This window comes from Streptomyces sp. NPDC048436 (assembly GCF_043200355.1).
Lineage (GTDB): Bacteria > Actinomycetota > Actinomycetes > Streptomycetales > Streptomycetaceae > Streptomyces.
Genome location: NZ_JBICXP010000014.1, coordinates 15,518 through 127,658 on the forward strand (window position 1 = coordinate 15,518; position 112,141 = coordinate 127,658).

A 112,141-nucleotide genomic window follows, 5' to 3' on the forward strand; every position below is an offset into this window, starting at 1 on the left:
GGGGGGGGGGGGGGGCGCCGGGGGGGGGTGGGGGCTTGGTGTTGTGGGGGCGGGGGCCCCAGCAACACTGGGGGGGGGGGTTTTTTTTACCCCCACACCCCCCCCCCCCCCACCACGTCACATCAAGCTTCAGAGCTCAGAGCTATCAAGCTTCTTCAGATCTCAGATCTCAGAGCTCCAGCTTGAAGCCCACATGCGACGCCTTGAACCCAAGCCGCTCATAGAAGCGTCGCGCGTCGGTGCGGGTGGCATCGGAGGTCAGCTGCACCAACTGGCAGTTCTGGCGCTGGGATTCGTCGACGGCCCACTCGATGAAGCGGGTACCGAGTCCGCTGCCGCGCTCTTCGGCATGGATGCGTACGCCCTCGATGATCGACCGGGTCGAGCCCTTCCGGGAGAGACCCGGGACGATCGTGAGCTGGAGCGTGCCGACGACGCGTCCCTCGCGTACGGCGACGACCAGGTGCTGGTTCGGGTCGCCGGCCAGTCGCTCGTACGCGGTGAGGTACGGAGTGAGGTCGTCCGGCGACTCGCGCGTGCTGCCCAGGGGGTCGTCGGCGAGCATCTCCACGATGGCGGGGATGTCGTCGGCGACCGCCGGGCGTATTTCAAGATCTCCCATGAGGCGCAGCATAGGCAGCCATCCGCCTCCCAGGCAGGCTGCTGCGTCCACGCCCCCGCCCTAAGCCGGTACGCGCACCGCTTCCACAGCCCTGACCAGCGGCGCGAGCTCCGGGGAGAGCGCCGCCTCGTCGAGCGCCTCACGCAGCGCGGCGTCATTGGTGGGACGCGCTTCGGCAAGCAGCGCGGTGCCCGACTCGCTGACGTCCGTGTAGATGCCGCGGCGGTCGGTGGGGCACAGGTAGCGGGAGAGCAGCCCACGGTCTTCGAGCCGGGTGACCAGGCGCGTGGTGGCGCTCTGGCTGAGCACGACGGCGTCGGCGACCTGCTTCATCTGCAGGTGGCCGCCCTCCCCGTCGTGCTGGCGGCTGAGGACATCGAGCAGGGAGTACTCGCGCACGCTCAGGTCGTGCTTGGCCTGCAGGGCGCGCTCGATGTGGGTCTCGATCCTCCCGTGAAGCAGGGAGAGCGCGCACCAGCCCTGCGCAAGGGCAGTCAGTGCGGGGTCCGTCGCTGTCATGGCTCTTGTTCCTCCGTCCCGGAGCTACTGAGAACCAGGGTAGTCCACCACTACAATATCCGGCGGTTGCAAGTAACCCGCGTGTGCAACTATTGTGGACGCAAGCTAAGCGCACCTGCAACCGCCTTGGAAGGTAGAACCATGCCTCTCGCGCTATTGGCCCTCGCGATCGGGGCCTTCGGAATCGGGACCACAGAGTTCGTGATCATGGGTCTGCTACCTGACGTCGCGGGTGACTTCGGCGTCTCCATCCCCACGGCCGGTCTCCTCGTCACCGGCTACGCACTCGGCGTCGTACTCGGCGCTCCCCTGATGACCGTCCTGGGCACCCGCATCTCGCGCAAGCGGATGCTGATGCTGCTCATGGGCCTGTTCATCGCGGGCAACCTGCTGTCCGCCGTGGCCCCGTCCTTCGGCGTCATGCTGGCGGGCCGCGTCGTCGCCTCGCTCGCCCACGGTGCCTTCTTCGGCATCGGCTCGGTCGTCGCGGCGGAACTGGTCGCACCGCAGAAGAAGGCCGGAGCGATCGCCATGATGTTCACGGGTCTCACCGTGGCCAACGTGGTCGGTGTGCCGCTCGGCACGCTCGTCGGGCAGACCCTCGGCTGGCGCACCACCTTCGCCATCGTCGCGGGGCTCGGCGTCATCGGCCTCGCCGGTATCGCCAAGCTCGTGCCGGACCTGCCCAAGCCCGAGGGCGTACGACTGCGCCACGAGCTGGCCGCGTTCCGCAACGTGCAGGTCCTGCTCGCCATGGCGATGACGATCCTCGGCTTCGGCGGAGTCTTCGCGGCCGTCACTTACCTCGCGCCGATGATGACGGACGTCGCCGGCTACGCGGACTCCTCGGTGACCTGGCTCCTCGTTCTCTTCGGCCTCGGCATGGTCGCGGGCAACCTCATCGGCGGGAAGTTCGCGGACCGCGCCCTGATGCCGCTGCTCTACATCTCGCTGGGCGCCCTGGCCGTCGTACTCGCCCTCTTCACCCTCACCGCGCACAACAAGATCGCGGCCGCCGTGACCATCGCGCTGATCGGCGCCCTGGGCTTCGCCACCGTGCCGCCCCTGCAGAAGCGGGTGCTCGACCAGGCCTCCGGCGCCCCGACGCTCGCCTCGGCCATGAACATCGGCGCCTTCAACCTCGGCAACGCGCTCTCGGCCTGGCTCGGCGGACTCGTGATCTCCGCGGGCCTGGGCTACACCGCCCCGAACTGGGTGGGCGCGGCGCTCGCCGGCTCCGCGCTGGTCCTCGCCGTCATCTCGGCCTGGCTGGAGCGCCGCTCGGCCGCTCCCAGCCGGGTCGTCGCGGGCGTGACCCCCGTCGAGCAGCCGACGCCCGTCCACCACTGACCCCACCCCCACCTCAGCACGAGCACCACCGCGCAAGGAGAAACCTCATGAGCACCACCACCCTCGCCGTCGCCCCGCTCACCACGCAGGACGCCGAGGCCCTCGTCGCCGCGGCACGCAGCGCGGCAAGGGCCGCCGATGTCACGGTCAGCGTCACCGTCCTGGACGCGGGCGGCCATCTGCTCGCCTTCCTCCGTGACGACCGTGCCGTGCTGATCTCCGGCGAGACCAGCACTCGGAAGGCGTACACGGCGCTCCAGCTCAACGCCCCGACCGCCGACCTCGTCGACCTGGTCAAGCCCGACGGACCGTTCCACACCCTGCCGACCGCCCTCGACCGCCCGCTCCTCTTCATCGCCGGAGGCGTCCCGGTCCATCGTGACGGGCGCCTGGTCGGTGCCATCGGGGTCGGCGGCGGAGCGCCCGAGCAGGACCACGGGTTCGCGACGGCGGCTGTGGAGGCCCTCGCGTAGTACGACAGAGGCCACGCGCGGCCAAGACGGAGACCCACCCCAAGTGCCGGATGAACCACGGCATTTGGGGCGGGCCTCTGTGTGCGCTCAGACGCGGCCGGCTGCGTCGGCTGTGCTCAGCCCGCCGCCACCGTCAGGGGCGCGAAGCGCCGGGTCCAGTCGCCGGGCAGCTCGGGAGCGCCGTACATCATCACGGCATTGAAGGCGACCGGCTCAAGCCCGCGCTCCTTCACCCAGGCGAGCAGCTCTTCATGGCGTACGTCGATGTCGGTACGCAGCGGTCGGTCCGAGCCGGCGGCGAGCGAACCGATGAGCGCCTTCGCGGTCTCCGTGTCGGGAGCGACCAGCGGGCCGATGACATGGGTCTCCATGCTCGGCCAGGCTGCCGCGTAGCCGGTGATGCGGCCATCCGTCTCCGCCACCCGCAGCTGGTCGACGAAGGCGGGAAGGCGGGTGATCACGTGCATCCGGTCGAGACCGAAGACCTCGGTGTCGAGACGGACGATCGAGGACAGGTCTTCCGCGGTCGCCGATCGGGTGGCGACATCGGGCAGCGGGCCGTCGGACGTGAACCGGCCGCAGACCATCTCGGCGCGCCCGGTGGTCTTGAAACCGAGCTGCTCGTAGAGAGGGATCCCGTTCGGTGTCGCGTGCAGGGTGAGCGGCGTGGTGCCCGCGCCATCGACGACGTACTGCATGAGGCGGCGGCCGAGGCCCTTGCGGGCGTGCCGCTCGGCGACGAGGACCATGCCGATCGCTCCGAGGCCGGGGCGTTCGTACGGTCCGTACTCGGTCACCACGCAGGCAGCGATGAGGCCGTCACCGTCAGGGTCGTCGATGCCGTAACCCGTGCCGGCCGAGAGCAGCAGCCCCCATTTATGGTCCTCGCGTGGCCAGCCGCGATCCTGCGACAGGTCGGCGCAGGCGGTGAGATCACGGAGGGTCAGCCGGCGGATGGGCAGTGCGGAGAGTGAAGGTGTCGACACTCGGCTCAGGCTGTCTGACGTACGTCCTTGGCGTCCACCGGTTTGTGGGTAGAAGCACGTTGGATTTGGTCACGTCGTTTCCGGTCACGTTGCCTCTGGCCACGGCGGGTCAGACCCCAGGGCTTCAGTACCGACAGGATCGTCATGAAGAGATAGGCGCTCAGCGACACGATGGGTCCGGCGATCAGGCCGGTCGGGTTCGCCGGCGGGGAGCCCGCGGACACGGTGGCCACCGTGTCGTTGATGCCGGGGCGCAGCGCGAACGCGGAAGCGGCTGTGGTGGCCAGGGTCAGCCAGAACTTCGTATAGACCCAGCGGTGCTTGGAGAGTCCCCAGGGAGTGCCGAGCGACAGCAGGAGACCGCTCAGGAGCGTGAGCAGCGCGAGGGGGAGCACCAGCCAGTCGGCGAAGAGCTTCATGGAACGGGCGGCGGCTTCGGTAGTCGCGGCGGAGCCGGTGGTGATGGCCGCGAAGGCGAGTGCGAGCAGCCCGAGCGTGAGCCCGAGCCAGCCCGCGGCAGCGGTGACATGGACGACGAGGGTGGCCCGGCGAGCGGGGCGGCTTAGTTTCACGTGAAACACGGTGCCGCGATCGGCGGCCGAGGGCGTCTGACGGCGGGAGTATCCGCGGGTACTAGCCTCGGCGTACATGGGACGCCTTCACCTCTTCGACCTGGACGGAACACTGCTGCACGGCTCGGCGGCGCCCGTGGAGATCTCCCGCCAGCTCGGCCTCGATGCGGAGATCGCGGAGCTGGAGCGGGATTTCGTGACGCAGCGGATCGACTCCCCTCAGTACGCGGTCCGTGTGCACGCCCTGTGGGCGGAGCTCACGGACGCGCAGGTGACGGCGGCTTTCGAGGGGGCGCCGTGGCTGACGGGGATCAGGGAGACCTGGGCGGAGATCCGTGAGGGAGGCGACTACTGCGCCGTGATCTCGCTGTCGCCGTCGTTCTTCGTGGAGCGGCTCGTCGGGTGGGGCGCGCATGCCGCGTACGGGTCGCTTTTCCCCTCCGTTCCGTTCACCGAGCCGGTGAATCCGACGGGCATTCTCAACGCCGCGGCCAAGGTGAAGATCGCGGACCGGCTGTGTGAAGAGTTCGGGGTGGGGCGGTCCGATTGTGTCGCTTACGGCGACTCGCTCTCGGACCTGGAGCTGTTCGGCGTGGTGCCTGTCTCGGTCGCTGTCAATGCGGATCAGCGACTGGTTGGGCTCGCTACCCACGCTTATGTCGGGCGTGATCTGCGTAAGGCGTATGAATTGGTGCGCGGCGCCCGTTAATTGAGGCGATTGACGGGCACAGCGGCGCCGAATTCATGGTGAAGCAAGGTGGGACTTGTGTGCTGGACGGCTGCCGGTATGGTCGAGTCCGGTTCGAGCCGGGTGCATCTCAGCGCACTCCTGGGGGCATGGGCGGCGGTCGACGCAGCCTAACGGGGCGAAGAGATCGAAGACCTGAACTTTCCGTTATGTGGCCATGGCGATGATGGGGGATGGGACGCTGCTGTGTGATGACTGCGGACAATGTCACATTTCCTGCCTACTTGTCCGTAGGGTCCGGTAACCGGGGTTCAATGTGGCCACATTGGCTTCCAGGGCAGAGCGGGGAAAGCAAGCAACTTCCTTCAGGGGAAGTGGCGCAGACCGACTGAGAGATGTTCGAGGCGAGGCACAGCATGGACGCTCCGACCACCACGTCGGCGGGCAACGGAACTTCCGGCGACAACGGCGGTGGAGGCGGCTGGTTCACACCACGCAAGGCGCCGAAGCAGCCGGAGGGCGGCGAGTCGGCACGGCCCGAGGGCGGTGAGCCTGAGTCGGCCGAAGGGCGCCGGGTGGCCGCCATACGTCCACTGGGCAGGTCTGGCGCGGTTGAGTCTCCGTCCGCTTCGGAGGGACACCCCGAGGGGCAGCCCGCGCCGCAGCGAGCGCCTGAGGGTCGAATACCTGCCGCGCCGGAGGGGGCAGAGCCGGGCGGCACTCCGCAGCAGCAGCCGCAGGGCCAGTCGGGCGCCCCGCAGCCCCCCCAGCAGAGTCAACCCGCCCCCCAGCCGCAGCCCCAGCAGCCCCAGGCGCGGTCAGAGCCCCGCCCCTCCTCCCCCAAGGGCTCCCCCGACGCGATCCTGGTCCAGCGCACCATGGCCGAAATCGGCCCCGTCTCCGACAAGGTGACGTCGTACTTCTACGCGCTGCTCTTCACCCGGCACCCCGACCTGCGCCCCCTGTTCCCCGCCGCGATGGACACCCAGCGCGACCGGCTGCTCAAGGCGCTGCTGACCGCGGCCGAGCACATCGACCACACGGACGTCCTCCTCGCGTACCTGAAGAACCTCGGCCGCGGCCACCGAAAGTACGGCACCCAGCCTGAGCACTACCCGGCCGTCGGCGAGTGCCTGATCGGCTCGCTCAGCCGGTACGCGAGCGCGGTCTGGGACGACGACACCGAGGCCGCCTGGGTCCGGACGTACACGAAGATCTCCCAGATCATGATCGACGCGGCCGCAGCGGACGAACTGCGCGCCCCCGCCTGGTGGTTGGCCGAGGTCGTCTCACACGACCTCAGGACGCCTGACATCGCTGTCGTGACCGTCCGCCCCGACCAGCCCTACCCCTTCCTCGCCGGGCAGTACACGAGCCTGGAGACGCCTTGGTGGCCGCGGATCTGGCGCCACTACTCGTTCGCGTCGGCCCCGCGCTCCGACGGGCTGCTCTCCTTCCACGTGAAGGCCGTGCCCGCGGGCTGGGTGTCCAACGCCCTTGTGCATCACGCTCGGCCGGGTGACGTCCTGCGGCTCGGCCCGCCGGCCGGATCGATGACCGTCGACCACACCACCGACAGCGGGCTGCTCTGTCTGGGCGGCGGCACCGGCATCGCCCCCATCAAGGCGCTCGTCGAGGACGTCGCCGAGCATGGTGAGCGGCGCCCGGTCGAGGTCTTCTACGGCGCCCGCACCGACCACGATCTGTACGACATCGACACGATGATGCGTCTCCAGCAGACCCACCCCTGGCTCGCGGTCCGCCCGGTTGTCGACGATCACGCCCAGTTCCCGGACGCCGTGCGCGAGTTCGGCCCCTGGAACGAGTTCGACGCCTACCTCTCGGGCCCGCCCGGCATGATCCGCAGTGGCGTGGACGCTCTGCGGGACGTCGGCATCCCGGCAGGCCGGATCCGCCACGACTCCGTGGAGGAGCTGGTGGCGACGGGCGACTAGCCGAGATCGGGGGCGTGCATGGCGCGTACGCCCTCGATGTTGCCGTCCAGATAGTGCCGCAGCGACAGCGGTACGAGGTGGACCGAGGCGATGCCGACTCGGGTGAAGGGCACGTGGACGATTTCGTACTCGCCGCAGGGCTCGTCCATCTCGGGGCCGTGCCGCAGCGAGATGTCCATGGACTCCAGTCGGCAGACGAAGAAATGCTGCACCTTGACGCCGGTCGCGCCGCCGTCCTCGCCGATGTGCTCCACGGTGTCCACGAAGCAGGGCACGACGTCGGAGATCTTGGCGCCGAGTTCCTCGTGCACCTCGCGATGGAGCGCGTCCACGACGGTCGCGTCCTCCGCCTCCACGCCGCCGCCCGGAGTGACCCAGTAGGGATCGACGCCGGGCTTGGTCCGCTTGATAAGGATCAGGTCGTCGCCGTCGAGCAGGACGGCGCGTGCGGTGCGCTTGACCACGGGTCGGACGGTCATGGGAGGAATGTGGCCCGGACTGTTCCACGTGAAACATCGTGAACCAATCGGAGCCTCGTTCAAGCCCAGTCAACGGCAGCACGCAACAGCCACTCATGCGCCCGCGCGATGTGCGGCATGGCGAGCGTGCCGGTGCGTACGACGAGGAAATACGTGCGCAGAGGAGGCACCGCCGGGTCCAGCAGGGCCACGACCTTGCCACTCTCCAGAGCGGGCGCGCACAAGTAGCGGGGCAGTACCGCGAGTCCCGCCCCTGTGGCCACGCAGGCGAGCACCGCACGCAGGTCCGGCACGATCACGGCGCCCGATGCGGCCGGACGGGTGTCGAAGACGGTGGCCCAGTAACGGGCGACCAGCGGCAGCGACTCGTGCACCTCCACCACCGGCAGATTCTCCAGAGCGGACACGCCTTTGCGGCGCAGCTTGCCGGGGCCGATGCGCGCGGCCCAGCCCGGCCCTGCGACCAGGACGTGTTCCTCGTCGCAGAGCGGAGTGGCGGTGAGCAGCGCGCCGCGCGGTCGGGCCGTGGTGATGGCCAGGTCGTGGTGCCCGGCGGAGAGCCCTTCGATGACTTCCTCCGCGTTGCCGAACGAGGCGCGCAGCGCGTAGCCCTGGCCGTCCTGTCCGGTGAGCGCGGTGAGGGCGGGCAGCGCACGGGCCGCGGTGAACTCCGGCGGCCCCGCGAGGTGAAGGGTGCGTACGGAAGAGTCCTCGTCGACCCCGGTCTCGGCGATCTCCACGAGGGCGTCGAGATGAGGCGCGGCCTTGTGCGCGAGCTCGTCGCCGATGGTCGTGGGGGTCACGCCGCGCGCCTGGCGCAGGAAGAGGGGGCGGCCCAACTGCCGCTCGAGGGTGCGTATCTGCGAGGTCACCGCGGGCTGTGAGAGGCCCAGCAGGGCAGCCGCGCGGGTGAAGGAGCCGGCCCGGTGCACGGTCACAAACGTGCGTAAGAGGGCCAGGTCCACGGCGGCATCCCTCCCCTCCCGGCGCTCGGGCCGCGCCCAACTATAAATATGTCGATAGGCCTCTGTCGCTACTGTGATTGGACACTGACACAGAGTCAACTAGCCTTGTTCGCGCGGTTCTTCGCTCGCGGAACCGGAACGGTCCGAGCCACGAGGGGGGAGGCTCGGACCGTTCATTGTGCGTAGCCCGGGCCGTCAGCCCGCCGTTTCGTCCAGTGCGCGCAGCACGTCCGCCACCAGGTCATCAGGGTCCTCGGACCCGGCGGAGAGACGGATGAACCCCTCCGGTACGGCGTCCCCGCCCCAGCGGCCACGCCGCTCGGCGGTGGAACGCACGCCGCCGAAGCTTGTGGCGTCGTCCACCAGGCGCAGGGCGCCGAGGAAACGTTCGGCGCGCGTGCGTGAGGGCAGCGTGAACGAGACCACGCACCCGTAGCGCCGCATCTGCCGCGAGGCGACCTCGTACGAGGGGTCGTCGGGAAGCCCGGGATAGCGGAGCCCGGTCACCTCACCACAGGCGCGCAGCGCTTCGGCGAGCGCCAAGGCGTTGGCGTTCTGGCGCTCGGCGCGTAGTTGGAGCGTGGCGAGCGAGCGATGCGCCAGCCAGGCTTCCATCGGCCCCGGAATCGCCCCGACGATCTTGCGCCAGCGCCGCACGGAAGCGGTCAGCTCCGCGTCACGGCAGGCGACGTACCCGAGGAGGATGTCGCCGTGGCCGGTGAGCATCTTGGTGCCGCTGGCCACGGAGAAGTCAGCGCCGAGTTCGAGCGGGCGCTGACCGAGCGGCGTGGCCAGGGTGTTGTCGACCGCCACCAGGGTGCCCTGCGCGTGCGCCGCGTCGGCGAGACGCCGGACGTCGCACACGTCGAGGCCCGGGTTCGACGGCGTCTCGATCCAGAGCAGTTTGGCGCCGTCCAGGACGCCGAGCTGCGCGTCGCCCGCGGTCGGAGCCGTGCGCACCTCAATGCCGTACGCGGTGAGCTGCTCTCTGACCAGGGGCAGCGCCTGGTAGCCGTCGTCCGGCAGGACCACCGTGTCACCGGCGCGCAGCTGCGAGAAGAGCACCGCCGAGATGGCGGCCATCCCGGAGGCGAAGACGAGGGTTTCCACATCGGCGCGGGAGCCGCCGGCATCGGAGGCCCCGTCCCCGCCGGCCCCCGCACCCGGCGCCTCGAGCTCGCCGATGGCCCGCTCCAGGTGCGTCCAGGTCGGGTTGTCGTCGCGCCCGTAGGTGTACGGCCCGGTGATGTCTCCCGGCAGGTGGAAGTGCGCCGCGAACACCGGGCCCGGCAGGGTCGGCTCGTGCTTCACCGGCTCGGGGAGCCCGGCGCGCACGGCTCTGGTCCCGTCGCCCATGCCGACGCCTGTTCCCGCGGCCATCGTTCCTTCGAAGTCCGTCATGCCGCCCGCCCTTCCACTGCGCTCAGTCCTTGTCGTCGGGCAGGACGACGTTCAGCGCCCAGGACACGATCGAGATGATCAGGCCGCCCAGGATGGCGGTCCAGAGCCCTTCCACGTGGAAACTCACGTCGAACTTGTCGGCGAGCCACGAGGTGAGCAGCAGCATCAGGGCGTTGACCACGAGGGTGATCAGGCCGAGGGTCAGGATGAAAAGCGGGAAGGTGAGGACCTTCACGATCGGCTTGACCAGGAAGTTCACCAGGCCGAAGATCAGCGCCACGACGATCAGCGTGAGCGCCTTCTTGCCCGTGCTGTCGCCGGTCAGGGTGATCTTGTCGAGGAGCCATACGGCCACGGCCAGGGCCGCCGCGTTGGCGATCGTCTTGACTACGAAATTCTTCATGTGTCTGATCGTTGCAGACGGACGGTCAGAGCGGTCGGCCGGCGAACTGGGGCAAGGGGCGTACGAGGACGATGAAGGCATTCCGGCTGGATGAACTGGAGACGGAGCGTGCCGCGAACGACGGCGCGTATCTGCAGTTTCTGCGCGAGCGGAACATGTCGGTCGGGCTGTACGCGCTCGACGCCGGGGAGTCCGATCCCCAGCAGCCGCACCAGCAGGACGAGGTGTACATGATCGTCAGTGGCCGGGCGTCGATCACCGTCGGCATGGAGACGACTCAAGTCGCACGCGGCAGCGTGGTGTACGTGCCGGCTGGAGTGGCCCACAAGTTCCACCACATCAGCGAGGACCTGCGGGTCCTCGTCGTCTTCTCTCCGCCGGAGGGCTGACTTCTCAGGGCTGCGACCTCGGGGTTCCCTAGGGGGCGGATCAGGGGAGGACAAGGGATCCGAGGCCCCCGTTGGGCTCTCTGCCGCCTTAGCATCGAATGCAGGAAGTCAGAGATGCACGAAGTCATAGACGCGGAGATGCAGAGACGCAGAGATGCGGAGATGCAGACACCAAGAGATCAGAAAGAGGTAAGACGATGGCTGCGCAGGAGATCTTCTCGGGATTGCCGTGGTGGGTGAAGTGGGTCGCGGTGCCGGTCGTCGCCCTGGTCGTGTTCGGCGGTTTGATAGCGACCGTCGTGGGATTCGTGGTCGGCCTGTTGTTCAAGGCACTGATTTTCGTCGCCCTCGTGGGTGGACTCATCTACGTCGTACGGAAGTTCATATCCGGGTCGTCCTCTTCGCGCAGCGACTGGTGACTTCTCGCGACAGTTAGCTCGGGCGGGGGAAGTTTCCTGGTGGGGCGCCTTGGAGCGGTGGCTAAGGGTTAGAGTCCGAAACCGACGCGGAGTGAGCTCCGTGCACGGGCGCACTGCGCTTCCACCCGTGTATCCCCGGGCACGGGCGGAACACCCCACGCGTTTCGGGAGTGAACCTTGGCCACGGTTGACGCCAAACACGCCGCCACCTCGTCCAACGAGCCCTCGTACGGGGCTTCGTCGACTGAAGTGGACTCAACTGCCACCTCACCGACCCTGATTGGCTCCGTCCAGCGGGCCATGCGGCTGCTGGAGGCCGCCTCCGAGCATCAGGAGGGGGCACCGGCCAAGCAGTTGGCCCGGGAGGCCGGGCTCGCGTTGCCGACCGCGTACCACCTGCTGCGCACGCTGACCCACGAAGGCTATCTACGCCGTGAGAAGGGCATGCTCGTGCTCGGCGAGGCTGCCGAACAGCTCAGTTCTAGCGGGGCGCAGCAGAATCGTCGCGGCATGATCGACGAAGCCCTGGCGCACTGGCGCGACACCATCGGTGTACCGGTGTACTTCGCCGTCTACCGCGAGGGCGAGATCGAGGTCGTCGCCGTCGCGGACACGCCCGGCAATCCGGCCGTGACGGAGTGGGCCGACTTCCGTGAGACCGGACACGCCCATGCCATCGGGCAGTGTCTGCTCTCCCAACTCGACGACGGGCAGCGCCGGGACCACCTGGATCGCCATCCGGTGCAGTCGATCACCCGCTACTCGGTCCGGGACAACCAGAGCTTCATGCGCCGCCTGAACGGGATGGGCCGGATGAAGCCGGTGGTGGAGCGGCAGGAGTACGCACTGGGCTCGGTCTGTGCCGCGATTCCGATCACCGCGGGCAACACGGCGGCCACAATGGCGATTTCCGTTCCCTCCTGTCAAGCAGACCGGCTGTTGCCTGCGGCTCTGCGCCTGCAAGATGAGATCGGAAGGCTACTGGGGACACTCGCCTTCTCTATCAGCATCTGAAAACTCACTCCTTGTGATCTGATGTGTACGTTGAGCAAGATGCCATGAGTGTCAGGGAGTTGGTTCCTGGCCAGTCGAGGTTTAGCGACGGGGTAGGCGGGCGATGCGCGAGTCGGTCCAGGCAGAGGTCATGATGAACTTCCTCGTTTCCGAGGAGCTGTCCTTCCGCATCCCGGTGGAGCTGCGTTATGAAACCGGCGATCCCTACGCCGTCCGGTTGACCTTCCATCTCCCCGGCGACGCTCCCGTGACCTGGGCCTTCGGGCGCGAGCTGCTGGTCGACGGGGTCCTCAGGGCATGCGGCGACGGGGATGTGCACATCGCGCCCACCGATCCCGAGCTGCTCGAAGAAGCCCTCATCAGGCTTCAGGTAGGCGCGGACCAGGCGCTGTTCCGGGTAGGGATCTTGCCGCTGCTCGCCTTCCTGGACCGTACGGACAAGTTGGTTCCGCTGGGGCAGGAGCGGGCGCTCGCCGACTTCGAGACGCATCTGGACGAGGCGCTGGACCGGATCCTCGCCGAGGAGCAGAGCGCGGGCTGAGCTCCGCATTTCTGACCGAAGCCGCACGGCAGATTGGTGCATTTTGTGGCATCGGCGGTTCAGGCCTTGCGCCGCCGGCCCTTTCCGCCACGGCTCTGCTTGGGGGCTGGGGCTGGGGCTGGGGCCGGGGTGGCACCGTCTCCCGGTCGGTCCGCGAGCCCTGAGCGGGCGGCAGGGGCGGCCCGGCCGGCAGGGGCCGTGCGGGCTGCGGGCGTCGAGCGGTCGGCCGAGACCACCAGGGCGGCCAGCGCCGTCGTCACCGGGACGGAGGCGACCAGGCCGATCGAGCCGACCAGGGTGCGCACGATCTCCTCGGCGACCAACTCGCTGTTGGCCACCGTGCCCACGCTGCTCTGGGCGATCGAGAAGAGCAGCAGCAGCGGCAGCGCGGCGCCCGCGTAGGCCAGGACCAGGGTGTTGACGACCGAGGCGATGTGATCGCGGCCGATGCGGATGGCCGCGCCGTACAGACCGCGCCAGCCCATCGTGGGGTTGGCCTGGTGCAGTTCCCAGACCGCGGACGTCTGGGTCACCGTCACGTCGTCGAGCACGCCGAGCGAGCCGATGATGACGCCGGCGAGCAGCAGGCCGCTCATGTCGATGGACGGGTACAGGCCGTGGATCAGGCCGGTGTTGTCGTCCGTGTTGCCGGTCAGCGAGGCCCAGCCGATGAAGAGCGAGCCGAGGAGCCCGATGAGGAGCAGTGAGATGAGCGTGCCCAGGACCGCGACCGATGTACGCGCCGTGATCCCGTGGCACAGATAGAGCGCGATCAGCATGATGGCGCTGGCTCCGACCACCGCCACGACCAGCGGATTCGAGCCCTGGAGGATCGCCGGCAGGATGAAGAAGGTCAGGACCAGGAAGCTCAACGCCAGTGCGACCAGGGCCATGACGCCGCGCATCCGCCCCACCACGACGACGGCGAGGGCGAAGATCCCGGCGAGCAGCGCCATGGGGAGCTTGCGGTTCACGTCGGTGACCGAGTACTGCAGGGCCTCGGGGGCCGTGGGCTCGTAGGCGACCACCACCTCCTGGCCCTGGCGCAACTGCCGCGGGGAGTCCGGCTGGACGATCTCGATGAAGGTGCGGCCGGTGTCCTTGCCGCTCGTCACCTTGATCGTCGCCTTCTTGCAGATGCCCTTCGCGCGGGATTCCGCGGACTGGCCCTCGGCGGTGGAGGTGTCTCCGTTGGGCGGCGTCTGCGAGGCGTTCACGTCCTTGCAGGGCAGCTCCTCCAGCTTCGCCACCTCGGCCGACTGCGTCTGCCGGTCGAAGCCGACTCCGGTGCGCTCGTGGGACGGTGCGCCCCCTGGCCACAGCACCGCGAGTCCCACGACGACCGCCGCGGCGAAAGGAATCAGCACGGCGGCGATGACCTTGCGCAGATGCTTGGAGACGGGCGCTGCCGGACCATGGCTGTGGGAGTGCCCATGCGGGTCCGGAGGCACGTTCGGGACGGGCGGCTGGGACGGCGGCTGTGTGGTGGTCACTGCCCGATCATCGCAAGAACGGAGGGGGCCCTCTGTTCAGCGCGCCCGACAGGACGCTAGCGTGGAGGCACCTTTGCAATCGCGGGAGCTCGGAGCACCGGGCTGAGAGGGCGCTGACCTCCGTACGAATCGGTATGAATCGTACGGAATTCGCTGCGTCGACCGCCGAACCTGTTACCGGGTAATGCCGGCGTAGGGAGTAGGTCTCATGACCACATCGGACACAGGCACGCCTGCCTCCAGCAGCGACGAGAACGACGGCGACGTCGAGAACACCATCGCGGCGGAGGCCGGGAAGTCCATCGGCTGGCACAAGGCGTATGTCGAGGGTTCGCGCCCCGATCTGCGGGTGCCGGTCCGCCAGGTGCACCTCACCAACGGCAAGGCCGTGACCCTGTACGACACTTCGGGGCCGTACACCGACGAGTCCATCGACACCGACGTCCGCAGGGGCCTGGCGCCCCTGCGCGAGAACTGGATCATCGCCCGCGGCGACACCGAGGAGTACACGGGCCGCCCGCCCCGTCCCGAGGACGACGGCATCAAGCACACCTCGCCGCGCGGGGGCCTGAAGAACCTCGACGCGGTCTTCCCCGGCCGCCCGCGCCAGCCGCGCAGGGGGCGCGCGGGCCAGGCGGTGACGCAACTGGCGTACGCCCGCCGCGGTGAGATCACGCCCGAGATGGAGTTCATCGGGATCCGCGAGAACCTCGACCCCGAGGTCGTGCGCGCGGAGGTCGCCGCGGGCCGCGCGGTGATCCCCGCCAACGTCAACCACCCGGAGATCGAGCCGATGATCATCGGCAAGAAGTTCCTGGTGAAGGTCAACGCCAACATCGGCAACTCCGCGGTCACCTCCTCCATCGAGGAGGAGGTGGACAAGATGACCTGGGCGACCAAGTGGGGCGCCGACACGGTCATGGACCTGTCCACCGGGCGCAATATCCACACCACCCGCGAATGGGTCCTGCGCAACTCCCCCGTCCCCATCGGCACCGTGCCGCTCTACCAGGCACTGGAGAAGGTCGACGGCCAGGCCGAGGCGCTGACCTGGGAGATCTACAAGGACACGGTCATCGAGCAGGCCGAACAGGGCGTGGACTACATGACGGTGCACGCGGGCGTGCGCCTTCCGTACGTCCCGCTGACCGCCAACCGCAAGACCGGCATCGTCTCGCGCGGCGGTTCGATCATGGCGGCCTGGTGTCTCGCGCACCACAAGGAAAGCTTCCTCTACGAGAACTTCGAGGAGCTGTGCGAGATCCTCGCGTCGTACGACGTGACGTACTCGCTCGGCGACGGTCTGCGCCCCGGCTCGATCGCGGACGCCAACGACGAGGCGCAGTTCGCCGAGTTGCGCACCCTCGGGGAACTCAACACGATCGCCAAGCGTCATCACGTACAGACCATGATCGAGGGCCCGGGACATGTCCCGATGCACAAGATCAAGGAGAACATCGACCTTCAGCAGGAGATCTGCGAGGAGGCGCCGTTCTACACGCTCGGCCCGCTGACCACGGACATCGCCCCCGCCTACGACCACATCACCTCCGGCATCGGCGCCGCGATGATCGGTTGGTGGGGCACGGCGATGCTCTGCTATGTCACGCCCAAGGAGCACCTGGGCCTGCCCAACCGGGACGACGTGAAGACCGGCGTCATCACGTACAAGATCGCGGCCCATGCGGCGGACCTCGCCAAGGGGCACCCCGGCGCGCAGGACTGGGACGACGCGCTCTCGGACGCACGCTTCGAGTTCCGCTGGGAGGACCAGTTCAATCTGGCCCTCGACCCGGTCACGGCAAGGGAGTTCCACGACGAGACCCTGCCGGCGGAGCCCGCGAAGACGGCGCATTTCTGCTCGATGTGCGGGCCGAAGTTCTGCAGCATGAAGATCTCGCACGACATCCGGCGTGAGCACGGTGGCTCGCAGGAGGAGATCGTGGCGGGCATGGAGCAGAAGTCCAAGGAGTTCGCGGCGGCCGGAAATCGCGTGTATCTGCCGATCGCCGACTGAGTAGCCGTGCTCGACTGAGTAGCCGTACCCGACCGCGCAGCCGTACGCGCCGTGCTTCGGGCGGGCATTTCGCCCGCCCGAGGCAGCGTCGCGTACTACTCCGGCTTGTGGTCGGGGCCGCCGAAGTCCGGGCTTGAGAAGTCCGGGCTCGAGTAGCTCGGGCGCGATCCCGCCGTGGAACCGCCGTCCGGGCTGCTGAAGCCGGGCCTGTTGTAGCCCAGTTGCGGCATGCGTTTGCCCGGGTCCACCGACGGCGTACGGGCCACGTGCGGCGTCCCCGGATCCGCGAGCGCCTCCCGCAGGAACGGCAGGACGCCGCGCTCCATGAGTGCCTCGCCCCAGGCTTCCCTGGCGCGAACCACCTCCTCGTTCCATTCGCCGTACGAACCGGCTTGCAGTGAGGTGGAGCCGTTGCGCAGGGCCGTCAGGAGCAGACCGACCGCCGCGACCAGGATGCCTCCCGCGGTGAGCGCGCCGAACAGCCATCCCGCGGTGAGCAGGGTGTCCGCGAAGGCGGGCTCGGGGTTGAGCATCTTCAGTATGTAGCCGACGAGCAGGAAGATCGCGGCGGCCGTCCCGGCGAGGACCGGTGCGAGCACCGCGACGACGGCGATGGCCCCCGCCCCCGAAGTCTGGGCGGTGACCTCCCCCATCGTGGTGGCGAGACCGAGGCCACCGGAGCCGGCTTCCGCCGTGCCCTCGGGGCTCCGCTCCCGGATGGATGGTGCGGCAGATCCGCTTTCGCGCAGTTCTTCGCGGACCTTCACATAGTGCGTGTACTCGGTCGTGGCGGCGGCCGTGATCAGCGCAGTGGCGTTCAGAGCCATGGTGCGCAGCTGCTCGGGATTGAGCCGCTCACCCACTGCGGCGAGATCAGGACGATTCGGTGCGGTGCGCAGCGCCTCATCGAGGATCCGCTCGTACTCGGGGCGGTCCTCATTGAGCAGGTGTGGAGCGCTGTTCATGTGCATCCCCCGATGCTCCGTAGGGCTTGGGGGCTCGCATGGGTACGAGCCGTCGGGCAGAAACGGAGGGGAGCCTGCTACGGATAAGCCGATGGTAGAGCCGTGAAGGCACGCGGTGACAGGGGGTTTCCGGAAATAGGCCCCCTGGCCAGCGTGATCCTGTAGTGGTGCGCCTGCCCGGTGAACGCTCAGTTATCCAAGGGCAGTTGGCAGACCAGCAGCTTTCCGGCCATGGTCACCCCGCCGTCCATGGCGATGGCAAGGCCGCCCGCGTAGATGTGCGGTCCCTCGATGACCGGACCGCCGCCGTCCGAGTCGTCCTCGGAGCCGACGTCGCCGAGCAGATACGGGATGGGGCTGTGGCCATGGACGACGCGGTGGCCGCCGTACATGTCGAGGAGTTCCCGTACGGCATGGGGGCCCGACTCGTCGCGGAAGGCGAAGCGCTTGGTGAACTTCCTGAAGAGGTCCCAGCACTCGTCCGCGTCGTTGCGCGTGAGGGTCTCGCGGACCGTGTCGTTCACGGCCTCGATCGAGTCGCCGTAATCCAGATAGGCGGTTGTGTCGGAGTGCATCAGCAGATGCCCGTCCTCCGACTCGATCGCGTCCAGGCGGGCCATCCACTGCAGATGGTGGTCCTCCAGGCGCTCCATGTCGGTCTTCTGGCCGCCGTTCAGGAGCCAGGCCGCCTGGAAAGTGGCCGTTCCCGCGCCCGAGTTGACCGGGGTGTCGCCGAACCGCTTCGCGCCGAGCAGGAGCAGCTCGTGGTTGCCCATCAGGGCTTTGCAGTAGCCGCCGGCGGCGGCGGCCTGCGCGGACAGGCGCATCACGAGGTCGATGACGCCGATGCCGTCGGGGCCGCGGTCGGTGAAGTCGCCGAGGAACCACAGGCGCGCGTTGCCCGCGGCCCAGTCGCCCTCGGCGTCGATGAGGCCCTGCTCCTGGAGGGCCGCGAGCAGCTCGTCCAGATAGCCGTGCACATCGCCCACGACGAACAGCGGGCCGTGCTCCTCCGCTGCCGGCGCCTGGGGAGGCTCGGGCATGGCCTGCACCTCCACTTGCACGGTGTCGCCGCGGTTGATGACGGGCAGGTCGCGCTGGGTGGGGGTGTAGCCGTCGTCCGGCGCTCCAGGGGGCACTCCGGGGCCGCCAGGACTCGCCTCGCCCCCCGGGCCCCCCTGGGCCGGACCGGTCTCATGGACGTACGCCGGTACGCGGAAGTCGCGCAACGTCGCCGTCCGCACATCGGGTCCCTGACCGGCCCCCTGAGTCATCGACCCCTCCACCACCATTGCGCCGCATCTGCACCGAGATCGGACTGCCTGGTCGCAGCGGCCCTCGGTGTCGTCCGCCCATCATAGGAATGCGGCTCGCGCTGTGTGGTGCACCAGGGGTGGTGAATCAGTGCCGGACCCCAGTTCACCGAGGTTTTCTCCCGAATTGGGTAGGGGTTTCCCCGTAGGTCACGACCGAACAGTGCCGAACCGGTACCGACCGGTGCCGAACTGGTACCGATCAGGACCGGTCGGCGCCGGTTGACGGGGGTTCTCCCCGCCGACCGGCATGCTCAACCCGGTTCGGGTGAGCGAGGTGGGCTGACCGTCGTACGCGGTGGACGTCGCTCGGACGAGGTGCGCACGATCAGCTCCGTCGGTATCACCTGCTCGATGGGACGGCCGGAATCGAGCCCTTCGATGGCGTCGATGAGCAGTTGGACGACGGCTGTGCCGATGCGCCGGGGTTTGAGCGAGAGCGTGGTGATCGGCGGTTCGGTGGTGGCGTAGACCGTCGACTCGCTGCAGCACACGAGCAGCAGGTCGTCGGGGACGCGCAGGCCGTACCGGCGGGCGGCCGCGAGGAGATCGGTGCCGTTCGGGTCGAAGAGGCCGTATACGGCGTCGGGCCGGTCGGGTCTGGCGAGCAGCCGGTCGGCCGCGACGGCTCCCGCGCAGGGGTCGTGGGCCGGGTAGGACTCGTACACCGGGTCCTGTCCGACGCGCTCGCACCAGCGCAGATAGGCGGTCGTGGACAGATGGGTGTACGTGTCCGTGGTGGTGCCGGTGAGCAGTCCGATCCGGCGGGCTCCGGCCGCCGCGAGGTGGTCGAGGATCTCCAGGACCGCCGCCTCGTGGTCGTTGTCGACCCAGGCGGTGACCGGCAGAGACCCGGCCGGGCGGCCGTCGGAGACCACCGGGAGGCCCTGGCGGACCAGTTCGCTGACTACGGGATCGTGGTCGGATGGATCGACGACGACGGTGCCGTCGAGTGCGACGTTGGACCACACGTCGACCGGGCTGCGACGGGAGGTGGCGGGCAGGATGACGAGGGCGTAGCCGCGGGCCAGCGCGGCCGAGGTCGCGGCTCTGGCCATCTCCGCGAAGTACGCGAATTCGGTGAAGGTGAAAGGTTCATCCCCGTAGGTCGTCACAGTCAGGCCGATCAAGCCCGACTTGCCGGTACGGAGGGTTCGGGCCGCCGCGGAGGGGCGATAGCCCAGCCGTTCGGCGACCTCGCGGACATGGCGTCGGGTGGCGTCCGGAAGCCGGCCCTTGCCGTTGAGTGCGTCGGAGACAGTTGTGATGGAGACACCCGCTGCGGCGGCGACGTCTCTGATGCCCGCTCGGCTCTGCCGGTTGCCCCGGCGGGCGGTCTCCGCTCGGCTCACCTGGTGGTTCCCTGCTGCTGTCATGGCGAGCCGATAGTAGGGCTCATGAGGGTGGGTAGGGCGGACGCATATTCACTCGTTGACAGGCACGTTTCTGCATGGCGGAAGCAGGTCAATTGCCTTGGATTGCAAGGGACTTGGGGGGTTCTGAGGTGGACGGTCCTTTGTCGTCGTGCACAGGCCTGCCGAATGGGCGATGTCTCGAAGAGGTCTCAACTCACCTTCACGGGTGATGCGCGCCACGGAGTGAGCCACCGGCGCGCGCCAGGAAGGGGAGCGCCCCCCTCTCCGCGCGCCTTCACAGGCGAATACCCCTGACCCATTCGCAGCGGAGGTGAATCCTCATAAGGTGAGGAGCATTGAAGTCAGCCGTTCAGGCGTTCAGCCGTTCAAGTGTTCAGATTTTCAGGTGTTCAGGTTTTCAAGAGGAGGACTGCGGTGAGCGAGACGAGCCCGAGGCTGCGTGCCGAGCTGGAGGGCATCCCCACCTATAAGCCGGGCAAGCCCGCCGCGGCCGACGGCCCGGCGGCCTACAAGCTGTCCTCGAACGAGAACCCCTACCCGCCCCTGCCGGGCGTCATGGAGAGCGTGCTCGCCGCGGCCGGAGCGTTCAACCGCTACCCGGACATGGCGTGCACCGGCCTGATGAGTGAACTCGCCGAACGCTTCGGCGTGCCGGTCTCGCACGTGGCGACGGGCACCGGCTCCGTCGGCGTCGCGCAGCAGCTGATCCAGGCCACGGCGGGCCCGGGGGACGAGGTCATCTACGCCTGGCGGTCCTTCGAGGCGTACCCGATCATCGCGCAGGTGAGCGGTGCCACGTCGGTGAAGGTGCCGCTGACGCCGGGGGATGTCCACGACCTGGACGCGATGGCCGACGCCATCACTGACCGGACGCGGCTGATCTTCGTCTGCAACCCGAACAACCCGACCGGCACGGTGGTGCGCAGGGCCGAGCTCGAACGGTTCCTCGACCGGGTGCCGAGCGATGTCCTTGTCGTACTCGATGAGGCCTATCGCGAGTTCATCCGTGATCCCGAGGTGCCCGACGGCGTCGAGCTCTACCGCGAGCGTCCGAACGTCGCCGTGCTGCGTACGTTCTCCAAGGCGTACGGTCTCGCGGGCCTCCGGGTCGGCTTCGCCATCGCCCATGAGCCGGTGGCGGCCGCGCTGCGCAAGACGGCGGTGCCCTTCGGGGTGAGCCAGCTCGCGCAGGACGCGGCGGTGGCCTCGCTGCGGGCCGAGGACGAGCTGATGGGCCGCGTCGGCTCGCTGGTCTGCGAGCGCACGCGGGTGGTCGAGGCGCTGCGGGGGCAGGGCTGGACGGTGCCCGAGACGCAGGCGAACTTCGTGTGGCTGCGGCTCGGGGAGCGTACGGGCGACCTCGCGGCGGCGTGCGAGAAGGCCGGCGTGGTCGTACGGCCGTTCGCGGGTGAGGGGATGCGGGTCACGATCGGGGAGACCGAGGCCAACGACATCTTCCTGCACACGGCGGAGGCGTTCCGCAAGGAGCTTTAGCCTTCGGCGGCTGTGGATCGGGGAGGGTCCCGGGGGTGTTCCCCCGGGACCCTCCTGGCGTTCCGCGCGTGTTCCGGCGCGCATTCCGCGCGTGTACCGCGCGGTAAGGGGACCCCCCTGGTGGTGCCGACAGCCGGTACGACATAATGCTTGTGAATGTGAACGCGTTCACAAGCGTGTCCCGGTTCCTCCGAAGATCAGAGGGATTTAAGGGGCAAACTGCCGATGCGACCGCGGCCGTAAGGAGAAGTCGACGTGGACCTGGCTCTGGCGCCTGAGACATTGGCGCGATGGCAGTTCGGCATCACCACCGTCTACCACTTCCTGTTCGTCCCTCTGACGATCTCACTGGCCGCCCTCACGGCGATCCTCGAGACGGCCTGGGTGCGCACGGGCAAGGAGCACTACCTCAGGGCGACCAAGTTCTGGGGAAAGCTGTTCCTGATCAACATCGCGATGGGTGTCGTCACCGGCATCGTCCAGGAGTTCCAGTTCGGCATGAACTGGTCCGACTACTCGCGCTTCGTCGGTGACGTCTTCGGGGCGCCGCTCGCGTTCGAGGCCCTCATCGCGTTCTTCTTCGAGTCGACCTTCATCGGCCTGTGGATCTTCGGCTGGGACAAGCTGCCGAAGAAGCTCCACTGCGCCACGATCTGGATCGTCTCCGTAGGCACCGTCCTGTCGGCGTACTTCATCATCGCCGCGAACGCCTTCATGCAGCACCCGGTCGGCTACAAGATCGTCGAGCGGGACGGCACCAAGCGCGCGGAGCTCACCGACTTCTCGAAGGTGCTCTTCCAGGAGACGACGCTGGTCAACTTCTTCCACGTCATCTCGGCGGCCATCCTGGTCGGCGGCGCCTTCATGACCGGCATCGCGATCTTCCACCTGCGCAAGAAGCGGCACATCCGCACCATGCGGATGTCGATGCGGCTCGGCTTGGTGACCGCGTTCGTCGGCACCCTGCTCACCGTGGTCAGCGCCGACACCCTCGGCAAGGTCATGTACGAGCAGCAGCCGATGAAGATGTCGGCCGCCGAAGCCCTGTGGGAGTCGGAGAAGCCGGCGCCGTTCTCGCTCTTCGCGTACGGCGATGTGTCCAAGGGACACAACGACGTCGCCATCGAGGTGCCCGGGATACTGTCCTTCCTCGCCAAGAACAACTTCAGCGCCGAGATTCCCGGGATCAACGACCTCAACAAGGAAGCGCAGGACAAGTTCGGGCCCGGCGACTACCGGCCGAACATCCCCACCGCCTACTGGTCCTACCGCTGGATGATCGGCTTCGGCGGGGTCTCGATGGCCCTGTGCACCGCCGGGCTCTGGCTCACCCGCAAGAAGTTCTGGCTCGCTCCGGAGCACCGCACGGGCGCGGACGACGTGCCGAAGCTGATGCTCACCAAGAACAAGGAGCTGACGCCCAGGCTCGGCGACTGGTGGTGGCGGCTCTCCCAGTGGACGCTGATCTTCCCGCTCATCGGCACCGCCTGGGGCTGGATCTTCACCGAGACGGGCCGACAGCCCTGGGTCGTCTACGGCGTTCTGAAGACCAGGGACGCGGTCTCGCCGGGGGTTTCGCAGGGTGAGGTGATCACCTCGCTGGTCGTGTTCACCGCGATCTACGCGATCCTCGCCGTGATCGAGGTGAAGCTGCTGCTCAAGTACATCAAGCAGGGCCCGCCCGAGCTCACCGAGGCCGACCTCAACCCGCCCACCAAGATCGGCGGCCCCGGCTCAGGATCGGATTCCGACACCGACGCCGACGCCGACCGGCCCATGGCCTTCTCGTACTGAGGGAGTTGATCGACATGGAACTTCACGACGTCTGGTTCGTGCTGATCGCCGTCCTGTGGATCGGCTACTTCTTCCTGGAGGGGTTCGACTTCGGGATCGGTGTCCTCACCAAGCTGCTCGCCCGTGACCGGACCGAGAAGCGGGTGCTGATCAACACCATCGGTCCCGTCTGGGACGGCAACGAGGTGTGGCTGCTCACGGCCGGCGGCGCGACCTTCGCGGCCTTCCCGGAGTGGTACGCGACGCTCTTCTCCGGGTTCTATCTGCCGCTCCTGGTCATCCTGCTCTGCCTGATCGTGCGGGGTGTCGCCTTCGAGTACCGGGCGAAGCGGCCCGAGGAGAAGTGGCAGCGCAACTGGGAGCAGGCGATCTTCTGGACGTCGCTGATCCCGGCGGTGATGTGGGGTGTCGCCTTCGCCAACATCACGCGGGGCGTGAAGATCGACGCCCACAAGGAGTTCGTGGGCAGCTTCGGGGATCTGCTGAACCCGTACGCGATCCTGGGCGGCCTGGTCACCCTGACGCTCTTCACCTTCCACGGCGCGGTGTTCGCCTCGCTCAAGACGGTGGGGGACATCCGGGTGCGGGCGCGGAAGCTGGCGCTCGTGCTCGGCCTGGTGACCGCTGTCCTGTCGCTCGGGTTCCTGCTCTGGACGCAGGCGGACAACGGCGACGGCAAGAGCCTGGTCGCGATGGTCGTGGCCGTCGTCGCGCTGATCGGCGCGATTGGGGCGATCAAGAGGGGCCGCGAGGGCTGGTCGTTCGCGCTGTCGGGCATCACGATCGCCGCGGCGTTCGCCATGCTCTTCCTGACGCTCTTCCCGAACGTCATGCCGTCGTCGCTGAACGAGGAGTGGAGCCTTACGGTCACCAACGCCTCGTCGAGTCCGTACACCCTGAAGATCATGACCTGGTGTGCGGGGATCGCGACTCCGGTCGTGCTGCTCTACCAGTCGTGGACCTACTGGGTGTTCCGCAAGCGGATCGGGACGCAGCACATCGCGGATGCGGCGCACTGAGTGCTTGAGTCCTTTGGCCCTGAGTTTTTCCGCAGTCTTCTTCCGGTCCCTCGGAGGGTGTGTTTCACGTGAAACCAATCGACCCGCGTCTGCTCCGGTACGCCCGTGCCACCCGGTTCTTCCTGGTCGCGGTGGTGGTCCTTGGTGTCGCCGGGGCGGGTCTTGTCGTCGGCCAGGCGATGCTCATCGCCGAGATCGTGGTGGGCGCCTTCCAGAAGGACCTCTCCCTCGGTGACCTGGGGACCCCGCTCGTCCTGCTCGCGGTGATCGCGGCGGGGCGGGCCCTGGTCTCCTGGCTGACCGAGCTCGCCGCGCACCGGGCGAGCGCGGCGGTGAAGTCGGAGCTGCGGGGGCGGCTGCTCGAGCGGGCGGGTGCGCTGGGGCCCGGGTGGTTGAGCGGGCAGCGGACCGGTTCGCTGGTCTCGCTGGCCACGCGGGGCGTGGACGCGCTCGACGACTACTTCTCGCGCTATCTGCCGCAGCTCGGGCTCGCGGTGGTGGTGCCCGTGGCGGTGCTCGCGAGGATCGTCACGGAGGACTGGGTGTCGGCGGCGATCATCGTCGTGACGCTGCCGTTGATCCCGGTCTTCATGATCCTGATCGGCATGGCGACGCAGAACCGGATGGACCGTCAGTGGCGGCTTCTCTCCCGGCTGTCGGGTCACTTCCTCGACGTGGTGGCGGGCCTGCCGACGCTGAAGGTGTTCGGGCGCGCGAAGGCGCAGGCCGAGTCGATCCGGCAGATCACCGGCGAGTACCGGCAGGCGACGATGCGGACGCTGCGCATCGCCTTCCTGTCGTCGTTCGCGCTTGAGCTGCTCGCGACGCTGTCGGTGGCGCTGGTCGCGGTGACGATCGGGATGCGGCTCGTCCATGGGGACATGGATCTGTACGTGGGGCTCGTGATTCTGATCCTCGCCCCGGAGGCGTATCTGCCGCTGCGGCAGGTCGGTGCGCAGTACCACGCGGCGGCCGAGGGGCTCTCCGCAGCCGAGGAGATCTTCGAGGTCCTGGAGACTCCGGCGCGCGCCGCCGGGACGGGGCCGGTGCCGGAGGGCGCGCTGAGCGTGGAGGGCGTGACGGTGCGGTATCCGGGGCGGGCCTCCGACGCGGTCTCCGGGGTGTCGTTCACGGTGGGGCGGGGCGAGACGGTGGCGATCGTCGGGCCGAGCGGCGTGGGCAAGTCGACGCTGCTGGACGCGGTGCTCGGGTTCGTCGAGCCTGCCGAGGGACGGGTGTGTGTCGAGGGCGTCGACCTGGCCGAGGTCTCGCCTGAGCGGTGGCGGGAGCGGATCGCCTGGGTGCCGCAGAGGCCGCATCTGTACGCCGGGTCCATCGCGGAGAACGTGCGGCTCGCGCGGCCGGACGCGGACGATATTGCCCTGCGGGACGCGTTGCGGGCGGCAGGGGCATGGGAGTTCGTCTCCGCGCTGCCGGGCGGTGTGGAGACGCTGCTCGGGGAGGACGGAGCGGGGCTGTCGGCCGGGCAGCGGCAACGGCTCGCGCTGGCCCGGGCGTTCCTGGCCGATCGGCCTGTGGTGCTGCTTGACGAGCCGACCGCGGCTCTGGACGGGGAGACCGAGGCGGGGGTCGTCGAGGCGGTACGGCGGTTGGCGGTGGGGCGGACGGTACTGCTGGTCGTCCACCGGCCGGCTCTGCTGGGCGTCGCGGATCGGGTGGTGCGGCTGGAGACGTCTGGTGCGTCTGGTGCCTCAGCTGACGCGGCCCTCCCGCGGGCGGTGCCGGACAGCAGGGCGGCGGGCGACGCGTTTTCGGGCAACCCGGAGGCGCCGGGTGCCCCGGTGGACGTGTGGGAGAGCCTCCGCCCGAAGAGGAGGGTCCTTGCCCGGGTGCGGCATGCCGCTCAAGCCCGCAAGGGCAAGCTCGCGCTCGCGCTGCTTCTGGGCAGCCTCGCCATCGGCAGCTCCGTAGGGCTGATGGCCACCTCCGGGTGGCTGATCAGCCGGGCGTCGGAGCAGCCGCCGGTGATGTACCTGATGATCGCCGTGACGGCGACCCGCGCCTTCGGCCTGGGCCGCGCCGTCTTCCGCTACGCCGAGCGCCTCGTCTCGCACGACGCCGTCCTGCGGATGCTGGCCGACACCCGCGTGGCCGTCTACCGGCGCCTGGAGCGCCTCGCCCCCGCCGGGCTCAGGAAGACCCGCCGCGGCGACCTGCTCTCCCGCCTGGTCGCCGACGTGGACGCCCTCCAGGACTACTGGCTGCGCTGGCTCCTGCCCGCGTCGGCCGCCGCAGTCGTGGGCGCCGGAGCCGTCGGCTTCACCGCCTGGCTGCTGCCCGAAGCGGGCGCGGTCCTCGCCGTCGGCCTGCTCCTCGCCGGAGTCGGCGTACCGCTGCTCTCCGGAGCCGTCGCCCGCCGAGCCGAGCGAAAGCTGGCCCCCGCGCGCGGGGTGCTCGCCACCCGCGTGGCCGATCTGCTCAGCGGCACCGCCGAGTTGACGGTCGCCGGCGCGCTGAACCGGCGCATGGCCAAGGCGAAGGAAGCCGACGCCGAGCTGACCCGGATCGCGTCCAGGACCGCCACGGCCACCGCGCTCGGCGACGGACTCGGCGCGCTCGCCTCCGGTCTCACGGTCGCCGCCGCCGCACTCGTCGGCGTACAGGCACTGCACGACGGCCGCCTCAGCGGCGTCGCCCTCGCCGTCGTGGTCCTCACCCCGCTCGCCGCCTTCGAGGCGGTCCTCGGGCTGCCGCTCGCCGTGCAGTACCGCCAGCGCGTCAGGAAGAGCGCTGAGCGCGTCTACGAGGTCCTCGACGCCCCCGAACCCGTCCCCGAGCCCGCCGCCCCCGCACAGCGCCCGCAGACGCCCTTCCCGCTCCGTGTCGAGGGCCTGCACGCCCGGTACGAAGGACAGGACCGGGACGCGCTCGCGGGCGTCGGCCTGACCCTGGAGCGCGGACGGCGCATCGCGGTGGTCGGACCATCGGGCTCCGGCAAGACGACGCTCGCCCAGGTGCTGCTGCGGTTCCTGGGGACGAGCGAAGGAACGTACACCTTGGGCGGTACGGACGCGGCCACGCTGGACGGCGACACGGTGCGCGAACTCGTCGGGCTCTGCGCCCAGGACGCGCACATCTTCGACAGCTCCGTCCGCGAGAACCTCCTCCTCGCGCGGAAGGGCGCCAGTGACGACGAACTGCGCGGCGCCCTCGCGCGGGCCCGGCTCCAGGAGTGGACCGACTCGCTGCCCGCCGGGCTCGACACCCTCGTCGGCGAGCACGGGGCACGGCTCTCCGGAGGGCAGCGGCAGCGCATCGCCCTGGCCCGCGCGCTGCTCGCCGACTTCCCCGTCCTCGTCCTCGACGAGCCTGCCGAACACCTGGACCTGCCGACCGCCGACGCCCTCACCGACGACCTCCTTGCCGCAACCGAGGGGCGTACGACGCTGCTCATCACGCACCGGCTCGCCGGGCTCGACGCGGTGGACGAGGTGATCGTCCTGGACGCGGGGCAGGTGGTACAGCGCGGTGCGTACGCGGACCTGGTGGCGGTGGAAGGACCGCTGCGGCGCATGCTGGAACGGGAGCGGGCGGCGGACCTGCTGGTGGCGGCGGGTTGAGTCTGTGGGGGGGGCCTGGCCCCAGGCTCGTCCAGAGCTCCGACTTTCCTCGCTAAATAGGACTAACTACTCTCAAGGCATGTCAGCCCCATCGGCCTCCGCCGCCTCACCGCAACCCGACGGCACACCGGGCCCGATCGAGGCGGCGAAGAAGGCCACTCGCGGCCTCCAAGGACTCTCCCCCGAGCTGACCGCGCGCGTGCCGCAGCTGCTCGAAGCGATGCGCTCCGTCGGCGCCGGGCTCGAACTGCACGCCACGCTGGACCGCATCTGTGAGACGGCGGCCGAGCTCGCGGACGCCCACTACGCGGCGATCGGCGTTGTCTCCGAAGACGGAAAGGGGCTCTCCGACTTCGTCTACGTCGGCATCGGCGAGGAGGCGGCCGAGCGGATCGGGCGGCTGCCGGACGGGCACAAGGGTCTGCTCGGCGCCCTCATCCACCAGCCGGAGACCCTGCGCCTCGCGGACCTCGCCACCGACCCGCGCTCGTGCGGCTTCCCGGCCCACCATCCGCCGATGCGGACCTTCCTGGGCGTCCCTATCCGCGTACAGGGTGAGATCTTCGGCAACCTCTATCTCACCGAGAAGCGCAACGGCGCCGACTTCAACGACTACGACGTGCACATGGTCCGTGTCCTCGCGACGGAGGCGGGCATCGCCATCGGCAACGCCCGTCTCTACGAAGCCGCCATGCAGCGCGAGCGCTGGATCGACGGCTCCGTGGCGGTCACCACGGCACTGCTCTCGGGAAGCGACACGGAGGAGGCGCTCGCCGTCGTCGCCGAGCAGGCCCGCCATCTCGCCGACTCGGCCGCAGGGATCGTGCTTCTGCCCGACGAGGAGGGCGGCATGGAGATCGTGGCCGTCTCCTCGGAGCAACCCACCGGGGCGCTGGGCGTCATCGTCCCCCCGGAGAGCCGGATCGTCGCCGATCTGCTCGCCGGAGACGCCGTGTTCCTGGAGGACGCGGCCACGGATCCGCGCATCATGACCGACCTCGCCCGGGACTACGGCCCCGTCATGATGCTGCCGCTGCAGAGCGACGGCCGCGTCATGGGGACCCTCGTCACGCCACGCGCGCGTGGCGCCCGGCCGTTCAGCGAGACCGAGCGGACCCTCGCCACCCAGTTCGCCTCGCAGGCCGCGCTCGCGCTGATGATGGCCGAGGCGCAGCGCGACCGCGAACGGCTCGCGGTGTACGAGGACCGCGACCGGATCGCCCGGGACCTGCACGACCTCGTCATCCAGCGCCTGTTCGCCACCGGGATGATGCTGGAGAGCGCCCAGCGCAGGTCCGTCGTGCCCGAGGTGCAGACCGGTGTGGGCAAGGCCGTCGACGAGTTGGACGTGACGATCCAGGAGATCCGTACGGCGATCTTCGCCTTGCAGCAGGGCCCGGCCGAGGCGCCTTCAGGGTTGCGTACGCGTGTCCTGCGCGAGATCAACATGGCTGCCGTACCGCTCGGCTTCAAGCCCTCGCACCACTTCGTGGGCCCCGTCGACACGGTGGTCGGCGAGCTCTCCGGCAAGAACCTCATCGCGGCACTGCGCGAGGCACTGTCCAACGCGTTCCGGCACGCGGGGGCCGACCGCATCGATGTCGTCGTCGACGCCACGGTGACCCTTCCCGACGGGCATCGAGGCGTGCGCCTGACGGTCTCGGACGACGGGGTCGGCATCGCGGAGGGCGGCCGGCGCAGCGGCCTGAAGAACCTCAAGAGGCGTGCGGAGTCGCTCGGCGGGGACAGTTGGTACGGCCCGGGGATCGGGGATGACGGCGGCGGCACGACGGTGGTGTGGCAGGCGCCTTACTGAAAATGGCCTCTCCGGGAGGGGCGTTATCGAACCCTCCTCCCCGGGGGCCCTGTTCGGACGTACAGGAGTGCGCCGTTCGGGGCACCGCCTGCCCCAGGTGTACCAGTCGCGCAGGACCCGGTGACGGGGGCAGCGAAACGATCCTTGACATGCGCCTGAGCCACCGCGGTACCCACCCGCTCGTAGCTGTGACGGCACTCTTGTGCGCGCTCCTTAGCCCCACGCACGCCGGGGCCTCCGAAGGGCCGGACGCCAGTGGTGAGGTGGTGCGCCTCTACGAGGAGGCGTCCGCGGCGACCGTGCGCTACGAAGCGGGGCGGCGCGCCGCCAAGGCGCAACGGGCGAAGGTCCGGAAACTGGACCGACTCCTTACGAAGCAACGCCACGTGGTCGACGTTCTGCACGACGACCTCGGTCGCATGGCCCGCGCCCAGTACCGCACCGGCGGCGGCCTCCCCCAGACCGCCCAGCTGCTGCTCGCCGACAGCCCGGAAGAGTTGATGCGCGGTCAGCGGCTGATGGGGCAGGCGGATCTCGCCGTCACCAACGCCGTCGACAAGAGCCAGCGCGCCGCCGCCAGGCTCTCGACCGCAAAGCGCACCGCGGACCGCGCCAAGCGCACCCTCGACCGGCGCAGCGCGCGCCTCGCGAAGCTGAAGCGCGGAATCGAGAGCAAGCTGGCGTCGGCGCAGTGGACCCTGCAGAGCGAGGCCGACCGTTCGGTGGCGGCGGGTCGGTGCAGGGGAGCCGTACGCCTGGATCAGCCGGAAACGGCCTCCACGCGCGCGTGGACGACGCCCGTGGAGACGTACGAACTGTCGGCGGGCTTCGACAGCGCCGGTGCGCGCTGGACGCATCGGCACACAGGGCAGGACTTCGCGGTCGGCATCGGGGCTCCGGTGCGGGCGGTCGGCGACGGCCGGGTGGAGAGCGTGTCGTGCGGAGGCGGCTTCGGCATCGAGGTCGTGGTGGCGCACAAGAACGGCTACTACACGCAGTACGCACATTTGGCCGCCGCGGCGGTCGACCAGGGGGAGCGGGTACGCGCCGGGCAGTGGGTCGGGCAGGCGGGCACGACCGGCAACTCGACGGGGCCGCACCTTCACTTAGAGGTGCGGCTCACGCCGTATCTGGGGTCCGCGGTGGATCCGGAGAAGTGGCTGGCCGAGCGGGGGGTAGGGCTGTAGCGGCAGCGCGGGGGTCCGGCAGCGGCTTCAGCCGCCCCGCTGCTCGCTCAGGATCCGCTCGATGACGACCGCGACGCCGTCCTCGTTGTTGGCGACCGTGCGCCCCGACGCGGCGGCGATCACGTCCGGGTGCGCGTTGCCCATCGCGTACGACGTGCCCGCCCAGGTCAGCATCTCGATGTCGTTGGGCATGTCCCCGAAGGCGACGACCTCCTCGGGCGTGATGCCGCGCTCGGCGCAGCACAGCTCCAGGGTGCTGGCCTTGGATACACCCGGGCCGCTGATCTCCAGCAGGGCGCTCGGGCTTGAGCGGGTGATCTCGACCCGGCCGCGCACGGCCGCGCGGGCCACGACGAGGAAGTCGTCGGGCGTGAGTTCGGGGTGGTAGGCGAGGACCTTCAGGATGGGCTGGCTCGCGTCGTACGCGTCGTACGCGAGGAGCTTCTCCGCCGGGGCGACGCTCTCCCCGGGCTCCAAGTGCAGCGGCGGATACGTCGGTTCGTGGTGCAGCCCCCCGGTCCGCTCGACCGCGAAGGACGTGCCGGGCGCCGCCGCGCGCAGGACCTGGACGACGTCGAGCGCGTCCTCACGCCGCAGCTCCCGCACCTTGACGAAGCGATGGCCGCCGGAGCCGTCGTGCAGGTCGACGACTGCGGCGCCGTTGCCGCAGATGGCGAGGCCGTGCCCGTGGACGTGGTCGCTGACGACGTCCATCCAGCGGGCCGGGCGGCCGGTCACGAAGAACACTTCGATCCCGGCCTCCTCGGCGGCGGCGAGCGCGGCGACGGTGCGTTCGGACACGGACTTGTCGTCACGCAGCAGGGTGCCGTCCAGGTCCGTGGCGATCAGCCGGGCCATGGGCCGGTGGGGGGCGGGGGCGGCCGGGGTCCTGGGCCGTGGGGTAGCTGAGGTCACGCCATCGATTGTCCCGCATCTGGCTGCACGGGCGTGCGCTGGGGCGCACATCTGAGTGCCTTTACGCCCCCGTTGTGCCGCCTCCCAGCTGCCCGAGACTCTCCGTGGCGATCCGCTCGAAGACCTTCTCGTCGGCTGCGAAGTCCGTCCCCGGAAGCGGCCAGTGCAGGACGATCTCGTTGAAGCCCAGCTCAGCGTGGTTGCCGGCGAAGTCCACGAAGGCGTCGAAGGAGTCGAGGGGGCGCTCCGGGGTGAACCCGGTGAGGAGGATCTTGTCGAGCTCGGCGACGTCGCGGCCGATGGCGTCGCAGGCCGCGGCGAGCTTGTCGGCCTGTCCGCGGATGGCTTGAAGTGACTGCTCCGGGGTGCCGTTCTCGAAGAGCTTCGGGTCGCCCGTCGTCACCCACGCCTGCCCGTGCCGGGCGGCGAGCTTCAGGCCGCGCGGCCCGGTGGCGGCGACCGCGAAGGGCAGCCGGGGGCGCTGCACGCAGCCGGGGATGTTGCGTACCTCGGACGCCGAGTAGTGATCGCCCTCGTACGACACGACGTCTTCGGTCAGCAGGCGGTCGAGCAGCGGCAGGAACTCGCCGAAGCGGTCGGCCCGCTCGCGCGGGGTCCAGGGCTCCTCGCCGGTGCGGAGCAGCGCGGTGGCGTCGAAGCCGTTGCCGCCCGCGCCGATACCGAGGGTGATCCGTCCGTCGGACACGTCGTCCAGCGTGATCAGGTCCTTGGCGAGCGTCACCGGGTGCCGGAAGTTCGGCGAGGTGACGAGCGTGCCGAGGCGCATCCGGTCGGTGACGGCCGCGGCGGCGGTCAGGGTCGGCACCGCACCGAACCAGGGCCCGTCACGGAAGGTCCGCCAGGAGAGGTGGTCATAGGTGTACGCGGTGTGGAAACCGAGCTCCTCGGCCCGCTGCCAGCGCTCCTTGCCGCCCTCGTGCCAGCGGCGGACGGGCAGGATCACGGTGCTCAAACGCAAACTCATGTATCAGAGCGTATGCCCGCATGGAGTGCGGTCAGTGCGGACAGTGCGGTAAGCGCGGTCAGTGCGGGTCCGGGAAGCGGAGGTAGCCCGGGGGTACGGCTGCGGTGAGCCAGACACCGTTGGCGCTGACCTGGAAGACGTGCCCGTCGCGGTGCATCGCGCCGGTGTCCACGGAGAGCACGACGGGTCGCCCGCGGCGGGCCCCGACCCGGGTGGCGGTCTCGCGGTCGGGCGAGAGGTGCACGGCGTGGCGGTTCATGGGACGTAGGCCCTCGGCACGGATCGCGGCGACGCTGCGGGCCACCGTGCCGTGGAAGAGATACGCGGGCGGGGTCGCCGGAGGCAGTTTGAGGTCGACGTCGACGGAGTGGCCCTGGCTGGCCCGGATCCGGCCGTCCTCGACGGCGAAGCGCTGTTTGTCGTTGGCGGCCACCACGTGCTCCAACTCGGCACGGGTGAAACGGAAACCGTGTGCCGTCGCCGCGGCGATGAGGGTGTCGATCTCCACCCAGCCGCTCTCGTCGAGCGTGAGCCCGATCCTTTCGGGCTGATGGCGCAGGTGCTTGGAGAGGTATTTCGACACCTTCACGGTGCGTCGCTCGTCGGAGGGGGGTTCTCTATTCATCCATTCAGCCTCGCGCCGAACCGTTCTCCCCGCACTTCATTTTCGTCCACCGAGTCTTCATCCATGACTTTTGGCGCACAGGTTTGATCCACAGCCAAGTCCAGTTATCCACAGGGGAATTGACGATCCTGTGGACAACGAGTCGCCTATTTAGGCCTTTTGCTCAACTGATGGAATATTGCCCTGGTTTGCGGCAAGTGAGTCCAATGTCCTTGCCTGGACCTCCCGTTCCGTGGCCGCCGCGATGAACGCCGCCGCATGCTCGGAGCCAACCAGCCTCTCCACGGCTTGCATTGTCGAAGCGGGCAGGGACACGGGCAGGGCCTCATTCGTACGTTCGGTGAGTCGCCCAGAGGCGAGGTGGTGCTGGAGGTGACGCGTGGCAAACAGGCGCATGGCGCGCGCCAGTTCGGCGTCGACGGATTGCTGGGCCAGCGGCCGCAGGCGCCGGACGAGCGCGGCGGCTTCCGCGGCGTCCGCCTCGCTCGGCGGGAGGTGGCCGAGATAGCGAGCGAATACGTGCTCGGTCGTGAACTCCAGGAAACGGGAGGCTATGTGCTCAACCTGTCCCCTCAACTCCCTGAGATGGCCCGAGATAGCGGACAGAGGAACGCCCGCAGCGTGCAACTCGACGGCCACAGCCAGCTCTTGAGGGCTCGGAACGAGAAACTCCCCCTCCTGCCCCGGCACGGGTTCGAGCACGCCGAGCGCGATCGCGTCGGCGACCGCCGCCTCGTCCGGCTCACCGCCGAACGCCGCGTCCAGCTCCGCCCGGGTCATCCGGTCGGCCTTCTCATCCGTCCACGGGCCGTCGACCTCGGCCGCGAGCCCCAGGACGCCACCTAGACCACGGCCCGCGTCCCAGGCCTCGAGAAGCTCCTTGATGGAGGCCAGGGTGTAGCCCCGGTCGAGCAGGTCGGCTATCTGACTCAACCGCGCCAGGTGGGCGTCGCCGTACACATTGGACCGGCCGCGCCGCTCGGGCCGGGGGAGCAGCCCGCGGTCCTGGTAGGCGCGGATCGTACGGACCGTGGCGCCGCTGTGATGCGCCAGATCCTCGATGCGGTACTCCGCCGGTCTGTGCTCGGCGCCGTGGAACTCCACCGGCCGTTGCTCGGCACCGGGGTGCTCCGCCGGCCTCTGTTCCGCGCCCGACTGCTCGTCCACGCTCCCCGCCCCTCCGTAAAACCTCGTGCTAGGCGATGGCCGCCCTGCCGATCGCGGCCGCCGCGGCCCGTGCCGCGGGTGACTCGGCCAGATACTCGACGGCCTTGCGCAGCGAGCCTTCCTGCGAGGGATGGTACGACCGCCGCAGGTAGCGGGGTATGGCCGTACCGAGCTCCCGCCACGTCGGCAGCAGGCCCTTCCTGACCGCCTTGTTGTGCTCGGCCAGGGAGTAGCGAAGGCGCCCCGCCAACTGCGGGTCCCGGCGCATCAGATAGGCGGTGCCCCAGACCCACAGGTACAGCATCACGGGGGCCGTGACCGTCATGCCCGCGATGCGGCGGGCATAGCGCGGCAGGCCCTCGCCGCCGCAGTGCTGGTACATGTCGAAGGCGACCGAGCGGTGCTCGACCTCCTCCGCGCCGTGCCAGCGCAGCAGGTCGAGCATGACCGCGTCGGCGTCCGCGTGGTCCAGGCCATCGGCGTGCAGCACCCAGTTCCCCAGGACCGCCGTGAACTGCTCGATCGCCGCGACGACCCCGAGGCGGAAGCGCAGCCACTCCTGTGTCGGTATCGGAGCCCCCAGGGGCGGTTTCTCACCGAGGAGTTTCTCGAAGAGGAAGTCGACGTACTTCGTGAACGCGGCGGTGTCGAGCCGCTGCGCCGCCAGGTGGTCGAGCACATGCGCGTGCTGCACGCTGTGCGTGGCCTCCTGGCCCATGAACCCCTTGACGTCCTTGAGCAGCACCGGATCGGTGACCAGGGGCAGGCCTTCCTTGAAGACCTTCACGAACCACCGCTCCCCCGCCGGGAGCAGCAGATGCAGCACGTTGATGACGTGGGTGGCGGTCGGCTCGTCCGGTATCCAGTGCAGCGGGGTCTCTTCCCAGTCGAACGAGACCCGGCGCGGAACGATCGTGTAGTGCTCCTCGGTGTTCGTCTCAGCGTTCGTGTCGGCGTTCGTGCCGGTGCTCTTCTCCGTGCTCACAGCGGCGGCTCCAATCGGGCTATCGCACGCAGGGCCTTGGGCGTGAAGCGGGACATGAGGTGCGCGCCGCGTGCCTCCGGAGTGACGGGGACCACCGCCTGGTTCTTGACGACCGCGCGCAGGATCGCGTCGGCGACCTTCTCCGGCGGATAGTTCCGCAGGCCGTAGAGGCGCGCCGTCTTCTTCTGGCGGCGCTTCTCCTCTTCGGCGTCGACTCCGGCGAAGCGCGCGGTCGACGTGATGTTCGTGTTCACGAAGCCCGGGCATATCGCCGAGACACCGATGCCCTTGCCCGCGAGCTCGGCGCGCAGACATTCGCTGAGCATCAGGACCGCCGCCTTGGAGGTGCTGTAGGCGGGCAGGGCCTTGGAGGGCTGATACGCCGCCGCCGACGCGGTGTTGACGATGTGGCCGCCCTGGCCGCGCTCGGCCATCTGCTTGCCGAAGAGCCGGCAGCCGTGGATCACGCCCCACAGATTGACGTCGAGGACCTTCTTCCAGTCCTCGGCGCTCGTGTCGAGGAAGGACCCGGAGAAGCCTATCCCCGCGTTGTTCACCAGGACGTCGACGACTCCGTACTCCCTGGCGACCTTCTCGGCGAGCTTCTCCATGGCCTGCTCGTCGCTGACGTCGACCGTCTCACCCCAGGCCTCGGGGGAGCCGATCAGACGGGACATCTCCGCCGTGCGCGCAGCGCTCTCCGCGTCCCGGTCCACGGCCACGACGCGCGCGCCCGCCTCGGCGAACGCGAAGGCGGTGGCCCGGCCGATGCCACTGCCCGCGCCCGTGACCAGGACCAGCTGGCCCCCGAAGCGATCGGCGTGCTTTCCCGTGGCCACACGGGCGTTGGCGGACATACCGTCCTCATGGGTGCTGACGAACTCGGTGATCCAGGCGGCCAGTTGGTCGGGCCGAGTCCTCGGCACCCAGTGCTTGGCCGGGAGGCTGCGGCGCACCAGCTGCGGCGCCCACATCTCCAGCTCGTCATAGAGCCGCTCCGACAGGAAGATGTCGCCGGACGGCGTGATGAGCTGCACCGGCGCGTGCGCGTAGGCGTCCGCGCGGGGCCTGCGCAACCGCGCGCGGACGTTGTCCCGGTAGAGCCACGCTCCGTGCGCGGCGTCCGAGGGGAGCGAGGCCGTCGGATAGTCGCCCGACGGCACCTTCTCCACGCGTTCCAGGATCTTCGGCCAGCGCTTGCCGAGCGGTCCGCGCCAGGCGAGTTCGGGGAGGACCGGCGTGTGCAGCATGTACACGTACCAGGACTTGGCTCCCTGGCCGAGCAGCTGACCGACCTTGCGCGGAGTGGGCCGGGTCATCCGCTTCTTGATCCAGTGCCCGAAGTGATCGAGCGATGGCCCCGACATCGAAGTGAAGGACGCGATGCGCCCCTCGGTGCGCTTGACCGTGACGAACTCCCAGGCCTGCACCGAACCCCAGTCGTGCCCGACCAGATGCACCGGCTTGTCCGGGCTCACCGCGTCGGCGACGGCCATGAAGTCATCGGTCAGCTTCTCCAGCGTGAAGCCGCCGCGCAGCGGCTGCGGAGCCGTCGACCTGCCGTGGCCACGCACGTCGTAGAGCACGACGTGGAAGCGGTCGGCGAGGCGCACGGCCACCTCCGACCACACCTCTTTGGAGTCCGGATAGCCGTGCACGAGCAGCACGGTGGGCTGCGTGGGGTCACCGAGCTCGGCGACACACAGCTCCACTCCGCCCGTACGCACCCAGCGCTCACGGGCGTCCTTGATTCCCCCGGTGATGTCTCCCGTGCTCATGCGGCGGCCCTCTCCTCAGCCCAGCGCCGCACATGCGGCAGATCGTCATCCAGCCAGAACGCGCTCTGCTCGGGATCCTTGGAGTCGGTGACGACCAGGATCTCCTCGAACTTCGCGCCCGTACCCCGGAATCCGAGGTGCGGTTCGACCGCCCACAGCCCCTTCCGGGGCGGGTGGTCCGAGAATTTGTACGGCGACCACAGCGGCGACCAGCCGTCCCGGTGGCCATGGATCGCGTCGCTGGCCAATCCCTTCAGGGACTGGGTGCCGAACCCGAAGACATGTGGCGACCGCCGGCGCTCCTTGACCCGGTCGATCTTGTGCGCGATGACGCCGAAGGGATACGCCCGGTGGCGGTTGGCATAGCCCTGGCGGACCATGAGCCGGTCCACGTCCTCATAGATCTCGCGCAGCGTGCGGCCCTCACGCACCTCGCGCAGGAGCAGCTCGCGGTGCGCCTCCAGATCGGAGAGCAGCTTGTCGTGCACGGGATTGAGACCCAGGCAGCCCGAATAACCGATGTCCGCGGTGTAGCCCTTGTAGACCGGGGCCATGTCGAGGATGAACGGCATCCCCGGCTCCAGCCTGCGGTTGGTGGGGAAGAACTGCAGTGGTATCCGGAAGTTCACGAACGCCGTGCGGTCCCCGAACCAGGCGAAGGGCAGGTGGAACCAGTCCCGCACGCCCCTCTCCCGCAGCCACTCCCGCTGCATCCGCGCCGCCTCGCGCTCGGTCACTCCCGGCTTGAGCTGCGCCGCGACCGCCTCCGCGCATTCATACGCGAGGGTCTGTACTTCCCTGAACCCCCGCAGTTCCGCGGAGAGTTCGCTTGCCACTGCTGAGCTCATGCCACCGTCCGTCCGTGTCCGGTCCATCGCAGTACGCGCCCGTAACTTGACACTGATGAATGTGACAATGCTCAGCGGCTACGTCAATAGCTGCGCACGAGCCGGCCCCGACACCGGGGGAAGCCGCGGGGTATCCCCCAGGGGTCGACCTCAGGACGACCCTTACGGGCCCGTAATACCCGAGGTTGATACGAGGACAGCACTGTGGTCTGACGCCAGATGTGGCCTGCGCCACTACCTTCGAAATGTGACTGTGATCGCGACCGAAAGCCTGAGCAAGCGGTTCCCGAGGGTGACCGCACTTGACCGGCTCTCCATGGACATCGGGCCCGGTGTAACCGGACTCGTCGGGGCCAACGGAGCCGGCAAGTCCACACTGATCAAGATCCTGCTGGGTCTGTCCCCCGCCACGGAGGGCACCGCCGCCGTGCTCGGCCTCGACGTCGCCACCAGCGGTGGCCAGATCCGCGAGCGCGTGGGGTACATGCCCGAGCACGACTGTCTCCCACCCGATGTGTCGGCCACCGAGTTCGTCGTCCACATGGCACGCATGTCCGGACTGCCACCGACGGCGGCCCGTGAGCGCACCGCGGACACCCTGCGGCACGTCGGCCTGTATGAGGAGCGCTATCGCCCGATAGGCGGCTACTCGACGGGTATGAAGCAGCGCGTGAAACTCGCGCAGGCCCTCGTCCACGACCCCGACCTGGTCTTCCTGGACGAGCCGACCAACGGCCTCGATCCCGCGGGCCGCGACGAGATGCTGGGCCTGATCCGCCGTATCCACACGGACTTCGGCATCTCGGTCCTGGTCACCTCGCATCTGCTCGGCGAGCTGGAGCGCACCTGTGACCACGTCGTCGTCATCGACGGCGGCAAGCTCCTGCGGTCCAGCTCCACCACCGACTTCACCCAGACCACCACGACGCTGGCCGTCGAGGTGACGGACACCGACGAACACCCGGACGGCACAGAGGCGTTCGTCGAGGCGCTGAAGGGCAAGGGAATCGTCACCCACGAGGGAAGCGGCCTGCCCGGCGCGGGGCACACCGTGCTCCTCGAAGCGGGCGGCGACGAGACGTACGACCTGGTCCGCGACCTCGTGGCGGATCTTGGCCTCGGCCTGGTCCGGATGGAACAGCGCAGGCACCACATCGCGGAGGTCTTCCAGTCCGAACAAGCCGAGCAGTCCGGGCAGCCTCAGCAGTCCGGACGGCAGCCCGACCAGAATGAGCGGAAGGAGGCGGTCCGCCATGGCGGTTGAGCAGCCCCCGGTACACGCCGGCGAACAGACCCAGATCCACAACATCGGATATCGCAACTACGACGGCCCGCGCCTCGGCCGCGCCTACGCCCGCCGCTCGCTCTTCTCCCAGAGCCTGCGCGGGGCGTACGGACTTGGCCGCTCGGCCAAGTCCAAGGTCCTCCCGATGATCCTCTTCGCGGTGATGTGTGTCCCCGCCGCGATCATGGTGGCGGTCGCCGTGTCCACCAAGGCGAACGACCTCCCCCTCGACTACACCCGCTACGCGATCGTGCTGCAGGCCGTGATCAGCCTCTACCTCGCCGCCCAGGCCCCCCAGACGGTCTCCCGCGACCTCCGCTTCAAGACCGTCCCGCTCTACTTCTCCCGCCCCATCGAGCACAGCGACTACGTACGCGCCAAGTTCGCGGCGATGGCCTCGGCCCTCTTCGTGCTCACGGCCGCGCCGCTGCTCGTGCTCTACGTGGGAGCGCTGCTCGCCAAGCTCGACTTCGCGGACCAGACGAAGGGCTTCGCCCAGGGGCTCGTCTCCGTGGCGCTGCTCTCGCTCCTCTTCTCCGGCATAGCGCTCATCGTCTCGGCGATCACACCCCGCCGCGGCTTCGGTATCGCCGCCGTCATCGCCGTACTGACCATCAGCTACGGAGCGGTGTCCACGGTCCAGGCGATCGCCTACGAACAGGGCAGCACGGACGTCATCGCCTGGCTCGGCCTCTTCTCGCCGATCACGCTCATCGACGGCGTACAGACCGCCTTCCTCGGCGCGACCTCCGCCTTCCCCGGAGGGGAAGGCCCCTCGTCGGGCACAGGCGTGGTCTACGTGATCGTCGTCCTCGCCCTCATCGCGGGCTGCTACGGCGCACTGCTGCGCCGCTACCGAAAGGTCGGGCTGTGACCACCATCAACATCGACCACACCTCACGCTGGTTCGGCAACGTGGTGGCGGTCAACGACATCACGATGAACGTCGGCCCCGGCGTCACCGGTCTCCTCGGCCCGAACGGCGCGGGAAAGTCCACCCTCCTCAACATGATGGGCGGCTTCCTCGCCCCCTCCACCGGCAGCGTCACCCTCGACGCCAAGCCGATCTGGCGCAACGAACAGATCTACAAGGACATCGGCATCGTCCCCGAGCGCGAGGGGATGTACGACTTCCTCACCGGACGCGAATTCGTCGTCGCCAACGCCGAGTTGCACGGCCTGGACGAGCGGGCGGCGCACAAGGCCCTCGCCACGGTCGAGATGGAGTACGCGCAGGACCGCAAGATCTCGACGTACAGCAAGGGCATGCGCCAGCGCGTGAAGATGGCGTCCGCCCTCGTCCACGAACCGTCCGTCCTCCTGCTCGACGAGCCGTTCAACGGCATGGATCCACGCCAGCGCATGCAGCTGATGGATCTGCTGCGGCGCATGGGGGACGAGGGCCGCACGGTCCTGTTCTCCTCGCACATCCTCGAAGAGGTCGAGCAACTCGCCTCGCACATCGAGGTGATCGTCGCCGGCCGGCACGCGGCGAGCGGTGACTTCCGCAAGATCCGACGCCTGATGACGGACCGCCCGCACCGCTACCTGGTCCGTTCCAGCGACGACCGCGCCCTGGCCGCCGCACTGATCGCAGACTCGTCGACGGCCGGAATCGAAGTCGACCTCAAGGAAGGCGCCCTGCGCATCCAAGCCATCGACTTTCCCCGCTTCACCGCCCTGTTGCCACGCATAGCCCGCGATCAGGGCATCCGACTCCTCACGGTCTCGCCTTCGGACGAGTCCCTCGAGTCGGTCTTCTCCTATCTCGTCGCGGCCTGAAGGGAGCCATCGTGTACGACCCCACTGTCGCCCGGCTCACCTACCGGGCCCTGCTCGGCCGCCGCCGGGCTCTGATCCTCTTGGCCCTGCCCGTCCTGCTGATCGTCATCTCCGCCGCGGTCCGCGGCTTCAGCGGCGCTGACGACCAAGTCGCCGTCGACCTGCTCGGCGGCTTCGCGCTCGCCACGATGGTGCCGATCATCGGCGTCATCGCGGGCACCGGAGCCATCGGCCCGGAGATCGACGACGGCTCCGTGGTCTATCTCCTCTCCAAGCCGGTCAAGCGGCCCACGATCATCGTCACCAAGCTCACCGTCGCCATCGCCGTCACCATGGCCTTCTCGGCGGTTCCGACGTTCATCGCGGGCATGATCCTCAACGGCAACGGCCAGCAGATAGCCGTCGCCTACACGATCGCCGCCCTGGTCGCCTCCATCGCGTACGCGGCGCTCTTCCTGCTCCTGGGCACCATCACCCGGCACGCGGTGGTCTTCGGGCTCGTCTACGCCCTCGTATGGGAGGCGCTCTTCGGGACGCTGGTCTCCGGGGCGCGCACCCTCAGCGTCCAGCAGTGGGCGCTCGCCGTCGCCCAGAAGACCGCGGGCGGCGACCTGGTCACCTCGGATGTCGGCCTTCCGGTCGCCACGGTTCTCCTGGTCGCCGTCACGGTCCTCGCCACCTGGTTCGCGGGTCAGAAGCTGCGGTCGCTGACGCTGGCCGGGGAGGAGTAATTAATTCGGTGGCGGTCAATTCGGGGCGCGGGCACAGTAGTTGTGTCACCGCGCCACGAAACCGGCGCCCGCTTACTGGGAGAGGAGCCGACGTGTCCATCAGCAGACCGTCGAGTTCCCAGCAGGGCAGCCCGCGGCAGGCTTCGGAGTAGTTACTCACTCCGGGAAGCCCCGCCCACGGGGGAGTCGCCCGGGGCGGCCGCTTCGAGCGCGCGTTTCGCCGCGCGGGCCGCCCACCCAACGTCGCACTGAGCCGGGGCCGAATGTCGGTGCCCGGCTCAATGCGTGGCCAAGCGTCGGTCAGCCGAGAAGCTTTTCCAGCACAGCCGCGATGCCGTCGTCCTCGTTCGACGTCGTCACCTCGTCCGCCACCGCCTTGAGCTCCTCATGGGCGTTGCCCATCGCCACGCCGTGCGCCGCCCAGCCGAACATCGGGATGTCGTTGGGCATGTCGCCGAAGGCGATCGTGTCCGCCGCCTTCGCGCCCAGGCGGCGGGCCGCGAGGGAAAGGCCCGTCGCCTTGGAGAGGCCGAGGGGGAGCAGTTCGACGATCCCCTCGCCGGCCATCGTCACGCCGACGAGACCACCGGCCACCTGACGCGCCACCGCGGCCAGCGCGTCGTCGCTCAGGCCCGGGTGCTGGACGTACACCTTGTTCAGCGGGGCCGCCCACAGCTCGGCGACATCGGTGAACGGGACGGCGGGCAGCGGGCCCTCCTGGACCATGTATCCCGGGCCCACGATCACCTCGCCGTCGAGGCCGTCACGGCTCGCGGCAAGCGCCAGCGGGCCGATCTCCGCCTCTATCTTGGCGAGGGCGATGCCCGCCAGCTGCCGGTCCAGCGTGACCGAGGTCAGCAGTCGGTGCTCGCCCGCGTGGTAGACCTGCGCGCCCTGCCCGCACACCGCCAGGCCGTCATAGCCCAGGTCGTCGAGGATGTGCCGGGTCCAGGGCACGGCACGGCCGGTGACGATGATGTGCGCGGCGCCCGCCGCGGTGGCCGCGGTGAGCGCGTCGCGCGTACGCGCCGAGACCGTGTCGTCGGAGCGCAGCAGCGTTCCGTCGAGGTCGGTCGCGACGAGCTTGTACGGGAAGGACGGCGTGGCAGGAGCAGGGTGGCTCACTTGTTGATGGGCTCCAGGCTCTCTCGTCCCCCGAGATACGGACGCAGGACCTCGGGCACCCACACGGAGCCGTCGGCCTGCTGGTGGTTCTCCAGGAGGGCGACGATCGTGCGCGGGACGGCACAGAGCGTGCCGTTCAGCGTCGCGAGCGGCTGCATGACCTTCTTGCCGTCGCGGTTGTCGCGCATCCGGATCGACAGACGGCGGGACTGGAAGCTGTCGCAGTTCGAGGCGGAGGTCAGCTCGCGGTACTTGCCCTGCGTCGGGATCCACGCCTCGCAGTCGAACTTCCGGGAAGCCGACGCGCCCAGGTCACCCGTGGCCACGTCGATCACCTGGAAGGGCAGGCCGAGGCCGGTCAGCCACTGCTTCTCCCAGTCCAGGAGCCGCTGGTGCTCGTTCTCCGCGTCCGCCGGGTCGACGTACGAGAACATCTCGACCTTGTCGAACTGGTGCACGCGGAAGATGCCGCGGGTGTCCTTGCCGTACGTGCCGGCCTCGCGGCGGAAGCAGGGCGAGAAGCCCGCGTACCGCAGGGGCAGCTTGTCGGCGTCGATGATCTCGTCCATGTGGTAGCCGGCGAGCGCGACCTCGGAGGTTCCGACCAGGTAATAGTCGTCCTTCTCCAGGTGGTAGACGTTCTCGGCGGCCTGGCCGAGGAAGCCCGTGCCCTCCATGGCGCGCGGGCGGACAAGGGCGGGCGTCAGCATCGGGATGAACCCGGCCTCCGTCGCCTGCGCGATCGCCGCGTTCACCAGGGCCAGTTCGAGCAGCGCGCCGACGCCGGTCAGGTAGTAGAAGCGCGATCCGGAGACCTTCGCGCCGCGCTCGACGTCGATGGCGCCGAGAGCCTCGCCGAGCTCCAGGTGGTCCTTGGGCGTAAAGCCCTCGGCCGCGAAGTCGCGCGGGGTGCCGATCGTGTCCAGGACGACGAAGTCCTCCTCGCCGCCGACCGGGACGTCCGGGTGGACGAGGTTGCCCAGCTGACCCAGGAGACGCTTGGTCTCCTCGTCGGCCTCGTCCTGTGTGGCGTTGGCCGCCTTGACGGCGGCGGAGAGCTCGCCGGCCTTCTTCAGGAGCTCGGCCTTCTCGTCACCGGAGGCCTTGGGGATGAGCTTGCCGAGCGCCTTCTGCTCGGAACGGAGCTCGTCGAAGCGGAGCCCGGACGACCTGCGCCGCTCGTCGGCGGAGAGCAGGGCGTCGACGAGCGCGACGTCCTCTCCACGGGCGCGCTGGGAGGCGCGAACACGGTCGGGGTCCTCACGGAGCAGGCGAAGGTCAATCACCTCACCAGGCTACCGTCGAGCGGTTGCGGCCCACGACTCGATATTCCACTCTGTAGCGTTATGCCCTATTTGCCGGAATGGAATTTCGTAGGTCCCCGGGTCAATGGAAAGGGTGCCATTCCCCGAAATGGGGCAGAGGGGACTCGCTTCCTTGACCCGATCTCCTTGCGGGGAAGGGGACTTGAGAGGGCTTGGAGCCCTGGTTGTCCACAGGAATGTCCACTCCCGAAAAGTTATCCACAGGCTGTGCGAAAGATCTGTGGATGCCGGAAGTGATCGTTCCGAAAGCCGCATGCGGGACGAAGGATTCCCGGCCCAAACCACCCGCACACCCACTTTCGAGTGGAAATGGTTCGCTCCAAAGAGTTGATCAATGGAAAAGGGTGGACGAGGGGTGACGTGCGCGACTGTGGACGGACTTGCGGGGTGTAGGGCGATTTGTCGACCATGTCGTGGTTCGTTGTCGACTTGTCCCCAGGTCGAGAAGCGAGCCTGTGGATAACTTTGTGGACAACGTGAATCAGCAGGTAAGAGCGCTCGTAAGACTCGTACGACCACGCGTCAGGCCGCGTACGACCACCCCTCAAGCCTGCGTACGACTAACCGCCAGGCCTCGTACGTCCGCTCAGAACCGGCCGTCCTGGCACTGCGTCAGCCAGTCCGACGCCGCGAGGAACTCGCCATCGGTCGTCCCGGGCCGCAGCGGCCCTACGTCAGCGGGCGACACCCCCGCCCGCGGGTAGGACCCGAGGAAGCGCACCTGCGGGCAGATCCGCTTGAGGCCCATCAGCGCCTCGCCCACGCGGCGGTCCGTGATGTGGCCTTCGGCGTCCACGGAGAAGCAGTAGTTACCGATGCGCTGGCCGGTGGGCCGCGATTCGATCCGCATCAGGTTGACCCCGCGTACGGCGAACTCCTGGAGCAGTTCGAGCAGGGCGCCCGGGTGGTCGTCGCCGAGCCAGATGACCACCGAGGTCTTGTCCGCCCCGGTCGGCGCCGCGGGCCGGGCCGGGCGGCCGACCAGGACGAAGCGGGTCTCGGCGGTCGCCGCGTCGTGGATCTCCCTGACCAGCGGTTCGAGGCCGTACGTCGCCGCCGCGAATTCGCCCGCGAAAGCGGCGTCGAAGCGGCCCTCCTGGACCAGGCGCGCGCCGTCCGCGTTCGAGGCCGCCGACTCCCACAGGGCGTCCGGGAGGTTCGCGGCGAGCCAGTTGCGGACCTGGGGCTGGGCCACGGGGTGGCCGGTCACCGTCTTGATGTCCTTGAGATGGGTGCCCGGCCGCACGAGCAGCGCGAAGGCGATCGGCAGGACGACCTCGCGGTAGATCATCAGGGGCTCGCCCTTGGCGAGTTCGTCGACGGTGGTGGTGACGCCGCCCTCGACGGAGTTCTCGATCGGCACCAGCGCCGCCGCCGCGTCCCCGCTGCGGACCGCGTCGAGCGCGGCCGGCACGGACACCATCGGGACGAGCTCCCGGGTGGCCGCTTCCGGGAGCGTGCGGAGAGCGGCCTCGGTGAAGGTGCCCTCGGGGCCGAGATAGGTGTAGCGCATCGCCGACATACCGTCACCCTAATGGCCTGTACGTGGCATGGCTCACGCGTCTCATCACGCGGCGCCCGCCTCACGTACGAGCTCCCCCAAATGACATACGGCGCCCGTCCCACGTAGGAGCTCCCCGCGCGACATGCGGCGCCGACACCCACGTACGAAAGCGGCAGCCCTCACGCCTCCAGCAACCGCTGCCCCACGTACTCCCCCTTCGCGGCCCCGCCCGGCACCGCGAAGAGCCCGCTCGTCTCGTGCCGGATGAACTCCGACAGCGCGTCCCCCCGGTCGAGCTTGCGCTGCACCGGGACGAAGCCCCGGAGCGGGTCCGCCTGCCAGCACACGAAGAGCAGGCCCGCGTCCGGCTCGCCGCCCTTGTCGAAGCCGTCGTGGTACGAGAACGGGCGGCGCAGCATCGCGGAGCCGCCGTTCTGGTCCGGCCGTGTGATGCGGGCGTGGGCGTTGAGGGCGATGACGTACTTGCCGTCCGCGCCCGCCTTCTCCAGCTTCGGCTCGGTCGTCTCCGTGCCGCCGGTCAGCGGCGACCCGTCCGACTTGTGCCGCCCGATGACCGCCTCCTGGTCCCCCAGGCCGAGCTTCTCCCAGTCGTCGAGGAGCATCCGGATGCGGCGTACGACGACGTACGAGCCGCCCGCCATCCACGACGGGTCACCCGTGGCGGGCACATAGATCCGCCGGTCGAAGTCGTCCTGCGACGGCTTCGGATTGTTCGTGCCGTCGATCTGGCCCATCAGGTTGCGGGTCGTCATCGGCTGCGCGGTCGCGCCGGGAGAGCGGTTGAAGCCGTTCATCTGCCAGCGCACGCGCGCCGCGTCACCCGACTCCTTCTGGATCGCGCGCAGCGCGTGGAACGCCACGAGCGGGTCGTTCGCACCGATCTGCACCCACAGGTCGCCGTCGCTGCGCGCCTTGTCGAGGTGGTCGGAGGAGAAGTCCGGCAGCGGATCGAGCGCCGCCGGGCGCTGCTTCTCCAGGCCGGTGCGCCCGAAGAAGCTGTGGCCGAACCCGAAGGTGACGGTCAGCGAAGAGGGGCCCGCGTCGCGGGCGACGTCCGTGTCCTCGCCCGCGACGGCCTCGCCCGCCATGAGCCGCTCCGCCGTCGCCGACCAGCGGCGCAGCAGGGCCGCCGCCTCCTTGCGGCCCGCGCCTGCCGCCAGGTCGAAGGCGACGAGGTGGCCGCGGGACTGGACGGGCGTGGTGATGCCGGGCTGATGTTTCCCGTGAAACATGACCGTGTCCGCGCCAAGGGACGCCAGTGACGCCGCTTTCGCGGGAGTGTCCGAGGGCGCCGCGGCGTACCCGGCCGCGCCGCCCGCCGCGCCGAGCGCGAGACCGGTGGCGCCTGCGGTGCCGAGCAGCCGCCGTCTCGAAATCCCGTGGTCCGTCATGGTGGTTCCGTTCAGCCGATCTGCGCGTTCTTGTTCACGGTCACTTGGTCGATGTCGGACGTGCGTACGGTCACGGCGATCTTCCAGTTGCCCGCCATCGGAATCTGCACCCCGCTCGCGCTCCAGTGTCCGGTGGCGATGTGGTCGGGAGCGACGGGCAGCGGTCCGACGTCCTTCGACTTGAGGGTGAACGAGACCTTCACCTCGGGGATGTCGAAGGCGCTGCCGTTCGGCCGCTTCACGTAGAGGTGCATGTCGTTGCTGCCGGTGCGGCCCGGGTCCAGGTCGAGCTGCACGGTGCCCTTGCCGTCGTCGGATCCGGTGTCGAAGGGGATCTTGAGGGTGAGCGGGCCGGACCGCTGAGCGGCCGAGGCGGCCGTCTTCGAAGCGGCCGCTTCCTCCTCGGTGCGCCCGGGCTCGGTGGAGGTGAGGATCGTGGTGACGGCGAGCAGGACGACGGCGACGCCCGCCTCGGCGAGCACGGAGCGGCGCAGGCCCGACCGGTTCGGGTCCGCGTCGCGGATGCGCTTCTCGCGGGCGGTGCTCATGGCGGCCTGCTGGCGGGCGAGCTGGGCGGAGCGCTCGGAGTCCGGTTCCGCGCCCCCGGCGGGCACCGTGACCGGCTTCTTCTCCACGCGCTTGGCCGCGGCCTGCTTCTCGGCACGCTTCTCCAGCACGTCGGCCGCCGCGGCCTCCGGCGCAAGATCGCCCGCCTGGCCCGCGATCTTGGCCGTCCAGCGCCGCGATATCCAGGCGATGCCGACGAGTACGACGACCAGGCCGATCTTGACGAGGAGGAGCTGTCCGTACGACGTACCGGTGAGCGCCGACCACGAGCCGACCTGCCGCCACGACTGGTAGAGCCCCGTCGCGGCCAGGGCGACGACGCTGCAGAACGCCACGCGTGAGAAGCGCCGCGCCGCCCCTGCCTCCACCGAAGGCGCGAAGTAGAGGGCGACGACCAGGGCGGCGAGCCCGCCGAGCCAGGCGGCGACGGCGAGCAGATGTACGACGTCCACCGGCATGGCGAGCGCCGCCTGGATGCCGGTCGACGCGTGCTCGGCCATGGCCCAGGTAGCGGCGAGCCCGACGGCCACGACACTGCCGCCGATCGCGAGCCCGAAGGTGAGGTCCTTGCGCTCCTTGGGGTCAGTTCGCTTTTCGTACGCACCGAAAAGCACCGCGATGAAGAGGGCGGCCGCGGCGAGGAGCAGCAGTCGTGAGACCAGTGCGGCGCCCGTCTTCGTCTGGAGCACGTCGCCGAGCTCGGCCATGTCGAAGGCGTCGGCGAGCTTCCCCGAGCCGGTGTAGGGGGCGCGCAGCAGCAGCATCACGAGGGTGGACGCGGTGAGCGTGACCCAGCCGGAGACCACCAGGCGCTGCACGGGCCGTACCCCGGCGCCGCGCGGCCAGCAGCCGAGGACGAAGGCCGCCCCGCCGACGACGAGGATGAACCCGGCGTACGAGAGGTAGCGCGCGAAGCCGTAGAGCCCGCCGACGAATCCGCCGCCCACTTCCTGGTCCGGCAGCGCGACCTTCGTGTCGGACGGCGCGCCCACGGAGAAGGTGTAGGCCCCGGAGATGGGATGGCTGTCGGCGGACACGACCTGGTAGGCGACGGTGAAGGTGCCGTCAGGCAGCCCCTTGTGCAGCGGCACGCCGTACGTGTTCGACCCGAGGTCACTGGTCTTGCCGGTGTCGACGCGCTTGCCGGCCGGGTCGAGCACCCGTACGGAGCCGTCGGACATGGCGACCTTCTCGGAGAAGGTAAGCGCCACGCGGGTGGGCGCCTTGTCGACCACCGCCCCCTGCTTGGGGTCGCTGCCCGTCAGCGCGGCGTGCGCGGAGGCGGGGGCCGCCGCGGCCAGCAGGGCGCCGAGGAAGACGGCGACGACGAGCAGGAGCCGCCCGATGGACGGGGCCGCCCGGAAGCGGGCAGAGGTCCCGGAGCGAGCTCCACAGCGGGGAGCGATGGTCTGCATCAACAGTCAGTCCCTCAGTGCGACGTGTGCTTGCCGGGCTTGGGGTTGTACGTGGCTGCCTTCACCGGAACCTCAATCTCGATGGGGTCCGACTTCTCGAAGTGCAGCGTCACAGCGACCTTGTCGCCCTGCTTCGGCTTGTGCTTGAGCTCCTCGAACATGAGGTGGTTGCCGCCCCGCGCGAAGTCGAGTTCGCCGTTCGCCGGCACGGCGAACGACTTCTGTTCCTTCATCGCGTTGCCCTTGGTGCTGTGCAGCGTGACCTTCTCGGCGAGCGCACTGGTGACGGAGGTGAGCTTGTCGGCGCCGCCCTTGTTCGTGACGGTGAAGAACCCGGAGGCCATGGTGTCCATGGCGGGCTCCGGGATGAAGGCGCCTGCGACCTTGAGCTCAGGCAGCTCGGGCTTGTCCGATGCCTTGTCGGCGGACGCGTCCGAGCAGCCGGCGAGGGCGAGCCCCGCCGTCAGTGCCAGGGCGCCGCCGGTGAGGATGCGGCGGTTCACGGAGTCGCTCCCTTGATGATCTTGGGGAGGTCCTTGGTGTAGTCGTCCACGGTGGTGTCCTCGCCGTACAGGAGGTAACCCTTGTCGCTCTTCGGCGAGAACGCGACGACCTGCGTGCCGTGCATCGAGACGACCTTGCCCTTCTCCTTCTTGGAGGGCTCGATGCTGATGCCGAGGGTGCGGGCGCTGCCCTGGATGGTGTCGAAGTCACCGGTCAGGCCGACGAAGTCGGTGTCCTGGGCCTTGAGCCACTTGCCGAGGGTCGCGGGGGTGTCGCGCTTGGGGTCGGTGGTGACGAAGACGACCTGGAGCTTGTCCTGTTCGGCCTTGGGCAGCTGCTTCTTGGCGACGGCGATGTTGCTCATCGTCAGGGGGCAGACGTCCGGGCAGTTGGTGTAGCCGAAGTAGATGAGCGTCGGCTTGCCCTTGGTCCGCGCGCGCAGGTCGTACTTCTTGCCGTGGGTGTCCGTGAGGACGAGGTCCGGCTTCTCGAAGGGCTTGTCGAGGATGGTCGCGGCCTTGTCGCCGTTGGACTCGACGGAGACGTCGGCGACGGGCTTCTTGCTGTCGTCACCGCTGCCGCAGGCGGACAGGGTGAGGGTGGCCGCGGCCAGCATGGCGGCGGCGAGCAGCTTCTTCTTGCGCATACGAAAATGTCCCAGATGTGAGGGGGCCCGGGCGCACCGGGGGCGGTCGTACGCCCCCGGTGCGGCCCGAAGGGGTGGCTCAGCTGTTGGTGCGACGGCGTCCGGCGAGGACACCGAAGGCCACGCCGGCGGCGCCGACGACGATGCCGACGACGCCGAGGACGCGAGCGGTGGAGTCACTGCTGTCGGAGGAGGCGGCGGACTCGCTCTTGTCGTCCTTCTCGTCCGACTTCGCGTCGTCCTTGGCGTCGTCGTGCGACGCGGCGGCGCCGTGGCCGTCCTCGGAGGCGGCGCTCAGCGCGAGGGCAGGTGCCGGGTGCTCCGGCTCCTCCTGGCCCTTCTTCTGCGGCTCGATCCAGCGGACGACGTCCTTGTTGTCGTACGTCTGGACGGCCTTGAAGACGAGTTCGTCGGCGTCCTCGGGGAGAGCGCCGAGGGAGAGCGGGAACTTCTGGAAGGTGCCCGGCTGGACGCCCTTGCCGTCGGCGGTCCAGGTCACCTTGGAGACGGCCTCGTCGATCTTCTCGCCGTGCATCTCCAGCGGCTTGTCGAGCTTCGTTTTGGTGACCTTCGCGGTCCAGCCGGGTACGGGCTGCGTCATCACGGAGGCGAGTGGGTGGTCCTCGGGGAAGGAGACCTCGACCTTGTTGGTCGAGGCGTCGTCCATCTCGTTCGGCACCTTGAAGTTGACCGTGGCGTAGCCGCCCTTGGCGGCCTCGCCCTCCGCCGTGACGCTGACGTGCGCGAAGGCGGGGACGGAGAGGAGCAGGACGGCGGAGGCGGCGACGCCACCGACGACGGAGACGCGGGAGGCCTTGACGGCGGACAGCGAAGACCGAACGGACGCAGAAAGGACAGACGCGGACAGAACAGACATGGGAACGCTCCACTTTTCAGCAACGGTGACCGAGTGACCGGCGATCGAGCAGCCGGTGATCAAGCGATCAGGGGAGAGTGCGCGCGGCGCGAACTGGGAGGGCACGCGCGCGTGGATGCCGCCGGCCGTGAGGCACCTCTCCGTAGTGCTGTGGTGAAGTGCGTCGCGTCAGGCAGCGAGTTCTGGTGCGGCTGCGGTCGGCGGACCGCGCCTGATCACCGTGTGCTGGAGCGCGGTGGTGTGCGGCTTCGGCGGTACGCGGAAGGCCGTGCGCGGGGTCCGGAGAGCCGTGAAGGCAGCCCCAGGCAGCCCGGCACGCAGGGAGCGCACGAGAGCGAGCGCCCCGCGCAGGGAACGCATGAGCGCCCCTTCGGCGACTCCGTACGCCCCGTGCGCCGAGAGCCGGACGAGCCGGAGCAGCGCGATGTCACCGCGGCGCAGCAGCCATCCGGCGGCGACGGCGGCGAGTACGTGCCCCAGGAGCATCGGAAGCGACGGAAGCAGCGACATCGAGTCCATCGCGGTGTCCGCCGCGGTGGCCGGGGCGCTGTGATGCATGGCATGCCCTGCGCCCGCGCTCCCGCCGCCGGGCTGTACGCCCGCCGTCGTCAGGATCCGCTGGGCCTGGGCGGGGCTGAGGTTGGCGACGCCCGCGCCGCACACCAGGTGCGCGGCCCGCTCCACCAGGGACACGTCGGTGGAACCCGCCACCGTGCCGCCGTGCTGGCCAAGGCCGAAGAGCGCGTGCAGTCCCACCTGCCCGGCAGCGAGCGCGGCGACGATGCCCGGCAGTGAGCGCTCACGTCCGGCGAGTGGTGCCGCGACGGCGAGGACGGCGAGGAATCCGGCGCCGAGCGTCCACAGCGGGACGGCGGCGCAGGAAGCGAGCACATGGCCCCCGGCGGACAGCACGACGCAGAGCACGGCGAACACCGCTGCTCTCAGCAGCCGGAGATCGGCTCCGTCGCGCGCTTCACGCTGGTGGGGGGCAGTCATGGCCGGGCCATCATCGCACTGGGCTCAACCGCCGCGTACGGCAGGTCCGCAAGCTCCCGTGGATACCGATGGGCCCCGATGGGTACCCGAGAGCGACGAATGGGCGCCTTTGGGGGGCGCACGAGCGGCTCGTGGGTGACGTTTCTACACCCTCCACCGCCGTCCGCGCGTCGGCCGTATGGGCGGCATCACGTCAACTGTGCGCTTATACACGGGCGCTTACGGCAATACGTATCGGTATGTCGAGCCGCGGCCAGGAGGCTGGAGCATGAGCATGTGGTGGTCTCTCCATTTGCGGCGCGAAGCTGCGAGCGTCCCGCTTGCCCGCCGGTTGCTGATCGGCACGATGGAGACCGCCGGGGTGGACCCGGACGTCTCCTACGACCTGTCGGTGGCCCTCAGCGAGGCCTGTGCCAACGCGGTCGAGCATGGCGGGGCGCAGGTCCCCGAAGGCGCGCCGGGGGCATATCGGGTGACGGCCTACCTCGACGGCGAGAAGTGCCGTATCGAAGTGGCCGATTCCGGTCCGGGATTCGTTCCCGTGGGGGCGCCCGCCCCCGACACCGCCGAGCACGGACGGGGTCTGTTCCTCATCCAGGAGCTCGCTGATCATGTGCACTTCGGCAACAAACCCGGCCGGGGCGGCGCGGTGATCAGCTTCGACAAGATTCTCAAATGGCGCGAGGACACGCCTCTCGTGACTGCCTGAGAGCGCCCGCGGGCCCGCCTGGGCCTCACACGGGTCAGTCGGGCGGCAGAGCCCTGCACAGGGCTTCGAGCGCCGCCGCGTAGGCGTGCTCGGGCGGCGTGGAGTAGCCCACGACCAGACCGTCGTGCGCGGGCATCGTGGCCTCCGGGTGGCGGAAGTCGGCGAGACCCTCCAGCGCAAGACCCTGCCAGGCGGCGGCCTTCGCCGTGGACTGCTCGGTGCCGGGCGGCAGCCGCAGGACGGCGTGCAGGCCCGCGGCCACTCCGGTCGGGCTGATGTGCGGGGCGTGCGCGGCGAGGGCGGCGACGAGCTGATCGCGGCGGTGACGGTAGCGCTGACGCATACGGCGGATGTGGCGGTCGTAGTGGCCCGACTCGATGAGGTCGGCGAGCGTGAGCTGGTCGATGACGCTGACCCATGCCTCCCGTTCGCCCTTCGCCGCGAGCACTCCGTCGATGAGGTGTTCGGGCAGAACGAGCCAGCCAAGGCGCACACCCGGGGAGAGGCTTTTGCTGACCGAGCCCATGTAGACGACGAGTTCGGAATCCAAACCCTGTACGGCGCCCACCGGCTCACGGTCGTAGCGGAACTCGCCGTCGTAGTCGTCCTCCAGGAGGAGCCCGCCCCGGGTGCGCGCCCAGTCGATCACCGCCGCGCGCCGGGCCGGGTGCAAGGGTCCGCCGGTCGGGAACTGGTGTGCGGGCGTGAGCAGTACACCCCGGGTCCGCTGACTGTCGGTCAACTCCTCGATCCGGGCGCCCTTTTCGTCGAGGCCGAGCGGGACCGTCCGTACGCCGGCGGTCTCCAGGATCGAGCGGTGGAAGCCGAGGCCGTACGACTCCACGGCAAGGGGACCTCGCAGCATCCCGCCTCCCCCGCTCCCGAACAGCAGCCGCAGGCCGTGCGCGAACCCGGAGCACACCACGATCCGCTCCGGGTCGGTGCGCACCCCCCGGGCACGCCCCAGATATCCGGCGAGCGCCCGGCGCAGCTCGATGCGGCCTTGCGGATCACCCGGCCCGAAGGCCTCGTTCGGCGCGGAGTTGAGGGCACGCCGGGCCGCGGCGAGCCAGGCGGTGCGCGGGAAGGACGCGGCGTCCGGCTGACCTTGACGCAGGTCGTACGTGGGCGGGGCGGGGGTGGCGGGCCGGGAGGCGGCGCGTGACGGGACGCGTCTGGGGCCCCGGGTGCGCGGCGGAGGCGACGCCCGCTCGGCCACCCGTGTGCCGGAGCCCTGCCGTGCGGTCAGCCAGCCCTCGGCGACGAGTTCGGCGTAGGCCTCGGCGACGGTGTTGCGGGCGATGCCGAGATCGGCGGCGAGGGAGCGGTAGGGCGGCAGCCGCGTCCCCGGAGCGAGCCGTCCCTCGCGCACGGCGTCCCGAAGCGCGCGGATGAGGACGGCGCGGCGGCCGCCTGCTCCGGAGAGCTCCAGGTGCAGGTCACTCCCGATGCGCTCGGCCAAATTGACCCATGATTCTGGCATGGAAATGCACCCTACCCAAGGTCTATCGCGCCCGTAGATTCATGGCCATGACGAACAACGCCACCGCCACGCAGACCACCGCCCCGCACGCCCCCCGCCTCAACTTCGCCAAGGCCGCGCCCAAGGCCTTCAAGGCGGTGATCGGCCTCGACGCCGCCGCCCGCGACGGCCTCGACCCGGCCCTGGTCGAGCTGATCCAGATCCGCGCCTCGCTGCTCAACGGCTGCGCGTACTGCCTCCACATGCACACCTCCGACGCCCGCAAGGCCGGCGAGGACGAGGCACGCCTGCACATGGTCGGCGTATGGCGCGAGGCGAGGAACTTCTTCACGGAGAAGGAGCAGGCGGCCCTCGACCTGACCGAGGCCGTCACGCTCGTCGACCGGGGCGGCGTCCCGGACGACGTATACGCCCGCACGGCCGAGCAGTTCGACGAGACGGAGCTGGGCCACGTACTGGCCCTGATCTTCACCATCAACACCTGGAACCGCATCGCCCTGAGCACCGCGAAGGTGGCGGGCGAGGACGAGCGCTAGGCCCCCCGGAAACGCAGAACCGGGCCTCTTCAAAAGAAGAGGCCCGGTTCAAAAAGCGGCTCAATCCTTCAGGTCAGCCCTTCAGGTCAGTCCTTCAGCTCGGCCATCCACGCCTCGACGTCATCCGCACGCCGCGGCAGCGAAGCCGACAGGTTCTTGTTGCCGTCGGCCGTCACGAGGATGTCGTCCTCGATCCGCACGCCGATCCCGCGGTACTCCTCCGGCACGGTCAGGTCGTCCGCCTGGAAGTACAGGCCGGGCTCGACGGTGAGGCACATGCCGGGCTCCAGGACACCGTCGACGTACGACTCGCGGCGCGCGGCGGCGCAGTCGTGGACGTCCATGCCGAGCATGTGGCCGGTGCCGTGCAGGGTCCAGCGACGCTGAAGGCCCAGCTCCAGGACGCGCTCGACCGGGCCCTCGACGAGGCCCCACTCCACCAGCTTCTCGGCCAGCACACGCTGCGCGGCGTCGTGGAAGTCGCGGTACTTGGCGCCCGGCCGCACGGCCGCGATGCCGGCTTCCTGGGCCTCGTACACGGCGTCGTAGATCTTCCGCTGCAGTTCGTCGAAGCGGCCGTTGATCGGCAGCGTCCGCGTCACGTCGGCGGTGTAGTACGTGTGGGTCTCCACACCGGCGTCGAGAAGCAGCAGCTCCCCGGAGCGCACGGCGCCGTCGTTGCGCACCCAGTGCAGCGTCGTGGCGTGCGGGCCCGCGGCGCAGATCGAGCCGTAGCCGATGTCGTTGCCGTCGACGCGGGCGCGCAGGAAGAACGTGCCCTCGATGTAGCGCTCGCTGGTCGCCTCGGCCTTGTCCAGGACGCGTACGACGTCCTCGAAGCCACGGGCGGTCGCGTCGCACGCCTTCTGCAGCTCGCCCACCTCGAACTCGTCCTTGACAAGACGGGCCTCGGAGAGGAAGACGCGCAGCTCTTCGTCGCGCTCGGCGGTGACCTTGTCGGTCAGCGCGGCTTCGATGCCCGCGTCGTAGCCGCGCACCACACGGACGGGCCCGGTCGCCTCGCGCAGCGCCTCGGCCAGCTCGCGCACGTCGGAGGCCGGGATGCCGTGCAGCGTCTCGGCCTCGGTGAGGGAGTGCCGGCGGCCGACCCACAGCTCGCCCTGGCCGTCCAGCCAGAACTCGCCGTTCTCGCGGTCGGAGCGCGGCAGTAGGTAAATGGTCGCGTCGTGGCCGCTCGTGCCGTCGGCGAAGTCGGACGGCTCCATGACGAGGACGCCGTCCTCCGTCTGGTTGCCGGTCAGGTACGCGTACTCGACGGAGGCACGGAAGGCGTACTCGGTGTCGTTCGAGCGGGTCTTGAGGTTGCCCGCGGGGATCACGAGACGCTCGCCCGGGAAGCGCGCGGAGAGCGCGGCGCGACGGGCCGCGGTGTGCTCGGCCTGGGCGATCGGCCGCAGGTCGTGCAGCTCCGTGTCGGCCCATCCGGACTTCATGTTCTCGGCGAGCTCATCGGAGACGCCCGGGTACAGGCCGTTCTTGCGCTGCTTGATCGGCTCTTCTTCGGACTCGATCTCCAGGGTTTCCGGGGTCTCCGGGTATTCCGGATTGAGCTCCTCCGACACGATCTGCCTCCTATGTACGACACTGGGCCCCCTCCATCGTACGGGCGTACGGAAGGGGGCCCAGAGCCGGAAGGCCCATTACATGCCGTATCCCCAAAGTCACTCGAAACGGACGGCGGGGGTCACTCGAAACGGGCCGCGAGGAGCACCACGTCCTCGTCGCTCTCGATCGCGTCGAGCCCGTCGGGAAGCACCGTCCGCAGTACGTGATCGGCGATCGCGGCAGGGTCGCCGCGCACCGCCTTCGGCACACTCGCCGCCGCCGCGTGCAGCCGCGCGAAGGCCCGGTCCATCGGGTCGCCGGTGCGGTGCAGCAGGCCGTCCGTATAGAGAAGCACCGTTTCTCCCGGCTCCGCCTTGAACTCCACGCTCGGCGCCTCCCAGCACGCGAGCATCCCCAGCGGCGCCGACAGCGAGGTCTCCACGAACTCCGTGCGCCGCTCACCGATCACCAGCGGCGGACTGTGTCCGGCCCCGGCCAGGACGATCTTGCGCTGGGCCGGCTCGCAGTACGCGAAGAGGGCTGTCGCCGACCGGGCTGGCTCGGTGAGTCGAAGCAGCAGCTCCAGATCGGACAGTACGGCGACGGGGTCCTCGCCCTCCATGACGGCGTACGCCCGCAAGGAGGCCCGCAGGCGCCCCATCGCGGCGACGGCGCTCGGCCCGGACCCGGTGACGGAGCCGACCGCGAGGCCGAGCGCGGCGTCGGGCAGCGGCAGCGCGTCGAACCAGTCGCCGCCGCCGCGCGCGCAGGTGCGGTGCCGGGCGGCGAGCTGCACTCCTGCGACCCGCGGCAGCCGCGGGGGCAGCAGCTCTTCGCGCAAGGTGGCCTCCGTCGTACGGGCGCGGTCGAGTTCGAGCAGCAGCGCCAGGTGCTCGGCGGCATGGCGTGTGTAGAGGCCGACGAGGTGGCGCCGGCGCTCGCCGGGCTCCGCGGGCTCGTCGTACAGCCAGACCGCGGCACCGATGCGGCCCGCCGCCTCGGTGGACAGGGGCAGGGCGTAGCTGGCGGCGTAGCCGAGGCGGGTGGCGACTTCGCGGTGGCGGGGGTCGAGGCCGCTGTCGGCGAGCAGATCGGCGTCGACGATCTCCGTCTCGGCGCCGGCCGGTGCGGGCGGCGCGTCCAGGAGCCGCCCGAAGGCGGTGGCGGCGCGGGGCACCGTCTCGATGTGGCCGAGGTCGGCGCGGGTGAGGCCGAGGCCGATGGTGGTGTCGGGGCCGAGTCCGTCGGAGGGCTCCAGGACGAGCAGGCCGCGGCGGGCGCCGACCAGAGCGGCTCCGGCGTGCAGCAGTTCGTGCAGTGCGTCGTCGAGTGTGGCCGTGCGGGCCAGGCGTTCGGTGAGCTCTTGCAGCGTCGTCAGATCGGAGATCCAGCCCGCGAGCCGGTCCTGGATCATGGCCGTTGGTGCGCCTTGGGCCTGCGGGGCAGGCGCGACAGTGTGGGCTGGTGACGGAACAGTTGAATCGATTCCGGCCACTTTCGGGAGGTGCGGAGGGTTCATGGCTGACGGCTTTCCGGCCGGTGCGTATTGCTCAATAGCATCGCAAACCCCCATGTCATTCTGCGCCGCTAGCAATGTTCTCCACATCTACACGCACTGGTGAGGGGATGTCCAGCATTGTCCCGCTGGGATTCCTGGTGTCCGTGGGAATTCTGTGGCGTTCCAGCGATCTTGGTAACTTGGCTCAAAAATGCCTGAGGCGACAACATATTGCGATCGACTGGGATTGTTGAAGAAGGGGTACCTCCCAAGCCCTCAGGCACGGGAGGCGCGTCACAGCGGCCGTGATGGGTACGTACTCGGTGATGACCAGGGGCAGTTGAGATCAGCCCGGAACCTGGCGACGGACCCGGGCGTCTTAACTCACGACGACCGTGCCCCATCCTCCCGTGGGGGAGGCGGCAAGAAATACGCGGGACAGCAATCGCCAGGCACCGCCACCCCACGCCACGCTAACGCTCGGCCCCTAGGGGTTCCCCATGCCGCAGGCTGGGGTGTGATGCGCCAGTTCTACGCACAGCGAAGTGATCCACACATGGTGTGATGTGGCCCGCCGTGTTCCTCGGCGTGTAAACGGAAAGGAACGAGCGCTCATGCGCGAGATCCTCGGAAGGCGACGCAGGCTCTTGTCCAGGCTCATCGGCAGGAAGTCCGACCGGAGTCCGGGTCTGAACGGCACAGCCCTGACCTTCGCCACGGCATGGAAGTGGCCGGTGGTGCCGGGCGTCGGGCTCGACCGGCGCGACAGCACCCGCTGCGCCTGCCCCGACCCCGACTGCACGGTGCCAGGAGCTCATCCCCTCGACCCCGGTCTGCTGGCCGCGACGACCGAAGAGCGCATGGTGCGCTGGTGGTGGACGAACCGCCCGGACGCGCCCATCGTGCTCGCCACCGGCGCCAGCGCCCCGTGCGCCGTCAGCCTGCCCGCGATCGCGGGCGCGCGCGCCCTGTCGGCGCTCGACCAGATGGGCATCAGGCTCGGCCCGGTCGTGGCGACGCCCGCCCGTCTCTTCCTGCTCGTCGCGCCTTACTCCATGGAGCAGTTGGGCGAACTGCTGTACGCCAAGGACTGGGTGCCCGGCTCACTGCGCTTCCACGGAGAGGGCGGTTATCTCGCACTGCCGCCGTCCGAGACGGGCCAGGGTCCGGTGCGCTGGGAGCGGGCGCCGCTGCCCGGCTCGGCGGCGCCCTGGGTGCCCGATGTCGAGGCCGTGGTGGACGCGGTGGTGGACGCGCTCACTCGTACGGGTGTGAGCGCGCCCGAGTTGTAAGGGAAATGGGCGCGCGGCGAGCCGGGCGCCCATCAAACGTCGTTACTGTCAGGGACCATGAACCCCCGCCTGATCGCGCTCCTGGGCGTCGTGGCCATCACGGTTCTCCTGCCGTTCGCCGGCGCGTCCGCGGGGCCTGTGGGCGCCGGTGGAGATCCCGACGCGAAACAGCCCTCTACGGAGAAGTCGACTTCGGAACAGTCTCCCGTAGCCGCGTCGTCCGAAGAGGCGCCTCTTGGAGGGGCCTCTCCTGAAGGGGCGTCTCCCGGAGGGGCGTCTCCTGGACAGGAGGCCGCCGCCCAGTGCGGACCCGAACTCACCTCTCCCAAGGGCATCGAGGCCCAGACGTGCGTCCTGACCCAGGGCGACGACACCTGGGCGCGGACGTACTACCGGAACATGACCGGTGATGAGCTGAGCGCCGTACTGACCGTTATGGGCCCAGGCGCACGCACCGTACAGATGCATTGCGCGGTAGGCGCGGAAGACGAGCCGGGGGCATGCGAGACGCCACGGGAGCGCACGGCGGGGAATGCAGCGGCGTATTCGGCGGTGGCCGAGTTCGCTGACGGGAGTGACGGTCCGCTGCTCCTGCGCTCCGGGAGCAACTCCGGGCACCCGAAGGCCAGTTGAGACCGCAGGTCAGGCCGATTACCGGGCCGGACATGAAAGCGCCCGGTTGCTGGCGACGGGGGATGCACCAGCAACCGGGCTACCTGAACGGTAACAAGAGATCTGCTCTTGGCAAATTCGATCTCGGATATCCGGACAGGGATTTGCCTGCGACGACGGGGAGTTGTGACAGGAGTCACCCGTTCCCGCCGACTGACTGGTGGGTCAGCTCAACGTCACCTGGCGGTTGGTGAGACCGCCGCGCGCCCTGCGCTCCTCCGGCGTGAGCGGTGCCTCGTCGGCGAGCGCCGTCGCGAGCCGCTCGGCGAACTCCGCGGCGGGCTTCTCGATGTCCTCGGCGCCCATTCCGGTCGGCAGGTCCCACACCGGCACGGTCAGACCGTGCGCCCGGAAGGAGCCGACGAGGCGCGTGCCCTCGCCGAGGCTCGACGTGCCGGCGGCGTGCAGCCGGGCGAGCGCGTCCAGGAGCTGCTCCTCGGCGTGCGGCATGACCCAGCGCAGGTGGTTCTTGTCCGGGGTCTCGCACCAGTACGCGGAGTCCACGCCGGAGAGCTTCACGGTCGGGATGGCGGCGGCGTTCGCCCGCTCCAGGGAGGCGGAGACCTCCGGGGAGGTGTTCGCCGAATCCCCGGCGGACGGCACCCAGAACTCGAAGCCCGCGTGCACGATCGGCTCGAAGACGCCCTCGGGGTCGAGGATGTCCTGCAGGCGCGGACCGTCGGCGGGGGCGCGGCGGGCCTTGACCGGCGAGCCGGGCTCGGCGGTGAGGGCGCGCTGGAGGGTGTCGGCGAGGTCGCGGCTGATGTCGCCGGAGGCGGTGTCGTTCTGCAGGCCGAGCAGGACGGAGCCGTCGTCGCGGCGCAGGGCGGGCCAGGCCATCGGCAGGACGGTCGCCAGGGAGACGGAGGGCACGCCGTCCGGAAGGCCGCCCTTGAGGGGCAGTTCGACGGTCGCCGCCGGGACGAGCTCGCGCAGCGCCACCCAGTCGCCCTCACCGGGCAGGCCCTCGAAGGGGCGGTGTACCAGCTCGGTCACCGCGTGCGCGGCGGCCCGGCCGTGACAGGCCTTGTAACGGCGACCCGAACCGCAGGGGCAGGGTTCGCGGGCTCCGACGACCGGGACCTCCCCGTCCGTCAGCTGCGGCTGCTGCTTGCCCTTGGTCTGAGGGCGCTTCTTGGCCATCTTGGGTGTCTCCCGGATGCGGCTTTCCAGCGTGGCTCTTCGTACGTCTGGGGCGTACGGGCGCGAGCCTAGCCGCTCACCCATGGGGCACCGGGATTCAGCCTGAGTCAGCCGAGGCCTCGAAGGGGTCCGCGTACGCGAGGTCGGGTATCGCGGCGGCCGAGGGGGCCACGACGCGCGTAGCGAAGTCCTCGTGACGGTGCCCGGCATGTACGACGACCCACACCGTGACCTCGCCATGGGTGTCGTCCCGCACGCCCCACGTGTCGGCGAGGGCCGTGATGATGTTGAGCCCGCGACCGCCGTGCGCGGTGACCGAGGGCGTGGCCGGAACGGGACGGGTCGGGCCACCGCCGTCCGTCACCTCGACCGTCAGCCGGCCTGATGTGTCCACGTGCCAGGCGGCCCTGACGTCACCGTCGCCCACCATGCCTTCGCCCAGCGGCCTGCCGTGCCGACAGGCATTGCTGAGCAATTCCGAAAGGATCAGTACGGCATCGTCGATGACCGATTCCGGCACCCTGTTCCCGCGCAACTGATCACGCATCCGGTGCCTTGCTTCTCCCACGCCCGCAGGGCCATGGGGTACGGCCATGCTCGACGACGCGGGCACCTCCCGTGCCACCACCAACGCCACCCCCGAGACCTCCTTCGCCCCACGCCACGGTGTGAATGCCCCAATGGACTGGACCGGAAACCGGCCAATCCTTGTGCGGTGACGCACTCGTAACGATCGAATACGGACCGAACGCGCCGGTGCACTCCCTGTAATCGACGGGACTCCGGTTAGCGGCGGCCCAATTGGGTCAGTACTTGCTTGGGGCGATTGGTGATGATCGCTTCGACCCCGAGTTCGGCGCAGAGCTCCACGTCACCGGGCTCGTTCACGGTCCACACGTGCACCTGGTGTCCCGCGCGCTGGAGTTTGGCCACGTAGGCGGGGTGGTTGCGGACGATCCTCATGCCAAGACCCGCGATCCGCACGCCTGCGGGAAGCCGCCCGTCGCGATGGCGCGGCGAGACGAACTGCATCAGATAGACCGTCGGCAGAGTAGGGGACGCGGCCCGCACCCGGTGCAGGGAGCGCGCCGAGAAGCTCATGACGCGTACGGGAGAGGGGCCATCGGCGGGTGGGGAATCCAAACCGAAGCGCTTCAGTAGAAGAAGCAGCCTTTCCTCGACCTGGCCCGCCCAGCGGGTGGGGTGTTTGGTCTCGATGGCCAGCTGGACGTTGCGCCCCGAAGCATTGCTTTCGGCCACCAGCTCAAGGAGCCGCTCCAGGGTGAGGACGGAGGTGTCCTCCCAGTCGGGGCCTTCGTCGGCCTCTCCGTGGATGGTCTTCCAGGAGCCGAAGTCGAGCGTGGCGAGATCGGCGAGCTCCAGGGCGGATACGGCTCCTCTGCCGTTCGACGTCCGGTTCACGCGGCGGTCGTGGACGCAGACGAGATGGCCGTCCGCGGTGAGGCGTACATCGCACTCGAGTGCGTCGGCGCCGTCCTCGACCGCCTTCTTGTACGCGGCCAGCGTGTGCTCGGGGGCGTCTTCGGAGGCTCCGCGGTGGGCTACGACCTGGATCTGTTGCTGTCGTGCGAGGGTCACCGCGTCATGGTGCCATCACGGGGTACCCACACGAGAGCCCATGGGTCGGCGCACACTGCGCCGGATCCACAGGATCGGCTTATGGTGCCCTGACAGCCCATGGGAAAAGCTGACCGCAGACACATGCACAGTTGGGCACAGCCAGGCCGTGACCGAGAACGACAGCGTGGACCGAGGAGAAGAGCTGTGAGCACCGAGAACGAGGGCAACGAGGTACCCCCGGCCCCGTCAGCGCCTCCTGTGCCGGTGGAAACTCCCGCTGCTTCCGCCGCCCCCGCAACGCCCGCCCCCGGGTCACCGGGCCCAGGGTCACCGGGCCCCGGGGCGTCGGCATCCGGGGCACCCGGCCAGGAACCCGCGGCGCACCAAGCCCCCGCGCCCCCCGCGCACGCCGGTGCCACCGCGGGCGCGCCTTCGCACGCTCCCGGTGCCGGCGCCTGGCCTCCTCCGCCGCCGCCCGCGGTCCCCTCGTACGCCCAAGGGGGCGGCTCCGGCTCCACATGGGGTGCCTCCTATGTCGCGCAGCACCCGCAGGAGCCGAAGCGCGCGGGCCGCGGCGGGCTTGTCGCAGCGGTGCTCGTGGCCGCTCTGGTCGCGGGCGGAGTCGGCGGCGGCGTCGGCTTCTGGGCCGCGGACCGGAACGACAACAGCACGGGCTCGACCACGGTGTCCGCGTCGAACACCCCGGCGGACCTCAAGCGCGACCCCGGCACGGTCGCCAATATCGCGGGCAAGGCGCTGCCCAGCGTCGTCACCATCGAGGCGCAGGGCGGCAACGGCGAGGGCGGCACGGGCACCGGCTTCGTCTACGACAAGCAGGGCCACATCCTCACGAACAACCACGTCGTGGCCTCGGCGGCCGAGGGCGGAAAGCTCGCCGCGACGTTCTCGGACGGCAAGAAGTACGAGGCCGAGGTGGTCGGCCGTGCCGAGGGCTATGACGTGGCGGTCATCAAGCTCAAGAACCCGCCTGGGAACCTGAAGCCGCTGCCCCTCGGCAACTCCGACAAGGTGGCCGTGGGCGACTCGACGATCGCCATCGGCGCCCCCTTCGGCCTTTCGAACACGGTCACGACCGGCATCGTCAGCGCCAAGGACCGCCCGGTGACCTCCAGCGACGGCGCCAGCAGCAAGAGTTCGTACATGAGCGCCCTGCAGACCGACGCCTCCATCAACCCGGGCAACTCCGGCGGTCCGCTGCTCGACGCGGGCGGCGCGGTCATCGGCATCAACTCCGCGATCAAGCCCGCGGAGAGCGGTGGCGGCCTCGGCGGCGGTGGCGGTCAGTCCGGCTCCATCGGCCTCGGCTTCGCGATCCCGGTCAACCAGGCCAAGTACGTGGCCCAGCAGCTGATCAAGAACGGCCAGGCCGTCTACCCCGTGATCGGCGCCTCGGTCTCCCTGGAGGAGAACTCGGGCGGCGCCACGATCTCCCGGGAAGGCGCGAGCGGTTCGCAGGCGGTCACCCCGAACGGTCCGGCGGACAAGGCGGGCCTCAAGCCCGGCGACGTCATCACGAAGCTGGACGACACGGTGATCGACAGCGGCCCGACCCTGATCGGCCAGATCTGGACCCACAAGCCGGGCGACTCCGTGGAGATCACTTACAAGCGCGACGGCAAGGAGCACAAGGCCGAGGTGGTCCTGGGCCAGCGCAAGGGCGAGAGCTGACCCGCTACTCTTGTCCCCGCACCGCCTTGATCGGCGGTGCGGGGTGGGTTGCCCGAGCGGCCTAAGGGAACGGTCTTGAAAACCGTCGTGGCGAGAGTCACCGTGGGTTCAAATCCCACACCCACCGCAGCAGGTCAGCGAACGTGCTGGTCAAAGGGCGCGAACCCGAATGGGGTCGCGCCCTTTCTGCTCAGCCTGTCTCACCCCGTATCGGGGGTGTACCACCTCTGACCAGCACGTGCGGGCCATACGCGGGCCAGGATCAGCCCCCGTCCGAGGTATCCAAGCCCGCCTGAATGAGCCGGTTGGCGTGGTCCGAAGAGCCTTTCAGGATCTTGGCGTAGAAGCGGTAGAGCACGGCGATGCTGTGGCCCGCGCGGTACGCCACCTCTGCCGGGTCGACGCCCTGTTTGATCCACAGCGATACGGCGGCGTGGCGGAGGCTGTACGGAACGTCGGCCAACTTGGACTTGGCCTCTGTCGGGTTGAGGACGGCTTCGCGCGCCTTTCCCCAGAGCTCGCAGTACTCCGTTGACCGGACTCGTCCACCGCCAGCCGCACGGAACAGCCGACCGTCCGGGGCGGCGCCGTATCGCGTGAGGTGTGAGCGCACCATCCGGACGTACACCGGCGGGATCGGCACGGAACGCACAGCGTCCTTCGCCCGGTGCTTCAGGCCACGCTTGTCGTGTGACTTGCCGCTGTCCGTCCAGCCTGCTCCGACTTCGGGGTGGCTCTCCGAGACGAGAACTTCGCCCCAGGCGTCGGGCCTGTCTTCGGGCGGCAGGTTGAAGTCCTCCTCGCGCAGGGCCGCAGCTTCGGCGGGACGTGTGGCTAGGTAGTAGATCGCGCCGTAGAACGCCTCCAAATGCTCACCACGGGCGCCCTGATCAGACACAGCGGTGAGCAGATCGCGGGCCAGCCGGGGGCCGGGTACGTACCGGAAGTCGACCTCATCCGACGTGGTGGGTGCGGTCCAGTCGACCGCGAGGAAAGGGTGACGGGACAACAGCGCGCGCTCCTCTACGGCGTACCGAAACGCGTTGCTCAGGACCATCCGTTTCCGGTTGGCCGTGTTCTCCGCAGCCTTTTTCCCGCTCAGGAGCTTGGACAGAGCAGTGAATGCCGCACGGACCTGTTCCGGTTTCGCGGCATCAACGACCTTGAGGGAATGGGAGGCGATCCAGTCGAGGGCCTTCCTGATCTCATCCGGGACGTCCTCAGCATCACAGCGCGCCACGTACTCGCCGGTCTCGGATTCCACGGCGCGAAATGCCCACTGGTACAGCGCCTCCCGCAGAACTCCGGGGTCAGGCCGCCCCTTCTGCGTGGTCACGAACACCGGGGTGACGACGGCAAGGGATTCGGCGATGCTCGCCCGGTGCTTCGCCGCAGCACTTGGCCACTTCATCAGGGCGTACGCCTTCGCGTGCTCGAACCAGGTCGGCATGGAGAGTGCGGCCCACTCCTTCTCGGGCAGGCCGGTTTCCATGTCGAACCGTTGGCCGCCCTGTAGGGCGGCCATGAGCTGGGACCGGCGTCCGTCCGCCTGTGGTTTCGTCAAATAGCTCTTGGAATGCGACTCGGGGCCGACGAACCAGCGCACTTCCCATGGCCGCGGGCGTCCGGAGCGGCGGCGGATGGACCAGAAGACGACGTCGAACGTGAGCATGTTTCTCCAGGGCAGAAGAGAGCCCGCCCCGGGATGCGGGGCGGGCTTGGGAGGGTGTCGTCAGATGGCGCGTGCTTCGCAGCGCTCCCACCAGTCGTCAAGGTCAGCACGTCGAACGCGCAGTTGACCGTTGGGGAGCTTGCGGAGGCGGGGAGCCTGGCCGCGGGCGCGCATGCGGTAGAAGGCGGCGCGGCTCATGCCGATCTCGGTGAGGACTTCTGGGAGCTTGAGCATCTGGGGGCGTACCACGGCCGACTCCTTTGAGGCTGAGGGCATCGAGGTCTCGTGTCTGTCCGAGGTGCGGATTTCTGCGTCACCGCGTCATCCGCGTCATTTGTTGGTCTGACCTGCGGTTTTGAGTGACGCAGTGGTTTCGGGGTGTGTCACTAGCGCGTCATCCCTCCGTCACTGGTGACGCAGGTGACGCGGGATGACGCAGTCGTAGCCGTCTGCGTCACCGCTTTCGCCGCTGGTCACCGGCCGTTTCCCGGTGTCCGGTGACGCGGGTGACGCAGGACTCCTCTCTTAGGAAAAAGAAGGAGAGGTTCTGTAGGTGGTGAGGCGCGGCTCAGAACGTGAAGAAGGAGCCGCTTCGCGGCGCGACCCTCGGGCGGCGCGCTGCGCCGAACAGCAAGAAGAGCACCGGGCGCGGGGTGCTCTTCTTGCTTGTTCACCACGAGGCGCCGCAGATCAGAACGCCGCTTCCTGCTGCTCCGTGGGCGGCCCGACCCGCCGGGCCATCTCGATGTAGCGGGCGGTTTTTGTGCGGCCCCAGTCGATGAGGACGCCGCGGGCGGCGAGGGTCGGCTGAAGCCGCTTCAGCCGGTCGGAGAGGACCTTGCCCGTGGTGGGCCACCCCTTGGGCAGGGGGCGGAAGTCCTCGCCGGTGTAGAGCTGGGTGAGGCAGTGCAGCCACTCGGCAGAAGCCATCCGCTGCTCTGCCCCTACGTCCAGGCCAGCGGCGTGCTTGAGGACAGTCTGCGCGAGAAGGTCGCCCTCGATGACGTCGTCGTTCAGGTCGTCCAGGCTGGCCCGGTAGGCGTTGAGCGCGCCGAGCCCGGTGGCCGCATCGAGCTGCGCGCACAGGTGCGCGAAGTCGGCCATCCGCAGGTCGGTCGGGATGTCGGCATCGGCGCCACGAACATTGACCGTGAGGTCAAGGAGGGACCCGAGCACCACGGGCAGGATCTCTTCGAACTCCGCCCACAGCTCGGCTTCCGTGCGCCGCACGCGGGGGCGTTCGAGTCGGAGCGGCAGCAGGCGTTCGGCGAGGTCGGGGCGGATGACGCCGACATCGATGCCGGTCATGAGCAGGGGACGGCGGTAGCCGACGCGGAAGACGTCCCCATCGGTGAACAGGGCGCGCTTGACGTTCTCGGCCCCAGTCACGATGCAGCACATGGCGTCGGCCAGATCCGGGGTCATGTGAGAGAGGTTGTCCAGGGCGGTAACCCACCCAGCCGCCACGGCCGCAATCAGGTTCTCCTCATCCTTCGGCGCGCGCCGCAGGTCGCCGCTCATCCCCTCGATGATCCGTACGAGCATCCGCCCACCGGTGGACTTGCCCGCGCCCTGTGGGCCGGTGAGGAACGGAGCAGGGACGGGAACAGAGGGGCCCAAGCAGCCGATGAGCCAGGCGATGGCCAGGCACTCGGTCTCTGCGGTGGCGAAGTTGCACAGCCTCATCAGGAGATCGATGCCCTTGCCCTCGGTGGCCTTGACCGGCAGTGGGAGTTCCCCAGTGAGCTGGGTGCGCCGCCAGCACACCTCACGGGGGTCGGGCGTGAGGATGTCCCAGCCGGTGGGGTGGATGCGGACGGACTGCCCGTCATCGCGGCCCAGGTCCAGCCACGTCGCCCCGTCGAATCCGGGGGCCACGCGGATGTACACGGGCTGCACACCCTCGTACAGCGCGAGTGCCTCGATGAGGTCCAACGCCTCTTTGAGCGCGGACCCGTTGAACACGCCGCACCCGTCCTTGAACAGGCCGACCATGAGTTCCTGCCGGTGGCTGCCCGTGGTGCCCTGCGAGCGGATCGGGCGGGCCACGGGGTGGCCGTTCTTCTGCGCGTACACGGTGCCGTCGCCGGTGCGGAAGTACCGGAAGTGCGCCTGCGCGTACTCGGTGATGACCTCGCGTGCTGGGGTCTTTTCGTCGTCGGACATGGTCACAGTCCCAACTTCGTGCGGGCGTTGGTCCACGCGTCGGCGCAGTGCCGGGGGGACTCACCCTTGGCCTGCGCGGCGGTGAACAGTCGCGCCGTGTGCGTCTCGGTGAGGCAGCCGCACCGGCCGTGGGTGGAGAGCACGGCAAGGAACGTGCGGTAGACGGTGGCGTGGACCGCGCTGCAGGCCTCGGTGATGCGCTGCTCGGCCATGGCGATGCCACGCTCCAGGTAGGCGGGCGTGCGGTGGCGGCACTCGCCGCCTCCTGCCGGTGCGGGCCCGGGGATCGTCTGCGGTGCGGGCCGCACGGCGCTGGTTTTGCTCACAGCGAGCGCGCGCACCACGTCCGGTAGCGCGGTCATGGTGCCGGTGCCGGGCCCGAGCCACCGCGTGTAGGCCATCGTGGACTTGATGTCGACGCCGTCGCGGACGGCGTTCGCGGACTGCATGGTGCCGCGGTAGATCCAGTGCTGTCCGCGCGTGGTGGCCACGGTCCGGGTGGCTGGCAGGGTCCGGCCTGCCCAGGTGACGGCGTCGGGGGTGTCGAGGTCGACGACGGTGAGGCCCGCGCCGCCGGGGTGGTAGGCGATGGCGGCGGCGTCGCGCCACGCACGCGCCCAGGCAGGCGAGTTGATGACGCTCGGGTCGGTGGTGGCGGCGGCCCAGCCGTGGCAGGGGGCCGGGCAGGTGCAGGGCCCGGGGGTCTTCATGTGCGGGCGCCCGCCGCACGAGGCGTACAGGCACGCGGGGCAGTTGGCGAAGGGCACCTTGCCCTTGTGCAGCGGCAGGACGGGCAGACCGTCGGCCGCGAGGCTGAGGGCGGTGCTGAGGTGGTCTCGCCGGATCAAGGCGGGTTGGGTCATGCTGGGGTTTCTCCTGTTTCTCTCGAAGGGACGGAGAGCCGAGGCGGTCGCGGTCTTTTGGTGAGAGGCGACCGCCTCGGGCGTAGCTAGTGCGCGTCGAGGAGGGGTTGCTGCCAGGTCGGCAGGCCTGCCAGGACGCGGGTGCGCCAGTTCAGGGCGTAGTCGATGCAGTTGGCGCAGTTCTTGTGGGTGTGGCCGGGCATGGCCGGGCGGCGGCGCGCGTGGGAGCTCCAGGCGAGCGAATCGGCGGAGGCCATCAGGTGGCCAACGCGGGCAAGACCCAGAGTCTTGAAACCGAAGCCGTGCAACCGCAGGCCGTGAGCGGCCATCGCGGTGACGATGGCCGCGCCCTCGCGGGTCGACTGGCGTCGGCAGACGGAGCCCAGCCCCACCACCGGCTCCCGCGTCAGGTCGACACCAGCGCGCTCATAGAGCGACACGCAACGCTCGTAGTCGGCCATCTCCCAGCCCTGAAGCACCGGGATGATCGGCAGTTCCGGGGCCATGGAGCGCAGTTCCAGATAGTTGGCGACGGTGCGGTGCTGGTGCTCTGCCACGCTCAGATGCGTTCCAACGAACGTGAGGGGACCTGCCTGTCCGCCGTGGATGATGAGCGGCTCACACATCCAGTCCTGCGGCGCGGCCCAGTCGAAGGGCCCGACACCCTCCCAGATTCGGTACAGGTCATCGATGTACTGACGCGGGCTGCGGGCCCACCGTCCGCGCTGCTGGAGCTCCGAGAAGCCACCCGAATCGACCGCGTACCGCCCAAGAGCCTGCGGCAGCTTCACCGCTTCCACGAAGTGCGCGGACTTCAAGAACAGCGGTATACCCGTGAGGCGCACCCAGTGACGTTTATGGGTGGTCAAGTAGAACCTCATCGGCTCTCCTCCGTCTGAGGCAGCTTGGGCAGGCCCGTGCGTTCCAGAGCGATGGGGTCGTATCCGGGCAGGGCGGCGCGGGTGAGTAGGGCGGTAGCAAGCTGTTCGGCGTACTGGGCTCCGACGCGGGCGGATTCGATCTGCGCTCCTGCCCGCAGCGCTTCGACGCGTTCGAGGTGGGCGTGCTGCTCGCGCCGCTCACCGGTGTGGCGCTCAAAGGCAAGGCGGTCTCGGCGGTCGGTTCGCCAGTAGCGGGCGGCGAGCCCGTATGCGATGGCGGTGGTCAGCACCCACAGCAGGAGCGGCAGGGGCAGACCATCGGCGTATCCGGCGACCCCGGCGAAGGCGAGGGCTCCGGAGGTGGCGAACGCGGTCCCGGCGATGACGGAGTCCCCGGCCGCGCCGATGGAGGCGAACGTGCCTGCCGCTCCGGCGGCGAGCGCGAGCGCGGTCATCAAGACGGCGTTGCCGATGCTGTGTTCGGCACCGTTGGCGTTCCAGATGCGGGCCAGGATGAGCACGGTGGAGGTGGCCAGTGCGGGGGCGGCTTTGGGGGCGATGAGGGCCAGCCAGTGGCGGGCGATGATCTGTTCGTTCATGGCCGTGCCTCCGATCACAGGTCGGGGATGGCGCCGATGACGGCGGTGGCGAGTTCGTTGATGGGTCCGGCCGCGCCGGTGGAGGCGAGGAAGAACCCGAACATGACGGCGATGAACGCAGAGCCGTAGCCCAGGGACTTGCCGCGCAGGAGGAAGAAGAGGACCAGGCCGAAGAGCAGGACCAGCGAGACGGTGACGGCCATCGGGCTATCCCTTCGAAGCAGGGTTGAAGACGGGCTTGTTGGCGGGGGTGTCGGTGCCCGCGCGGTGGATGCGGGCGCACCGGTTGTAGAGCCAGCGGCCGACGCGTATGCGCTTGCCGGTGGCGTGGCAGCGGCGGCAGTCCTTGCCGCGCTTCATGCGGCCCTTGCGGTCGCTCTTCATCGCGAAGCCCCAGCCGCGGCACTTGCGGCAGTTGCCGAACGGCGAGGCAGCACACACAGAGACGTAACAGAGCGTCACGCCGAGAATCAGGGTGATGGCGAGCAGGGCAGGGGTCATCACGGGCCCTTCCAGGCGGGTTTCAGGGGTTTCCGCAGGTGGGCCGCTATCCGCTAGCGGCCTGATCAGAGCAGGTTTGGGGTGCTAGCGGGGCCGCTAACGTTAGCGGGGTGTGCCGCTAGCGCTAGCGGCCCCGGATTCTCAGCCCGCGTCCCGCTTTCCGTCACGCTCCGCGATCGCGGTGGTGATGTGGGAGCGGTCGACGCCACGTCGGTTGACGACCTTGCCCTCCACCCGGCGGCCCACCTGGACGGTGGCGATGCCGAGCGGCTTCAGCGCCGCGGCGAGCGCTTCGGGGTCCCAGCCCTCATAGACCTCGGGCCGCAGTTCCGCGAGGCGGGTCACGATCGTCTCGGACCACAGCTTGGGTTCCTTGACCGTGACCACGGCGAGGATGTCGGCGAGCAGGTCATACGCGCTCGCCGTGATCTCGGGCTCCTCGCCGAGCGCGTGACCGGACAGGGTGCCTGCCAGTTCACGGGCCTTGCGGGCGCGGGCCGCGATGCTGTCCGCGCCTGGGCCATCCACGTAGACCGAGCCGACGATGCGGGCATCGGACCCTTCGCCCACGAAGTAGTGGATGCCCTTGTCTCCCCAGGCGAACATGGTGGCGCGCACCCCACGTTTGTAGGCGGAGGTGCCCAGCACCATGTCGTTCTCCAGCTGGCCCATGACCTTCAGGCACCAGCGGGCCGAAGCGTTCGCGGAAATGCCCGTGGGCAGCGCCTTGGCGTCCGGGCGCTGGGTGGCGAGCAGGAGCACGATGCCGGTGGCCGGACCGCGCTTGACCAGGTCGGTGGCGATCTCCTCGAACTCGTCCTTGTGCTTGGGGTGCTCGAACAGGACCTGGCACTCATCCACGCCGATCACGATCGGGTGCAGGCCGAGTGAGGGCTTGTCGGCCAGCTCGCTGGTCACCTTGGATTCCGGGCAGATGTCCCGCGGCAAGGAGCGGATCACCTTGGTGCGGCGGCGCAGCTCCTCGCGCAGCGCGCGGAAGTCGTTCAGCGCGTAGGCGATGGCCTCGTCATCGTCCCCGGCGGCATGGCGGTGGGAGACGGCGTTGCCGACCGGGTCAAGGTCGCCGGTGCCCTTCATGTCGTAGGTGTGCAGCTCAGCGCGGGGATCCAGCGCCGCAATCAGCAGCAACAGGCGGAGCAGGAAGGTCTTGCCCATGCGCGGGATGGCGCCGATGATTCCCGCGATGTACATCAGCGTGACCTCAACCCAGCGTCCTCGCTGGTCAGTGCCGAAGGCGACCGGCTTGAACAGGTTGACGCTGCCGCTGGTCAGCAGCGGCCACTTGGGTTTCTTCGCGGTCGACATGTCCTGATCACCGACCCACAGCACCAGGCGCCCGGTGTGCTCATCCGGCACCGCCTCAGGCCACACACAGCCCAGCGGGCGACGCAGACCGGAAGCGAGGCGGTCGCGGCGCTCGATGACGTCGGTGACCGTCACGCCGTAGGGCAGGTTGCCTTCCGCGCGCCAGCCCGGCCCATCCCGGGTGATCGGGGCGGTGAACTCGAACCCGTCCCGGCCCTTGCCCTGCGCCTGGTTGATGGCGGGAATGCCCAGCGCTCCCAGCGCGCGCAGCACGATGTCACTGGTGAGCTTGACGGCCTTGGGCAGTTCCACGGCCTTGTGGATGACCGGGTCATCGGCCCGGCGGCCCGCGAAGCCGAGCGCCATCGTGACCGCACTGACGGAGATGGCCTGTAGCCAGGTCGGGGCGAGGACGTAGATGGCCAGCGCGGCCCCCAGACCGACGAACATCGCCAGCACCGCGACCAGGGTGCGCAGGCGCACGCGTCCATCACGCTGCCGGGAGAGCTTGAGGTACTCGGCCGCATCCTCACGGCGCACCGCCGCGAGGCGCACGGGCTCACCCTCGCGGTCGGCGACCCACCGCGCCGTGCCGCCCACGAACTTCGCTGCTCCCGCCGGGGCTTGGAAGGCGAGGCGGGCGGCGTAGATCGGGGAGCGCAGCGCGTGATAGCCGGTGGCGTGCGCGTAGTGGCTGGCCACCCAGGTGGCGGCGGTCTTCAGTTCGGCCATGGACCGCAGCCACTCCGGGACGACGGCGCGACGTCGGGCGCCCCGCAGACGGCCCAGGTAACCCGGCCCGGAAGCCTTCGCGGTCGGCTGGTCGACCATCACCGGACGTTCCGGATCGGCCGACTCAACGCCCGGACCGTCCGGCACAGAGTCGGGTGCGGCCGACTCGGCACGGGCGGTACGGGCCGCGGTGAGGTCGAGGACCTCGCCGCCGGACTCGGTGGCCATCTCGGCTTCGAGCCGGTTGAACAGGTTGTCTTCGTCGTCGTGATTCACTGAACGTTCCTCCCGTGCAATGGGGTTGGAAGGGGTCCGGGCGGCGCTTTGGTAGGCGAGCCGTCCGGACCCCGCTGAGCGAAGCCGTGCAGGTCAAGCGGTGTGCTGTGCGTCGTGGCAGAGCAGGCACATACCGAGCGAGGTCGGCAGGCAATAGCTGTAGATGACCCCGCAGACGGGGCAGGTGCGGCGGGCGAGCATCGCCAGCGCGAGCGCACCCCACTTACGCGAGGTCATTGGCCGCACCGGCAGCGCCCGATCGAGGCGGTAGAGGTAGGCGACCTTCGCGCCGGACTTCCGGCCGCGCTGCCGGATCATCACCTGAGCCGCTATCGGCTGCCCGCCCGGACGCAGCCCCTGCGCCCGCAACTGCCTGCGGGTGGCCAGGTCATCCGGGGCGAGGCGCCACGGGAAGGTGGGCAGGCCGTAGCGGGCTCCGGTGGGGTCATAGCACTTGGCGTAGGCGGTGCCCATCACGCCACCTCAAGACCGCGTTCGGCACGCAGGGTGTCGCGCAGCATCCGGGCGTTGGCGGGCGAGGTGCGGACCTCGCGGCGGATGCCCTCACCGGTGAGCTTCGCATCAGCCCAGTCGGCCGTCGCCGTACGGGCCTCGGTGAGGAGTTGCTCCGCAGTGCGCTTGGGCCGACTCGGCCGGGCAGCGTCCGGCACCCGGCCGGTCGCCCTGCGGGGGCGGCCCGATTCCGCCGCCGCCGTACGCGGCTCGATCGGCCGCACGGCGGGCGCCTCGATCGCGGGGAGCGGCTTGAGAGGAAGGGCCGACTTCAGGAAGCCGACCGCCACCGGAATCGGGAGCGTTCGCGGGTTCGCGGTGATCGGATCGGGGGTCGATACCGGCAGGTCAGCCGTAGACCGATTCCTGATGGTCTCGGTAGATTCATCCGCATTCACGGTCGCCTGCTCGATCGGGGCAGGGCGGTGGTGCAACACCTTGGCGACCAGATCGGAACCGAAGTAGATCGACCCGACCGGCAGCGAGGTCGCCAGCAGCACCAGAGCCCAGTTCGCCGGATCCCAGTCCGCGAGCCGACCCCAGTCGACCGTGCGGCCGTGCAGATCGGGCACCAGGCCGTGCACGTAGTTCAGGACCAGTGAGGCGCCGGTGTAGGTGCCCAGCACGCGCAGCGCGACCGTCCGATCCCGCCCGGCGAGCACCAGCGTGGCGACCAGGGCGAGGGCCATCAGGCCGTCGACCACGAATGGGTAGAGCGTCGCGGCCGTGGCATCGGCGCCGACCGCGCCCGCGATGTCGCGCAGCGCGTTCCACGACACCCGGAACGCCATGGTGACGACCGCGACCAGCGCGGCCACCAGGAGGGTCTTCCCCTTGCGGTTCATGCCGCACCGCCCATCCGCCGCACTCGACGGCCGTGCAGGAGCCACCCGGCGAAGTGCACCGCGGCCCCGCCCGCAACGGCGAAGCGCCAGGCGGGCTCATGCAGCGCGAGCAGGCAGACGGTGGCGGCCATCATGGCCAGCGAGCCCACCATGATCAGAGCCAGGGCCCCGCCACTGGGGGAAGGCTTCGTGTTCGCGCTCATGCCGCAGCCCCCTTCGCGGAGAACCGACGTCGGGCGGTGGGCCGCACCAGCGGGATGACGTTGAACAGCTCCGGGGCGTGGGCCTCGATCGCCTCGGCGGCGAGGCGGGCCACATCGTCCGGCAGGTTCTGGTACTCGGGGTGGGCGAGGATGTCGCGCGCCGCATCCAGGCGGGCGGCGCGCTCCGTGTCGCTCTCGCCGTCCTCCCCGAGCCACAGTTCCACGGGGGTGCCAAGGGCCAGTTCGAGGAAGTCGTCAGCCGAGATGACCTGATGAGCGCCGATGAAACTACGCATGGGGTGACTCCTGGATTCGAAGGGAAGAGGATGCCGGGGCGGCCTCGGTCTTTTGGCGAGAGGCGGCCACCCCGGGCAGGGGAGGCCGGACCGGTGGAACGGTCCGGTAGTGCCCCGACCGGGAGTCGAACCCGGCCTTGCGACCATCGGGGCGGCATGAGCAAGGAGGCAGCACACGCCTCGGTGTGATGTGGCGTCAGCGGTGGTCGCGTTCGTGTCCGCGCCTCTGGTGCTTGCAGTCGGGGCACTTGCGCGCACGGCCCGTGCCCTCGATGAGGTACTGGATGGTGCGCCCGCAGATGGCCGGGGTAGAGCCGATGACGAGCTGCGGGTGACACTCCGGGCAATGGAAGTGGACGTCTTGGACGGGCATGGGCTTTCTCCTTTGGGTTGTGGGCTGTGCCAGGTGGTCAGACGGTGGCGATGATGAGCGCGGCCACCAGCAGCCACAGGTGGTGGAAGGACTGGTCAAGGGCGTAGGCGCCGGTCCCGATGTGCGGGTTGTCGTCACGGTCGGGGCGCGGAGAGCCGAGTCGGTAGAACTCGGCCTTGCCGGTCACCTTGGCCAGCCACGCAAGCGTGCTGCGGCGGTCGGCCCACCAGTGGGTGACGGCGTCGATACCCAGGCCCAGGAGCAAGCCGGGCACGGTCACCGAGAGGTTCAGCAGCCAGACGACCGGCAGTAAGAGCGCGAGCTTGGTGGCGGTCAAAGTGGCGACATGCCGGGCTCCGGCGAGGCGGCCGACCCAGCCGGGGCGGCCCTTGTGGGCGGACTGGCAGGAGGTCTGTACCCAGTGGTCGCCCACGCTGTGGGCGACGTACAGGGCGACGAACACAGCAGCGAACATGGCAGCAGCCATCGGGCAACTCCTCGAAGGGAAGGCAATGCCGGGGCGGCCTCGGTCTTTTGGCGAGAGGCGGCCAGCCCCGGCAGGGGAGGCCGGACCGGTGAAGCGGTCCGGTAGTGCCCCGACCGGGAGTCGAACCCGGCCTTGCGACCATCGGGGCGGCAGTGCGATCGGACGGTGGCGCCGGTCCGGCTAGAAGCTGAAGGTCACGTCTCCGTTCGCTTCGACGGTGCCGCTGTAGCGCTCGCCCATGACCACGGTCGTGTCCTGGGTGGGCTGGTGCCGGGTGGCGGCGATAAGCGCATCGGCTGCGTCCTCCGCAGCTCGGATGGCGGCGGCGTGCTGTTCGGGGGTTTCGTTGCGGCTCACGAGTGATCTCCTCCGTGACTTACTTAGTTAGTTAGCGGGTGATGGCTGGCGGTTCAGGCCTGTGTGTCGCGGTGCTGCACGAGCTGGATGGCCATGCGGGGGAAGTCGGCGACCGCGTCGAAGTGGGCGAACGTCACGCCGTAAATCTCGATCGCCCGGAGCATGCCGTGCAGGACCGCAGAGGCGTCCGCCTTCTGAGCGGGCGTCGGCCGGTAGTCCGGGGCGAACTGCGCTGCGGCCGAAGCGATACGGCGGGCGATGTCATCGATCTGGTTCTGATCCACGGTGAGCGTCCTCTCGAAATGGGCTCAGGGCTCTCCCCGGCTCCCCTCAACCCCGCCCGTACGAGACCGCCCCGAAGGGCGCCCGGACGGGCGAAGGAGGCAACCGGCGCGGCGCTAGCCGCCGCGAGGCGGTCGAAGGTGACCGGTTGGCCGCGGCGCTCTCGCGCTCACGGACCTGGGATGGAGCGGCGCCGCCGTGCCGATCAACCACGGCCGCGCCCATCGCTTTCGTCGATTCACTGCCACTCCTTCAACCGGCTGAACAGGGGATACGCACTGCAAGGGGGACCAAGTCCCCACCCTCCGGCCGTTGCTCGCGGTCACCGGGCCACCTCGCCAGTACGGGCCGAAACCCTGTTCCACCTGGCCTTTAGCGGGATTGCAGCGTCCCCGCCCTCTGCCATGCGCCTCACAAGTCCGTGAGGTACATGTAGTACGTGTTCCTCATCATGCAGAGAGGTGTTCGCGGCGTCAAGCCCTTCGGCTTTTTGGATTTCGCGAGCCCCTCGCGCTCGATGTGCTTACAGACTCGCCCCGGGGGCGAAGACGTTCGACCCCGCACATGTACGACCTGTGCACGACTTAGGTACGGTGAAGTCGTCCCAAGTCGTCCCAACGCAGCGGGAGTTCGACGTGGCCAACGAGAGGCTTCGCGGCGCGATAGTCGAGAGTGGCATGACACTTGACCAGGTGGGGGCCAGGCTCGGGGTGTCGGCCAAGACTGTCGAGCGCTGGATCAACCACGCGAAGCGCAAGCCGTACAGGCGCTTCCAGTACGCGACCGCCTCGCTCCTGCAATGCGAGGTGTCCTACCTGTGGCCGGAAGAGCAGACCTCAGCAGAGGTCACGGAGGCCGGGAACGCTGAGCTGGTCAAGCTGTACCCGCACCGATCCGTCGTGCCCAAGCAGCTCTGGAACAAGCTCTACGAGCAGACCCGGGAGAGCTTCGACGTCGTCGTGTACTCCGGCTTCTGGCTCACTGAGGATGCCTCGTTCCACCGCATCGTCAAAGAGAAGTCATCGGACGGCGTACCGATCCGCTTCATGCTCGGAGACCCGGACTGCCCCGCTGTGGCCGTTCGCGGTGAAGACGAGGGGATCGGCCCGGCTATGGCCAGCAAGATTCGGAATGCGCTGGTCAACTACCGGCCCCTCTTCGGGCTCCCCGGTGTCGAGTTCCGCCTTCACCGCACCACGCTTTACAACTCGCTGTACCGCGCCGATGACGAGATGCTCGCGAACGGCCACCTTTACGGCGTCGGGGCCTACATGGCTCCCGTACTTCACATCCAACGCGTTCCAGGGGGCGAGTTGTTCGACGCCTACGCTGAGAGCATCGAACGAGTCTGGGAGACCGCCCGCCCCATTTCGTCCCCTACGGATCTCGGAGGAACGACCGCATGAGCCGAATCGACTACTACCGCGACGCGAATGCCCCCAAGGCGAACTCTGTGGTTCCCTCGGTCACCGCAGTCGTGCGGGATGACGCGGGGCGAATCCTGCTCATCCATAAGACGGACAACGACTTGTGGGCGGTCCCCGGCGGTGGCCACGACATCGGCGAGAGCGTCGGCGACACCGTCGTACGGGAGGTGCTGGAAGAGACCGGGATCACCGTCGAAATCGACAACATCGTGGGGCTCTACACAGACCCGCGGCATGTGATGGCGTACGACGACGGTGAAGTCCGCCAACAGTTCTCGATCTGCTTCCGGGCCCACCCCACCGGGGGCTCTCTGCGTACGAGCAGCGAGTCGAAAGAGGTCCGCTGGATAGACCCGGCGGACCTCGATGACCTGGACATCCACCCGTCAATGCGCCTACGCATTCAGCACGGCCTGGACGACTCACGCCAGGCTCCCTACATCGGCTGAACGTCGGTACGGGCCTCAACGAGGCGGCCTTCCACGCGCCGCACGGCTGCGTGGATCTCCGGTGCCGCCCGCTGAATGAAGCGGCCCACGATGGTGTCGGGGCCGTATCGATTCACGATCTCGTCAAGGCGGGCGGCTGCCGTCGTCTCCGTGCCGTCCGGGGTGGTGGTCATGTCGCAGAAGAGCAGCGTGTCGACGAGGTCGGACCGCTCTAGGTCAAACTCGCTTTCCAGCTCCTGCCTGAGTCCCCGCTCCTCAGCTTCCAAGAGAGCGCACGAGTGGTGAGCCACGAGGCGGACGACCCGTTCGTCCACGCCTTCCTGCTGGCGAAGAAACCGCGCGCCGTCCAGAGGGTGGAAGCCAGTGACCGCAACGTCCGGCGAGTAGCCGATGTCATGCAGCACTGCGGCTGCTTCCAGGAGCTCCGCGTCGTCACCGAGGATCGGGGCCAGCGAACGAGCACGCTTGGCCACTCCAAGGGAGTGTTCCCACCTGCGCGGCAGGGGCTCGGACAGCAACGATTCGGATAGCGGGTACGCCCACTCAGTCAGTCCCATGGCTGGCAACATTACGACCGCCCCGCCGAAGTCGGGAGAGCGCGCACGGTCCGCCCCTTGCCGTGAACGGTGGCGAGCAAGCCGTTTCCTTCCATCAGGGCGAGGCCACGACGTACCGCCGTGCGAGAGGCAGCGAACCTCTCGCAGAGCTTCGCTTCGGACGGGTAGGGGGCGCCCACCTCAAGACCGTCGTCCGCGATTACTGCGGTCATCCGTTCCACCAGTGGTCGGCGGTCACCGCCTTGCGCTACACGCCAACCGATCCCGGGCGCGGACTCAAGCACGCCCTCGGCTTCGAGCGACTTGAGAGCGCGCCGGATCGTGTTCCGAGAGACCCCGTGCAGTTGCATGAGGTCAGCCTCAGACGGCAGGCCGTCGATGAACTCGCCGTCCGTGACCCCCTTCCGCAGTGCTTCCGAGATGACCAGGTAGGTACCGCGCGGGCTGGCCTCCGACACTTGGGTTCCCCTCACCATGCTCCAATGCTCGATGCCAAGCGTGCCACGGTCCATCTGTTGGTCCTGCTTTTTGTCCGCCTGCGGGCCATGTGCGGGCCAGGCAGATCTTGCGGGCGGTTGGATAATCGCTCCTGTGCAGGTCAGACCGCTCTTCCCTGCTGCGCAAATGGCGGTCTTGAAAACCGTCGTGGCGAGAGTCACCGTGGGTTCAAATCCCACACCCACCGCAGTGATGGAGAGCCTCCGACCAGCGTGATCGGTCGGGGGCTCTCGTTTTTTGAGGGGCTCGGACGGTGGCCCGCCGGTGGTCCGCGTCGACTCGTACGCCAGTTGATCTTCTTGGATGAACCTAGTACTCCACGTGGGCGCTGCCCGGCGAGCCTGGGAGAAGGCGCGGGCCGATTGCGGTGTCGTTTTGCTGCAAAGGACCACTGGATTCTTCTCAGAGGAGATAACCGTGTTGCAGCGCATCGCATCTGTTCTCGCCGTGGCCACCGTCGCCGGATTCCTGGCGGTCGGCCCCGCCGCCGCCCACGACGACGGCCCGACCGGCACCCTCGACGAGGGCCGCTACGCGGGCCAGTCGTTCACCAACATGGGCGGCCCCTACGGGATCACCACCGCCGGCCACACGGACGGCGGGCACCGCGACGCCACTGCCCTCAACGGGGTCTTCGACGGCTTCGACAGCTGACGGCTTCTCCCGTCCGCCGGCGGAAGGGTGTCTCTCACTGAGAGGCACCCTTTTGCGTGCTCGGGGGCGGGCAGGGGGTGGTGCCAGCGACACCCCCAAGAGGCCGGGTTGCCGTATGCCGCGGGACGCTCGGATTCGCGAAGGTGGAGGACGTCAGCACGGCACGTCCCCGGCACGTCCCCGGCACACGCCCCCGGAACACGTCCCCACCGCGAAGATGCGAGGCCCGTCATGAGCACCAGCGCCCTGCCGTACGAAGCCGCCCCCGCCGCCCCCGCCGCCGGCTCCGCTGAGCGCGCCGCACGCTCTCCGGGCTTCTGGCGGGCGCCGTTCGCCTCCTCCACGTACCGGGAGATCGGCTACACGGTGTTGTCGCTGCCGCTCGCCATCGTGGGTTTCACCTTCGCCGTGACGATGTTCGCCCTCGGTGTGAGCCTGTTCGTCACCGTGCTCGGACTGCCGGTGCTCGCGGCGGCCCTGGCCGGGGCGCGTGGGCTCGGGGCCGCTGAGCGGGGGCGGGCGCGGGCGCAGTTGGGGCTCGATGTGGCAGGGCCCGCCGCCGTGGAGACGGAGCCGGACGCGGGCGCGTGGGCCAAGATGCGGGCGCGGGTCTTCGACGGGGCCGGGTGGCGGGCGCTGCTCTTCCAGTTCGTGATGTTCCCGTCGCGGGTCGCGTCGTTCGTCTTCAGCGTGACGTTCCTTGTCACCGGCTGGGTGGTGGCGCTGCTGCCGGTGTACTCCTGGGTGTTCCCGCGCTACCTCGACTGGCCCGGCTACCGCCTGTTCGACTACACCTCCGGCGGCGAGCACCACGCCTTCTACCTGGAGTCGCCGTTCCAGATCGCCGGGGCGTCCCTGATCGGCCTCGCCCTTGTCTTCCTGACCCCGCAGCTGGTCCGCGGGCTGACCAACATCGACCGCGCGGCGGTGCGTTCGATGCTGGGCTAGAGAGGGCGCTACGCGTGGCCCGTCAGGCGCGCCGCCGACGCGATCGTCGACTGCGCCTCGCGTTCCGTGAGACCGACCCGGCGTGCGGCATCGGTGAGTTCCCCGACCAGGGCCTCGCCGATGCCGTTCTCGTATGCGCGACAAGCGGCCCAGAACAGGCGGGTGTTGCGCTGGCCCTCATGCGCGGCGAGCACGAACTGCACCAGCCCCTGGCCCTGCGCGGCGGACACCTGCGGGGGTGCGGAGTGGTTCCTGCGGGGTGGTGGCGTGAGCAGGCGGAGCAGGGAGGGTGGGCAGTGCGCGGGCGGGAGGTGGGCGGTGCCGGCCACGGTGCTGTAGACGCCGTGCTCGGTGCGTGAGCCGGGGCCCACGAGGTAGCCGCCCGCGCCCCGGATGTCGATGCCGGGCGCGAGGCGGCCGGCGGAGTTGGGGACGACGGTGTCGGGCGGCCCCGCCAGCCAGATGTGGCGGCCGCCGCTGGGAGTCACCACGACGACCGTGGGCGGGATCGTGAACAGATGGCGCAGCGCCAGCTCCCTCAGGGCCGCCGGTGCGTTCGTACCGGACTTGGTGTCCAGGTCGATGCCGATCAGATGGTGCGGGGGCAGTCCGCACGCGATGCCGTAACCGCTGGCCCAGGGTGCCGCCGCGAAGAGCTCGCGGATACGGCGCGGGTCGGTCGAAGCGTCGTACACGCCATGTCCGGGGCGACCGCATTCGCCGTGGCAGGTGGGCGTTTCGGGCTCGTCGTGGTGGGGGGAGCGGAGCGCGGGGAGTTTGGTGCGGGAGAGCGGGATGACGGCCAGGCCGCGCTCGGCGGCGGACAGGGCGTGGGCGAGTGCGAGAGCTGTGGCATGGCGGTCGGTGGTGGCCATGCCGCCATTTTCGTACGAGTGTTCGAAGAAGGGAAGGGGGGCGTGCGCGACGCGCGGACGAAACGCCGACGGGGCGAAGTTTCTTCTGGGGGCGTCAGAACGCTTCAGCCCGTGCGGCGCCTGGGTTTGGGCGGGTTGCTCGTGGCTGAGCTGCGCGTTTGTGGGCGCGGAGGGTGTTTATCGACTTGTACTCACGCTTGCGGGGGAATCAGGGCTTCCGGGGTGGTTCGCCGGGGATTCGGTGGGCAACTCTGGACTCGCGACGTCGTGCAGAACCCACCCGGAGCGGTCGGCCAACCGCCGGGGGACAGAACGAACTTCAGGTGCTCCCGGCACACCGCCGGTGCGCACCACCCATAACGGAGGAACTGACATGGCAAGCATCCGTACCGCTCGCGTCATCGCTGCCGCGGCAGCCCTGCCCCTGGCCGCCGCACTCTTCGCGGGTGTCGCGACGGCCGACAACGGCGCCTTCGCGAACGACGGATCGAACGCGGGCGTGGCGACCGTCAACGGCAGCGGCGTCGGCGGCAACAACCACGGCAACTCGTCCACGAGCCAGCAGCAGGCGGTGGGCAACGGTGCCTCGAACCAGAACAACACCGCCCAGGTGAACGGCTCGGCGTTCACGGCGATCGACCAGTCGAACGAGAACATCGCCGTCAACTTCGCCGACTTCTGGTGACGTGACAGGTCTCCAGGGGTGCTCTTGGCGCGCTCCTGGGGCCTGCTCGACGGGGGTGTGGGACGGTCTGCGCGGCGGTGCATCTGCACCGCCGCGCAGGCGTGTGCCGGGGTTGGTTCAAGGCGTGTGCCGAGGCTGGTGCAAGGAGGGTGCCCGGGCCAACTTCAGGAGGGCGGGGCCTTCGCATCACGGGTGATCTCTTGACACCGCGACAGTTTCTGACGGACAGTCAGAAACCCTTGTCGGTGCGACGCCCGTACGCGAAGGAGAGGCCGCCGCCGTGCACCTCGCCCCCACCGAACGACAACAGCGGCTGCGCGCCGAACTGCGCGCGTACTTCCGGGATCTGATGCCAAAAGGGCCGCCCGGGACGGGCGACCTCGAGGGACAGCGCAGGCTGCTGCGGCGTATCGGGGCAGACGGCATGCTCGGCCTCGGCTGGCCCGTCGAGTACGGCGGACAGGGACGCGGCCCCGACGAGCAGTTCGTCTTCTTCGACGAGGCCTACCGCGCGGGCGCGCCCGTGTCGATGGTCACCCTGAACACCGTCGGGCCGACCCTCATGAAGTACGGCACCGAGGAGCAGAAGGCCTCCTTCCTGCCGCGCATCCTCAGCGGCGACCTCGTCTTCGCGATCGGGTACAGCGAGCCGTCTGCGGGGACGGACCTGGCCTCGCTGCGTACGAGGGCGGTGCGCGACGCCGACACGTGGGTCATCGACGGGCAGAAGATCTTCACCTCGAACGCCCAGAACGCCGACTGGATCTGGCTGGCCTGCCGCACCGCCCCACAGGCCCCCAAACACCAGGGGATCTCGATCATCCTCGTACCGACCGGAGCGCCAGGGTTCTCGTGGACGCCGATCGAGACCGTGGGCGGCCTGACGACGACGGCGACGTACTACGACGGGATCCGCGTGCCCGCCACGCACCTCGTCGGCGAGGAGAACGGCGGCTGGGGGCTCATCACCAACCAGCTCAACCACGAACGCGTGGCGCTCGCCGCGATCGGCATGCAGGCCGAGGACTTCTACGCGGCGGCCCTCGCCTTCGCCCGCACACCCGATCCGGTGACGGGTGAGCGCCGGATCGACGCCCCGTGGGTGCGGTCGAGGCTGGCCGAGGCGCAGGCCCGCCTTGCGGCGACGCGCCTGCTCAACTGGCGTCTGGTGGGGGATGTCGGGGCCGGCCGGCTGACGCCGGGCGATGCCAGCGGCGTGAAATTCGCGGGGACCGAATCGGCGGTTGAGGTCTACCGGATATGCCAGGAAGTCACGGGCGAAGCGGGTCTGGTGCGGGCCGGCTCACCCGGGGCCCTGGCGCTCGGCACCGGCGGTGAGGGGGAGTTGGAGCGGATGAACAGGGCGGCGCAGATCAACACGTTCGGAGGCGGGGTGAGCGAGGTGCAGCGGGAGATCGTGGCGACGATGCGCCTCGGGATGCGGAGGGGGCAGCGGTGAGCGAGGTCTCGCATAAGGAGCTGAAGGCCTTCGAGGGCAGGGCGGCGTCGAAGACGGGAGTGGGCAAGGACCCGGTCAACGAGCCGATGATCAGGCACTGGTGCGAGGCCATGGGCGACGCCAACCCCGCCTATACGGGCCCGGATCCGATCGCGCCGCCGACCATGCTCCAGGCCTGGACGATGGGCGGGCTCACGGGGCACCAGGACCACTCGGCGGCGTATGAGGAGCTGTCGGCGCTTCTGGACGGCGCGGGGTACACCTCGATCGTCGCCACCGACTGCGAGCAGGAGTATCTGCGGGCGCTGCGGCCCGGGGAGACGGTCACCTTCGACGCGGTCATCGAGTCGGTGTCGGAGCGCAAGACGACGAAGCTGGGTACGGGGCACTTCATCACGACGCGGATGGACGTCAGAGCGGACGGCGAGCCGGCGGGGACGCACCGCTTCCGTGTCCTCAAGTACGCGCCCGCCCAGAAGTACGCCGCCGCCGAGAAGCAGGCCGCCGCGCGGACGCAAGCCCCCGACCAGCGGAAATCGGAGGGCAAGCGGCCCAGGCCCGTGATCAACCGGGACAACGCCGGGTTCTGGGAGGGGGTGAAGCAGCACCAGCTCCTGATCCAGCGCTGCGGTGACTGCCGGACGCCGCGCTTCCCCTGGCTGCCCGGCTGCAATGCCTGTGGGTCGCTCGTATGGGACACGGTCGAGGCGAGCGGCGAGGGCACGGTCTACTCGTACGTCGTCATGCATCACCCGCCCTTCCCGGCCTTCGATCCTCCGTACGCCGTCGGGCTCATCGACCTGGCGGAGGGCGTGCGCATGGTCAGCAACGTGGTCGGCGTACCCAGCGACAAGGTCCGGATCGGGCAGCCGGTGCGGCTCGAGTTCCAGCAGGTCGACGAGGAGCTCGAGCTGCCGGTCTTCCGGGCGGCCGAGGGTACGGCGGGGGGCGAGGTCTGACATGGACTTCACGCCCACGGAGGAGCAGGCCGCCGCGCGGGACCTGGCCTCAGAGATCTTCGGGGACCTGTCCACGCCCGAGCGGCTGGCCGAGGCGGGGACGGGCTCGGACGCCGAGCTGTGGAAGGCGCTGTGTACGGCGGGGCTGCCGGGCGCGGTGGAGGACGTCGGGTTGCTCGGCCTTGTGCTGCTGCTTGAGGAGCAGGGGCGGGTGACGGCCCAGGTGCCGTTCGCGGCGAGCTGCGTCTACGGGCTGCTCGCGGTGGCGGCGCACGGCACGGAGGCCCAGCGGGAGCGGCTGCTGCCGGGGCTGCGGGATGGCACGGCTGTCGCTACGGGGGCGTTTCCGGCGGGGGGCGGGGTGGTGGTTGCGGGGGCCGGGGCGCTTACCGGGGTTGCAACGGGGACGCTGACCGGGGTGGTCCCGTGGGTGCCGTGGTTGCGGGATGCCACGGAGGTCCTGGTGGCGGTGGCCGATCCGGCGCCGCCGGGTGGCCACAGCCTGTGGCGGGTGCGGGTGTCCGACGCGGAGACCGAGCCCGTCGAGTTGACCGCGCCCTGGTCGGCCGGGCGGCTGGTGCTCGACGGGGCTCCCGGGGAGCGCATCGGCGGGGAGGGCGCGTACGACGACGTCCTGGCCTGCGCGCGAACGGCCTTCGCGGGGCTGCAGGCGGGGGTGTGCGCGGGCTCGCTGGCCCGCGCCGTCGCCCACACGAATGAACGGGAGCAGTTCGGCCGGCCACTCGCGGCTAAGCAGGGGGTCCAGCTCCGGGCTGCGGACGCCCATATGGACACCGAGGCGATACGGCTCACGGCGTACGAGGCGGCCTGGCGGCGTGACGCGGGCCTGCCGTACGGCACCCATGCGCTGACCGCGGCCTGGTGGGCATCGGAGGCGGGCAAGCGCGTCGTGCACGCGGGCCAGCATCTGCACGGCGGCATGGGGGCCGACCTCGACCACCCCGTTCACCGGCACTTCCTGTGGGGGCGGCAGCTGGACGCGTACCTGGGGTGTGGCAGCGAAGTCCTGGAGGAGATGGGCGATTTGATCGCGCTGGGCGAGCAGGAGGACGCGGCATGACGGCGGGGGGAAGGAGCGACGCAGGAGGAGGCGGCGTGACGGCGGAGGGCGGGAGCGGCGCAGGAAGAGGCGGCGTGACGGCGGAGGGCGGGAGCAGCGGGGGACGAGGCGGGGTGCGGCCCGGCGACGAGTTGCCGGAGCTCCGCATCCCGGTCACCCGGACGCTGATCGTCTCCGGCGCGGTCGCGTCGCGGGACTACCAGGACGTGCACCACGACGCGGTGGCGGCCCAGGAGAAAGGCTCCCCCGACATCTTCATGAACATCCTCACCACGAACGGCCTGGTCGGCCGCTACATCACGGACCACTTCGGCCCCGGAGCGATCCTCCGCAAGGTGGCCATCCGCCTCGGCGCGCCCAACTACCCGGGAGACACCATGGTGTTGACGGGGTCCGTGGAGCGGGTCGACCGAGGCGTCGACGGAGACACGGCCACGGTCAGGGTCGTCGGGGCCAACGGCATCGGCAAGCACGTCACCGGCACGGTGACGGTCACCGTCACGCTTCCGGACCCGGCCCCCGCGCTGGGCGGCGAGTCCGGCAAGGCATCGGCAGGGGGCCCCGCATGAGCGTCCGTACGCGCGACAGCCTCGGCGGGAAGGCCGCCGTCGTCGGGATCGGAGCCACCGAGTTCTCCAAGGACTCGGGGCGCAGCGAGCTGAGGCTCGCCGTGGAGGCGGTCGGCCTGGCGCTCGACGACGCCGGGCTCAGCCCCGCGGACGTGGACGGCATGGTCACGTTCACCATGGACACCAACCCGGAGATCACCGTCGCGCAGGCGGCCGGGATCGGGGAGCTCTCGTTCTTCTCGCGCGTCCACTACGGCGGCGGCGCGGCCTGCGCCACCGTCCAGCAGGCGGCGCTCGCCGTGGCGAGTGGAGTGGCCGAAGTGGTCGTCTGCTACCGCGCGTTCAACGAGCGCTCGGGACGCCGGTTCGGCTCGGGCGTGCAGCACCGCGAGCCGTCGGCGGAGGGCGCGGCGCTCGGCTGGGCCCTGCCGTTCGGGTTGCTGACCCCCGCCTCCTGGGTGGCCATGGCCGCCCAGCGCTATCTGCACACGTACGGCCTCACCTCCGATGCCTTCGGACATGTCGCGGTCACCGACCGGAAGTACGCGGCCACCAACCCGGCGGCCTATTTCCACGGGAAGCCGATCACGCTCGCCGACCACGCCGCGTCACGCTGGATCGTCGAGCCGCTGCGCCTCCTGGACTGCTGCCAGGAGACCGACGGCGGGCAGGCCGTCATCGTGACGAGCGTGGAGCGGGCCCGGGACCTGCCGAATCCCCCGGCGGTGATCACGGCGGCGGCGCAGGGGGCGGGCCGGGCGCAGGAGCAGATGACCAGCTTCTACCGCGACGACCTGAGCGGCCTGCCCGAAATGAGCGTGGTGGCACGGCAGTTGTGGCGCAGCTCGGGCCTCGCGCCCGGCGACATCGACGTGGGCATTCTCTACGACCACTTCACGCCGTTCGTGCTGATGCAACTGGAGGAGTTCGGGTTCTGCGGGCCTGGCGAGGCGGCGGACTTCGTGGCCGGGGAGACGTTGCCGCTGAACACGCACGGAGGGCAGCTGGGGGAGGCGTATCTGCACGGGATGAACGGCATAGCGGAAGCGGTCAGACAGCTGCGTGGCACATCGGTGAACCAAATACCAGGCGCCGCGCGCACCTTGGTCACGGCGGGTACCGGTGTTCCCACATCGGGGTTGATTCTGGCGGCGGACGGCTGAACGCGGAGCGTGTCCTCGGCGTAGCGCGCCCCCTGACCTCTTCACTCGGCGTATGCGATGCCAAAAGCTGATGAGAGGACTTGTCCTCGCCCTGGCCCTGACCGCTCTGGCCCTGTGCGCCGCGCCGCCCGGCGCCGCGAGCGGACCCGAGGCCCGGGCGGGCGCGGTCGGAGCGGGGATCCGCGGTGCCGGAGCCGGGGCCCGCGCGGCCGGGACGGGTGCTGACGGGACCGGGTCGATCGCCGGGGCCTCGACGTTCCGCGGCTGGGCCTTCGACACCTGCCTCGCCCCGACCGTCGACACGATGCGCCGCTGGACCACCTCCGCCTACCAGGCGGTGGGCGTCTACTACGCGGGCCGAGGCCGGGCGTGCGAGCGCCAGCCGAGCCTGAACAGGAACTGGATGCGGTCCGTACGGGGTCTTGGGTGGAAGGTGCTGCCGGTGTACGTCGGCTCGCAGTCGCCCTGTGTCGTCTCGAAGAACAAGAAGCACGTACCCATCGGCCGGCACCCCTGGGCGCAGGGGACGCGGGAGGGGCGGGACGCCGTACAGAGGGCGAAGTCGCTCGGCATGCAGCGGTACAGCCCGCTCTACCTGGACATGGAGGCGTACACCTACCGGAAGAAGAAGTGCGCGGCCACCACACTGGCCTTCGTGCGGGCCTGGGATCGCGAGGTGCGCAGGCACGCGTACGTTCCCGGCTTCTACAGCAGCGCGGACTCCGGCGTACGGCACATGGAGACGGCGCGGCGGGCAGGGGTGCGGGACCTGCCGTCGGTGATGTGGTTCGCGCGCTGGCACACGCGGCCGAATCTGAACCGCGAGCCGGTCCTGCGGCGCGACGCCTGGAGCCCTGAGCGGCGGATTCACCAGTACGCGGGGAACGTGAAGGAGCGCCACGGCGGGCGCACGCTGATGATCGACCGGAACCGTGTGCACGCGCCGGTGGCCCGGATCGGTTAGGGCGCGGGCGAGGCCGTCTCAGGGATGAACCCTCAGGGTGTGCTCCGCCTCCTCCACCTTCAGGAGGTGGGGCTACCACCCCGCGTACAACCTGAGGCGGACACGGCTTAGGGACCTGCGGCCGATCCGCTGAAGTAGGGGGCGCTTCTAGCGTGGAGCCATGACCGTATCCATGGTGCCCGTGTGCACCAGCGCATCGAAGGCCGCGACGCGGACAGCGAGTCCTTCGGCGTATCCGTCGTTCGCGTCGTACGTACGGGCACGTCAGCCCGTGTTGCTGCGCACCGCGCGCTCGCTCACCGCGAACCCGAGCGATGCCGAGGACCTGCTGCAGACCGCCCTCACCAAAACCTACGTCGCGTGGGACCGGATCGAGGATCACCGGGCGCTCGACGGCTATGTGCGCCGGGCCCTGCTGAACACCCGGACCTCGCAGTGGCGCAAGCGCAAGGTCGACGAGTTCGCCTGCGACGAGCTTCCCGAGCCCGATGTCACGCCGGTCGCGGATCCGGCCGAGCAGCAGGTGCTCAGGGACGCGATGTGGCGCGCGATCATGAAGCTGCCCGCGCGGCAGCGGGCGATGGTCGTGCTCCGGTACTACGAAGACCTCAGCGAGGCACAGACGGCCGACGTGCTCGGGGTGTCCATCGGCACCGTGAAGAGCGCGGTGTCGCGTGCGCTCGGCAAGCTGCGCGAGGACCCCGAACTCACGCCGGTCCGGTGACCGCCCGGCGATCGCCCGGTGATCGCCGCAGCTCCGCCGACCCTTCCCCTCCCGCACCGCTGGACCTTTCTTCTCCCGTACTAGTGACATACCGTGCGGTATGCGGCAACAATCTGGCGAGCCCTACTGCCAGGTAAGTCATCCGGGAGCCGCCTCGGATGAATGCCGCGCGCCCACCGGGAGGACGCCGTGCTGAGCACGATGCAGGACGTACCACTGACCGTCACCCGCATCCTTCGGCACGGGACGACCGTGCACGGGTCGTCGCAGGTCACCACGTGGACCGGCGAGGCCGCGCCGCAGCGCCGCAGCTTCCGTGAGATCGGCGAACGCTCCGCCCAGCTGGCGCACGCGCTGCGCGAGGACCTCGGGGTCGACGGCGACGAGCGAATTGCCACATTTATGTGGAATAACGCGGAACACGTCGAGGCCTACTTCGCGGTTCCCTGTATGGGCGCCGTCCTGCACACCCTCAATCTCCGGCTGCCCGCCGACCAGTTGACCTGGATCGTGAACCACGCGGCCGATCGCGTCATCATCGTCAACGGCTCCCTCATCCCCCTCCTCGCGCCCCTTCTGCCGCAGATGCCGACCGTCGAGCACCTGGTGGTCTCCGGCCCTGGCGACCGCTCCCCGCTTGCCGGAATCCAGCCGCAGGTGCACGAGTACGAGGACCTGATCGCCGCCAAGCCCACGGCCTACGACTGGCCCGAGCTGGACGAACGTACGGCCGCCGCCATGTGCTACACCTCCGGCACCACCGGCGACCCCAAGGGCGTCGTCTACTCGCACCGCTCCATCTACCTGCACTCGATGCAGGTCAACATGAGCGAGTCGATGGGCCTGACGGACGCGGACACCACCCTCGTCGTCGTCCCCCAGTTCCACGTCAACGCCTGGGGACTGCCGCACGCCACGCTGATGGCGGGCGTGAACATGCTGATGCCGGACCGTTTCCTGCAGCCCGCCCCCCTCGCCGAGATGATCGAGTCGGAGCGGCCCACGCACGCGGCCGCCGTCCCCACCATCTGGCAGGGCCTGCTCGCCGAACTCACCGCGAAGCCGCGTGACGTCAGCTCGCTGGGCCAGGTCACCATCGGCGGCTCGGCCTGCCCGCCCTCGCTGATGGAGGCCTTCGACCAGCTCGGCATGCGGGTCTGTCACGCCTGGGGCATGACGGAGACCTCCCCGCTCGGCACGGTCGCCCGGCCGCCGGCCAAGTCCATCGGCACGGAAGACGAGTTCGCCTACCGCCTCACCCAAGGCCGTTTCCCCTCCGGAGTCGAGGCCCGCCTGGTCGGCCCCGGCGGCGAGCACCTGCCGTGGGACGGCGAGGCGGCGGGCGAGCTGGAGGTCCGTGGGCCATGGATCGCGGGCTCCTACTACGGCGGCGCGGGCAACGAAGACCTCAAGCCCGAGGACAAGTTCAGCGCGGACGGCTGGCTGAAGACCGGTGACGTCGGTGTGATCAGCTCCGATGGTTTCCTGACCCTCACCGACCGGGCGAAGGACGTCATCAAGTCGGGCGGGGAGTGGATCTCCAGCGTCGAGCTGGAGAACGCCCTCATGTCCCATCCCGATGTCGCGGAGGCGGCGGTCGTCGCCGTCCCCGACGAGAAGTGGGGCGAACGCCCGCTCGCCACCGTCGTCCTGAAGGAGAACGCGAGCGCCGATTACCTCGCCCTGCGCGACTTCCTGGCGGACTCCATCGCCAAGTGGCAGCTTCCGGAGCGCTGGGCGATCGTGCAGGCCGTGCCGAAGACGAGCGTCGGCAAGTTCGACAAGAAGGTGCTGCGCAAGCAGTACGCGGACGGCGAGCTGGACGTGACCAAGCTCTGACGGCCGGTCTCCTGAAGCCGCGCGTTACGCCGCTCGCCCCGCAGAGCGGCGTATCGCCGTGGCCCAGCCCAGGGCGAGCCACGCCGTGGCGATGGCGCACACCCCGCCCCAGCCCCAGTGGGTGAAGGCCGCACCTGCCAGGGCCGAGGCTGCCGCGCCGCTCGCGAAACCGCCCACCACATAGGCGGTGTTGGCGGTGGCGGGCAGGCTGGTGGTGGTCAGGGCCAGGGTCTGGTTGGCGACGTGGCTCGCCACGAGGGCGGCGTGGATCAGGATCCCGGCCGCGCACAGCGCCCACAACTGCCGCCCGCCCAGCCAGAACAGCGGCAGGCAGACAGCCGCCCCCAGGTAGGCGGTCGCCGTGACCCGCGCCGCCCCGAACCGGTCGACGAGCCCGCCGGCCAGCGGGGCGACCGCGGTCGCGGACAGCCCGAGGAGGCCGAAGAGCCCCGCGGCTCCGGTCGACATGTCGTACGTGTCGCCGGTCAGGAGCAGGGCGAGCGAGGTCCACACCGCGCTCCACGCCCCGTACATCCCGCCCTGGCGCAGGCAGGCGCGGCGCAGCTCCGGTGACTCCTTCAGGACCCGGGGCAGCCGGGCGAGACCCGCGAGGGCGGGACCGGTGTGGCGCGGCCGGTTCTCGGCGGGCAGCAGCGCCGCCGTGGCGAGGCCGAGCACCAGCGTCAGCACGGCCGAGCCAACGAAGACGACGCGCCAGCCGTGGGCCTGGCCCACGAGCCCGCCGAGCACCCGCGCGGCCACAACTCCCGCGAAGAGACCGGCGATCACGGCCGCCACATGCCGGGCGCGGCGGTCGGCGGGCGCGCGCTCGGCGACCAGCGGCACCAGAAGCTGCGGTATGACGCTCGCCGCCGCGGCGACGAACAGGGCGCAGGCGAGCGCGACAGGACCTGTGCAGACCGCGGCCGCCGCCATGGCCAGGGCCGCGGCGACCGAGAGTATGCCGACGAGGCGGCGACGGTTGGCCGTGTCGCCGAGCGGGGCGAAGAACAGCAGCCCGGCGGCGTACCCAAGAAGAGAGACCGAGGCGAGCCAGGTCAGGTCGGACGGCTGGGTGCCGAAGCCGTCAGCCATGAGGGGGAGCAGAGGCGCGGCGACGTAGATGTTGGTGACGGTCACAGCGGTGCAGATGGCGACGACGGCGAGGAGCAGGCCGGGTGGCCGTCTTCTCCCAGCGGTCTGGGTGATCCCGGTCCTGCGGGTCCTCTGGGTCCTGGTGTCTGAGGGTGTGGGCGGCATGGGGCAGCAGGGCTCCTTGCGTGACGCTGGAGACAACGAGAAAACAAGAAACGGGAAAACGAGGCAACCAACTGGTTGGTTGGAAAAAGTCTGCGCCGATGACCGTCGGACTGTCAAGCAACCAACCAGTTGGTTACCCGCACGGATTAGCTACGCTGTCCCCATGACGGCCGGAGACCTATGACGGCGGGGAGGCCTATGACGGCGGGAGACCCATGGCAGTGAGAGACCCCGAGGCCACCAAGGCTCGGATCTTCGAGGCGGCAGTCGCCGAGTTCGCCCGGTTCGGCATCGCGGGCGCCCGCATCGACCGCATCGCGAGCGAGGCGAAGGCGAACAAGCAGCTCATCTACGCCTATTTCGGCAACAAGGCGGAGCTCTTCACGCAAGTCCTTGAGAAACGCATGCTCGAAATGGCGATCAGCACCCCCGTCGACGCCGACGACATGGACGGCTGGATGGACCGGTTGATGGACTACCACGCCGCCCACCCCGAGCTCCTGCGGCTGCTCTTCTGGGAGGGCATCGAGTACGGCACCGACGAGCTCCCGGACGAGCAGGCGCGCAACGAGCACTACGTCCGCAAGGTCGCCGTACTCGCCGACGCCCAGGCCCGAGGCGTCATCAGCGACGAAATCCCCGCCCCCCACCTGCTGTTCATGGTGGTGGCGCTGGCCGGCTGGTCGACGGCGGTCCCGCAGATGCGCCGGATACTGGTCGGCGACGGGGACGAGGACCGCGAGCGGCTGCGCGCCTCGATCAAGGCCGCGATGCGCCGCATCACCGCCTGAACGCAGCCCCAGCGCTCAACTCGTACTGCCGCTCAGTTCGGCGCCGTTGAGTACTGGCGCTCAGTTCGTACCGATCTTCGCGAGCAGGTCCACGATCCGGCCCTGCACATCACTGCTCGTCGAGCGCTCCGCGAGGAACAGCACCGTCTCCCCGGCCGCGAGGCGCGGCAGCTCCGTCTGGTCGACGGCGGCGGTGTAGACGACGAGCGGGGTGCGGTTCAACTGGCCGTTCGCGCGCAGCCAGTCGATGATTCCGGCCCTACGGCGACGTACCTGCATCAGGTCCATCACCACCAGGTTCGGCCGCATCTGCGCCGCGAGCGTCACCGCGTCCGCGTCGCTCTCGGCCCGCGCGACCTGCATGCCACGCCGTTCCAGCGTCGCGGTCAGGGCGAGCGCGATCTCCTCGTGCTCCTCGATCAGCAGTACGCGCGGCGGGTGCTGCTCGCTGTCGCGGGGTGCGAGGGCCTTCAGGAGTACGGCGGGGTCGGCGCCGTACGCGGCCTCGCGTGTCGCCTGGCCGAGTCCCGCCGTGACGAGCACCGGTACTTCGGCGGCTACGGCGGCCGTGCGCAGGGACTGCAGTGCCGTACGGGTGATCGGGCCGGTCAGCGGGTCCACGAAGAGCGCCGCGGGGAACGCCGCGATCTGGGCGTCGACCTCTTCGCGGGAGTTCACGATGACGGGACGGTAGCCGCGGTCGCTGAGTGCCTGCTGGGTGGTGATGTCGGGCGCGGGCCAGACGAGGAGGCGGCGCGGGTTGTCCAGCGGCTCGGGCGGCAGCTCGTCGTCCATGGGCTGCGGCTGGGGCCGGTTGGCGACCTCGACGGCACCGCCGGGACCGTCCAGCGGCTCCGGACCCTCGTCGGCGTCTTCGTCCGGCGCGCCGATCGCGTACGAGCGGCCGGTGCCCTCCGCGGAGGACGCGATGCGGGACTGCGGGTGCTGCTGGGCCTGAGGGTGCGGGCGGGCCGCGTTCTCGGGCCGGTCGTCGGCCGTGGGGTCGGGGCGGGTGGACAGCCTGCGGCGACGCCCGGAGCCGCCGAGGGTGTGGGATCCGGACTGGCCCGGTGCCGATGCCGATGCTGCCGGTGCCGGTCCCGATGCCGGGGATTGCGCCGGTGCTGCTGGTGCCTGCTCCGGCAGGGGGGCAGCGGCGGGCTTCGGAGTCTCCGGGGGCGCTGCGGGGGCCTGCTGGGGCGTGGCCGGGGGCTGGGCCTGCGGCGGAAGCGGAGGCTGCGGTGCCTGCGGGATCTGCGGATTCTGCGGGGCTTGGCCCGGCGTCTGGCCCGGCGTCTGCTGGCCCTGGCCTTGCGAGAGGCCCTGCCGACGCTGCTGCTGCTCGGCGATCTGCTGGCCGAAGGGAACGCCCTGCCCGAGCGTACGCACGCTGATCGCGCGGCCCTGCGTCGAGTTGGGGTCGCCGGCCGGGGCCTCGGCGGGCAGCGGCTGCGCGGCCCGCGCCTGGTTACCGCGCTCGGGCGGCAGCGCGACACCCCTGCTGGGAGTGGCGATGCCCGGTGCGGGAGTGCCTTCGGCGTACGAGGTGGCCTGCGAGGGAACGCCGGCGGGCGGGGTCCCTTGCGCGTCCCCCGCGGGGGGCGTAGCGGGGGCGCCCGGAGCTTCGGGCGCGGGCGGGGCTGCGGGCGCGGACGGGGCTGCGGGTGCGGGCGGGGCAGGATGTGACCGTCGCCGTCCCGTAGGTGCCTCAGCCGGATGCGGCTGCGGCGGGGTGTGATCGTCGGAGGGGTGGCGCAGCGCGGCTTCGTGCTGGCCCGTGTCGTCCTGGTCCACCGACGCGGGCGGCAGCGCGAAGACGCGCCCGCTGGGAGCCTCCTCGGCAGCGGCCCGCTCCTTGGCGGCGGCCAGCGCACGGCGGCGCCGCCCGGTGGGCCTGGACGAGGCCTCGCCCGCGTCACCGGCAACGGCACCCGGCCCGGCGACAGCGACAGCACTCCCGACCCCGGAATTCCCGGCCCCGGAACCCCCGGCGGCAGCAGGCAAGGCAGGCGGCAACGCCAACTGCTCATCGTCCCGCCGAGCCCGCTGCCCCGAGGCAGCGCCACCCGAAGGAGCCACCGCCCCCGCGGGAACCGGCACGCCCTGCGGCGGCACCGTCTGCCCCAGCGCGGCCGACCCGGCGGCATGCTCGGCAGCGGTCACCACGGAACCTACGGAGCCTGCGGAACCAACGGTGCTCGCGGTGACCGCGGAGCCCACGGAACCCTCCGCAGCGCTGGGCCGGGCACGCCGCCGCCCGGTACCACCCGAAGTCTGCGAACTCCCGCCCTGTACGGCTGCCTCCGGAGCAACGGAAGCACCAGGAGTACCAGGAGCACCGGCAGTCCCCACAACACCGGCAGCCTCCGCAGCCTCGGCCTCGGCCTCAGCCGCACGCCGCCCGCGCCGCCGCCCGGTCCCGGTGGGAGAAGCGCCGCCCTCAGCGGCAACACCTCCGGAGGTAGTCCCCCCGGAGGTCGCATCGCCGGAAACCGAACTGTCCAGGAACGAGTCGACGGAAGGCCCAGCAGCCCGCCGAGCCCGACGCCGCCCACCACCCGTGGCACCGGACGCCTGCTCAGGCAGGACGACGGCAGAACCAACACCAGAACCGGCGGAAGCCCCACCAGCAGAACCGACGGAAGCCCCACCAGCGGATCCGGCAGCCTCAGATCCGGCAACCTCAGAACCGGCAACCTCAGAACCGGCAACCTCAGAACCGGCAGCCTCAGAACTGGCCCCGGCTCCTGACCCGGCCCCGCCCCCGGAAACCGCCCCGCCCCCACTCCCGATCGGCACCTCAAGAACGTACGCATTGCCGCTCATCCCCGGCACCTCATGCGTCTGCAGCACGCCTCCGTGCGCCCGCACGATGCCCCGCACGATCGGCTCGTGCACCGGGTCCCCGCCGGCGTAAGGCCCCCGCACCTCGATGCGTACGACCTCACCGCGCTGAGCCGCGGCGACGACCACGGTCGAGTCGACATATCCACCGGCGGACACGGCGGCCGAAGGAGCCGCGCCGGCGCGCGCGTTACCCGTGGCGTCGATGCCCGCCACGTCGGCGACGAGGTGCGCCAGTGCCGTGGCGAGCCGCCCGGGGTCGACCTCGACCTCGATCGGCGGCGCGTGTACCGCGAACTGCGCGCGGCCTGGACCGATGAGCTCGACCGCGCCCTCGACGCCCGAAGCGACGACGGCATCGAGCATGACGTTCATACGAGAGAGCTGCTCGGCGCCCGAGTCGAGCAGCTGGAAGCCCAGCACATTGTCGACAAGGGTGGTGATGCGCGCGTACCCGGCGGAAAGATGATGAAGGACCTGATTCGCCTCCGGCCACAACTGCCCGGCGTCGTCCGCCGCGAGGGCTGAAAGCTCACGCCGCAGCTCGTCGAGCGGGCCCCGCAGCGAGGAACCGAGCACGGCGAGCAGCTGCTCGTGCCGCGCGGCAAGAGTGTCGTACCGCTCCTTCTCGCGCTCGGCCAGCGCCTCGAACCGGTCCTTCTCGCGCTCGGCGAGCGCCGCGTACCGCTCCTGCTCGGCGGCGATCTCCTCTTCGCGCTGCTCGGCGGCGGCGGCCAGCTCAGCGGTGTGCCGCTCGGTGGCGGCCCGCAGCTCTTCCGTGCGCCGCTCGGTCGCGGCCTGCATCTCCTCCGCGTGCTGCGCGATGGCGGCTTCGTGCTCTTCGGCGAGCGCGTCGTAGGGCCGCCGGTCGGTGAATGTCATGACCGCGCCGACGAGCTGGTCGCCGTCCCGCACGGGGGCCGTGGTCAGGTCGACGGCGACGCGGTCGCCGCTCTTGGACCACAGGACCTGTCCGCGCACCCGGTGCTTGCGCCCGGAGCGGAGCGTGTCGGCGAGCGGAGACTCCTCGTACGGGAAGGGCTCACCGTCGGCGCGCGAGTGGAGCACCAGATGGTGCAGCTCCTGCCCGCCGAGGTCGCTGGCCCGGAACCCCAGTATTTGCGCGGCGGCCGGATTGACGAGGACGACCCTCCCGTCGGTGTCCGTGCCGACGACACCTTCGGCCGCGGCGCGCAGGATCATCTCGGTCTGCCGCTGCGAGCGCGCGAGTTCGGCCTCGGTGTCGACGGCGCCCGAAAGGTCGCGTACGACGAGCATGAGCAACTCGTCACCGGTGTAGCCGTAATTGTCGTACGCGTCCCGGATGTCCTCGAGGTTCGAGCTGGTGACCTCGACGGGGAACTCGCCGCCGTCCGTGCGCCGGGCGGTCATCCGCGTCGGCTTCGTACGGCCGCGCTCGTCGATGGACTCGGGCCGGCGCATCGATCCGGGAATGAGCCGGGAGTCGAACTCCGGCAACAGATCGAGCAGCCCACGGCCCACGAGTGCGGTGCCGGGCGCTTCGAACGCCTCGAGCGCGATCGCGTTCGCGTTCACGACGGTCCCGTTGGCGTTGACCAGGACCAACGCGTCCGGGAGCGCGTCGAGTATGGCTGCGAGGCGAGCAGCGCCTCGGGATGGCCTGCTGCTCACGACGACGCTTCCTCCCTGATTACTGCTGCTTGCCGACTCGCCCAGGCCATCTTGCCCCGCGACCCGCGGCGTGTCACGGGAGGGAGTCTACGGGGAGTGGTTGTGCACGCGACGCCGGATGAGAGGGAGGTCGCATGCAGAGGATGTGAGGCTTCCGTACTGCCTGGTCACGAGGGGGTTGCGGCCAGGCGGTACGGACGGGGGCCAACCGGGCCGGGATCAACCGGACCGGGACTAGGCGCCGGCGGCCTCGGGCAGCACCGGCACCAAGTCGTCCCAGCGGCTGATCTCGCAGCCGTTGCTGCGGTTGTACGTCGCGTCGACGGGCCGCCCGTTCCAGGTGCCGGTGATGTGCGCGGTGGCGGGGCCGCCGTACTGCATGGTGCAGTTCGCGTCGTCCGGCACGGGCGCGAACCTGTCGTGGCCCCACGAGCCCTCGTCGAGCTTCCCGCACGCTTCCTGCGCGTTCGGGTGCGTACCGCCCGTCGGGTGGCATTCCAGCTCGTACGTCCCGTCCGCGCCTCCCCCGGCACCCGTGACCTCCACCGTGAGCCGGTCGGGGGTCGACTTGGTCAACGGCGTCGACAGGTGCAGCGGGCCCATGTCGGCATGGGCGACGGCGGGCGCCGCGGACAGGGCGGCGGCGGACGCGACGGCGGTGAGGGCGAGACGGCGCAGCATGACAGGGCTCCACTGGGTGCGGGATACCGGACGCGAACACGTACGGGCTCTACCGCGACTAACGCCGTTGACGCCATGACGTTGCGGGCGCGGGAAGACGCTTTGCCCTGCGGGCCGCCCGACTAGTACCTTGGAGTCCGCGATTGGTGACACGCCGCTCGGCTGTGTCATCATCTGCACGCACCACCCGCGCTCGCGCAGGTGTGCAAGCTGGAGGCGTCGCCTAGTCCGGTCTATGGCGCCGCACTGCTAATGCGGTTTGGGACTTACATCCCATCGAGGGTTCAAATCCCTCCGCCTCCGCTGCAAGATCCCGAAGCCCCGGTCCCTTGGACCGGGGCTTCGGTCGCTTCCCCCTCGCGAGGAGCGTTTCCGCAGGTCGCAAGCGGTGCGGCTAACGGATTTCACATGGCGGCGGCGGTCATGTAATGTTCTTCCTGTCGCCGCGAACGGGCCGAAAGGCCGGGAAGCGAAGACAGAAAACAGAAGAATCAAGCACTCGTAGCTTAACGGATAGAGCATCTGACTACGGATCAGAAGGTTGCAGGTTCGAATCCTGCCGAGTGCACAGTGACGAAAGGCCCCCGGAGAGATCCGGGGGCCTTTCGCGTTGCCTCCACGCCGCTTGGCCGGGGCCAGGCTGCGCGAGACTGTCCCCATGGAGTGGCGTAGTGCGGGGTTGAGCTGGGGGGATTCGGGGCGGCCTGTGCTTGTGTGGGAGCGGGGGGACGTCAGTTCCTTGGTTGTGGGGCGGCCGGTGGGGTTTCGCGTCGTGGGGCGGCGGGAGTGTGTGGGGGCTCGGGGGAATCCCTGTCCGGTTGCCGCCGCCGTGCCGGGGCGGGGGACGCAGGCCCGGTGTGCCGAGTGTGCGCGGCTCGACCGGGCGCACTCCGTGGCCGCCGACACCATCGCCGATGATCCCCGGACCTATCGCGTCTACCTCGCCTGGTTCGGCGTGGGCATGGTCAAGGTCGGGATCACCCGCGAGGAGCGAGGACCCGCCCGGCTGCTCGAACAGGGGGCCGTCGCCTTCGTCTGGCTCGGGCGTGGGCCCTTGATGGCCGCGCGGCGGGCCGAGGAGCTGTTGCGGGTTGCCCTGGGGGTGCCCGACCGGATCTCGTACGCCAGAAAGCGGGCCGTCAGGGCCTCCCTGCCGGGGGTGGAGGAGCGGCGGCGTGAGCTGGAGCGCCTGCATGGCTTCGCCCTCGCGCTGGGAGGGTGGCCCGAGTCCTTGGAGCGGTTGGACCTGGGGGAGCACGGCGTGGTGGATCACGGTGCTGTGTTCGGCGTGGAGCGGATTGCGGGGCTCGGTGGGGTCGCCGTCACCGAGCTGGTCGACGGTGGGGTCGTGACGGGATCGCTTCTCGCCGTTGCCGGGCCCGATCTCTATCTCGGTGACATGGGTGACATCAGCGACACGGGGCGCCTTGTTGTTCTTGATAGTCGGCTCTTGCGCGGGTGGCGGCTCGAAGGAGCTCGCGGAGTGGTCCGTACGACCGTTCCTGTGCGGGAAGTGCCCGCCGTTCAGAGTGGGCTCTTCTGAGGCTCGTGCCCCCCCAGCTGACCGGATGGTCAAGTCTCCCTGCCCGTACGGCAATGAAGCGGGGAGAGGGTGGACAGAGGGGTCGAACGCGGTCGACTCTGGGGTCATGAGTGATCAGCCCTTGGCGCCTGTCCCGCCCTTTGAACCGCCTTACTACACCGTCGTCTTCACCTCCGTGAGGACCGTCCCCGACGACGAAGAGGGCGGTGACGATGGATACGACGCGACCAGTACTCGCATGGACGAGATCGTCGCCTCCGTGCCCGGTTTCCTCGGGATGGAGTCCGCGCGTACGCCCGGCGGGCTCGGCATCACCGTCGGGTACTTCCGTGACGAGGACGCGATCAAGGAGTGGCGCGGCGACGCCGAGCACCGTGCGGCGCAGAAGCGCGGGCGCGGTGAGTGGTACGAGAAGTACTCCGTCCATGTCGCCAAGGTGGAGCGGAGTTACGGCTTTGAGCGGGGATAGCGGAGAACTCGACGAGAGCCTGAGCGTGCGTCGCTTCTGGGAGCGGCTCTCGCTGCCCGGCCTCATCGACGTACACACGCACTTCATGCCCGAGCGCGTGCTGAAGAAGGTGTGGGAATACTTCGATGCCGCTGGGCCCCTCACGGGCATGACGTGGCCCATCGCCTATCGGCGGGATGAGGAACAACGCCTTGCGGTGCTCAGAGAGTTCGGGGTGCTTGCCTTTACTTCTATGGTCTATCCGCACAAAGCCGGCATGGCGCAGTGGCTCAACGGATGGGCCGCCGACTTCGCCCGCCGTACGGGCGACTGTCTGCATACCGCGACCTTCTTTCCCGAGCCGGGAGCGGAGGCGTATGTGCGGGCCGCCGTCGACGGCGGGGCGCGGGTTTTCAAGTCGCATGTGCAGGTGGGGGGTTATGACCCCAATGACGTCGCGCTCGACCCCGTATGGGGGCTCCTCGCCGACGCCGGGATTCCCGTCGTGACGCACTGCGGGTCAGGGCCCGCGCCCGGCAAGCACACCGGGCCCGAGCCCATCGCACGTCTGCTCGCGCGCCATCCCCGGCTGCGGCTCGTCGTGGCGCACATGGGGATGCCGGAGTACGGCGCCTTTCTGGACCTCGCCGAGCGCTATGGAGAGGTCCGGCTGGACACCACCATGGCGTTCACCGACTTCAGCGAGCGGCTCACGCCGTTCCCGCGCGCCGAGCTGCCCCGGCTCGCCGCTCTGGGGGAGCGGATCCTGCTGGGGACGGACTTTCCCAACATTCCGTACGCGTACGTTCATCAGCTGCACGCCCTTGAGCGGCTCGGCCTGGGGGACGACTGGCTGCGGGCCGTCTGTCACGGGAACGCGGCCGAGCTCTTCGGGTTGCCGGGAGGCGGCCCGTAGGCACCGGCGGCCCGTAGCCACCGGGAGGCCCATAAGCGCCGGGGCGTTTCTCAGGGAATTCACAGGTTCCGGCAAGGGCACTCTCAGGGCCGCGCCGCACGCTGTCCGTCATGACTACGACCTTGCCCCAGGGGCGTACCGAACTGCTCAGGGCGGACGGAAGCCCCGTCCGCGTGCTCGTCGTCGACGACGAGGTGTCGCTGACGGAGCTGCTCTCCATGGCCCTGCGTTACGAGGGCTGGCAGATCCGCAGCGCGGGGGACGGCGCCGGTGCGGTGCGTACCGCGCGGGCCTTCAAGCCCGATGCCGTCGTGCTCGACATGATGCTGCCCGACATGGACGGCCTCGCCGTCCTCGGCCGGCTGCGGCGCGAGCTTCCCGATGTGCCGGTGCTGTTCCTGACGGCCAAGGACGCCGTCGAGGACCGCATCGCCGGGCTCACCGCAGGGGGCGACGACTACGTCACCAAGCCCTTCAGCCTGGAGGAGGTCGTCGCACGGCTGCGCGGCCTCATCCGGCGGGCGGGGGCCTCCGACCGGCGCAGTGAGTCCGTCCTGGCCGTGGGGGATCTGACCCTCGACGAGGACAGCCATGAAGTGACGCGGGGCGGGGACTCCATCCACCTCACCGCCACCGAGTTCGAGCTGCTGCGCTTCCTGATGCGCAATCCGCGGCGCGTGCTCAGCAAGGCGCAGATCCTCGACCGCGTGTGGAACTACGACTTCGGGGGTCAGGCCAACGTCGTCGAGCTCTACATCTCGTATCTGCGCAGGAAGATCGACGTCGGCCGCGAGTCGATGATCCATACGCGGCGCGGTGCCGGGTATCTGATCAAGCCTGCGCCCGCGGTCGAGGGCGCAGCCGTCTCATGAAGCGGCGGCGACAGCCGCGGTCGCTGCGGACGCGGCTCGTCGTTTCGGCGGTCGCGCTGATCGCCGTCGTCTGCGCGGTCATCGGCACGGTGACGACCATCGCGCTGCGCTCGCACCTCTACGAGCAGCTCGACCACGCGCTCGGTGCGGTCGCGATGCGGGCGGAGGGCCCGCCCGTCTTAGGGGGCAAGGACGACTCGGGTTCCGGAGGGCACACGAGGCTTCCCGGGGATCCGGACGATCCGCTGCGGTTCGTCTCCAAGGGCCCCCAGGAGGTCGGCACCATCGGAGCCGTCGTCGACGAAGACGGCTCGGTCGGTCAGGCCCTCGTCAGCACCGAGCCGGCCAGCGGCAGCTACGAGCCGCGGACCGAGCAGCTCGACGCGGCGGAGTCGGCCGCGCTCGGCTCCGTCCCGCGTGACGGGAAGGCGCACAGCGTCGACATCCCGGGGCTCGGCGAGTACCGCGTGAAGTACGCGGCGGGGCCGAGCGGCGACTTCCTCGTCGGCATCCCCACCACCAAGGTGCAGAACACTCTCAGTACGTTGGTCATCGTCGAGGTCAGCGTCACCGCCGCGGGCCTGGTGGCCGCGTCGCTCGCGGGCGCGGTCATGGTCGGCGTCGCGCTGCGACCGCTGCGCAGGGTCGCGGCGACCGCGACACGGGTCTCCGAACTCCCCCTGCACAGCGGCGAGGTGACGCTGTACGAGCGCGTCCCCGACACGGGGCCCAACACCGAGGTCGGGCAGGTGGGCGCCGCGCTCAACCGGATGCTCGACCATGTGCACTCCGCGCTGCACGCACGCCAGGAGAGCGAGACGCGGGTACGGCAGTTCGTCGCGGACGCCAGCCATGAGCTGCGTACGCCGCTGGCCTCGATCCGCGGGTACGCCGAACTGACGCGCAGGGGGCGGGAGACGACCGGGCCCGACACCCGGCATGCCCTCGGCCGGATCGAGTCCGAGGCGCAGCGGATGACGGGGCTCGTGGAGGACCTGCTGCTGCTCGCGCGGCTCGACGAGGGGCGGGATGGCGCACGGTCCGGTGGGGGCCCCGGAGGCCCCGGGGGCCCCGGAGCCAGACTGCCGCTCTCGTATCAGAGCACTGATCTCTCACCGCTCGTCGTGGACGCCGTGAGCGACGCGCGCGCCGCCGGCCTCGACCACGTCTGGTCCCTTGAGCTGCCGGACGAGCCCGCGCTCGTCCACGCCGACGCCGCCCGTCTCCACCAGGTCGTCGTCAACCTCCTCGCCAACGCGCGTACGCACACGCCACCGGGCACGAAGGTCACCGCTCGCGTACGGGCGGCCGGTCCCGGCGTCCGCCTGGAGGTCCAGGACGACGGCCCCGGCATCGCCCCCGCCCTCCTCCCCCACGTCTTCGAGCGTTTCGCCCGCGGCGACGCCTCGCGCTCCCGCAACGCCGGGTCCACCGGGCTCGGCCTCGCCCTCGTGCAGGCCATCGTCGCGGCGCACGGCGGCGGTGTGACGGTCGACAGCGTGCCGGGACGAACCGTGTTCGCGGTGACGCTGCCCGCCGTATCGGACCAGGTCAGCGCCCCTGTACCGCACTCACAGGCGGGCCACAGGCTCACCACACGGCCCTGACAGACCACTTGGCGAATGTCGGTGTCATGCAAACCGACTCTTCCCCGGGCGGCGCTTGCTCGGTCCCTCTGCCGGCGCGGGCCCACCTTCCCGCCGGACGGCGCGACGTACCCGTACCCGTCCTGGACATCGTGATCCCCGTCTACAACGAGGAGAAGGACCTGCGGCCGTGTGTGCGGCGCCTGCACGACCACCTCGCGTCGACCTTCCCCTACCCCTTCCGCATCACCATCGCGGACAACGCGTCCACGGACCGCACCCCCGAGGTGGCGGCGCAGCTCGCGGCGTCGAGCGAAGAGGTCCGCTACACACGGCTCGAACAGAAGGGGCGCGGGCGGGCGCTGCGCGCCGTCTGGTCCGCCTCGGACGCCCCCGTCCTCGCCTACATGGACGTGGACCTGTCCACCGACCTCAACGCGCTGCTCCCGCTGGTGGCGCCGTTGATCTCCGGCCACTCGGACCTGGCGATCGGCTCCCGGCTCGCGCGCAGCTCGCGGGTGGTGCGCGGCCCCAAGCGGGAGTTCATCTCGCGCAGCTACAACCTCATCCTGCGCGGCTCCCTTCAGGCGCGCTTCTCCGACGCGCAGTGCGGGTTCAAGGCCATCAGGGGCGATGTGGCGGGGGTGCTGCTCCCGCTGGTCGAGGACACGGGGTGGTTCTTCGACACGGAGATGCTGGTGCTCGCCGAGCGGGCGGGCCTGCGCATCCATGAGGTGCCGGTGGACTGGGTCGACGACCCCGACTCCACCGTCCACCTGGTCAGGACGGCCACGGACGACCTCAAGGGCGTGTGGCGCGTGGGCAGGGCGCTCGCGGTCGGCGCGCTCCCGCTCGACCGCCTTGCCCGTCCCTTCGGGGACGACCCGCGCGACCGTCAGCTGACCGGAGTGCCGGGCGGCCTCGCCCGCCAGCTCGTCGGCTTCTGCGTGGTCGGCGCGCTCTCCACGCTCTTCTACCTGCTCCTGTACTCCGGTTTCCGTACGTTCTCGGGCTCGCAGGTGGCCAACGCCCTCGCCCTGCTTGTGTCAGCGGTCGCCAACACCGCCGCCAACCGGCGCCTGACCTTCGGGGTGCGCGGGCGTGACCGCGCGATGCGGCACCAGGCGCAGGGCCTGGTGGTCTTCGCCATCGGCCTGGTCCTGACCAGCGGTTCGCTGGCCGCGCTCGGCGCGGCGTCGGGCTCCCCGTCCCACTCCACGGAACTCGCCGTGCTGATAGCCGCCAACCTCGCGGCGACCGTGCTGCGGTTCCTGCTCCTGCGGGCCTGGGTCTTCCCCGAGCGACGGGACACAGCGGCGGCTCCCGCGATCCGGTACGAGCAACTCCCCCACGACGACCAGCACCTCCGCGTCACCGCAGCCGCGGACACCCACGACCCGAGGAACGCGCGATGACGACCACCCACCCCGATCACTCGGCCCATCCGGCGCCCCCGCCACCGGCCGCCCCGCCCCACGAAGGCGCAGGCCACCGGCGGGCCGCCGCGGGCGGGTTCCTCGCCCGGGCCTGGCGCGGGCGGCCCGAGGACCCGCGCTGGGCGCGCCCCGCGTTCCTGGGGCTGCTGCTCGCCACCGCGGTCCTCTACCTCTGGAACCTCAGCGCCTCCGGCTACGCCAACTCCTTCTACTCCGCGGCCGTCCAGGCGGGCAGCCAGAGCTGGAAGGCGATGTTCTTCGGCTCGCTCGACGCGGGCAACGCGATCACCGTCGACAAGCCCCCGGCCGCGCTCTGGCCGATGGCGCTGTCCGTACGCGTCTTCGGGCTCAACTCCTGGGCGGTGCTCGCCCCGCAGGTGCTCATGGGCGTCACGACGGTCGGCGTCCTGTACGCCGCCGTCCGCCGTCGCTTCAGCCCGGCGGCCGGGCTCATCGCGGGCGCGGTGCTCGCGCTGACGCCCGTCGCCGCGCTGATGTTCCGGTTCAACAACCCGGACGCGCTGCTCGCGCTCCTGATGACCGTCACCGTGTACTGCGTCCTTCGCGCCCTGGAGAACGGCCGCACCAAGTGGCTGGTCTGGGCGGGTGTCGCCGTCGGTGTCGCCTTCCTGGCCAAGACGCTGCAGGCGTTCCTGATCCTGCCGCCGCTCGCGGTCCTGTACGCGGTGTGCGCACCCGTGCGGCTGCGCAAGCGCTTCGGCCAGCTCGCCCTCTCCGGGCTCGCGATGATCGTCGCGGGCGGCTGGTGGGTGGCGATCGTGGAGCTGTGGCCCGCGTCATCGCGCCCGTACATCGGCGGCTCGCAGAACAACTCCTTCCTTGAGCTGACCTTCGGCTACAACGGCCTCGGCCGCATCAGCGGCGACGAGACCGGCAGCGTGGGCGGGGGCGGCGGACCTGGCGGCGGCGCGGGCGGGAGTCAGTGGGGCGAGACCGGGCTCGGGCGGATGTTCAACTCCGAGGTCGGCAGCCAGATCTCGTGGCTGATCCCGGCCGCGCTGATCCTGCTCGTCGGCGGCATCGTCCTCACCTGGAAGGCCCGCAGGACCGACACCACGCGCTCGGCGTTCGTGGCGTGGGGCAGTGCGCTGCTGATGACGGCGGCCGTCTTCAGCTTCATGGCGGGGATCTTCCACCAGTACTACACGATCGCCCTCGCCCCCTACATCGCCGCCCTGATCGGCATGGGCGCCACGGTCCTGTGGGAGGAGCGGGCCAGGTGGTGGGCGGGCGCGCTGCTCGGCGTGGCCGTCGCGGGGACGGCGTGGTGGGGGTACGTCCTGCTCGGCCGGACCCCCGACTACCTGCCGTGGCTGCGCTGGGCGGTGCTCGTCGGCGGTCTGGTGGGCGCGCTCGGTCTGCTGCTCGTGGCTCGCGTCGGGCGCCAACTGGCCCTCGCGGCCGTGGGGCTGAGTCTCGCCGCCTCCGTGGCGGGGCCGGTCGCGTACACCCTCTCCACCGTGAACAGCGCGCACACCGGGTCGATCGTGACCGCGGGTCCCGCTTCGGCGGGAGGGATGGGCGGCGGCCCCCGGGGCGGCTTCCCGGGCGGGGACGGCCGCGGGGGGATGCAGCTGCCCCCCGGCGGTCAGAACGGCAAAGCCATGCAGCCCCCCACCGGCGGCCAGAACGGCGGCGGTATGCGCCGGCCCCCGGGCCAGAACAGCCAGCAGGGCAAGCAGCGGGGCACCATGCCCGGCGGCGCCACCGGTGAGCGCGGCGGAATAGGCGGAGGCGGAGGCATGGGCGGCCTCCTCGACGGCGCCCAGGTCAGCGCCAAGGCGAAGAAGCTCCTGGAGTCGAACGCCGGGGACTACACCTGGGCGGCGGCGGCCATCGGCTCGCAGAACGCCGCGAGCTACCAGCTGGCCACCGGCGACCCGGTGATGGCCATCGGCGGCTTCAACGGCAGCGACCCGTCCCCGACGCTCGCGCAGTTCAAGCAGTACGTCGAGAGCGGGAAGATCCACTACTTCATCTCGGGCGGTGGCATGGGAGGCATGGGCGGCGACAGCGGCACCTCCTCCAAGATCACCTCCTGGGTGGAGGACACCTTCAAGAAGGTCACGGTGGGCAGCGCCACGTTCTACGACCTGACGCAGCCGAAGGCCTGACCTGATCTAAGGCCTGACCGCCGCCGTCGATGCCGTCCCGCCCTCTCCCCCTCCGGAAACTCTCTTGTACACCGTACGAGAGATGCTTTACGGTGTACGTCGCTGACCCCACGTACACCGTATAAGCAGAAGGAGAGAGGGCATGACGGCATCGACGGCCGCCGAGATCCCCCAAGTCCCACAAGGACACCCCCAACGCTGGCTGATCCTCGGCGTCATCTGCCTCGCCCAGCTCACCGTCCTCCTGGACAACACCGTCCTGAACGTCGCCATCCCCTCCCTCACCGAGGAGCTCGACGCGTCCACGGCCGACATCCAGTGGATGATCAACGCCTACTCGCTCGTCCAGTCCGGCCTGCTGCTCACCGCGGGCAGCGCGTCCGACCGCTACGGCCGTAAGAAGATGCTCACCGCGGGCCTCGCCCTCTTCGGCATCGGATCGCTCGTCGCGGGTCTCGCCCAGTCCTCCACGCAGCTCATCGCCGCGCGGGCCGGGATGGGCATCGGCGGCGCGCTCCTGATCACCACCACGCTCGCCGTGATCGTGCAGATCTTCGACGACACCGAGCGGATGAAGGCGATCGGCCTCTGGTCGACCGTCAACTCCCTCGGCTTCGCCGTCGGCCCGCTGATGGGCGGCGTCATGCTCAACCACTTCTGGTGGGGCGCGATCTTCCTGATCAACATCCCCGTCGTGATCGTCGCGCTCGCCGCCGTCGTCAAGCTCGTCCCCGAGTCCAAGAACCCGCAGGGCGATCGCCCCGACCTGCTCGGAGCGCTGCTCTCGACCATAGGTATGGCCTCGGTGGTCTACGCGATCATCTCCGGGCCCGAGCACGGCTGGACGTCGACGCAGGTGCTGCTCGCGGCCGTGGTGGGCGTCGTGGTCCTCGGCGTCTTCGTCGTCTGGGAGCTGCGCATCCCGTACCCGATGCTGGACATGCACTTCTTCCGCAACCAGCGCTTCATCGGCGCCGTCGCGGGCGCCATCCTGGTCGCCTTCGGCATGGGCGGCTCGCTGTTCCTGCTCACCCAGCACCTTCAATTCGTGCTCGGATACGAGCCGTTGGAGGCGGGCCTGCGGACGGCGCCGCTCGCGGTCACCGTCGTCGCGCTCAACCTCACCGGCCTCGGCGCACGGCTCCTGAAGAGGACTAGCACCCCGGCGACGATCGCCATCGGCATGACCCTGCTCTCCGCGGGCCTCGTCGCGATCGCCGTACTCGGCGGCGACAACTACACCGGCATGCTGATCGGGCTCATCGTGATGGGCGCGGGCATCGCGCTCGCCATGCCCGCCATGGCCAACGCCATCATGAGCGCGATCCCGCCGGAGAAGGCGGGCGTGGGCGCGGGCGTCAACGGCACGCTCGCGGAGTTCGGCAACGGGCTTGGCGTCGCCGTCCTCGGCGCCGTCCTCAACTCCCGGTTCGCCTCGCTCGTGACGGTCTCCGCGGTGTCGCTGCCCGCCGCGCTCGCCGCCGCCGAGTCGAAGGGCGAACGCGCGAAAATCGCCGACGCTTTCTCCTCGGGCCTTGAGACCAGTCAGCTGGTGGGCGCGGTCGCCGTGTTCGTCGGAGGCATGCTGGCGGCCGCGTTGCTGAAGCGGGCGGAAAGGGCAGACTCTGCCAAGACGGAGTCGGCGGAGGTGTCCGCATAGCATCGTCGGCGGGCGACGGACCGAGCGATTCCGGTCTGTCGCCCGCCCCCGGACCACCGGTGCCACCGGCACCTCCGGGCCACCGTTTCAAGAGCTCAGGACCAGGAAGGTGCGCCCATGGCGAAGGCAGCCGACCGCGCGAAGCGCCCCGCGCGGACCAGCGTCTGGCTGGAGGGCAAGGCCGCCCGCAACGGCGCGGGCAGCCGCAGGAGTGATCAGCCGACCGGCCTCGACCGTGACCGCATCACCGAGGCCACGGTCCGCCTCCTGGACGAGGAGGGCCTCGCCAAGTTCTCCATGCGCCGGCTCGCCGCGGATCTGAACGTCACGGCGATGTCCGTGTATTGGTACGTCGACACCAAGGACGACCTGCTGGAACTCGCCCTGGACGCGGCAGCGGGGGAGATGCGCCTGCCGGACCCGGAGTCCCTCAGCGCCGCCCCGTGGCGCGACTCGCTGCGTGGACTGGCCCAGGAGTACCGGGCGTTGCTGGTCCGGCACGCCTGGGTTTCGCCGCTGGTCGGCAACTACCTGAACATCGGCCCGAACTGGATCAAGTTCTCCCTGGCCGTGCAGCAGGTGGTCCGCGGGACCGGCCTGCCGACGGAGAAGCAGGCCGGGGCGATCGCCGCCGTCTTCCAGTTCGTCTACGGATTCGGCACCGTGCAGGGCCACTACATCGCGCGGTGCGCGGCGGCCGGGCTGACCCCGGAGCAGTACTTCAAGGAGGCCATGGGTGCCGTCAGCGCCCAGCCGGGCCTGGAGGACGTGCTGCACAGTTCCGCCGACATGATGGAGGCGCGGGGCGGGTCCACGGTCGAGGAGATGTGGGAGCTGGACTTCACGGTCGCCCTCGACCTGCTGGTCGCGGGCATCGAGGCGATGCTCTAGCGGGCCACTGGGCCTTGGCCGTGCCGCTAGGCCTTCGCCGCGGGGAATCCGCCCGTGGCCACCGGGCCCCAGCGCTCCGGGGTGATCCGGATGATGGACTTGCCCTGCTTCACCATCGCCTCGCGGTACTCGTCCCAGTCCGGGTGCTCGCCGGAGATGTTCCGGAAGTACTCGACGAGGGGCTCCACCGACTCCGGGGAGTCGATGACCTCGGCCGTGCCGTCGATCTGGACCCAGGGGCCGTTCCACTCGTCGCTCAGGACCATGATGCTGACCCGCGGATTCCGCTTGGCGTTCCGCGTCTTCGCCCGCTCCGGGTACGTGGACACCACGATGCGCCCGGAGTCGTCGACCCCGCAGGTCAGGGGGGAGCCTTGCGGGGTCGCGTCCGCGCGGGCGGTCAGCAGGATGGCGCGGTGCCGTGGCCGAACGAAGTCCAGCAACTCATCGAGGGACACGGTGGTGTTGGTCGCGATGTCGGGTGCCATGCATCGCACCCTACGCCGCGCCCCTCCTGTTCCCGCCTAGACCTGCGGGAGGCTCTCCCCCTGCACCGCCTGGATGTCCAGCTCCACCCGCAGCGTCGTCCCGATCGCCGAGATGCCCGCCTGCACCACCTGGTTGTAGTTCATGGCGAAGTCCTCACGCCGCAGCTCCGCCGTGGCCCGGAACGCCGCCCGGGTCCCGCCCCAGGGATCCGCGCCCGTGCCGAGGTAGCTCAGGTCCAGGTCGACCGGGCGTACGACACCGTGCATGCCCAGCTCACCGTGCACCGTCCAGCGGTCCGGACCGGCGGGCGTGAGCCCGTTCGACCGGAAGACAAGCTCCGGGTACTGCTCGACGTCCAGGAAGTCGGGCGACTTCAGGTGACCGTCCCGCATGCCGTTGCCCGTGTCGATGGACGCCGACCTGATGACCGCCTCGACGCGCGACTTCTCCACGTCCTCGGCGATCTCCACCCGCCCCCCGAACTCCGTGAACCGCCCGTGCACACTGGTGATCCCCAGATGCTGGGCGACCGCCCCCACCGTCGAGTGCGCGGGGTCGATGGTCCAGGGCCCGGGCGGCGGCAGCTCCGTGCCACCCTGCCGGGCAAGCACGATGTTGCCGACCTCCGCACGGCCGCTGGCCGTGACCAGCGCCGTCGAGGCCACGGGCGCGTAGCCCACCGCGGTGACGATGACGGTGTACGGGCCCGGAGGCAGTTCCGTCGCGTCGCGCACGGCTCCCTCTCCGTCCGCCGCGGCCCGCAGCACCTGCGTACCGGTCATGTCGGTGAGGGTGACGACGGCGTGCGATACCGCCCACCCGTCGCGCGTCCGAATCCGAGCGCTGAGTCCCATCCCGTTTGCTCCTTGCCAAAGCTCAAAATGCCAAGAGCTCAAAAGCTCTCAAGCTCAAAAAGAGTGCGGCCCCCGGCGGCGGTGACACGGCCGTCCCCTGCCGTGTACGTCACCACCGACCCGGGGGCCCTTCCCACACCGGCCCGCGCGCACGCATCCGCTCAGAGCGCGCGCACGGGCCGGGGTCAACTACTCGCCGGGGTGGGCGAGTTCGATGTCGTGGTCGCTGACACCTTCACCGGAGACGGTCAGGCCCGTCGCCACCGGCGGGTAGCCGGTCGCGATGACCGTGTACTCGCCGCTGTCCAGGTCGGTGAAGGCGTACGCGCCGTCCGACCCGGTGGTGGCGGTGGAGACGACGTTGCCCGCCGCGTCCACCAGGGTGAC

The 112,141-nt window shown here is 69.8% G+C and carries 107 protein-coding genes, 4 tRNA genes and 1 riboswitch (1 of these 112 only partly in view); of the genes, 51 read left to right on the forward strand and 60 right to left on the reverse strand.

Going from position 1 to position 112,141, the window contains the following annotated elements:
- Positions 1-169: 169 nt before the first annotated feature.
- Together ACGFX9_RS33610 and ACGFX9_RS33615 are read right to left on the reverse strand one after the other, a co-directional pair.
- Entirely contained in the window at positions 170-622 is a 453-nt protein-coding gene (locus ACGFX9_RS33610; protein ID WP_393481994.1) for a GNAT family N-acetyltransferase, read from the reverse strand.
- A 60-nt stretch (positions 623-682) separates the two neighbouring features.
- A complete protein-coding gene (locus tag ACGFX9_RS33615) occupies positions 683-1,141 on the reverse strand; it encodes a MarR family winged helix-turn-helix transcriptional regulator (RefSeq protein ID WP_393481997.1) in 459 nt (152 codons plus the stop codon).
- Positions 1,142-1,282: 141 nt separating this feature from the next.
- Here ACGFX9_RS33615 and ACGFX9_RS33620 point away from each other — a divergent pair, with 141 nt between their 5' ends.
- Both ACGFX9_RS33620 and ACGFX9_RS33625 read left to right on the forward strand, forming a co-directional pair.
- Positions 1,283-2,491: an MFS transporter gene (locus tag ACGFX9_RS33620; protein ID WP_393482000.1), complete on the forward strand. Its 1,209-nt coding sequence runs from the start codon at positions 1,283-1,285 to the stop codon at positions 2,489-2,491.
- Positions 2,492-2,538: 47 nt separating this feature from the next.
- The gene (locus tag ACGFX9_RS33625) at positions 2,539-2,964 is read left to right on the forward strand and encodes a heme-binding protein (RefSeq protein ID WP_393482003.1); all 426 of its coding nucleotides are present in this window, start codon (positions 2,539-2,541) and stop codon (positions 2,962-2,964) included.
- A 116-nt stretch (positions 2,965-3,080) separates the two neighbouring features.
- Here the strand turns inward: ACGFX9_RS33625 and ACGFX9_RS33630 are convergent, their stop codons facing one another.
- A complete protein-coding gene (locus ACGFX9_RS33630) occupies positions 3,081-3,950 on the reverse strand; it encodes a GNAT family N-acetyltransferase (RefSeq protein WP_393482006.1) in 870 nt (289 codons plus the stop codon).
- Between the two features lie 5 nt (positions 3,951-3,955).
- The gene (locus tag ACGFX9_RS33635) at positions 3,956-4,522 is read right to left on the reverse strand and encodes a DUF2269 domain-containing protein (protein WP_393482009.1); all 567 of its coding nucleotides are present in this window, start codon (positions 4,520-4,522) and stop codon (positions 3,956-3,958) included.
- 76 nt (positions 4,523-4,598) lie between these two features.
- On the opposite strand from ACGFX9_RS33635, the gene ACGFX9_RS33640 reads away from it, so the two are divergent.
- Both ACGFX9_RS33640 and ACGFX9_RS33645 read left to right on the forward strand, forming a co-directional pair.
- Positions 4,599-5,231 (forward strand): HAD family hydrolase, encoded by a 633-nt coding sequence (locus tag ACGFX9_RS33640; RefSeq protein ID WP_393482012.1) that lies wholly within the window; start codon positions 4,599-4,601, stop codon positions 5,229-5,231.
- A gap of 395 nt (positions 5,232-5,626) precedes the next feature.
- Positions 5,627-7,165: a globin domain-containing protein gene (locus tag ACGFX9_RS33645; RefSeq protein ID WP_393482015.1), complete on the forward strand. Its 1,539-nt coding sequence runs from the start codon at positions 5,627-5,629 to the stop codon at positions 7,163-7,165.
- Here ACGFX9_RS33645 and ACGFX9_RS33650 read toward each other — a convergent pair.
- From ACGFX9_RS33650 to ACGFX9_RS33665, 4 genes are all read right to left on the reverse strand, one after another.
- Positions 7,162-7,644 (reverse strand): NUDIX domain-containing protein, encoded by a 483-nt coding sequence (locus tag ACGFX9_RS33650; RefSeq protein ID WP_393482018.1) that lies wholly within the window; start codon positions 7,642-7,644, stop codon positions 7,162-7,164. The two genes, ACGFX9_RS33645 and ACGFX9_RS33650, sit on opposite strands and share 4 nt — an antisense overlap.
- A gap of 59 nt (positions 7,645-7,703) precedes the next feature.
- Complete coding sequence (locus tag ACGFX9_RS33655; RefSeq protein WP_393482021.1) at positions 7,704-8,609, reverse strand: LysR family transcriptional regulator; 906 nt, start codon at positions 8,607-8,609, stop codon at positions 7,704-7,706.
- A gap of 195 nt (positions 8,610-8,804) precedes the next feature.
- A complete protein-coding gene (locus ACGFX9_RS33660; RefSeq protein ID WP_393482023.1) occupies positions 8,805-10,010 on the reverse strand; it encodes a cystathionine gamma-lyase in 1,206 nt (401 codons plus the stop codon).
- Positions 10,011-10,032: 22 nt separating this feature from the next.
- Positions 10,033-10,413: a phage holin family protein gene (locus ACGFX9_RS33665; RefSeq protein WP_393482025.1), complete on the reverse strand. Its 381-nt coding sequence runs from the start codon at positions 10,411-10,413 to the stop codon at positions 10,033-10,035.
- 71 nt (positions 10,414-10,484) lie between these two features.
- Between ACGFX9_RS33665 and ACGFX9_RS33670 the strand changes: the two genes are divergently transcribed.
- The 4 genes from ACGFX9_RS33670 to ACGFX9_RS33685 all read left to right on the forward strand — a co-directional run bounded on the left by ACGFX9_RS33670 (position 10,485) and on the right by ACGFX9_RS33685 (position 12,776).
- Complete coding sequence (locus ACGFX9_RS33670) at positions 10,485-10,802, forward strand: cupin domain-containing protein (RefSeq protein ID WP_160506069.1); 318 nt, start codon at positions 10,485-10,487, stop codon at positions 10,800-10,802.
- A 197-nt stretch (positions 10,803-10,999) separates the two neighbouring features.
- Positions 11,000-11,221 (forward strand): DUF5326 family protein, encoded by a 222-nt coding sequence (locus ACGFX9_RS33675; protein ID WP_393482028.1) that lies wholly within the window; start codon positions 11,000-11,002, stop codon positions 11,219-11,221.
- A 300-nt stretch (positions 11,222-11,521) separates the two neighbouring features.
- The gene (locus ACGFX9_RS33680; RefSeq protein ID WP_393482501.1) at positions 11,522-12,235 is read left to right on the forward strand and encodes an IclR family transcriptional regulator; all 714 of its coding nucleotides are present in this window, start codon (positions 11,522-11,524) and stop codon (positions 12,233-12,235) included.
- Positions 12,236-12,338: 103 nt separating this feature from the next.
- Positions 12,339-12,776, forward strand: coding sequence for an SsgA family sporulation/cell division regulator (locus tag ACGFX9_RS33685; protein ID WP_393482031.1), 438 nt, complete (start codon positions 12,339-12,341; stop codon positions 12,774-12,776).
- A 59-nt stretch (positions 12,777-12,835) separates the two neighbouring features.
- Here the strand turns inward: ACGFX9_RS33685 and ACGFX9_RS33690 are convergent, their stop codons facing one another.
- Positions 12,836-14,269, reverse strand: a complete 1,434-nt coding sequence (locus ACGFX9_RS33690) for a YibE/F family protein (RefSeq protein ID WP_393482034.1) — start codon at positions 14,267-14,269, stop codon at positions 12,836-12,838.
- 71 nt (positions 14,270-14,340) lie between these two features.
- A riboswitch (TPP riboswitch) is annotated at positions 14,341-14,485 on the forward strand.
- Between ACGFX9_RS33690 and thiC the strand changes: the two genes are divergently transcribed.
- Positions 14,478-16,286 (forward strand): phosphomethylpyrimidine synthase ThiC, encoded by a 1,809-nt coding sequence (gene thiC / locus ACGFX9_RS33695; RefSeq protein WP_393482037.1) that lies wholly within the window; start codon positions 14,478-14,480, stop codon positions 16,284-16,286. Its footprint overlaps the riboswitch before it by 8 nt.
- Before the next feature lie 95 nt (positions 16,287-16,381).
- Here the strand turns inward: thiC and ACGFX9_RS33700 are convergent, their stop codons facing one another.
- The 3 genes from ACGFX9_RS33700 to ACGFX9_RS33710 form a co-directional block, all read right to left on the reverse strand.
- Entirely contained in the window at positions 16,382-17,257 is an 876-nt protein-coding gene (locus ACGFX9_RS33700) for a hypothetical protein (RefSeq protein WP_393482040.1), read from the reverse strand.
- Positions 17,258-17,439: 182 nt separating this feature from the next.
- Positions 17,440-18,525: a metallophosphoesterase gene (locus ACGFX9_RS33705; protein WP_393482042.1), complete on the reverse strand. Its 1,086-nt coding sequence runs from the start codon at positions 18,523-18,525 to the stop codon at positions 17,440-17,442.
- A gap of 293 nt (positions 18,526-18,818) precedes the next feature.
- Positions 18,819-19,940: a LacI family DNA-binding transcriptional regulator gene (locus tag ACGFX9_RS33710; protein ID WP_393482045.1), complete on the reverse strand. Its 1,122-nt coding sequence runs from the start codon at positions 19,938-19,940 to the stop codon at positions 18,819-18,821.
- 414 nt (positions 19,941-20,354) lie between these two features.
- Here ACGFX9_RS33710 and hisC point away from each other — a divergent pair, with 414 nt between their 5' ends.
- The 6 genes from hisC (at position 20,355) to ACGFX9_RS33740 (ending at position 30,831) form a co-directional block, all read left to right on the forward strand.
- The gene (gene hisC, locus ACGFX9_RS33715) at positions 20,355-21,434 is read left to right on the forward strand and encodes a histidinol-phosphate transaminase (RefSeq protein ID WP_393482049.1); all 1,080 of its coding nucleotides are present in this window, start codon (positions 20,355-20,357) and stop codon (positions 21,432-21,434) included.
- Positions 21,435-21,689: 255 nt separating this feature from the next.
- Positions 21,690-23,228, forward strand: a complete 1,539-nt coding sequence (locus tag ACGFX9_RS33720; RefSeq protein WP_393482052.1) for a cytochrome ubiquinol oxidase subunit I — start codon at positions 21,690-21,692, stop codon at positions 23,226-23,228.
- 14 nt (positions 23,229-23,242) lie between these two features.
- Complete coding sequence (cydB, locus tag ACGFX9_RS33725) at positions 23,243-24,247, forward strand: cytochrome d ubiquinol oxidase subunit II (protein WP_393482055.1); 1,005 nt, start codon at positions 23,243-23,245, stop codon at positions 24,245-24,247.
- 68 nt (positions 24,248-24,315) lie between these two features.
- On the forward strand, positions 24,316-27,828 hold the full coding sequence (cydD, locus tag ACGFX9_RS33730; protein ID WP_393482058.1) for a thiol reductant ABC exporter subunit CydD: 3,513 nt from the start codon (positions 24,316-24,318) through the stop codon (positions 27,826-27,828).
- A 79-nt stretch (positions 27,829-27,907) separates the two neighbouring features.
- Positions 27,908-29,644, forward strand: a complete 1,737-nt coding sequence (locus ACGFX9_RS33735; RefSeq protein WP_393482061.1) for a GAF domain-containing protein — start codon at positions 27,908-27,910, stop codon at positions 29,642-29,644.
- 149 nt (positions 29,645-29,793) lie between these two features.
- The gene (locus ACGFX9_RS33740) at positions 29,794-30,831 is read left to right on the forward strand and encodes a M23 family metallopeptidase (protein ID WP_393482064.1); all 1,038 of its coding nucleotides are present in this window, start codon (positions 29,794-29,796) and stop codon (positions 30,829-30,831) included.
- A gap of 27 nt (positions 30,832-30,858) precedes the next feature.
- Here the strand turns inward: ACGFX9_RS33740 and ACGFX9_RS33745 are convergent, their stop codons facing one another.
- From ACGFX9_RS33745 to ACGFX9_RS33775, 7 genes are all read right to left on the reverse strand, one after another.
- On the reverse strand, positions 30,859-31,746 hold the full coding sequence (locus ACGFX9_RS33745) for a Cof-type HAD-IIB family hydrolase (RefSeq protein ID WP_393482067.1): 888 nt from the start codon (positions 31,744-31,746) through the stop codon (positions 30,859-30,861).
- 61 nt (positions 31,747-31,807) lie between these two features.
- A complete protein-coding gene (locus ACGFX9_RS33750) occupies positions 31,808-32,731 on the reverse strand; it encodes an LLM class flavin-dependent oxidoreductase (protein WP_393482070.1) in 924 nt (307 codons plus the stop codon).
- A gap of 58 nt (positions 32,732-32,789) precedes the next feature.
- Positions 32,790-33,356, reverse strand: a complete 567-nt coding sequence (locus tag ACGFX9_RS33755; protein ID WP_393482073.1) for an RNA 2'-phosphotransferase — start codon at positions 33,354-33,356, stop codon at positions 32,790-32,792.
- Between the two features lie 150 nt (positions 33,357-33,506).
- Positions 33,507-34,460 carry a MerR family transcriptional regulator gene (locus tag ACGFX9_RS33760; RefSeq protein ID WP_393482503.1) on the reverse strand — a complete coding sequence of 318 codons (954 nt, stop codon included), beginning with the start codon at positions 34,458-34,460 and terminating at the stop codon, positions 33,507-33,509.
- 91 nt (positions 34,461-34,551) lie between these two features.
- On the reverse strand, positions 34,552-35,508 hold the full coding sequence (locus tag ACGFX9_RS33765) for a metal-dependent hydrolase (RefSeq protein ID WP_393482075.1): 957 nt from the start codon (positions 35,506-35,508) through the stop codon (positions 34,552-34,554).
- The gene (locus ACGFX9_RS33770; protein ID WP_393482078.1) at positions 35,505-37,286 is read right to left on the reverse strand and encodes an SDR family oxidoreductase; all 1,782 of its coding nucleotides are present in this window, start codon (positions 37,284-37,286) and stop codon (positions 35,505-35,507) included. The genes ACGFX9_RS33765 and ACGFX9_RS33770 overlap by 4 nt, the downstream gene beginning before the upstream one ends.
- Complete coding sequence (locus ACGFX9_RS33775) at positions 37,283-38,134, reverse strand: M24 family metallopeptidase (protein WP_393482081.1); 852 nt, start codon at positions 38,132-38,134, stop codon at positions 37,283-37,285. Before ACGFX9_RS33775 ends, ACGFX9_RS33770 begins: the two co-directional genes overlap by 4 nt.
- A 253-nt stretch (positions 38,135-38,387) precedes the next feature.
- On the opposite strand from ACGFX9_RS33775, the gene ACGFX9_RS33780 reads away from it, so the two are divergent.
- Genes ACGFX9_RS33780 through ACGFX9_RS33795 form a run of 4 tightly spaced genes read left to right on the forward strand, consistent with a single transcriptional unit; the run spans position 38,388 to position 41,932 of the window.
- A complete protein-coding gene (locus ACGFX9_RS33780) occupies positions 38,388-39,398 on the forward strand; it encodes an ABC transporter ATP-binding protein (RefSeq protein ID WP_393482506.1) in 1,011 nt (336 codons plus the stop codon).
- A complete protein-coding gene (locus tag ACGFX9_RS33785; RefSeq protein ID WP_393482083.1) occupies positions 39,388-40,293 on the forward strand; it encodes an ABC transporter permease in 906 nt (301 codons plus the stop codon). The genes ACGFX9_RS33780 and ACGFX9_RS33785 overlap by 11 nt, the downstream gene beginning before the upstream one ends.
- Complete coding sequence (locus ACGFX9_RS33790) at positions 40,290-41,201, forward strand: ABC transporter ATP-binding protein (RefSeq protein WP_393482085.1); 912 nt, start codon at positions 40,290-40,292, stop codon at positions 41,199-41,201. Before ACGFX9_RS33785 ends, ACGFX9_RS33790 begins: the two co-directional genes overlap by 4 nt.
- 11 nt (positions 41,202-41,212) lie before the next feature.
- Positions 41,213-41,932, forward strand: a complete 720-nt coding sequence (locus tag ACGFX9_RS33795; RefSeq protein ID WP_393482088.1) for an ABC transporter permease subunit — start codon at positions 41,213-41,215, stop codon at positions 41,930-41,932.
- A 300-nt stretch (positions 41,933-42,232) separates the two neighbouring features.
- Here the strand turns inward: ACGFX9_RS33795 and ACGFX9_RS33800 are convergent, their stop codons facing one another.
- From ACGFX9_RS33800 to ACGFX9_RS33840, 9 genes are all read right to left on the reverse strand, one after another.
- Positions 42,233-43,057, reverse strand: coding sequence for an HAD family hydrolase (locus tag ACGFX9_RS33800; protein WP_393482091.1), 825 nt, complete (start codon positions 43,055-43,057; stop codon positions 42,233-42,235).
- Positions 43,054-44,343 carry a serine--tRNA ligase gene (serS, locus tag ACGFX9_RS33805; RefSeq protein WP_393482095.1) on the reverse strand — a complete coding sequence of 430 codons (1,290 nt, stop codon included), beginning with the start codon at positions 44,341-44,343 and terminating at the stop codon, positions 43,054-43,056. The genes ACGFX9_RS33800 and serS overlap by 4 nt, the downstream gene beginning before the upstream one ends.
- Positions 44,344-44,968: 625 nt before the next feature.
- Positions 44,969-45,904 (reverse strand): prephenate dehydratase, encoded by a 936-nt coding sequence (pheA, locus tag ACGFX9_RS33810; protein WP_393482098.1) that lies wholly within the window; start codon positions 45,902-45,904, stop codon positions 44,969-44,971.
- A gap of 161 nt (positions 45,905-46,065) precedes the next feature.
- On the reverse strand, positions 46,066-47,298 hold the full coding sequence (gene efeB / locus ACGFX9_RS33815) for an iron uptake transporter deferrochelatase/peroxidase subunit (protein ID WP_393482101.1): 1,233 nt from the start codon (positions 47,296-47,298) through the stop codon (positions 46,066-46,068).
- Between the two features lie 11 nt (positions 47,299-47,309).
- On the reverse strand, positions 47,310-49,280 hold the full coding sequence (locus tag ACGFX9_RS33820) for a copper resistance protein CopC (protein ID WP_393482104.1): 1,971 nt from the start codon (positions 49,278-49,280) through the stop codon (positions 47,310-47,312).
- A 14-nt stretch (positions 49,281-49,294) separates the two neighbouring features.
- Positions 49,295-49,783: a copper chaperone PCu(A)C gene (locus ACGFX9_RS33825; protein WP_393482107.1), complete on the reverse strand. Its 489-nt coding sequence runs from the start codon at positions 49,781-49,783 to the stop codon at positions 49,295-49,297.
- Positions 49,780-50,430 (reverse strand): SCO family protein, encoded by a 651-nt coding sequence (locus ACGFX9_RS33830; protein WP_393482110.1) that lies wholly within the window; start codon positions 50,428-50,430, stop codon positions 49,780-49,782. The genes ACGFX9_RS33825 and ACGFX9_RS33830 overlap by 4 nt, the downstream gene beginning before the upstream one ends.
- 79 nt (positions 50,431-50,509) lie before the next feature.
- Positions 50,510-51,307 (reverse strand): YcnI family protein, encoded by a 798-nt coding sequence (locus ACGFX9_RS33835; protein WP_393482113.1) that lies wholly within the window; start codon positions 51,305-51,307, stop codon positions 50,510-50,512.
- Positions 51,308-51,475: 168 nt separating this feature from the next.
- Entirely contained in the window at positions 51,476-52,303 is an 828-nt protein-coding gene (locus ACGFX9_RS33840) for a hypothetical protein (RefSeq protein WP_393482115.1), read from the reverse strand.
- A gap of 268 nt (positions 52,304-52,571) precedes the next feature.
- Between ACGFX9_RS33840 and ACGFX9_RS33845 the strand changes: the two genes are divergently transcribed.
- A complete protein-coding gene (locus ACGFX9_RS33845) occupies positions 52,572-53,012 on the forward strand; it encodes an ATP-binding protein (RefSeq protein ID WP_393482117.1) in 441 nt (146 codons plus the stop codon).
- A gap of 34 nt (positions 53,013-53,046) precedes the next feature.
- Here ACGFX9_RS33845 and ACGFX9_RS33850 read toward each other — a convergent pair whose 3' ends face one another.
- On the reverse strand, positions 53,047-54,495 hold the full coding sequence (locus ACGFX9_RS33850) for a PLP-dependent aminotransferase family protein (RefSeq protein WP_393482120.1): 1,449 nt from the start codon (positions 54,493-54,495) through the stop codon (positions 53,047-53,049).
- Between the two features lie 47 nt (positions 54,496-54,542).
- Between ACGFX9_RS33850 and ACGFX9_RS33855 the strand changes: the two genes are divergently transcribed.
- Positions 54,543-55,031, forward strand: a complete 489-nt coding sequence (locus ACGFX9_RS33855; protein WP_393482123.1) for a carboxymuconolactone decarboxylase family protein — start codon at positions 54,543-54,545, stop codon at positions 55,029-55,031.
- An 86-nt stretch (positions 55,032-55,117) separates the two neighbouring features.
- On the opposite strand, the gene ACGFX9_RS33860 is transcribed toward ACGFX9_RS33855, so the two are convergent.
- Positions 55,118-56,614 (reverse strand): aminopeptidase P family protein, encoded by a 1,497-nt coding sequence (locus ACGFX9_RS33860; RefSeq protein WP_393482126.1) that lies wholly within the window; start codon positions 56,612-56,614, stop codon positions 55,118-55,120.
- Positions 56,615-56,736: 122 nt separating this feature from the next.
- Positions 56,737-58,170 carry a PP2C family protein-serine/threonine phosphatase gene (locus ACGFX9_RS33865; RefSeq protein ID WP_393482129.1) on the reverse strand — a complete coding sequence of 478 codons (1,434 nt, stop codon included), beginning with the start codon at positions 58,168-58,170 and terminating at the stop codon, positions 56,737-56,739.
- 539 nt (positions 58,171-58,709) lie between these two features.
- Here ACGFX9_RS33865 and ACGFX9_RS33870 point away from each other — a divergent pair.
- Both ACGFX9_RS33870 and ACGFX9_RS33875 read left to right on the forward strand, forming a co-directional pair.
- Complete coding sequence (locus ACGFX9_RS33870; RefSeq protein ID WP_393482132.1) at positions 58,710-59,387, forward strand: bifunctional DNA primase/polymerase; 678 nt, start codon at positions 58,710-58,712, stop codon at positions 59,385-59,387.
- 57 nt (positions 59,388-59,444) lie between these two features.
- Positions 59,445-60,020 carry a hypothetical protein gene (locus tag ACGFX9_RS33875; RefSeq protein ID WP_393482135.1) on the forward strand — a complete coding sequence of 192 codons (576 nt, stop codon included), beginning with the start codon at positions 59,445-59,447 and terminating at the stop codon, positions 60,018-60,020.
- Positions 60,021-60,224: 204 nt separating this feature from the next.
- Here the strand turns inward: ACGFX9_RS33875 and ACGFX9_RS33880 are convergent, their stop codons facing one another.
- From ACGFX9_RS33880 to ACGFX9_RS33890, 3 genes are all read right to left on the reverse strand, one after another.
- Positions 60,225-61,202: a DUF5926 family protein gene (locus ACGFX9_RS33880; protein ID WP_393482137.1), complete on the reverse strand. Its 978-nt coding sequence runs from the start codon at positions 61,200-61,202 to the stop codon at positions 60,225-60,227.
- A gap of 97 nt (positions 61,203-61,299) precedes the next feature.
- Positions 61,300-61,926, reverse strand: a complete 627-nt coding sequence (locus ACGFX9_RS33885) for an ATP-binding protein (RefSeq protein ID WP_393482140.1) — start codon at positions 61,924-61,926, stop codon at positions 61,300-61,302.
- A gap of 62 nt (positions 61,927-61,988) precedes the next feature.
- Positions 61,989-62,801, reverse strand: coding sequence for a glycerophosphodiester phosphodiesterase (locus ACGFX9_RS33890; protein ID WP_393482143.1), 813 nt, complete (start codon positions 62,799-62,801; stop codon positions 61,989-61,991).
- 186 nt (positions 62,802-62,987) lie between these two features.
- Here ACGFX9_RS33890 and ACGFX9_RS33895 point away from each other — a divergent pair, with 186 nt between their 5' ends.
- Positions 62,988-64,472 (forward strand): S1C family serine protease, encoded by a 1,485-nt coding sequence (locus tag ACGFX9_RS33895; protein WP_393482145.1) that lies wholly within the window; start codon positions 62,988-62,990, stop codon positions 64,470-64,472.
- A 42-nt stretch (positions 64,473-64,514) separates the two neighbouring features.
- Positions 64,515-64,599 (forward strand) — tRNA-Ser (locus ACGFX9_RS33900).
- Between the two features lie 135 nt (positions 64,600-64,734).
- Here ACGFX9_RS33900 and ACGFX9_RS33905 read toward each other — a convergent pair.
- The 17 genes from ACGFX9_RS33905 to ACGFX9_RS33985 form a co-directional block, all read right to left on the reverse strand.
- Positions 64,735-66,144, reverse strand: coding sequence for a tyrosine-type recombinase/integrase (locus ACGFX9_RS33905; RefSeq protein WP_393482148.1), 1,410 nt, complete (start codon positions 66,142-66,144; stop codon positions 64,735-64,737).
- 60 nt (positions 66,145-66,204) lie between these two features.
- Positions 66,205-66,393, reverse strand: a complete 189-nt coding sequence (locus ACGFX9_RS33910) for a helix-turn-helix transcriptional regulator (protein ID WP_393482151.1) — start codon at positions 66,391-66,393, stop codon at positions 66,205-66,207.
- A gap of 441 nt (positions 66,394-66,834) precedes the next feature.
- Positions 66,835-68,310 carry an ATP-binding protein gene (locus ACGFX9_RS33915; RefSeq protein ID WP_393482154.1) on the reverse strand — a complete coding sequence of 492 codons (1,476 nt, stop codon included), beginning with the start codon at positions 68,308-68,310 and terminating at the stop codon, positions 66,835-66,837.
- 2 nt (positions 68,311-68,312) lie between these two features.
- Positions 68,313-69,173, reverse strand: coding sequence for a bifunctional DNA primase/polymerase (locus ACGFX9_RS33920; RefSeq protein WP_393482157.1), 861 nt, complete (start codon positions 69,171-69,173; stop codon positions 68,313-68,315).
- Between the two features lie 86 nt (positions 69,174-69,259).
- Positions 69,260-70,054: a hypothetical protein gene (locus ACGFX9_RS33925; RefSeq protein ID WP_393482159.1), complete on the reverse strand. Its 795-nt coding sequence runs from the start codon at positions 70,052-70,054 to the stop codon at positions 69,260-69,262.
- Positions 70,051-70,653: a hypothetical protein gene (locus tag ACGFX9_RS33930; protein ID WP_393482162.1), complete on the reverse strand. Its 603-nt coding sequence runs from the start codon at positions 70,651-70,653 to the stop codon at positions 70,051-70,053. Before ACGFX9_RS33930 ends, ACGFX9_RS33925 begins: the two co-directional genes overlap by 4 nt.
- Positions 70,654-70,667: 14 nt before the next feature.
- Positions 70,668-70,856 carry a hypothetical protein gene (locus tag ACGFX9_RS33935; protein WP_393482165.1) on the reverse strand — a complete coding sequence of 63 codons (189 nt, stop codon included), beginning with the start codon at positions 70,854-70,856 and terminating at the stop codon, positions 70,668-70,670.
- Between the two features lie 4 nt (positions 70,857-70,860).
- Positions 70,861-71,154 carry a hypothetical protein gene (locus ACGFX9_RS33940; protein ID WP_393482509.1) on the reverse strand — a complete coding sequence of 98 codons (294 nt, stop codon included), beginning with the start codon at positions 71,152-71,154 and terminating at the stop codon, positions 70,861-70,863.
- A gap of 141 nt (positions 71,155-71,295) precedes the next feature.
- The gene (locus ACGFX9_RS33945) at positions 71,296-73,488 is read right to left on the reverse strand and encodes a cell division protein FtsK (protein ID WP_393482167.1); all 2,193 of its coding nucleotides are present in this window, start codon (positions 73,486-73,488) and stop codon (positions 71,296-71,298) included.
- Positions 73,489-73,581: 93 nt separating this feature from the next.
- On the reverse strand, positions 73,582-73,962 hold the full coding sequence (locus ACGFX9_RS33950; protein ID WP_393482170.1) for an RRQRL motif-containing zinc-binding protein: 381 nt from the start codon (positions 73,960-73,962) through the stop codon (positions 73,582-73,584).
- Positions 73,962-74,846, reverse strand: coding sequence for a DUF2637 domain-containing protein (locus tag ACGFX9_RS33955; RefSeq protein ID WP_393482173.1), 885 nt, complete (start codon positions 74,844-74,846; stop codon positions 73,962-73,964). The genes ACGFX9_RS33950 and ACGFX9_RS33955 overlap by 1 nt, the downstream gene beginning before the upstream one ends.
- Positions 74,843-75,049 carry a hypothetical protein gene (locus ACGFX9_RS33960; RefSeq protein ID WP_393482176.1) on the reverse strand — a complete coding sequence of 69 codons (207 nt, stop codon included), beginning with the start codon at positions 75,047-75,049 and terminating at the stop codon, positions 74,843-74,845. Before ACGFX9_RS33960 ends, ACGFX9_RS33955 begins: the two co-directional genes overlap by 4 nt.
- The gene (locus ACGFX9_RS33965; RefSeq protein ID WP_393482179.1) at positions 75,046-75,345 is read right to left on the reverse strand and encodes a hypothetical protein; all 300 of its coding nucleotides are present in this window, start codon (positions 75,343-75,345) and stop codon (positions 75,046-75,048) included. The genes ACGFX9_RS33960 and ACGFX9_RS33965 overlap by 4 nt, the downstream gene beginning before the upstream one ends.
- Positions 75,346-75,541: 196 nt before the next feature.
- On the reverse strand, positions 75,542-75,718 hold the full coding sequence (locus ACGFX9_RS33970; RefSeq protein ID WP_393482181.1) for a hypothetical protein: 177 nt from the start codon (positions 75,716-75,718) through the stop codon (positions 75,542-75,544).
- Positions 75,719-75,755: 37 nt separating this feature from the next.
- On the reverse strand, positions 75,756-76,205 hold the full coding sequence (locus ACGFX9_RS33975; RefSeq protein ID WP_393482183.1) for a transcriptional regulator: 450 nt from the start codon (positions 76,203-76,205) through the stop codon (positions 75,756-75,758).
- Between the two features lie 180 nt (positions 76,206-76,385).
- Positions 76,386-76,562 carry a hypothetical protein gene (locus tag ACGFX9_RS33980; RefSeq protein ID WP_393482186.1) on the reverse strand — a complete coding sequence of 59 codons (177 nt, stop codon included), beginning with the start codon at positions 76,560-76,562 and terminating at the stop codon, positions 76,386-76,388.
- Positions 76,563-76,615: 53 nt separating this feature from the next.
- Positions 76,616-76,846 (reverse strand): hypothetical protein, encoded by a 231-nt coding sequence (locus ACGFX9_RS33985; RefSeq protein ID WP_393482189.1) that lies wholly within the window; start codon positions 76,844-76,846, stop codon positions 76,616-76,618.
- 633 nt (positions 76,847-77,479) lie between these two features.
- Between ACGFX9_RS33985 and ACGFX9_RS33990 the strand changes: the two genes are divergently transcribed.
- Positions 77,480-78,250 (forward strand): helix-turn-helix domain-containing protein, encoded by a 771-nt coding sequence (locus ACGFX9_RS33990; RefSeq protein ID WP_393482192.1) that lies wholly within the window; start codon positions 77,480-77,482, stop codon positions 78,248-78,250.
- Entirely contained in the window at positions 78,247-78,720 is a 474-nt protein-coding gene (locus tag ACGFX9_RS33995) for an NUDIX domain-containing protein (protein ID WP_393482195.1), read from the forward strand. The genes ACGFX9_RS33990 and ACGFX9_RS33995 overlap by 4 nt, the downstream gene beginning before the upstream one ends.
- Here the strand turns inward: ACGFX9_RS33995 and ACGFX9_RS34000 are convergent.
- Entirely contained in the window at positions 78,708-79,277 is a 570-nt protein-coding gene (locus ACGFX9_RS34000; RefSeq protein ID WP_393482198.1) for an HD domain-containing protein, read from the reverse strand. The genes ACGFX9_RS33995 and ACGFX9_RS34000 overlap by 13 nt on opposite strands.
- 11 nt (positions 79,278-79,288) lie before the next feature.
- On the reverse strand, positions 79,289-79,735 hold the full coding sequence (locus tag ACGFX9_RS34005) for a GntR family transcriptional regulator (RefSeq protein WP_393482512.1): 447 nt from the start codon (positions 79,733-79,735) through the stop codon (positions 79,289-79,291).
- A gap of 113 nt (positions 79,736-79,848) precedes the next feature.
- On the opposite strand from ACGFX9_RS34005, the gene ACGFX9_RS34010 reads away from it, so the two are divergent.
- The 3 genes from ACGFX9_RS34010 to ACGFX9_RS34020 all read left to right on the forward strand — a co-directional run bounded on the left by ACGFX9_RS34010 (position 79,849) and on the right by ACGFX9_RS34020 (position 81,377).
- A tRNA-Ser gene (locus ACGFX9_RS34010) sits at positions 79,849-79,964 on the forward strand.
- A 228-nt stretch (positions 79,965-80,192) separates the two neighbouring features.
- A complete protein-coding gene (locus tag ACGFX9_RS34015; RefSeq protein WP_393482201.1) occupies positions 80,193-80,429 on the forward strand; it encodes a hypothetical protein in 237 nt (78 codons plus the stop codon).
- Between the two features lie 231 nt (positions 80,430-80,660).
- Positions 80,661-81,377: a sensor domain-containing protein gene (locus tag ACGFX9_RS34020; protein WP_393482204.1), complete on the forward strand. Its 717-nt coding sequence runs from the start codon at positions 80,661-80,663 to the stop codon at positions 81,375-81,377.
- An 8-nt stretch (positions 81,378-81,385) separates the two neighbouring features.
- Here ACGFX9_RS34020 and ACGFX9_RS34025 read toward each other — a convergent pair whose 3' ends face one another.
- On the reverse strand, positions 81,386-82,252 hold the full coding sequence (locus ACGFX9_RS34025; protein ID WP_393482207.1) for a bifunctional DNA primase/polymerase: 867 nt from the start codon (positions 82,250-82,252) through the stop codon (positions 81,386-81,388).
- Positions 82,253-82,625: 373 nt separating this feature from the next.
- Between ACGFX9_RS34025 and ACGFX9_RS34030 the strand changes: the two genes are divergently transcribed.
- The 9 genes from ACGFX9_RS34030 to ACGFX9_RS34070 all read left to right on the forward strand — a co-directional run bounded on the left by ACGFX9_RS34030 (position 82,626) and on the right by ACGFX9_RS34070 (position 91,695).
- The gene (locus tag ACGFX9_RS34030; protein WP_393482210.1) at positions 82,626-82,937 is read left to right on the forward strand and encodes a hypothetical protein; all 312 of its coding nucleotides are present in this window, start codon (positions 82,626-82,628) and stop codon (positions 82,935-82,937) included.
- 280 nt (positions 82,938-83,217) lie between these two features.
- Entirely contained in the window at positions 83,218-84,396 is a 1,179-nt protein-coding gene (locus ACGFX9_RS34035; RefSeq protein ID WP_393482215.1) for an acyl-CoA dehydrogenase family protein, read from the forward strand.
- Positions 84,393-85,355: a bifunctional MaoC family dehydratase N-terminal/OB-fold nucleic acid binding domain-containing protein gene (locus ACGFX9_RS34040; RefSeq protein ID WP_393482219.1), complete on the forward strand. Its 963-nt coding sequence runs from the start codon at positions 84,393-84,395 to the stop codon at positions 85,353-85,355. The genes ACGFX9_RS34035 and ACGFX9_RS34040 overlap by 4 nt, the downstream gene beginning before the upstream one ends.
- 1 nt (position 85,356) lies before the next feature.
- Positions 85,357-86,436: an acyl-CoA dehydrogenase family protein gene (locus ACGFX9_RS34045; RefSeq protein WP_393482222.1), complete on the forward strand. Its 1,080-nt coding sequence runs from the start codon at positions 85,357-85,359 to the stop codon at positions 86,434-86,436.
- A gap of 113 nt (positions 86,437-86,549) precedes the next feature.
- Complete coding sequence (locus ACGFX9_RS34050) at positions 86,550-87,005, forward strand: MaoC family dehydratase (protein WP_393482515.1); 456 nt, start codon at positions 86,550-86,552, stop codon at positions 87,003-87,005.
- Positions 87,002-88,168, forward strand: a complete 1,167-nt coding sequence (locus tag ACGFX9_RS34055; protein WP_393482225.1) for a lipid-transfer protein — start codon at positions 87,002-87,004, stop codon at positions 88,166-88,168. The genes ACGFX9_RS34050 and ACGFX9_RS34055 overlap by 4 nt, the downstream gene beginning before the upstream one ends.
- 70 nt (positions 88,169-88,238) lie before the next feature.
- On the forward strand, positions 88,239-89,132 hold the full coding sequence (locus ACGFX9_RS34060; RefSeq protein ID WP_393482229.1) for a glycoside hydrolase domain-containing protein: 894 nt from the start codon (positions 88,239-88,241) through the stop codon (positions 89,130-89,132).
- Between the two features lie 160 nt (positions 89,133-89,292).
- Entirely contained in the window at positions 89,293-89,856 is a 564-nt protein-coding gene (locus ACGFX9_RS34065) for a SigE family RNA polymerase sigma factor (RefSeq protein WP_393482232.1), read from the forward strand.
- A 189-nt stretch (positions 89,857-90,045) separates the two neighbouring features.
- A complete protein-coding gene (locus ACGFX9_RS34070) occupies positions 90,046-91,695 on the forward strand; it encodes a long-chain fatty acid--CoA ligase (RefSeq protein WP_393482235.1) in 1,650 nt (549 codons plus the stop codon).
- 24 nt (positions 91,696-91,719) lie between these two features.
- On the opposite strand, the gene ACGFX9_RS34075 is transcribed toward ACGFX9_RS34070, so the two are convergent.
- Positions 91,720-92,955 carry an MFS transporter gene (locus tag ACGFX9_RS34075; protein ID WP_393482238.1) on the reverse strand — a complete coding sequence of 412 codons (1,236 nt, stop codon included), beginning with the start codon at positions 92,953-92,955 and terminating at the stop codon, positions 91,720-91,722.
- 215 nt (positions 92,956-93,170) lie between these two features.
- Between ACGFX9_RS34075 and ACGFX9_RS34080 the strand changes: the two genes are divergently transcribed.
- Positions 93,171-93,746, forward strand: a complete 576-nt coding sequence (locus ACGFX9_RS34080) for a TetR family transcriptional regulator (RefSeq protein ID WP_393482241.1) — start codon at positions 93,171-93,173, stop codon at positions 93,744-93,746.
- Positions 93,747-93,806: 60 nt separating this feature from the next.
- On the opposite strand, the gene ACGFX9_RS34085 is transcribed toward ACGFX9_RS34080, so the two are convergent.
- Together ACGFX9_RS34085 and ACGFX9_RS34090 are read right to left on the reverse strand one after the other, a co-directional pair.
- On the reverse strand, positions 93,807-98,243 hold the full coding sequence (locus ACGFX9_RS34085; protein WP_393482244.1) for a PAS domain-containing protein: 4,437 nt from the start codon (positions 98,241-98,243) through the stop codon (positions 93,807-93,809).
- Positions 98,244-98,477: 234 nt separating this feature from the next.
- Entirely contained in the window at positions 98,478-98,924 is a 447-nt protein-coding gene (locus tag ACGFX9_RS34090; RefSeq protein ID WP_393482247.1) for an SSI family serine proteinase inhibitor, read from the reverse strand.
- A gap of 212 nt (positions 98,925-99,136) precedes the next feature.
- On the opposite strand from ACGFX9_RS34090, the gene ACGFX9_RS34095 reads away from it, so the two are divergent.
- From ACGFX9_RS34095 to ACGFX9_RS34145, 11 genes are all read left to right on the forward strand, one after another.
- Positions 99,137-99,227, forward strand: a tRNA-Ser gene (locus ACGFX9_RS34095).
- Between the two features lie 192 nt (positions 99,228-99,419).
- Positions 99,420-99,492: transfer RNA gene (locus ACGFX9_RS34100), tRNA-Arg, on the forward strand.
- A 90-nt stretch (positions 99,493-99,582) separates the two neighbouring features.
- Positions 99,583-100,467, forward strand: coding sequence for a DUF2797 domain-containing protein (locus ACGFX9_RS34105; RefSeq protein ID WP_393482250.1), 885 nt, complete (start codon positions 99,583-99,585; stop codon positions 100,465-100,467).
- 106 nt (positions 100,468-100,573) lie between these two features.
- The gene (locus tag ACGFX9_RS34110; protein WP_393482253.1) at positions 100,574-100,936 is read left to right on the forward strand and encodes an antibiotic biosynthesis monooxygenase family protein; all 363 of its coding nucleotides are present in this window, start codon (positions 100,574-100,576) and stop codon (positions 100,934-100,936) included.
- Complete coding sequence (locus tag ACGFX9_RS34115) at positions 100,893-101,831, forward strand: amidohydrolase family protein (protein WP_393482256.1); 939 nt, start codon at positions 100,893-100,895, stop codon at positions 101,829-101,831. The genes ACGFX9_RS34110 and ACGFX9_RS34115 overlap by 44 nt, the downstream gene beginning before the upstream one ends.
- Positions 101,832-101,941: 110 nt before the next feature.
- Positions 101,942-102,703, forward strand: a complete 762-nt coding sequence (locus ACGFX9_RS34120; RefSeq protein ID WP_393482259.1) for a response regulator transcription factor — start codon at positions 101,942-101,944, stop codon at positions 102,701-102,703.
- A complete protein-coding gene (locus ACGFX9_RS34125; protein WP_393482262.1) occupies positions 102,700-104,310 on the forward strand; it encodes a sensor histidine kinase in 1,611 nt (536 codons plus the stop codon). The genes ACGFX9_RS34120 and ACGFX9_RS34125 overlap by 4 nt, the downstream gene beginning before the upstream one ends.
- Before the next feature lie 26 nt (positions 104,311-104,336).
- Positions 104,337-105,704: a glycosyltransferase gene (locus ACGFX9_RS34130; protein WP_393482265.1), complete on the forward strand. Its 1,368-nt coding sequence runs from the start codon at positions 104,337-104,339 to the stop codon at positions 105,702-105,704.
- The gene (locus tag ACGFX9_RS34135) at positions 105,701-107,860 is read left to right on the forward strand and encodes an ArnT family glycosyltransferase (protein WP_393482268.1); all 2,160 of its coding nucleotides are present in this window, start codon (positions 105,701-105,703) and stop codon (positions 107,858-107,860) included. The genes ACGFX9_RS34130 and ACGFX9_RS34135 overlap by 4 nt, the downstream gene beginning before the upstream one ends.
- Positions 107,861-108,002: 142 nt before the next feature.
- Positions 108,003-109,520 (forward strand): MFS transporter, encoded by a 1,518-nt coding sequence (locus ACGFX9_RS34140; protein WP_393482271.1) that lies wholly within the window; start codon positions 108,003-108,005, stop codon positions 109,518-109,520.
- A gap of 117 nt (positions 109,521-109,637) precedes the next feature.
- Positions 109,638-110,411: a TetR/AcrR family transcriptional regulator gene (locus ACGFX9_RS34145; RefSeq protein ID WP_393482274.1), complete on the forward strand. Its 774-nt coding sequence runs from the start codon at positions 109,638-109,640 to the stop codon at positions 110,409-110,411.
- Positions 110,412-110,437: 26 nt separating this feature from the next.
- Here ACGFX9_RS34145 and ACGFX9_RS34150 read toward each other — a convergent pair whose 3' ends face one another.
- From ACGFX9_RS34150 to ACGFX9_RS34160, 3 genes are all read right to left on the reverse strand, one after another.
- A complete protein-coding gene (locus ACGFX9_RS34150; protein ID WP_393482277.1) occupies positions 110,438-110,899 on the reverse strand; it encodes a PPOX class F420-dependent oxidoreductase in 462 nt (153 codons plus the stop codon).
- 36 nt (positions 110,900-110,935) lie between these two features.
- Positions 110,936-111,754 carry a YceI family protein gene (locus ACGFX9_RS34155; protein WP_393482280.1) on the reverse strand — a complete coding sequence of 273 codons (819 nt, stop codon included), beginning with the start codon at positions 111,752-111,754 and terminating at the stop codon, positions 110,936-110,938.
- A gap of 189 nt (positions 111,755-111,943) precedes the next feature.
- Positions 111,944-112,141: the 3' portion of an MFS transporter gene (locus ACGFX9_RS34160; protein ID WP_393482283.1), read on the reverse strand. The gene runs 2,328 nt beyond the window's last position; 198 of the gene's 2,526 nt are visible here — the last part of the coding sequence; its start codon lies off the right edge, out of view — the gene reads right to left on this strand; it ends in the stop codon at positions 111,944-111,946.

Bases quoted from the DNA above. Each gene is read 5' to 3' on its own strand.
- ACGFX9_RS34115 (WP_393482256.1), top strand. From the start codon at position 100,893: ATGTCGCCAAGGTGGAGCGGAGTTACGGCTTTGAGCGGGGATAGCGGA.
- ACGFX9_RS34125 (WP_393482262.1), top strand. From the start codon at position 102,700: ATGAAGCGGCGGCGACAGCCGCGGTCGCTGCGGACGCGGCTCGTCGTT.
- ACGFX9_RS34120 (WP_393482259.1), top strand. From the start codon at position 101,942: ATGACTACGACCTTGCCCCAGGGGCGTACCGAACTGCTCAGGGCGGAC.
- ACGFX9_RS34000 (WP_393482198.1), bottom strand. From the start codon at position 79,277: ATGGGACTGACTGAGTGGGCGTACCCGCTATCCGAATCGTTGCTGTCC.
- ACGFX9_RS34020 (WP_393482204.1), top strand. From the start codon at position 80,661: ATGAGCACCAGCGCCCTGCCGTACGAAGCCGCCCCCGCCGCCCCCGCC.
- ACGFX9_RS33975 (WP_393482183.1), bottom strand. From the start codon at position 76,205: ATGGCTGCTGCCATGTTCGCTGCTGTGTTCGTCGCCCTGTACGTCGCC.
- ACGFX9_RS33675 (WP_393482028.1), top strand. From the start codon at position 11,000: ATGGCTGCGCAGGAGATCTTCTCGGGATTGCCGTGGTGGGTGAAGTGG.
- ACGFX9_RS33620 (WP_393482000.1), top strand. From the start codon at position 1,283: ATGCCTCTCGCGCTATTGGCCCTCGCGATCGGGGCCTTCGGAATCGGG.
- ACGFX9_RS33840 (WP_393482115.1), bottom strand. From the start codon at position 52,303: ATGACTGCCCCCCACCAGCGTGAAGCGCGCGACGGAGCCGATCTCCGG.
- ACGFX9_RS33830 (WP_393482110.1), bottom strand. From the start codon at position 50,430: ATGCGCAAGAAGAAGCTGCTCGCCGCCGCCATGCTGGCCGCGGCCACC.
- ACGFX9_RS33685 (WP_393482031.1), top strand. From the start codon at position 12,339: ATGCGCGAGTCGGTCCAGGCAGAGGTCATGATGAACTTCCTCGTTTCC.
- ACGFX9_RS33915 (WP_393482154.1), bottom strand. From the start codon at position 68,310: ATGTCCGACGACGAAAAGACCCCAGCACGCGAGGTCATCACCGAGTAC.
- ACGFX9_RS33610 (WP_393481994.1), bottom strand. From the start codon at position 622: ATGGGAGATCTTGAAATACGCCCGGCGGTCGCCGACGACATCCCCGCC.
- ACGFX9_RS33920 (WP_393482157.1), bottom strand. From the start codon at position 69,173: ATGACCCAACCCGCCTTGATCCGGCGAGACCACCTCAGCACCGCCCTC.
- ACGFX9_RS33955 (WP_393482173.1), bottom strand. From the start codon at position 74,846: ATGAACCGCAAGGGGAAGACCCTCCTGGTGGCCGCGCTGGTCGCGGTC.
- ACGFX9_RS34030 (WP_393482210.1), top strand. From the start codon at position 82,626: ATGGCAAGCATCCGTACCGCTCGCGTCATCGCTGCCGCGGCAGCCCTG.
- ACGFX9_RS33845 (WP_393482117.1), top strand. From the start codon at position 52,572: ATGAGCATGTGGTGGTCTCTCCATTTGCGGCGCGAAGCTGCGAGCGTC.
- ACGFX9_RS33615 (WP_393481997.1), bottom strand. From the start codon at position 1,141: ATGACAGCGACGGACCCCGCACTGACTGCCCTTGCGCAGGGCTGGTGC.
- ACGFX9_RS33710 (WP_393482045.1), bottom strand. From the start codon at position 19,940: ATGACAGCAGCAGGGAACCACCAGGTGAGCCGAGCGGAGACCGCCCGC.
- ACGFX9_RS33870 (WP_393482132.1), top strand. From the start codon at position 58,710: ATGCGCGAGATCCTCGGAAGGCGACGCAGGCTCTTGTCCAGGCTCATC.
- ACGFX9_RS33670 (WP_160506069.1), top strand. From the start codon at position 10,485: ATGAAGGCATTCCGGCTGGATGAACTGGAGACGGAGCGTGCCGCGAAC.
- efeB (WP_393482101.1), bottom strand. From the start codon at position 47,298: ATGACGGACCACGGGATTTCGAGACGGCGGCTGCTCGGCACCGCAGGC.
- ACGFX9_RS33850 (WP_393482120.1), bottom strand. From the start codon at position 54,495: ATGCCAGAATCATGGGTCAATTTGGCCGAGCGCATCGGGAGTGACCTG.
- ACGFX9_RS33835 (WP_393482113.1), bottom strand. From the start codon at position 51,307: ATGTCTGTTCTGTCCGCGTCTGTCCTTTCTGCGTCCGTTCGGTCTTCG.
- ACGFX9_RS34090 (WP_393482247.1), bottom strand. From the start codon at position 98,924: ATGCTGCGCCGTCTCGCCCTCACCGCCGTCGCGTCCGCCGCCGCCCTG.
- ACGFX9_RS33755 (WP_393482073.1), bottom strand. From the start codon at position 33,356: ATGAATAGAGAACCCCCCTCCGACGAGCGACGCACCGTGAAGGTGTCG.
- ACGFX9_RS34155 (WP_393482280.1), bottom strand. From the start codon at position 111,754: ATGGGACTCAGCGCTCGGATTCGGACGCGCGACGGGTGGGCGGTATCG.
- ACGFX9_RS33640 (WP_393482012.1), top strand. From the start codon at position 4,599: ATGGGACGCCTTCACCTCTTCGACCTGGACGGAACACTGCTGCACGGC.
- ACGFX9_RS33650 (WP_393482018.1), bottom strand. From the start codon at position 7,644: ATGACCGTCCGACCCGTGGTCAAGCGCACCGCACGCGCCGTCCTGCTC.
- pheA (WP_393482098.1), bottom strand. From the start codon at position 45,904: ATGTCGGCGATGCGCTACACCTATCTCGGCCCCGAGGGCACCTTCACC.
- ACGFX9_RS34105 (WP_393482250.1), top strand. From the start codon at position 99,583: ATGGAGTGGCGTAGTGCGGGGTTGAGCTGGGGGGATTCGGGGCGGCCT.
- ACGFX9_RS34075 (WP_393482238.1), bottom strand. From the start codon at position 92,955: ATGCCGCCCACACCCTCAGACACCAGGACCCAGAGGACCCGCAGGACC.
- ACGFX9_RS33865 (WP_393482129.1), bottom strand. From the start codon at position 58,170: ATGGGGGTTTGCGATGCTATTGAGCAATACGCACCGGCCGGAAAGCCG.
- ACGFX9_RS33940 (WP_393482509.1), bottom strand. From the start codon at position 71,154: ATGACCCCTGCCCTGCTCGCCATCACCCTGATTCTCGGCGTGACGCTC.
- cydB (WP_393482055.1), top strand. From the start codon at position 23,243: ATGGAACTTCACGACGTCTGGTTCGTGCTGATCGCCGTCCTGTGGATC.
- ACGFX9_RS33660 (WP_393482023.1), bottom strand. From the start codon at position 10,010: ATGACGGACTTCGAAGGAACGATGGCCGCGGGAACAGGCGTCGGCATG.
- ACGFX9_RS33750 (WP_393482070.1), bottom strand. From the start codon at position 32,731: ATGAGTTTGCGTTTGAGCACCGTGATCCTGCCCGTCCGCCGCTGGCAC.
- ACGFX9_RS33930 (WP_393482162.1), bottom strand. From the start codon at position 70,653: ATGAACGAACAGATCATCGCCCGCCACTGGCTGGCCCTCATCGCCCCC.
- thiC (WP_393482037.1), top strand. From the start codon at position 14,478: ATGACCACATCGGACACAGGCACGCCTGCCTCCAGCAGCGACGAGAAC.
- ACGFX9_RS33880 (WP_393482137.1), bottom strand. From the start codon at position 61,202: ATGGCCAAGAAGCGCCCTCAGACCAAGGGCAAGCAGCAGCCGCAGCTG.
- ACGFX9_RS33950 (WP_393482170.1), bottom strand. From the start codon at position 73,962: ATGGGCACCGCCTACGCCAAGTGCTATGACCCCACCGGAGCCCGCTAC.
- ACGFX9_RS33735 (WP_393482061.1), top strand. From the start codon at position 27,908: ATGTCAGCCCCATCGGCCTCCGCCGCCTCACCGCAACCCGACGGCACA.
- ACGFX9_RS33925 (WP_393482159.1), bottom strand. From the start codon at position 70,054: ATGAGGTTCTACTTGACCACCCATAAACGTCACTGGGTGCGCCTCACG.
- ACGFX9_RS33820 (WP_393482104.1), bottom strand. From the start codon at position 49,280: ATGCAGACCATCGCTCCCCGCTGTGGAGCTCGCTCCGGGACCTCTGCC.
- ACGFX9_RS34065 (WP_393482232.1), top strand. From the start codon at position 89,293: ATGACCGTATCCATGGTGCCCGTGTGCACCAGCGCATCGAAGGCCGCG.
- ACGFX9_RS34140 (WP_393482271.1), top strand. From the start codon at position 108,003: ATGACGGCATCGACGGCCGCCGAGATCCCCCAAGTCCCACAAGGACAC.
- ACGFX9_RS33970 (WP_393482181.1), bottom strand. From the start codon at position 75,718: ATGCCCGTCCAAGACGTCCACTTCCATTGCCCGGAGTGTCACCCGCAG.
- ACGFX9_RS33645 (WP_393482015.1), top strand. From the start codon at position 5,627: ATGGACGCTCCGACCACCACGTCGGCGGGCAACGGAACTTCCGGCGAC.
- ACGFX9_RS34135 (WP_393482268.1), top strand. From the start codon at position 105,701: ATGACGACCACCCACCCCGATCACTCGGCCCATCCGGCGCCCCCGCCA.
- ACGFX9_RS34055 (WP_393482225.1), top strand. From the start codon at position 87,002: ATGAGCGTCCGTACGCGCGACAGCCTCGGCGGGAAGGCCGCCGTCGTC.
- ACGFX9_RS33705 (WP_393482042.1), bottom strand. From the start codon at position 18,525: ATGACTCAGGGGGCCGGTCAGGGACCCGATGTGCGGACGGCGACGTTG.
- ACGFX9_RS34110 (WP_393482253.1), top strand. From the start codon at position 100,574: ATGAGTGATCAGCCCTTGGCGCCTGTCCCGCCCTTTGAACCGCCTTAC.
- ACGFX9_RS34150 (WP_393482277.1), bottom strand. From the start codon at position 110,899: ATGGCACCCGACATCGCGACCAACACCACCGTGTCCCTCGATGAGTTG.
- ACGFX9_RS33740 (WP_393482064.1), top strand. From the start codon at position 29,794: ATGCGCCTGAGCCACCGCGGTACCCACCCGCTCGTAGCTGTGACGGCA.
- ACGFX9_RS33775 (WP_393482081.1), bottom strand. From the start codon at position 38,134: ATGAGCTCAGCAGTGGCAAGCGAACTCTCCGCGGAACTGCGGGGGTTC.
- ACGFX9_RS33785 (WP_393482083.1), top strand. From the start codon at position 39,388: ATGGCGGTTGAGCAGCCCCCGGTACACGCCGGCGAACAGACCCAGATC.
- ACGFX9_RS33905 (WP_393482148.1), bottom strand. From the start codon at position 66,144: ATGCTCACGTTCGACGTCGTCTTCTGGTCCATCCGCCGCCGCTCCGGA.
- ACGFX9_RS33855 (WP_393482123.1), top strand. From the start codon at position 54,543: ATGACGAACAACGCCACCGCCACGCAGACCACCGCCCCGCACGCCCCC.
- ACGFX9_RS34145 (WP_393482274.1), top strand. From the start codon at position 109,638: ATGGCGAAGGCAGCCGACCGCGCGAAGCGCCCCGCGCGGACCAGCGTC.
- ACGFX9_RS33770 (WP_393482078.1), bottom strand. From the start codon at position 37,286: ATGAGCACGGGAGACATCACCGGGGGAATCAAGGACGCCCGTGAGCGC.
- ACGFX9_RS33960 (WP_393482176.1), bottom strand. From the start codon at position 75,049: ATGAGCGCGAACACGAAGCCTTCCCCCAGTGGCGGGGCCCTGGCTCTG.
- ACGFX9_RS33625 (WP_393482003.1), top strand. From the start codon at position 2,539: ATGAGCACCACCACCCTCGCCGTCGCCCCGCTCACCACGCAGGACGCC.
- ACGFX9_RS34080 (WP_393482241.1), top strand. From the start codon at position 93,171: ATGGCAGTGAGAGACCCCGAGGCCACCAAGGCTCGGATCTTCGAGGCG.
- ACGFX9_RS34130 (WP_393482265.1), top strand. From the start codon at position 104,337: ATGCAAACCGACTCTTCCCCGGGCGGCGCTTGCTCGGTCCCTCTGCCG.
- ACGFX9_RS33700 (WP_393482040.1), bottom strand. From the start codon at position 17,257: ATGCACATGAACAGCGCTCCACACCTGCTCAATGAGGACCGCCCCGAG.
- ACGFX9_RS33665 (WP_393482025.1), bottom strand. From the start codon at position 10,413: ATGAAGAATTTCGTAGTCAAGACGATCGCCAACGCGGCGGCCCTGGCC.
- ACGFX9_RS33935 (WP_393482165.1), bottom strand. From the start codon at position 70,856: ATGGCCGTCACCGTCTCGCTGGTCCTGCTCTTCGGCCTGGTCCTCTTC.
- ACGFX9_RS34025 (WP_393482207.1), bottom strand. From the start codon at position 82,252: ATGGCCACCACCGACCGCCATGCCACAGCTCTCGCACTCGCCCACGCC.
- ACGFX9_RS33965 (WP_393482179.1), bottom strand. From the start codon at position 75,345: ATGCGTAGTTTCATCGGCGCTCATCAGGTCATCTCGGCTGACGACTTC.
- ACGFX9_RS34060 (WP_393482229.1), top strand. From the start codon at position 88,239: ATGAGAGGACTTGTCCTCGCCCTGGCCCTGACCGCTCTGGCCCTGTGC.
- ACGFX9_RS34045 (WP_393482222.1), top strand. From the start codon at position 85,357: ATGGACTTCACGCCCACGGAGGAGCAGGCCGCCGCGCGGGACCTGGCC.
- ACGFX9_RS33875 (WP_393482135.1), top strand. From the start codon at position 59,445: ATGAACCCCCGCCTGATCGCGCTCCTGGGCGTCGTGGCCATCACGGTT.
- ACGFX9_RS33680 (WP_393482501.1), top strand. From the start codon at position 11,522: ATGCGGCTGCTGGAGGCCGCCTCCGAGCATCAGGAGGGGGCACCGGCC.
- ACGFX9_RS33995 (WP_393482195.1), top strand. From the start codon at position 78,247: ATGAGCCGAATCGACTACTACCGCGACGCGAATGCCCCCAAGGCGAAC.